Annotated in this window: 92 protein-coding genes, 2 pseudogenes and 1 riboswitch (2 of these 95 running past the window's edge); of the genes and pseudogenes, 51 read left to right on the top strand and 43 right to left on the bottom strand. The window is 63.6% G+C overall.

Annotation, left to right across the window (positions count from 1 at the left end):
• The 4 genes from CAF70_RS02870 to putP all read right to left on the bottom strand — a co-directional run.
• Nucleotides 1-902 carry the 5' portion of a glycosyltransferase gene (locus tag CAF70_RS02870; protein WP_085621795.1) on the bottom strand. 229 nt of this gene lie to the left of the window's left edge, so only the first 902 of its 1131 coding nucleotides appear in the window; its start codon is at nucleotides 900-902; its stop codon lies off the left edge, out of view.
• Nucleotides 886-2643, bottom strand: a complete 1758-nt coding sequence (locus CAF70_RS02865; RefSeq protein ID WP_085621794.1) for a carbamoyltransferase — start codon at nucleotides 2641-2643, stop codon at nucleotides 886-888. The genes CAF70_RS02870 and CAF70_RS02865 overlap by 17 nt, the downstream gene beginning before the upstream one ends.
• Before the next feature lie 220 nt (nucleotides 2644-2863).
• Entirely contained in the window at nucleotides 2864-3700 is an 837-nt protein-coding gene (locus tag CAF70_RS02860) for a 23S rRNA (adenine(2030)-N(6))-methyltransferase RlmJ (protein ID WP_085621793.1), read from the bottom strand.
• Nucleotides 3701-3885: 185 nt separating this feature from the next.
• Nucleotides 3886-5364, bottom strand: a complete 1479-nt coding sequence (putP, locus tag CAF70_RS02855) for a sodium/proline symporter PutP (protein WP_085621792.1) — start codon at nucleotides 5362-5364, stop codon at nucleotides 3886-3888.
• A gap of 358 nt (nucleotides 5365-5722) precedes the next feature.
• Between putP and putA the strand changes: the two genes are divergently transcribed.
• On the top strand, nucleotides 5723-9676 hold the full coding sequence (putA, locus tag CAF70_RS02850) for a trifunctional transcriptional regulator/proline dehydrogenase/L-glutamate gamma-semialdehyde dehydrogenase (protein WP_085621791.1): 3954 nt from the start codon (nucleotides 5723-5725) through the stop codon (nucleotides 9674-9676).
• 176 nt (nucleotides 9677-9852) lie between these two features.
• Here the strand turns inward: putA and CAF70_RS02845 are convergent, their stop codons facing one another.
• Complete coding sequence (locus CAF70_RS02845; protein WP_085621790.1) at nucleotides 9853-10116, bottom strand: DUF3077 domain-containing protein; 264 nt, start codon at nucleotides 10114-10116, stop codon at nucleotides 9853-9855.
• A 903-nt stretch (nucleotides 10117-11019) separates the two neighbouring features.
• Nucleotides 11020-11334 carry a hypothetical protein gene (locus CAF70_RS26175; RefSeq protein ID WP_143491508.1) on the bottom strand — a complete coding sequence of 105 codons (315 nt, stop codon included), beginning with the start codon at nucleotides 11332-11334 and terminating at the stop codon, nucleotides 11020-11022.
• Nucleotides 11335-11520: 186 nt separating this feature from the next.
• Here CAF70_RS26175 and CAF70_RS02830 point away from each other — a divergent pair, with 186 nt between their 5' ends.
• Entirely contained in the window at nucleotides 11521-13323 is a 1803-nt protein-coding gene (locus CAF70_RS02830) for an acyl-CoA dehydrogenase (protein WP_085621787.1), read from the top strand.
• An 18-nt stretch (nucleotides 13324-13341) separates the two neighbouring features.
• On the opposite strand, the gene CAF70_RS02825 is transcribed toward CAF70_RS02830, so the two are convergent.
• Genes CAF70_RS02825 through CAF70_RS02815 form a run of 3 tightly spaced genes read right to left on the bottom strand, consistent with a single transcriptional unit; the run spans nucleotide 13342 to nucleotide 16230 of the window.
• The gene (locus tag CAF70_RS02825) at nucleotides 13342-14262 is read right to left on the bottom strand and encodes a DMT family transporter (protein WP_085621786.1); all 921 of its coding nucleotides are present in this window, start codon (nucleotides 14260-14262) and stop codon (nucleotides 13342-13344) included.
• A 2-nt stretch (nucleotides 14263-14264) separates the two neighbouring features.
• Complete coding sequence (locus tag CAF70_RS02820) at nucleotides 14265-15224, bottom strand: 2OG-Fe(II) oxygenase (protein WP_085621785.1); 960 nt, start codon at nucleotides 15222-15224, stop codon at nucleotides 14265-14267.
• A gap of 25 nt (nucleotides 15225-15249) precedes the next feature.
• Nucleotides 15250-16230, bottom strand: coding sequence for a hypothetical protein (locus CAF70_RS02815; protein ID WP_085621784.1), 981 nt, complete (start codon nucleotides 16228-16230; stop codon nucleotides 15250-15252).
• A 124-nt stretch (nucleotides 16231-16354) separates the two neighbouring features.
• Between CAF70_RS02815 and CAF70_RS02810 the strand changes: the two genes are divergently transcribed.
• From CAF70_RS02810 to yccS, 8 genes and pseudogenes are all read left to right on the top strand, one after another.
• Complete coding sequence (locus tag CAF70_RS02810; protein WP_085621783.1) at nucleotides 16355-17230, top strand: LysR family transcriptional regulator; 876 nt, start codon at nucleotides 16355-16357, stop codon at nucleotides 17228-17230.
• Nucleotides 17231-17232: 2 nt separating this feature from the next.
• Nucleotides 17233-17337: pseudogene (locus CAF70_RS28055) on the top strand (hypothetical protein); the annotation flags it as partial.
• 32 nt (nucleotides 17338-17369) lie between these two features.
• The gene (locus CAF70_RS02805) at nucleotides 17370-18812 is read left to right on the top strand and encodes a TldD/PmbA family protein (protein WP_085621782.1); all 1443 of its coding nucleotides are present in this window, start codon (nucleotides 17370-17372) and stop codon (nucleotides 18810-18812) included.
• Nucleotides 18812-20131: a TldD/PmbA family protein gene (locus tag CAF70_RS02800; RefSeq protein ID WP_085621781.1), complete on the top strand. Its 1320-nt coding sequence runs from the start codon at nucleotides 18812-18814 to the stop codon at nucleotides 20129-20131. Before CAF70_RS02805 ends, CAF70_RS02800 begins: the two co-directional genes overlap by 1 nt.
• Before the next feature lie 109 nt (nucleotides 20132-20240).
• Nucleotides 20241-21668 carry a multidrug transporter subunit MdtD gene (gene mdtD / locus CAF70_RS02795; protein WP_085621780.1) on the top strand — a complete coding sequence of 476 codons (1428 nt, stop codon included), beginning with the start codon at nucleotides 20241-20243 and terminating at the stop codon, nucleotides 21666-21668.
• A 112-nt stretch (nucleotides 21669-21780) separates the two neighbouring features.
• Nucleotides 21781-23118, top strand: coding sequence for an ATP-dependent RNA helicase DbpA (dbpA, locus tag CAF70_RS02790; protein ID WP_256573241.1), 1338 nt, complete (start codon nucleotides 21781-21783; stop codon nucleotides 23116-23118).
• Nucleotides 23119-23265: 147 nt separating this feature from the next.
• Nucleotides 23266-24447 (top strand): NAD(P)/FAD-dependent oxidoreductase, encoded by a 1182-nt coding sequence (locus CAF70_RS02785; RefSeq protein ID WP_085621778.1) that lies wholly within the window; start codon nucleotides 23266-23268, stop codon nucleotides 24445-24447.
• An 84-nt stretch (nucleotides 24448-24531) separates the two neighbouring features.
• Nucleotides 24532-26715 (top strand): YccS family putative transporter, encoded by a 2184-nt coding sequence (gene yccS / locus CAF70_RS02780; RefSeq protein ID WP_085621777.1) that lies wholly within the window; start codon nucleotides 24532-24534, stop codon nucleotides 26713-26715.
• Between the two features lie 102 nt (nucleotides 26716-26817).
• Here yccS and CAF70_RS02775 read toward each other — a convergent pair whose 3' ends face one another.
• The 10 genes from CAF70_RS02775 to tkt all read right to left on the bottom strand — a co-directional run bounded on the left by CAF70_RS02775 (nucleotide 26818) and on the right by tkt (nucleotide 37216).
• Complete coding sequence (locus CAF70_RS02775; protein WP_085621776.1) at nucleotides 26818-27555, bottom strand: ABC transporter substrate-binding protein; 738 nt, start codon at nucleotides 27553-27555, stop codon at nucleotides 26818-26820.
• Nucleotides 27556-27673: 118 nt separating this feature from the next.
• Nucleotides 27674-27970 (bottom strand): helix-turn-helix domain-containing protein, encoded by a 297-nt coding sequence (locus CAF70_RS02770; RefSeq protein ID WP_085621775.1) that lies wholly within the window; start codon nucleotides 27968-27970, stop codon nucleotides 27674-27676.
• A gap of 12 nt (nucleotides 27971-27982) precedes the next feature.
• A complete protein-coding gene (locus CAF70_RS02765; protein WP_085621774.1) occupies nucleotides 27983-28483 on the bottom strand; it encodes a M48 family metallopeptidase in 501 nt (166 codons plus the stop codon).
• 39 nt (nucleotides 28484-28522) lie between these two features.
• On the bottom strand, nucleotides 28523-30649 hold the full coding sequence (locus tag CAF70_RS02760) for a bifunctional diguanylate cyclase/phosphodiesterase (RefSeq protein WP_085621773.1): 2127 nt from the start codon (nucleotides 30647-30649) through the stop codon (nucleotides 28523-28525).
• A 275-nt stretch (nucleotides 30650-30924) separates the two neighbouring features.
• Nucleotides 30925-31989, bottom strand: a complete 1065-nt coding sequence (fba, locus tag CAF70_RS02755; protein WP_085621772.1) for a class II fructose-bisphosphate aldolase — start codon at nucleotides 31987-31989, stop codon at nucleotides 30925-30927.
• A 100-nt stretch (nucleotides 31990-32089) separates the two neighbouring features.
• Nucleotides 32090-32419 (bottom strand): MliC family protein, encoded by a 330-nt coding sequence (locus CAF70_RS02750; RefSeq protein ID WP_013974499.1) that lies wholly within the window; start codon nucleotides 32417-32419, stop codon nucleotides 32090-32092.
• 160 nt (nucleotides 32420-32579) lie between these two features.
• Nucleotides 32580-32831, bottom strand: coding sequence for a hypothetical protein (locus CAF70_RS02745; RefSeq protein WP_025340881.1), 252 nt, complete (start codon nucleotides 32829-32831; stop codon nucleotides 32580-32582).
• Nucleotides 32831-33994 carry a phosphoglycerate kinase gene (locus CAF70_RS02740; RefSeq protein WP_085621771.1) on the bottom strand — a complete coding sequence of 388 codons (1164 nt, stop codon included), beginning with the start codon at nucleotides 33992-33994 and terminating at the stop codon, nucleotides 32831-32833. The genes CAF70_RS02745 and CAF70_RS02740 overlap by 1 nt, the downstream gene beginning before the upstream one ends.
• 12 nt (nucleotides 33995-34006) lie before the next feature.
• Nucleotides 34007-35068 carry an erythrose-4-phosphate dehydrogenase gene (gene epd / locus CAF70_RS02735; RefSeq protein ID WP_013974502.1) on the bottom strand — a complete coding sequence of 354 codons (1062 nt, stop codon included), beginning with the start codon at nucleotides 35066-35068 and terminating at the stop codon, nucleotides 34007-34009.
• 150 nt (nucleotides 35069-35218) lie between these two features.
• Entirely contained in the window at nucleotides 35219-37216 is a 1998-nt protein-coding gene (gene tkt, locus CAF70_RS02730; RefSeq protein WP_085621770.1) for a transketolase, read from the bottom strand.
• Between the two features lie 229 nt (nucleotides 37217-37445).
• Here tkt and CAF70_RS02725 point away from each other — a divergent pair, with 229 nt between their 5' ends.
• The 4 genes from CAF70_RS02725 to CAF70_RS02710 all read left to right on the top strand — a co-directional run bounded on the left by CAF70_RS02725 (nucleotide 37446) and on the right by CAF70_RS02710 (nucleotide 42019).
• A complete protein-coding gene (locus tag CAF70_RS02725) occupies nucleotides 37446-38438 on the top strand; it encodes a metalloregulator ArsR/SmtB family transcription factor (protein ID WP_085621769.1) in 993 nt (330 codons plus the stop codon).
• Between the two features lie 18 nt (nucleotides 38439-38456).
• Complete coding sequence (gene metK / locus CAF70_RS02720) at nucleotides 38457-39647, top strand: methionine adenosyltransferase (RefSeq protein WP_085621768.1); 1191 nt, start codon at nucleotides 38457-38459, stop codon at nucleotides 39645-39647.
• 146 nt (nucleotides 39648-39793) lie between these two features.
• A complete protein-coding gene (ligB, locus tag CAF70_RS02715) occupies nucleotides 39794-41494 on the top strand; it encodes an NAD-dependent DNA ligase LigB (RefSeq protein ID WP_085621767.1) in 1701 nt (566 codons plus the stop codon).
• A 132-nt stretch (nucleotides 41495-41626) separates the two neighbouring features.
• Nucleotides 41627-42019, top strand: a complete 393-nt coding sequence (locus CAF70_RS02710; protein ID WP_085621766.1) for a DUF1090 domain-containing protein — start codon at nucleotides 41627-41629, stop codon at nucleotides 42017-42019.
• Between the two features lie 135 nt (nucleotides 42020-42154).
• Here the strand turns inward: CAF70_RS02710 and CAF70_RS02705 are convergent, their stop codons facing one another.
• On the bottom strand, nucleotides 42155-42601 hold the full coding sequence (locus CAF70_RS02705; RefSeq protein ID WP_085621765.1) for a cytochrome c: 447 nt from the start codon (nucleotides 42599-42601) through the stop codon (nucleotides 42155-42157).
• 119 nt (nucleotides 42602-42720) lie between these two features.
• On the opposite strand from CAF70_RS02705, the gene CAF70_RS02700 reads away from it, so the two are divergent.
• Complete coding sequence (locus CAF70_RS02700) at nucleotides 42721-43872, top strand: murein transglycosylase A (RefSeq protein WP_085621764.1); 1152 nt, start codon at nucleotides 42721-42723, stop codon at nucleotides 43870-43872.
• 141 nt (nucleotides 43873-44013) lie between these two features.
• Here CAF70_RS02700 and CAF70_RS02695 read toward each other — a convergent pair whose 3' ends face one another.
• Together CAF70_RS02695 and CAF70_RS02690 are read right to left on the bottom strand one after the other, a co-directional pair.
• Nucleotides 44014-44400, bottom strand: a complete 387-nt coding sequence (locus CAF70_RS02695; protein ID WP_085621763.1) for an MAPEG family protein — start codon at nucleotides 44398-44400, stop codon at nucleotides 44014-44016.
• Nucleotides 44401-44428: 28 nt separating this feature from the next.
• On the bottom strand, nucleotides 44429-45262 hold the full coding sequence (locus CAF70_RS02690) for an EamA family transporter (protein ID WP_085621762.1): 834 nt from the start codon (nucleotides 45260-45262) through the stop codon (nucleotides 44429-44431).
• 190 nt (nucleotides 45263-45452) lie between these two features.
• Between CAF70_RS02690 and CAF70_RS02685 the strand changes: the two genes are divergently transcribed.
• A complete protein-coding gene (locus CAF70_RS02685; protein WP_085621761.1) occupies nucleotides 45453-46688 on the top strand; it encodes a sodium:proton antiporter in 1236 nt (411 codons plus the stop codon).
• Between the two features lie 114 nt (nucleotides 46689-46802).
• Here CAF70_RS02685 and CAF70_RS02675 read toward each other — a convergent pair whose 3' ends face one another.
• Nucleotides 46803-47204, bottom strand: coding sequence for an acyl-CoA thioesterase (locus CAF70_RS02675; protein WP_009399312.1), 402 nt, complete (start codon nucleotides 47202-47204; stop codon nucleotides 46803-46805).
• A 178-nt stretch (nucleotides 47205-47382) separates the two neighbouring features.
• Nucleotides 47383-47479: riboswitch (S-adenosyl-L-homocysteine riboswitch) on the top strand.
• A 20-nt stretch (nucleotides 47480-47499) separates the two neighbouring features.
• Between CAF70_RS02675 and ahcY the strand changes: the two genes are divergently transcribed.
• The 5 genes from ahcY to CAF70_RS02650 all read left to right on the top strand — a co-directional run bounded on the left by ahcY (nucleotide 47500) and on the right by CAF70_RS02650 (nucleotide 54147).
• Nucleotides 47500-48909, top strand: a complete 1410-nt coding sequence (gene ahcY / locus CAF70_RS02670) for an adenosylhomocysteinase (RefSeq protein WP_085621760.1) — start codon at nucleotides 47500-47502, stop codon at nucleotides 48907-48909.
• Nucleotides 48910-49075: 166 nt separating this feature from the next.
• Nucleotides 49076-49921: a methylenetetrahydrofolate reductase [NAD(P)H] gene (gene metF, locus CAF70_RS02665; protein ID WP_085621759.1), complete on the top strand. Its 846-nt coding sequence runs from the start codon at nucleotides 49076-49078 to the stop codon at nucleotides 49919-49921.
• 92 nt (nucleotides 49922-50013) lie between these two features.
• The gene (locus CAF70_RS02660) at nucleotides 50014-51084 is read left to right on the top strand and encodes a hypothetical protein (protein ID WP_085621758.1); all 1071 of its coding nucleotides are present in this window, start codon (nucleotides 50014-50016) and stop codon (nucleotides 51082-51084) included.
• A 165-nt stretch (nucleotides 51085-51249) separates the two neighbouring features.
• Nucleotides 51250-52038, top strand: coding sequence for an ABC transporter substrate-binding protein (locus CAF70_RS02655; RefSeq protein WP_085621757.1), 789 nt, complete (start codon nucleotides 51250-51252; stop codon nucleotides 52036-52038).
• Between the two features lie 219 nt (nucleotides 52039-52257).
• The gene (locus tag CAF70_RS02650) at nucleotides 52258-54147 is read left to right on the top strand and encodes a DEAD/DEAH box helicase (protein WP_085621756.1); all 1890 of its coding nucleotides are present in this window, start codon (nucleotides 52258-52260) and stop codon (nucleotides 54145-54147) included.
• A 158-nt stretch (nucleotides 54148-54305) separates the two neighbouring features.
• Here CAF70_RS02650 and CAF70_RS02645 read toward each other — a convergent pair whose 3' ends face one another.
• From CAF70_RS02645 to CAF70_RS02635, 3 genes are all read right to left on the bottom strand, one after another.
• The gene (locus CAF70_RS02645) at nucleotides 54306-54884 is read right to left on the bottom strand and encodes a YceI family protein (RefSeq protein WP_085621755.1); all 579 of its coding nucleotides are present in this window, start codon (nucleotides 54882-54884) and stop codon (nucleotides 54306-54308) included.
• 34 nt (nucleotides 54885-54918) lie between these two features.
• Nucleotides 54919-55470, bottom strand: coding sequence for a cytochrome b (locus tag CAF70_RS02640; RefSeq protein ID WP_085621754.1), 552 nt, complete (start codon nucleotides 55468-55470; stop codon nucleotides 54919-54921).
• A gap of 273 nt (nucleotides 55471-55743) precedes the next feature.
• Nucleotides 55744-57609, bottom strand: a complete 1866-nt coding sequence (locus CAF70_RS02635) for a flavin monoamine oxidase family protein (protein ID WP_085621753.1) — start codon at nucleotides 57607-57609, stop codon at nucleotides 55744-55746.
• 264 nt (nucleotides 57610-57873) lie between these two features.
• On the opposite strand from CAF70_RS02635, the gene CAF70_RS02630 reads away from it, so the two are divergent.
• Both CAF70_RS02630 and CAF70_RS02625 read left to right on the top strand, forming a co-directional pair.
• Nucleotides 57874-59280, top strand: coding sequence for an adenosylmethionine--8-amino-7-oxononanoate transaminase (locus tag CAF70_RS02630; RefSeq protein ID WP_085621752.1), 1407 nt, complete (start codon nucleotides 57874-57876; stop codon nucleotides 59278-59280).
• Between the two features lie 148 nt (nucleotides 59281-59428).
• Entirely contained in the window at nucleotides 59429-60148 is a 720-nt protein-coding gene (locus CAF70_RS02625; protein WP_085621751.1) for a 16S rRNA (uracil(1498)-N(3))-methyltransferase, read from the top strand.
• Here CAF70_RS02625 and CAF70_RS02620 read toward each other — a convergent pair whose 3' ends face one another.
• From CAF70_RS02620 to CAF70_RS02585, 7 genes are all read right to left on the bottom strand, one after another.
• Nucleotides 60149-60766: a hemolysin III family protein gene (locus CAF70_RS02620; protein WP_013974522.1), complete on the bottom strand. Its 618-nt coding sequence runs from the start codon at nucleotides 60764-60766 to the stop codon at nucleotides 60149-60151. It lies immediately after the preceding gene.
• A gap of 158 nt (nucleotides 60767-60924) precedes the next feature.
• Nucleotides 60925-61398 (bottom strand): chemotaxis protein CheW, encoded by a 474-nt coding sequence (locus tag CAF70_RS02610; RefSeq protein ID WP_046613432.1) that lies wholly within the window; start codon nucleotides 61396-61398, stop codon nucleotides 60925-60927.
• Entirely contained in the window at nucleotides 61391-66343 is a 4953-nt protein-coding gene (locus tag CAF70_RS02605) for an Hpt domain-containing protein (protein WP_085621749.1), read from the bottom strand. Before CAF70_RS02605 ends, CAF70_RS02610 begins: the two co-directional genes overlap by 8 nt.
• A 48-nt stretch (nucleotides 66344-66391) precedes the next feature.
• Entirely contained in the window at nucleotides 66392-68446 is a 2055-nt protein-coding gene (locus CAF70_RS02600; protein WP_085621748.1) for a methyl-accepting chemotaxis protein, read from the bottom strand.
• Between the two features lie 11 nt (nucleotides 68447-68457).
• A complete protein-coding gene (locus CAF70_RS02595; RefSeq protein WP_003257767.1) occupies nucleotides 68458-69012 on the bottom strand; it encodes a chemotaxis protein CheW in 555 nt (184 codons plus the stop codon).
• Nucleotides 69009-69374, bottom strand: coding sequence for a twitching motility response regulator PilH (gene pilH / locus CAF70_RS02590; protein ID WP_012274551.1), 366 nt, complete (start codon nucleotides 69372-69374; stop codon nucleotides 69009-69011). The genes CAF70_RS02595 and pilH overlap by 4 nt, the downstream gene beginning before the upstream one ends.
• 47 nt (nucleotides 69375-69421) lie before the next feature.
• Complete coding sequence (locus CAF70_RS02585; RefSeq protein ID WP_003257770.1) at nucleotides 69422-69823, bottom strand: PleD family two-component system response regulator; 402 nt, start codon at nucleotides 69821-69823, stop codon at nucleotides 69422-69424.
• Between the two features lie 297 nt (nucleotides 69824-70120).
• Here CAF70_RS02585 and gshB point away from each other — a divergent pair, with 297 nt between their 5' ends.
• The 14 genes from gshB (at nucleotide 70121) to CAF70_RS02515 (ending at nucleotide 84099) form a co-directional block, all read left to right on the top strand.
• The gene (gshB, locus tag CAF70_RS02580) at nucleotides 70121-71074 is read left to right on the top strand and encodes a glutathione synthase (protein WP_085621747.1); all 954 of its coding nucleotides are present in this window, start codon (nucleotides 70121-70123) and stop codon (nucleotides 71072-71074) included.
• A 91-nt stretch (nucleotides 71075-71165) separates the two neighbouring features.
• Entirely contained in the window at nucleotides 71166-72071 is a 906-nt protein-coding gene (locus CAF70_RS02575; protein ID WP_085621746.1) for an energy transducer TonB, read from the top strand.
• Nucleotides 72072-72242: 171 nt separating this feature from the next.
• Nucleotides 72243-72812, top strand: coding sequence for a YqgE/AlgH family protein (locus CAF70_RS02570; RefSeq protein ID WP_085621745.1), 570 nt, complete (start codon nucleotides 72243-72245; stop codon nucleotides 72810-72812).
• Entirely contained in the window at nucleotides 72812-73249 is a 438-nt protein-coding gene (ruvX, locus tag CAF70_RS02565) for a Holliday junction resolvase RuvX (protein WP_085621744.1), read from the top strand. The genes CAF70_RS02570 and ruvX overlap by 1 nt, the downstream gene beginning before the upstream one ends.
• 49 nt (nucleotides 73250-73298) lie before the next feature.
• Entirely contained in the window at nucleotides 73299-73817 is a 519-nt protein-coding gene (gene pyrR / locus CAF70_RS02560; RefSeq protein ID WP_085621743.1) for a bifunctional pyr operon transcriptional regulator/uracil phosphoribosyltransferase PyrR, read from the top strand.
• Nucleotides 73818-73829: 12 nt separating this feature from the next.
• Nucleotides 73830-74834 (top strand): aspartate carbamoyltransferase catalytic subunit, encoded by a 1005-nt coding sequence (locus CAF70_RS02555; RefSeq protein WP_046613439.1) that lies wholly within the window; start codon nucleotides 73830-73832, stop codon nucleotides 74832-74834.
• Nucleotides 74831-76102, top strand: coding sequence for a dihydroorotase (locus CAF70_RS02550; protein WP_085621742.1), 1272 nt, complete (start codon nucleotides 74831-74833; stop codon nucleotides 76100-76102). The genes CAF70_RS02555 and CAF70_RS02550 overlap by 4 nt, the downstream gene beginning before the upstream one ends.
• Nucleotides 76103-76314: 212 nt before the next feature.
• Nucleotides 76315-76845: an ATP-dependent protease subunit HslV gene (hslV, locus tag CAF70_RS02545; RefSeq protein ID WP_025340909.1), complete on the top strand. Its 531-nt coding sequence runs from the start codon at nucleotides 76315-76317 to the stop codon at nucleotides 76843-76845.
• 76 nt (nucleotides 76846-76921) lie between these two features.
• The gene (gene hslU, locus CAF70_RS02540; protein ID WP_051099912.1) at nucleotides 76922-78265 is read left to right on the top strand and encodes an ATP-dependent protease ATPase subunit HslU; all 1344 of its coding nucleotides are present in this window, start codon (nucleotides 76922-76924) and stop codon (nucleotides 78263-78265) included.
• Between the two features lie 163 nt (nucleotides 78266-78428).
• Nucleotides 78429-78806 carry a gamma-butyrobetaine hydroxylase-like domain-containing protein gene (locus CAF70_RS02535; RefSeq protein WP_085621741.1) on the top strand — a complete coding sequence of 126 codons (378 nt, stop codon included), beginning with the start codon at nucleotides 78429-78431 and terminating at the stop codon, nucleotides 78804-78806.
• 270 nt (nucleotides 78807-79076) lie between these two features.
• The gene (gene phaC / locus CAF70_RS02530) at nucleotides 79077-80756 is read left to right on the top strand and encodes a class II poly(R)-hydroxyalkanoic acid synthase (protein ID WP_085621740.1); all 1680 of its coding nucleotides are present in this window, start codon (nucleotides 79077-79079) and stop codon (nucleotides 80754-80756) included.
• A gap of 61 nt (nucleotides 80757-80817) precedes the next feature.
• Entirely contained in the window at nucleotides 80818-81669 is an 852-nt protein-coding gene (gene phaZ / locus CAF70_RS02525) for a poly(3-hydroxyalkanoate) depolymerase (RefSeq protein WP_085621739.1), read from the top strand.
• A 119-nt stretch (nucleotides 81670-81788) separates the two neighbouring features.
• Nucleotides 81789-83471: a class II poly(R)-hydroxyalkanoic acid synthase gene (gene phaC / locus CAF70_RS02520; RefSeq protein ID WP_085621738.1), complete on the top strand. Its 1683-nt coding sequence runs from the start codon at nucleotides 81789-81791 to the stop codon at nucleotides 83469-83471.
• A gap of 13 nt (nucleotides 83472-83484) precedes the next feature.
• A complete protein-coding gene (locus CAF70_RS02515; RefSeq protein WP_085621737.1) occupies nucleotides 83485-84099 on the top strand; it encodes a TetR/AcrR family transcriptional regulator in 615 nt (204 codons plus the stop codon).
• Between the two features lie 120 nt (nucleotides 84100-84219).
• On the opposite strand, the gene CAF70_RS02510 is transcribed toward CAF70_RS02515, so the two are convergent.
• Nucleotides 84220-85008 carry a phasin family protein gene (locus CAF70_RS02510; protein WP_085621736.1) on the bottom strand — a complete coding sequence of 263 codons (789 nt, stop codon included), beginning with the start codon at nucleotides 85006-85008 and terminating at the stop codon, nucleotides 84220-84222.
• A 10-nt stretch (nucleotides 85009-85018) separates the two neighbouring features.
• Nucleotides 85019-85438 (bottom strand): phasin family protein, encoded by a 420-nt coding sequence (locus CAF70_RS02505; protein WP_085621735.1) that lies wholly within the window; start codon nucleotides 85436-85438, stop codon nucleotides 85019-85021.
• A gap of 182 nt (nucleotides 85439-85620) precedes the next feature.
• Here CAF70_RS02505 and CAF70_RS02500 point away from each other — a divergent pair, with 182 nt between their 5' ends.
• Entirely contained in the window at nucleotides 85621-90345 is a 4725-nt protein-coding gene (locus tag CAF70_RS02500) for a hypothetical protein (protein ID WP_085621734.1), read from the top strand.
• A gap of 31 nt (nucleotides 90346-90376) precedes the next feature.
• On the opposite strand, the gene CAF70_RS02495 is transcribed toward CAF70_RS02500, so the two are convergent.
• Nucleotides 90377-90652 (bottom strand): polyhydroxyalkanoic acid system family protein, encoded by a 276-nt coding sequence (locus tag CAF70_RS02495; RefSeq protein ID WP_085621733.1) that lies wholly within the window; start codon nucleotides 90650-90652, stop codon nucleotides 90377-90379.
• A 124-nt stretch (nucleotides 90653-90776) separates the two neighbouring features.
• On the opposite strand from CAF70_RS02495, the gene ubiE reads away from it, so the two are divergent.
• From ubiE to CAF70_RS28045, 12 genes and pseudogenes are all read left to right on the top strand, one after another.
• Entirely contained in the window at nucleotides 90777-91547 is a 771-nt protein-coding gene (gene ubiE / locus CAF70_RS02490) for a bifunctional demethylmenaquinone methyltransferase/2-methoxy-6-polyprenyl-1,4-benzoquinol methylase UbiE (protein WP_013974541.1), read from the top strand.
• Complete coding sequence (locus tag CAF70_RS02485) at nucleotides 91547-92170, top strand: SCP2 domain-containing protein (RefSeq protein WP_085621732.1); 624 nt, start codon at nucleotides 91547-91549, stop codon at nucleotides 92168-92170. Before ubiE ends, CAF70_RS02485 begins: the two co-directional genes overlap by 1 nt.
• Nucleotides 92167-93786, top strand: coding sequence for a ubiquinone biosynthesis regulatory protein kinase UbiB (gene ubiB, locus CAF70_RS02480; RefSeq protein WP_085621731.1), 1620 nt, complete (start codon nucleotides 92167-92169; stop codon nucleotides 93784-93786). Before CAF70_RS02485 ends, ubiB begins: the two co-directional genes overlap by 4 nt.
• 72 nt (nucleotides 93787-93858) lie before the next feature.
• Entirely contained in the window at nucleotides 93859-94251 is a 393-nt protein-coding gene (gene hisI / locus CAF70_RS02475; protein WP_013974544.1) for a phosphoribosyl-AMP cyclohydrolase, read from the top strand.
• A 1-nt stretch (nucleotide 94252) separates the two neighbouring features.
• Nucleotides 94253-94588 carry a phosphoribosyl-ATP diphosphatase gene (locus CAF70_RS02470; protein WP_085621730.1) on the top strand — a complete coding sequence of 112 codons (336 nt, stop codon included), beginning with the start codon at nucleotides 94253-94255 and terminating at the stop codon, nucleotides 94586-94588.
• Nucleotides 94589-94756: 168 nt separating this feature from the next.
• Nucleotides 94757-95029 carry a twin-arginine translocase TatA/TatE family subunit gene (locus CAF70_RS02460; protein WP_085621729.1) on the top strand — a complete coding sequence of 91 codons (273 nt, stop codon included), beginning with the start codon at nucleotides 94757-94759 and terminating at the stop codon, nucleotides 95027-95029.
• Nucleotides 95030-95032: 3 nt separating this feature from the next.
• The gene (gene tatB / locus CAF70_RS02455) at nucleotides 95033-95410 is read left to right on the top strand and encodes a Sec-independent protein translocase protein TatB (RefSeq protein WP_085621728.1); all 378 of its coding nucleotides are present in this window, start codon (nucleotides 95033-95035) and stop codon (nucleotides 95408-95410) included.
• Nucleotides 95407-96198: a twin-arginine translocase subunit TatC gene (gene tatC / locus CAF70_RS02450; RefSeq protein ID WP_085621727.1), complete on the top strand. Its 792-nt coding sequence runs from the start codon at nucleotides 95407-95409 to the stop codon at nucleotides 96196-96198. Before tatB ends, tatC begins: the two co-directional genes overlap by 4 nt.
• A complete protein-coding gene (locus tag CAF70_RS02445; protein ID WP_085621726.1) occupies nucleotides 96195-96902 on the top strand; it encodes a 16S rRNA (uracil(1498)-N(3))-methyltransferase in 708 nt (235 codons plus the stop codon). Before tatC ends, CAF70_RS02445 begins: the two co-directional genes overlap by 4 nt.
• Nucleotides 96903-97002: 100 nt before the next feature.
• On the top strand, nucleotides 97003-98919 hold the full coding sequence (locus CAF70_RS02440; RefSeq protein WP_085621725.1) for a methyl-accepting chemotaxis protein: 1917 nt from the start codon (nucleotides 97003-97005) through the stop codon (nucleotides 98917-98919).
• Nucleotides 98920-99182: 263 nt separating this feature from the next.
• A pseudogene (locus tag CAF70_RS28050) lies at nucleotides 99183-100223 on the top strand (methyl-accepting chemotaxis protein); the annotation flags it as partial.
• 9 nt (nucleotides 100224-100232) lie between these two features.
• Complete coding sequence (locus CAF70_RS28045) at nucleotides 100233-101126, top strand: methyl-accepting chemotaxis protein (protein ID WP_371915932.1); 894 nt, start codon at nucleotides 100233-100235, stop codon at nucleotides 101124-101126.
• Nucleotides 101127-101219: 93 nt separating this feature from the next.
• Here CAF70_RS28045 and CAF70_RS02425 read toward each other — a convergent pair whose 3' ends face one another.
• The 7 genes from CAF70_RS02425 to pip form a co-directional block, all read right to left on the bottom strand.
• Nucleotides 101220-101954 (bottom strand): amino acid ABC transporter ATP-binding protein, encoded by a 735-nt coding sequence (locus tag CAF70_RS02425; protein ID WP_013974550.1) that lies wholly within the window; start codon nucleotides 101952-101954, stop codon nucleotides 101220-101222.
• Nucleotides 101947-102909: an amino acid ABC transporter permease gene (locus CAF70_RS02420; RefSeq protein WP_085621723.1), complete on the bottom strand. Its 963-nt coding sequence runs from the start codon at nucleotides 102907-102909 to the stop codon at nucleotides 101947-101949. Before CAF70_RS02420 ends, CAF70_RS02425 begins: the two co-directional genes overlap by 8 nt.
• A gap of 79 nt (nucleotides 102910-102988) precedes the next feature.
• Nucleotides 102989-103786, bottom strand: coding sequence for a transporter substrate-binding domain-containing protein (locus tag CAF70_RS02415; RefSeq protein ID WP_085621821.1), 798 nt, complete (start codon nucleotides 103784-103786; stop codon nucleotides 102989-102991).
• A gap of 234 nt (nucleotides 103787-104020) precedes the next feature.
• Entirely contained in the window at nucleotides 104021-106594 is a 2574-nt protein-coding gene (gene mdoH / locus CAF70_RS02410; protein WP_085621722.1) for a glucans biosynthesis glucosyltransferase MdoH, read from the bottom strand.
• The gene (locus CAF70_RS02405; protein WP_085621721.1) at nucleotides 106587-108248 is read right to left on the bottom strand and encodes a glucan biosynthesis protein G; all 1662 of its coding nucleotides are present in this window, start codon (nucleotides 108246-108248) and stop codon (nucleotides 106587-106589) included. Before CAF70_RS02405 ends, mdoH begins: the two co-directional genes overlap by 8 nt.
• A 323-nt stretch (nucleotides 108249-108571) precedes the next feature.
• Nucleotides 108572-109009 carry a D-aminoacyl-tRNA deacylase gene (gene dtd, locus CAF70_RS02400; protein WP_061304629.1) on the bottom strand — a complete coding sequence of 146 codons (438 nt, stop codon included), beginning with the start codon at nucleotides 109007-109009 and terminating at the stop codon, nucleotides 108572-108574.
• Nucleotides 109006-109977 carry a prolyl aminopeptidase gene (gene pip / locus CAF70_RS02395; protein ID WP_085621720.1) on the bottom strand — a complete coding sequence of 324 codons (972 nt, stop codon included), beginning with the start codon at nucleotides 109975-109977 and terminating at the stop codon, nucleotides 109006-109008. Before pip ends, dtd begins: the two co-directional genes overlap by 4 nt.
• A gap of 167 nt (nucleotides 109978-110144) precedes the next feature.
• Between pip and CAF70_RS02390 the strand changes: the two genes are divergently transcribed.
• Nucleotides 110145-115343: the 5' portion of an NEL domain-containing protein gene (locus CAF70_RS02390; protein WP_256573237.1), read on the top strand. Its footprint extends 339 nt past the window's final position; only the first 5199 of its 5538 coding nucleotides appear in the window; it begins with the start codon at nucleotides 110145-110147; the stop codon falls past the right edge of the window.

The raw sequence follows: 115343 nt of genomic DNA, 5'->3' as shown, positions 1-115343 counted from the left end.
GCCGTGGCCAGTACCGGCACACCAGCGACCATGGCCTCGAGCAGGACCATGCCGAACGGCTCATGGTCGGAGCTCAGGGCGAACACATCAAACGCCTGGAAGTAACGGCGCGCATCCGGCACCTGGCCAAGGAAGTCCACTTGCCCGGCAATGCCCAGCTCGGCGGCCTGGGCCTTGAGCCTGGCTTCCAGGCGGCCCTTGCCGAGGATCGCCAGGCGGGCGCCGGCCGGCAGCCCCGGTAACGCTTCGGCAAAGCCCCGCAGCAGGGTGGCCTGGTCCTTGTCCGGATGCAGGCGCCCGACGTTACCGACAATCCATGCCTGCGCATCCAGGCCCAAGGCCTTACGGGCCTCGGCGCGAGGCACCAGGGCCGCTTGCAGGGCTTCGATGTCGATGCGGTTGTACAGGGTCTGGATACGCTCTGCCGGCCACTGTGGCAGACAGCGGCGCATGTCGTCGCGTACTGCGTCCGACACGCCCAGCAAGCTCAGGCGTTTGCTGAACAGGTTGGCGAAAAGGCGCCGCCCCTTGCGCTGGTAGTCACCGAAAGCATGGTGCACACCGATCACCGGCAAGCCGGTACCCAGCAGCGCCACGTAGATCGGCTTGAAGCGGTGGGCAATACAGAAAGCGAAATCGCGCTCGGCCGCGATCCGCCGCAATGCACGGATGGCGCCGAGCTTCAGGCCGCGCACGGCCTTGGAGCTGAACTCCAGGAACAGCACCTCGTCCGACGCGCAGCCTGCCGCTACCTGCGGGTCGGCGGCGCCGGTGAGAAACACCGTGGTGACCTGGTAGCCACGCCCCTGGAACAGGCTGGCGTACTGACGGGCACAGTCCAGGAACGGCCCGTCATAGCCATGGCAGAACTGCAGGATGCGCGGTTCAGAGCGGCTGGTCATACGGGGCCGCGCCGTCCTTCACAACCAGGATGTCTTCCATGATCAGGTACTGCAGGTCCGAGCCGAAGAACATGTTCAGGGCGTCGGTCGGCGAGCAGATCATCGGTTCACCACGGCGGTTCAGCGAGGTGTTCAGCGACACGCCGTTGCCGGTCAGGTCTTCCAGCGCCTTCATCATGTCGTAATAGCGCGGGTTGTACTCGCGCTTGAGCACCTGGGCACGCGAAGTGCCGTCCTCGTGAACCACTTCCGGCACGCGGGTCTTCCACTCTTCAGCCACTTCGAAGGTGAAGGTCATGAACGGCGCCGGGTGGTCGACCTTGATCATTTGCGGGGCAACGGTGTCGAGCATCGACGGGCAGAAGGGTCTCCAGCGCTCGCGGAACTTGATTTGTTCGTTGATGCGGTCGGCTACGCCCGGCACGCTCGGGCAACCGATGATCGAACGGCCACCCAAGGCGCGCGGGCCGAACTCCATGCGGCCCTGGAACCAGGCCACCGGGTTGCCGTCGACCATGATCCTGGCGATGCGTTGCGGCATGTCGTCGAGCTTGCGCCACTTCGGCGCGTTCGGGTGACGGGCGCAGGCGGCGATCACGTCCTCGTTGGAGTACGACGGGCCGAGGTAGACGTGTTCCATCTTCTCGACCGGCACGCCACGGGCGTGGGAAACGTAGGCGGCAGCCCCAACGGCGGTACCGGCGTCACCGGAAGCCGGCTGGACGAACAGTTCTTTCAGGTCTGGGCGGGCGATGATCTTCTGGTTGAGCTTGACGTTCAGCGCGCAACCGCCGGCAAAGGCCAGTTTGCCGGTCTCACGCAGGGTGTCGCCCAGATAGTGGTCGATCATCTGCAGGGCGATTTTTTCGAACAGCGCCTGCATGCTGGCCGCGTAATGGATGTACGGCTCGTCGGCGATGTCGCCTTCGCGCTTGGGGCCCAGCCATTCGATCAGCTTCGGCGAGAAGTAGAAGCCCTTGCCCTTCTCTTTATAGCGGCGCAGGCCGATGACGTTGGCGTATTCGGTGTTGATCACCAGTTCGCCGTTTTCGAAGCTGGCCAGGCGCGAGAAGTCGTACTTGCTGGCGTCGCCATATGGCGCCATGCCCATGACCTTGAACTCGCCATCGAGCATCTCGAAGCCGAGGAACTCAGTGATTGCGCCATACAGGCCGCCCAGCGAGTCCGGGTCGAAGAATTCCTTGATCTTGTGGATCTTGCCGTTTTCGCCGTAGCCAAAGAAGGTGGTGGCGTATTCGCCTTTACCATCGATGCCGAGGATTGCGGTTTTTTCCTTGAAGCCCGAGCAGTGGTAGGCACTGGAGGCGTGAGCCAGGTGGTGCTCGACCGGCTCGATCTTGACCTTTTTCGGGTCGAAGCCCAGCTGCTCCAGGCACCAGACGATCTTCTTGCGATAGCGCTTGTAGCGACGGTTGCCCATCAGGATGGCATCAAGGGCGCGGTCCGGGGCGTACCAGTAGCGCTTGGCATAGTGCCAGCGCGCCTTGCCGAACAGGCTGATCGGGGCGAACGGGATGGCTACCACGTCGACGTCGGATGGCTTGATGCCTGCCTGTTCCAGGCAGAACTTCGCCGACTCGTAGGGCATGCGGTTCTTCGCATGCTTGTCACGCACGAAGCGCTCTTCTTCGGCGGCGGCAATCAGCTTGCCGTCAATGTACAAGGCCGCGGAAGGGTCATGGCTAAGGGCGCCGGACAGGCCAAGAATCGTCAATGCCAAGGGATTAGCCTCTTCATTCGGTAGAAATGCGCCAGCGGCCTCTTGGGCGGGTGGCGACTAAAGGGCGGGATTATAACGCAAACATGTGCGCAACGCGGCAACCTGTACCGGCCTCATCGCCGGCAAGCCAGCTCCCACAGGTACGGCGCAGGCCTCAAGGGCGATGGTGTACCTGTGGGAGCTGGCTTGCCGGCGATGAGGCCGGTACAGACAACCTATATTATTCAGCGATCAGCCAGTCCATGCGGTAGCTGCCGGCGGTCTGCGCCAGCTCCTTGGCCAGCCATGGCAGCAGCGCCTTGAGCTCTTCTTCCAGCCCCCACGGCGGGTTGGCGATGGCCAGGCCTGAACCGTTGAGCCCTTGGGGGCTGTCCTGGTGGTGCACATACAGCTCGACCCGCAGCAGTTTTGGCGCGCCGGTGCTGGTCAGGTCCTGGTAGAAGCGGGTCAGCGAACGCTGGTCCTTGATCGGATACCAGATGGCCGCGACAGTCTGGCGCATACGACCGATTGCCTCTTTCATGGCGGTGGTGCAGCGCTTGAGTTCGTCAGCCTGCTCGAACGGCGGGTCGATCAGCATGATCGCGCGTTTTTCCTGCACCGGCAGCAAGGCCCGCGGCACATGCCAGCCTTCACCCAGGTGCACAGTCACGCGCGGGTCTTTTTTCATGTTCTCTTTGAGCAGCGGCCCGTCTTCGGGGTGCTTTTCGTTGAGCAGGGCGCGGTCCTGCTGGCGCATCAGGCGGCGGGCCAACTCGGGCGAACCGGGGTAGTAGCGCAGCTCGCCGTCGGCGTTCAGACGCTTGATGATACGCAGATAGTCGTCGGCCATAGCCGGCAGGTCATCGCGATTCCACAGCCGGGCGACACCTTCCAGGTACTCGCCGGTGCGGGTTGCCTGGTCACCTTGCAGGTCGTACAGGCCAAGTCCTGCGTGGGTATCGATGTAGGCGAACGGCTGTTCCTTGCGCGACATCAGGGCGATGAGGCGGGTCAGCACGATGTGTTTGAGGACGTCGGCGTGGTTGCCGGCGTGGAAGGCGTGACGATAGTTCATGGCAACTCCTGCGAAGGCGGCAAGTTTACCTTGCCTTGCAGGCGGAGTCAGGCCTGGCTGCTGATCGGCGGCGGCTTCTTCGCGGGCTCGCCCGCTCCCACAGGGCCCGCACAGATCTCAGACCCTGTGGAGCACCTGTGGGAGCGGGCAAGCCCGCGAAGAAGGCAACACCAAATCAGCCGGTGTTACTTGTCAGCGTGATACGCCGCATCAGCAGTCTCGAAGCGCTGCACCATCGCCTTCGAAGGGCTGCCCAGCTTGCTCACCACGAGGATGGCGATGCTGGCGAACAGGAAGCCCGGGATGATTTCGTACAACCCGAGGGTATCGAAGTTCTTCCACAGGATCACGGTCAGCGCACCGACCACGATACCGGCCAGCGCGCCGTTACGGGTCATGCCCTTCCACAGCACCGAAATCAGCACCACCGGGCCAAATGCGGCACCGAAACCAGCCCAGGCGTAGGCCACCAGGCCCAGTACGCGGTTTTCCGGGTTGGCGGCCATGGCGATGGCGATCAGGGCCACGGCCAGCACCATCAGGCGACCGACCCACACCAGCTCGACCTGCGAAGCGTTCTTGCGCAGGAAGGCCTTGTAGAAGTCCTCGGTCAGGGCGCTGGAGCACACCAGCAGCTGGCAGCTCAGGGTGCTCATCACCGCCGCCAGGATGGCCGACAGCAGCACACCAGCGACCCACGGGTTGAACAGGATCTTGGCCAGCTCGATGAACACACGCTCGTGGTTCTCGGTGACCGGCCCCGCCAGCTCAGGGTGCGCCGAGAAGTAGGCGATGCCGAAGAAGCCCACGGCGCAGGTGCCGACCAGGCACAGGATCATCCAGGTCATGGAGATGCGACGAGCTTTGGCGATCGACTTCACCGAGTCGGCGGCCATGAACCGCGCCAGGATGTGCGGCTGACCGAAGTAGCCCAGACCCCAACCCATCAGCGAAATGATGCCGATGAAGGTCGCGCCCTTGAACATGTCGAAGTGAGCCGGATTCACCACCTCGATAGCGGCGAAGGTCTGATCGAAGCCGCCGGTGGAGATCAGCACGATCACCGGGGTGAGGATCAGCGCGAAGATCATCAGCGATGCCTGCACGGTATCGGTCCAGCTCACCGCCAGGAAGCCACCAATGAAGGTGTAGGCAATGGTCGCCGCCGCGCCGGCCCACAGGGCGGTTTCGTAGGACATGCCAAAGGTGCTTTCGAACAGACGGGCACCGGCGACGATGCCGGAAGCGCAATAGATGGTGAAGAACACCAGAATCACGATGGCCGAAATGATCCGCAGCAGGCCGCTGTGGTCTTCGAAACGGCTGGAGAAGTAGTCCGGCAGGGTCAGTGCATCGCCGTTGTGCTCGGTCTGCACGCGCAGGCGGCCAGCGACGAACAGCCAGTTCAGGTAAGCGCCGACGGTCAGGCCGATGGCAATCCAGGCTTCGGACAAACCGGCGAAGTAGATGGCGCCCGGCAGGCCCATCAGCAGCCAACCGCTCATGTCGGAAGCACCGGCGGAGAGCGCGGTAACCACGCTACCCAGGCTGCGACCGCCGAGGATGTAGTCAGAAAGGTTCTTGGTGGAGCGATAGGCCGCGAAGCCGATCAGCACCATTGCCGCGATGTAGATCACGAACGTGATCGTTAGTGGGTTGCCCATATGTGTGCCCTGGCGTTTGTTTTTATCTCATGCACAACCGCACCCATGGCGGTTGCACCCAGGCGGCGAATGCTATGCAACAACGCGAAGCGGGTGCAACCATTTTTCACCTGCAAGTTGCACCTTCCAGCGCATTTTCCGATAAAGCCCGTTTCTTGCTCCTTTTGGGAGCAATGAGGGCCTTTTTTCAGAATAAAACGCACCGAAAACACGCCTTATTAGCGTGCACAACCGAGCAGCTGACGAGTTGCACCTTTTTCATCGAAAATTAGGGTTGCACCTGGTTGCACCCGAATTGTCCTACAGCTACTCTTGGCGCCAGCTTAGGCCACAACCGTGGCAATAACGAGGATAAGAAATGGCGACGACCACCCTTGGGGTCAAACTCGATGACCCGACCCGTGAGCGACTCAAGGCAGCAGCGCAGTCCATTGACCGCACGCCGCACTGGTTGATCAAGCAAGCGATCTTCAACTACCTGGAGAAGCTCGAGGGTGGTGCCACCCTGACCGAACTCAACGGCCATGCCAGCAACCTGGCCGACGACGCCGGTGAGGTTCAACCCGACCACAGCCACCAGTGCTTCCTCGAATTCGCCGAGAGCATCCTGCCACAGTCGGTATTGCGCTCGGCGATCACCGCCGCCTACCGACGCCCCGAGCAGGAAGTGGTGCCGATGCTGCTGGAGCAGGCGCGCCTGAGCGCCCCGCTGGCCGAAGCGACCAACAAGATGGCCGCCGGTATCGCCGAAAAACTGCGTAACCAGAAGAGCGCTGGCGGTCGTGCCGGCATCGTCCAGGGCCTGCTGCAGGAGTTCTCGCTGTCGTCCCAGGAAGGCGTGGCGCTGATGTGCCTGGCCGAAGCCCTGCTGCGCATCCCCGACAAGGGCACCCGTGATGCGCTGATCCGCGACAAGATCAGCACCGGCAACTGGCAGCCGCACCTGGGCAACAGCCCGTCGCTGTTCGTCAACGCCGCCACCTGGGGCCTGCTGCTGACCGGCAAGCTGGTGTCTACCCACAACGAATCCGGCCTCACCTCCTCGCTCACCCGCATCATCGGCAAGAGTGGCGAGCCGATGATCCGCAAGGGTGTCGACATGGCCATGCGCCTGATGGGCGAGCAATTCGTCACCGGCGAAACCATTGCCGAAGCCCTGGCCAACGCCAGCCGCTTCGAGTCCAAGGGCTTCCGCTATTCCTACGACATGCTCGGCGAAGCCGCACTGACCGAGCACGACGCACAGAAGTACCTGGCGTCCTACGAGCAGGCCATCCACTCGATCGGCAAGGCCTCCCATGGCCGTGGCATCTATGAAGGCCCAGGCATCTCGATCAAGCTGTCGGCATTGCACCCGCGCTACAGCCGCGCCCAATACGAGCGCGTGATGGAAGAGCTGTACCCGCGCCTGCTGTCGCTGACCCTGCTGGCCAAGCAATACGACATCGGCCTGAACATCGACGCTGAAGAAGCCGACCGCCTGGAGCTGTCGCTCGACCTGCTCGAGCGCCTGTGCTTCGAGCCGTCGCTGGCCGGCTGGAACGGCATCGGCTTCGTCATCCAGGCCTACCAGAAGCGCTGCCCGTACGTGATCGACTACGTCATCGACCTGGCCAAGCGCAGCCGCCACCGCCTGATGATCCGCCTGGTGAAAGGCGCCTACTGGGACAGCGAAATCAAGCGCGCCCAGGTCGAAGGCCTGGAAGGCTACCCGGTCTACACCCGCAAGGTGTACACCGACGTGTCCTACGTCGCCTGCGCCCGCAAGCTGCTGGCCGTGCCAGAAGCCATCTACCCGCAGTTCGCCACCCACAACGCCCACACCCTGTCGGCCATCTACCACATTGCCGGTCAGAACTATTACCCGGGCCAGTACGAGTTCCAGTGCCTGCACGGCATGGGCGAGCCGCTGTACGAGCAGGTGGTCGGCAAGATTTCCGAAGGCAAGCTGAACCGCCCGTGCCGCGTCTATGCACCGGTCGGCACCCACGAAACGCTGCTGGCCTACCTGGTGCGTCGCCTGCTGGAAAACGGCGCCAACACCTCGTTCGTCAACCGCATCGCCGACCACTCGATCTCCATCCAGGAACTGGTTGCCGACCCGGTCGCCAGCATCGAGCGCATGGGCACCCAGGAAGGCAGTATCGGCCTGCCGCACCCACGCATCCCGCTGCCGCGTGACCTGTATGGCAGCGAGCGGGCCAACTCGGCCGGCATCGACATGGCCAACGAGCACCGTCTGGCGTCGCTGTCCTGCGCCATGCTGGCCACCGCCCACAACGACTGGAAAGCCGCCCCGTTGCTGGCCTGCGCCGCCAGCGAAGGCGTCGCCGCAGCCGTGCTGAACCCGGCAGATCACCGCGACGTGGTCGGCCATGTGCAGGAAGCCACTGTCGTCGACGTCGAAAATGCCATCCAGTGCGCACTGAATGCCGCACCGATCTGGCAGGCCACCCCGCCGGCCGAACGTGCTGCCATTCTGGAGCGCACCGCCGACCTGATGGAGGCCGAAATCCAGCCGCTGATGGGTCTGCTGATCCGCGAAGCCGGCAAGACCTTTGCCAACGCCATCGCCGAAGTACGTGAAGCCGTGGACTTCCTGCGCTACTACGCGGTACAGGCGCGCAACGACTTCAGCAACGACGCCCACCGCCCACTGGGCCCGGTAGTGTGCATCAGCCCGTGGAACTTCCCGCTGGCGATCTTCACCGGCCAGGTGGCCGCAGCGCTCGCCGCCGGCAACCCGGTACTGGCCAAGCCCGCCGAGCAAACCCCGCTGATCGCGGCCCAGGCCGTTCGCCTGCTGCTGGAAGCCGGTATTCCGGAAGGCGTGCTGCAGTTGCTGCCAGGCCGCGGTGAAACCGTCGGTGCCGGCCTGGTCGGTGACGAGCGCGTCAAAGGCGTAATGTTCACCGGTTCCACCGAAGTGGCCCGCCTGCTGCAGCGCAACGTCGCCGGTCGCCTGGACAACCAGGGCCGCCCGATCCCGCTGATCGCCGAAACCGGCGGCCAGAACGCGATGATCGTCGACTCCTCGGCACTGACCGAGCAGGTGGTGATCGATGTAGTGTCCTCGGCCTTCGACAGCGCCGGCCAGCGTTGCTCGGCCCTGCGCGTGCTGTGCCTGCAGGAAGACTCCGCCGACCGCGTGATCGAAATGCTCAAGGGCGCCATGGCCGAAAGCCGCCTGGGCTGCCCGGACCGCCTGGCCGTGGACATTGGCCCGGTGATCGACGCCGAAGCCAAGGCCGGTATCGAGAAGCACATCCAGGGCATGCGTGAGAAAGGCCGCTCGGTCTATCAGGTGGCGATTGCCGATGCTGCCGAGATCAAGCGTGGCACCTTCGTCATGCCGACCCTGATCGAGCTGGAAAGCTTCGACGAGCTCAAGCGTGAAATCTTCGGCCCGGTGCTGCACGTGGTGCGCTACAACCGCCGCAACCTGGACCAGCTGATCGAGCAGATCAACAATTCCGGCTATGGCCTGACCCTCGGCGTGCACACCCGCATCGACGAGACCATCGCCAAGGTGGTGGAAACCGCCAATGCCGGCAACATGTACGTCAACCGCAACATCGTCGGTGCGGTGGTGGGCGTGCAGCCGTTCGGCGGTGAAGGCCTGTCCGGCACCGGCCCGAAAGCCGGCGGCCCGCTGTACCTGTACCGCCTGCTGTCGACCCGCCCGGCCGACGCGATTGGCCGCCACTTCCAGCAGCAGGACGGCGAAGGCAAGCCTGACCGCGCCCTGCACGAACAGCTGATCAAGCCGCTGCACGGCCTGAAGGCCTGGGCCGAGAGCAACCAGCTGGCCGACCTGGCCGCGCTGTGCAGCCAATTCGCCAGCCAGTCGCAAAGCGGCATCGCCCGCCTGCTGCCGGGCCCGACCGGCGAGCGCAACAGCTACACCATCCTGCCGCGCGAGCACGTGCTGTGCCTGGCCGACAACGAGGCCGATCTGCTGGCGCAGTTCGCCGCAGTGCTGGCGGTTGGCAGCTCGGCGGTATGGGCTGACGGCGAGCCGGGCAAGGCCTTGCGTGCCCGCCTGCCGCGTGAGCTGCAGGCCAAGGTCAAGCTGGTAGCGGACTGGAACAAGGATGAAGTGGCGTTCGACGCCGTGATCCACCACGGCGACTCGGACCAACTGCGCGGCGTGTGCCAGCAGGTGGCCAAGCGTGCCGGGGCGATCGTCGGCGTGCACGGGCTGTCCAGCGGGGATCATCAGATTGCGCTGGAGCGCCTGGTGATCGAGCGGGCAGTGAGTGTGAACACTGCGGCTGCCGGCGGTAATGCCAGCTTGATGACCATTGGCTGAGGCTGAGGGTTGTTGAAGAAAAGGGAGAGCTTCGGCTCTCCTTTTTTATGGGCGCATGTCTTGAGATGTTTTGCGCCTATGAGATCGAGCGCCGCGCGGGCGGCGCTCGATCTCATAGGCGCTGCAAAACTGTCGGCATACACCTGGCAGCCTTCATGCAACCTGAAGCCAACCCCTCACTGCTTCATCCCCAACTCAGCATCATCCATCAGCGCCTTGGCCATCGCACTCAGGTAGTGCGCAGCCCAGATCATCATCGGCTTCTCATCCATCAGCCCGGTTATGGTCAGCTCTCGCACATACCCCATCAACTCCGAAGACTGCTCGCGCGCATCCCTGCACGGGATGCCAGGCTCGATGCGGAACAGCGGGTGGGTGCCGTTTTCACCCTGATAGAACGTGGTCTTGCCGACGGTGAGTTGGGTGTCTTCTGTTGTCATTGTTCAATCCCCTGATAATTCTTGACTGCCTGGGCCGGCCTCTTCGCGGGCGCGCCCGCTCCCACAGGATCACCACAGGCTTCAAGACTTGCACCGTACCTGTGGGAGCGGGCATGCCCGCGAAAGGGCCCGTTCAGACGACATATCAACAAAGCCTTACAGCAGGCATCCGCCCCGGCTTCGGGCTGTCTTCACAGAAAAGGGAATCGTGGGGTGGATCGGGGACATTCTTCAGCATTGGTATTTTTCTCGGTATAGGCCACCACCACCTGCTGTCAAACAAGAGGGTGGCAGCTGTGCCGGGAAATGGACTACATGGAATAGGCAAAAACCTAAAAAACTGCCGGGTTGGTGACTAAAATGCGGTAGGGCTGGCAAGTTTCACCTCGCCCTTTGCAGCGCGCCTGCGTGACCGAGCGCCGCTCGGTCGCACAGATATAGAAGGAACCTAAGCAAGTACCGTTGATGCCCTCGCTCATCCGAGCCTTCGCCAGAACCACCAAAGGCTCAGGATTTTAGCCCCTTCAGAAGCTGCGAAAAGGCTCAACCAAACCCACGTACTGGTATCTGGCAATAATAGAAACAAAGAAATCGACGGAACTATAAACAAGACACGAAATGGAAATTGAACGAAAGCCAGATAGCACCCTGATCTTCTCCCCATACAAAGTAATATGCTACTGGCAACAAGGGATACCTGGACAATCAGCCCCATCCACACCATGAACTCAAGCCCTCCCCCCCACTGCTCCATGTTTGCAAGGGCGGATTTGAAATCACTCACAAAGGGGATCACACCTCTATTCAGGCTACTGACCACAACGAAAGAAATGTAAAAAGCATCCATACCCCCCCAAAACAAACCGACCAAACGCGTTGACCTTATCAAACCGATGCCCCAGTTCATTTATCTTTTAACTCATACTCTTCATTTGCGATTATTGGTCGCCAATGCCATGAGGCTCCCGACACATCCCAGGCATCATCAGCCTCCACATAAATTTGCATTACTTTACGTTCCATTCCATATCTGTGGATTGCGAAAGATGGCGAAAAATCCTGCTCATCTTCATCAAGCGGCACCCATTCCTGCGTAACTGTTCTGGTCGTATTCGCAAAATCTTTCCCTGACGACAAGAAGACTCGCCCCTCATCTCCTCTTGATGTCAGGAAATTCGCAACAAAGGCAGCACTCGAAGCAAGTTTATTAACACGCATGGATGTTAACTTCCACTTGCCCGGACCACTCATCGCAGAAAATCTTTCATGGAAAGTAACACCTGTACGGATGCCAGACCGCAGGTCTCATTACACTTTCACAACCCATATCACCCAAACCTATTAACCTGTCCCCCACCCCGCCGCCCTCCTACACTCCCAGCATCCCGCCTCAGGACCGCGACCATGCCCGAGACCCTGCTCAGCCCCCGCAACCTCGCCTTCGAGCTCTACGAAGTCCTCGACGCCGAAGCTCTCACCCAGCGCCCACGCTTCGCCGAGCACAGCCGCGAAACCTTCGATGCGGCCCTGACCACCGCGCGCACCATCGCCGAAAGGTTCTTCGCCCCGCACAACCGCAAGGCTGACGAAAACGAGCCGCGCTACGTCGACGGTCGCGCCGAGCTGATCCCCGAGGTAAAACCCGCAGTCGATGCCTTCCTCGAAGCCGGCTTCCTCAACGCCAACCGCGACTTCGAAGTCGGTGGCATGCAGCTGCCGAGCCTGGTCTCGCAAGCCTGCTTCGCCCACTTTCAGGCCGCCAACGCCGGCACCACGGCCTACCCGTTCCTGACCATGGGCGCGGCCAACCTGATCGAAAGCTTCGGCACTGAAGAACAGAAGCGCCTGTTCCTGCAGCCGATGATCGAGGGCCGCTACTTCGGCACCATGGCCCTGACCGAACCCCACGCTGGCTCGTCATTGGCCGATATCCGCACCCGAGCCGAACCTGCCGGTGACGGCAGCTACCGGCTCAAGGGCAACAAGATCTTTATCTCCGGCGGCGACCACGAACTGTCGGAAAACATCGTGCACATGGTCCTGGCCAAGCTGCCAGACGCACCGCCCGGGGTTAAAGGCATTTCGCTGTTCATCGTGCCCAAGTACCTGGTCAACGAAAATGGCAGCCGCGGCCCGCGCAACGATGTGCTGCTGGCCGGGCTGTTCCACAAGATGGGCTGGCGCGGCACCACCTCCACCGCGCTGAACTTCGGCGACAACGGCCAGTGCGTCGGCTACCTGGTCGGCCAGCCGCACCAGGGCCTGGCCTGCATGTTCCAGATGATGAACGAGGCACGCATCGGCGTTGGCATGGGTGCAGTGATGCTCGGCTACGCGGGCTACCTGTATTCACTGGAATACGCCCGCCAGCGGCCACAGGGTCGGTTGCCGGACAACAAAGACCCGCACAGCCCGGCGGTGCCGATCATCGAGCACAGCGATGTGAAACGCATGCTGCTGGCGCAGAAAGCCTATGTCGAAGGCGCCTTCGACCTCGGCCTGTATGCCGCACGCCTGTTCGACGACACCCGGACCGCCAGCGATGAAAGCACCCGCAAACAGGCGCAGGAACTGCTCGATCTGCTTACACCGATCGTCAAGTCCTGGCCCTCGGCCTTCTGCCTCAAGGCCAACGAACTTGCGATCCAGATCCTCGGCGGCCACGGCTACACCCGCGAATACCCGGTAGAGCAGTACTACCGCGACAACCGCCTGAACCCGATCCACGAAGGCACCGAGGGCATCCAGTCGCTCGACCTGCTCGGCCGCAAGCTGGCGCAGAACAATGGCGCCGGGCTCAAGCAGCTGATTCGCCTGATCGCCGCCACCGGCGAGCGCGCCAGCCAGCATCCGAACCTCGACCCGCTGCGCCACCCGCTGGAGCAACTGGTCAACCGACTGCAAGGAGTGACCCTGGCCTTGCTGAGTGACCTGGCCCAGGGCAAAGTGGCCGGCGCCCTTGCCAACTCTGCCCTGTACCTCAAGGCTTTCGGCCACTGCGTAATTGGCTGGCGCTGGCTGGAGCAGGCGATTCACGCCGAACTCGGCCTGACCAAGGGCACCCCCGCCGACCGCGACTTCTACCTTGGCAAGCTGCAGGCCGCACGTTATTTCCTGATCTGGGAAGTACCGGGCTGCCATAATGAGCTGGCCTTGCTCGAGGCGCGCGACGACACCTGCCTCGCCATGCAAGACGCGTGGTACTAGACCGCGCCTGCACCTGCATTACTGGGCACACTTGGCGGGCGATGCCGAACTGCGGGGGTTGCGAGCAATAGCTATTCCTGCGGCGACTACCGCAATGCCCAGGTAGGTTGTCCAATGGATCGCGTCGCCGAACATCAACGCAGCCCATAACAAGGTCACGGGTGGTTCCAGATAGACCAGCACCGACACGCGGGTCGCCGTCAGCTTGGTCAGCAACATCCACAGGCTCAAATAGGCGATGAACGTCGAGAACAGTGTCAGCCAGGCGACAGCCACCCAGGCCTGGCCGCTGACAGGCACCTCGATCAAGCCCAACGGCAAGCCTGTAGCAGTGAGCAGCACCAGCGTCGCGGTCGATTGCAGAAACAGCGGCATCAGCAAACCGTCTTTGCTGTGGTCTGTCTCCAGAACCGATTGCCGTCGCTGGTAAAGCGTGGCGATCGACAACGTGATGGCAGCGATCAGCGGCAGAGCGTACAGCCAGAGGCCAAGCTGCGCCGTCGACAGGCTGTACTCTCCCAGAATGACTACGCTGACACCGGCAAACCCAAGCACAAGGCCCAACCACTCCTGACGGCCACTGCGTTCACCGTGGCCTCTGCTGCTCATCGATGCCGTAATCAATGGCTGCAAGGCGCAAATAATGGCAGCAATCCCGGCAGGCAGGCCGCCGCCGATGGCGATGTAGACGCTGACCAGGTAAGCAAACTGGGCCAGAAAACCGATCACGGCGTTGTAACGTATTTGCGCCCATGACAGTAAACGCAGCCGGTGCAAGACAAAGGGCAGCAGGCAGATGCAGACCAGCAAAAAACGCCAGAACAGCAGGTTTATCGCACCCGCGTCCTCCGTGCCTAGCCGGGCGCCAATGAAGCCCGAACTCCAGGAAAGGACAAAGATGGCTTGCAGCAGGATCAGGTAAGGCGCACTGCTTGGCATATTCACGCCCCTGTTTGATGCAATTCCTGGAACGTGATCGGCTCGATGCCTAGACGTGCATAGTGTCGGGCGGCCGAGCGGTGCAGGGCCCAGCGTAACCGCAGCCAGTTGGGGATGGTCGCGGGAATGCCATCATCGGAGGCGAGGTGCCAGAAACTGTTGGAATCGTCATTGAAGTAAGGGCAATGGAAGGACAACACCAGTGACATGCGTCTCCCGCCCAGCACCGGGCGAACACCGTGGAACAATCGACTGCCATAGATGAACAAGGCATCGCCTGGCGCGTCCAGGCGTGCGGTTTCAAAGGTACGATAATCCAGGGCATCAAAGGTATCGACGGTACCGTTGTGGAACAGGAACTCGCCGCCGCTATAGTCGTTGGCGCCCGACAGCACGATGTTCAGCACATAATTGGTGCCGTCCGTATGCCACATGCCCAGTTGTTGCTGTTGCTCGACCGGCTTGGGGTAGTAATAGTTGATCTGCGAGCGGGCGTTGAGCATGGGGTAAGGCACCAGCGGCACCCCGGCAATACGCGAGACGGCCAACAGGAATGAGCGGCTGCACATCATGTCGTGGATGAACGATGACAGCGCCGTCACTCCACGTGTGCGCCGGGAAATTATCCAGTCACTGTCACCTGCGCCCTTCTCCAGGCGGCCACAGATTTCTTGCAAGGCCGCAACTCCCTCGGCAGTGAACAACCGATGGACCACCGCCACACCGGTGATGGTATCCGCTGCAATTTTTGCGTGCGGACTGTGGCTGTAGCCCAGTTCCCCGAGTGTTCGCGTATCGGTGACGGCAGGCCCTTGCTGGCGGAGCAACGTGTCCCGCCAGGCGACCTGTTCACCCAGGCGGATCGACGAAAGTCGCGGAGTGCGCTTCAACGTTGACTTGAGCGCCAGCTTTACGCGGCCGACGCCGCGCTCGAACAACGGTAAGGTATCAGAGCGATTCATGATGGGACTGTCCCTGTTTTGGCCGCTACTGGAGGTACTTCGCGATTTGATAACGCACCGAGCCGTCCCCGCTGGCAAATTCGTCCAGCACACTGCAGTTACAGTGCCGGGCCCTGATGTGACGGAACTGTTCGGGCGTATATTTGAGGCAGATATTGGTCAGCAGATAGCCATGTTGTTGCAGGCGCTGCACAGGCTGCAGGGTCACGGCAACATGGACCGTTTCGTCGAGGATCCGCAAAGGTACGAGGATGGCTTCATGCTTCCCCGACGGAGTGAAGCCTTGCTGAAGCGCAACCACCTGGGAGAACTGGAGCATGTTGGGGTTGGCGTAGAACTCAAGGATTGGCCGTTCCAGCCCTTCCTCGTATACCTGCATTTCCGAAAGAATGTAGGTCCTGTCACCCGCGAGACTGCGGATCAACCTGCCCGTACTGACTGGCAACTCGTTGCCCTCCTGGAAACCAAGCAAGGTGATCAGCGTGAGCTCCTGGTCGTGACGCAAAACGTCATGGGTTACGGTGCGATAGTCGGCAGCGATGTAATTGAAACTGCCATCCCTTTGCACTATGGGACGCACCGCATCGCTCATCGCGGGTTCCGAGGTCTGGTTGATGTCGATAGCGGTGTAGCGGATGGAGTTGGAGGTCTCGGCCATTCGCTTCAACAAGCAGGCGCTCTTGATCGGCTCGGGGCCCAGCTCGACATAGTGCACGCGGCGCCCACTGCCCAGTGCCGCCAATCGCTCGGCGACATTGCCGATGACACTCTTGAGCGCACCTTGACCCTGTCCGTCAGCGCAAAGCCCGTCCTGGCCCACGCCCTGTTCATTCAAGGCGCGCATCAGCAGAAATATCTCGTGGTTGAAGCGGTGATCGCTGTGCGGACCGGCGTCAGGCTGAGCCAGAGTCGAATACTTCTCATGGTTTTCGACAGTCCATAGCCGTGCATTCTGGTACGAGGGGGTGCGCACGAGTGCATCTACAACGAAGTCGTTCAGGCTCATCCGTATCATTCCTTTGCAATTTCGGGGGGAGCTATGCCTTGCCCACACAGTAAGAGGGGGTATAAAGCCTGTACAGTTGATTAAATCGAAGCGCTGGTTCGATCCAGCCAAATCAGGTGGTTCAATGGCGAAAGGCCTCGACATCAACGTACTGAGAACCTTCCAGGCAGTAGCCCGACTGGGGCGCTTCAAGGATGCCGCCGACTATGTCCATCGCAGCCCCTCGGCGGTGACCACGCAGATCCAGAAGCTGGAGGAACAGATCGGGCAACAGCTGTTTGCTCGCAGCAACCAGTCCGTCGAGTTGACCCCGGCAGGTCGGCACCTGCTGGTCGAGGCGACACGTTTTCTGATGGCCCATGACAGGCTGCTGGCTACGCTGTCGCCCCAGCAGATGACCGGCAAGGTCCGCCTTGGGGTACCGGACGGCTATGCGGCCAGCCTCATGAGTGATTTCCTGCCGGTTTTCGTCGCCAGCAATCCGAAACTGGAACTGGAAGCCGTAGCGCGGTCCAGCGCAGAGCTCATCGAGCTGTTTGCGCGACAGCGCCTGGACCTGGCAGTAGCGGTCAGCAACGAAGCATGCAGACAAGGGGAGTGGCTACGCGCGACCAGTCCTCGTTGGGCCGCGGCCCCAGGGTTCCAACACAACCCTGAGCGCCCCTTGCCGCTGGCCCTGCAGTTGAAGGGCTGTCCGTACCGAGAGGCGGCACTGCAGGCATTGAAGGCGCACGGCATTGCGTACCGCATCCTGCTGGAGAGCGCCAACTGGCAAGCGGTACTGGCCTGTATGAGGAGCGGCCTGGCAGTCGGTATTGTCGAGGGGCTGGACAGTGGCGATACCACACTGGCGTACGTTGAAGGCATGGGTTTCCCCGAACTCCCCGAGCACCACGTCTATCTGCTGACGGACACCGCTCACCCTGTTGCGTCGCATCTGAACGATATGTTGAAAGCCGCCATTCAGAAGGATGGGGCGGCAAACCCAGGCCTTGGTTGACCGCACTTTATTTCCTGACCCGGGCAGTACCGGGCTGCCATAATGAGCTGGCATTGCTCGAGGCGCGCGACGACACTTGCCTTACCATGCAGGACGAGTGGTTCTAAGGGGGAGCCACCGTGTACACGGAGGCTTCCACATGTTTGATTCCAGCGCCCTGCTGCGCCAGCGCTTCGCCGCCCTGCGCAGCACGGCCGAGATGTTTTCCCTGCGCCATGTGAAACAGTCGCACCAGGCGCTGTCGGTACGCCGAAATGTCGCCGAACCGCCATTGTTCAGCCAGGACGAAGGCGCCATGCTCACCGTGCGGGTCAATGGCGTGGAAGCCTATGCCGCTACCGCCGACTTGTCCCAGGCCGGCCTGCAGCGCGCGCTGGAGCACGCCGAGGCCCTTGCCCGGCAGACTGCCCGGCACAGCCTGCTGGACCTGCGCGAGCAACCCGTTACCAGCGCACGCCACGACTACATCTCACCGAACTTCGACCAGCCGCTGCCCAACCTCGCCGATTGCCTCGGCCTGCTCGCGGCCGAATCGGCCAGCGTGCCCAAGGACAACCGCCTGGTGGACTGGCAGGCCAGCCTGGGCCTGAGCCTGGTCGAGCAGACCTACCTGAACTCGGCGGGCGCCGAACTGCGCCACGCACAGCGCTTCCTGTTCCCAGGCCTGGGCGTGACCGCCAGCGACGGCCAGGACAGCCAGAGCCGCAGCCTGGGCCGCGACAATTTCGGCCAACAGGGCGGTTTCGAGATCATCGAGCGCTGCGGCCTGGTCGGCGCTGCCCGCCGGGTGGCCGATGAGGCACTACAGCTGCTGCTGGCGCCCAACACCCCCAGCGGCCCGCGCGACCTGCTGTTGATGCCGGACCAGATGATGCTGCAGATCCACGAATCTATCGGCCACCCGCTGGAGATGGACCGTATCCTCGGCGACGAGCGCAACTACGCCGGCACCAGCTTCGTCAAAGCCAGCGACTTCGGCCACCTGCAATATGGCTCCAGCTTGCTGAACGTGACCTTCGACCCGACCATCGGCGAAGAGCTGGCCAGCTATAGCCATGACGACGACGGCTCCACGGCCAGCAAACAGTTCCTGATCCGTGACGGCCTGCTGCTGCGCCCGCTGGGCGGTGCACTGTCGCAGTTCCGCTCCGGCCTGGAAGGCGTGGCCAACAGCCGTGCCTGCGGCTGGAACCGTGCGCCAATCGACCGCATGGCCAACCTCAACATCGAGCCGGGTGACCAATCCCTGGATCAACTGATCGGGGGCATCGAGCACGGTATCCTGATGCGTACCAACCGTTCCTGGTCCATCGACGATGCGCGCAACAAGTTCCAGTTCGGCTGCGAATGGGGCCAGTTGATCGAAAACGGCGAGCTCAAAGGCATCGTCAAGAACCCCAACTACCGCGGCATCTCCGCGCAGTTCTGGCGCAACCTGGTGGCGGTCGGCGACAGCAGTACCTTCCAGGTGCTGGGCACGCCCAACTGCGGCAAGGGCGAACCCAACCAGGTGGTGCGGGTCGGCCACGCCTCGCCGGCCTGCGTATTCCGCCAGATCGACGTATTCGGAGGAGACGCCTGATGAAAAACGCTTTCGAAACCTTGGTCGGGGATGCGCGCAAAGCCCTGCAGACAGGCGAGCAGTTCACTCTCGGCTACAGCGCCGAACATTCGCAATTCGTGCGTTTCAACCACGCCAAGGTGCGCCAGGCTGGCGAAGTTAGCCAGGCCAGTGCGCAGCTGCGGCTGATCCGCGATGGCCGTCAGGCAGAGCAACAGCTGACCTTGAGTGGTGACGCGCAACTGGATAGCCAGCGCCTGATCGCAGCCCTGGAGCAACTGCGCCAGACCTTGCCACTGCTGGCTGTCGACCCGTACCTGCGTCTGGACGAAAGTGCCTGGCACAGCCAAAGCCAGCAGGAGCAGCCGCTGCCCGAACTGAGCGAAGTACTGGCCCTGCTCGACCACGAGGCGGGCGACCTGGACCTGGTCGGCATCTACGCCGCCGGGCCCATCTGCCGGGGCTTCGCCAGCTCGTTCGGGGCCTTCGGCTGGCACCAGGCCAACAGCTTCAACTTCGACTGGAGCCTGTTCCACGAAAACGGCGAGGCGGTGAAGGCCAACTACGCCGGGCAGGTATGGAGCTCCGACGACTTCACCGCACGCCTGCGCCAGGCGCGAGAGCAACTGGGCTTCCTTGGCCGCCCGGCAATCACGCTGAAGCCTGGTAGCTACCGCGCCTATCTGGCCCCGGCGGCCATGGACGAAATAGCCGGCATGCTGTGCTGGGGCGGCTTTTCCGCACAGGCCTTGGCCACCGGCAACAGCGCCCTGCAGCGTCTGTACAATGGCGATGCGCGGCTGAGCCCGCTGGTGAGTTTTACCGAACAGGTCAGCGGCTCGCTGAGCCCGGCGTTTTCCGATGAAGGCTCGCCGCGCCTGGATGTACCGTTGATCCGGCAAGGCGAAGCCCTGCATCGGCTGATCAGTGCGCGCAGTGCAGCCGAGTTCGAGCTGCAGGCCAATGGCGCCGACAGCTACGAGTCACCGTGCGCGCTCAGCCTGGCAGCCGGTAGCCTGCCCGGCGAGCAGATCCTGGAGCGGCTCGGCACCGGGCTGTACATCAGCAACCTGTGGTACCTGAACTATTCCGACCTGCCGGCGGCACGCATGACCGGGCTGACCCGCTTCGCCACCTTCTGGGTGGAGAACGGGCAGATCCAGGGGCCGGTGAGCACCATGCGTTTCGATGACAGCCTGTACAGCCTGCTAGGCAGCCAGCTGGAGGACCTGACCCAGGAGCGCGAGATGATCCTGTCGACCAGCACCTATGGACAGCGCAGTACCGGGTCGAGTCATTTGCCGGGGGCACTGGTCAAAGGGTTGACCTTGACATTGTGATTGGCATTGCCGGCCTCTTCGCGGGCAAGCCCGCTCCCACAGGGAACGCGTAACCCTTGTGGGAGCGGGCGCGCCCGCGAAGAGGCCGGTACAGACAAACGAGGAAGTCATGCCCGAACGCGCTCCGCTGGACCCCGTCACTGCCCGCTGGATCCCCTGGGTAGTGGCCATCGCCTTCTTCATGCAGTCCCTGGACGGCACCATCCTCAACACCGCACTGCCAGCCATGGCCCGCTCGCTGGCCGAAGACCCGTTGCGCATGCAGGGTGTGATCATTGCCTACATGCTCACCGTGGCCCTGCTGATCCCCGCCTCTGGCTGGATCGCCGACCGCTTCGGCACCAAGCGCATCTTCTTCAGCGCCATCCTGCTGTTCAGCTTCGGCTCGCTGCTGTGCGCCGCCGCCAACAGCCTCGGCTTCCTGATCTTCGCCCGCGTCGTGCAGGGCCTGGGCGGTGCGCTGATGCTGCCGGTCGGGCGGCTGGTGGTACTGCGCGCCTACCCGCGCACCGAGTTGGTGCGCATCATGAGCTTCATCACCATCCCCGGCCTGCTTGGGCCACTACTGGGCCCAACGGTTGGCGGCTGGCTGGTGGAAATTCTCAGCTGGCACTGGATCTTCCTGCTCAACCTGCCAGTCGGCCTGATCGGCTGCTACGCCGTGTGGAAGTTCATCCCCGACCTGCGCGGTGCCGAGCGCACCACGTTCGACGGCCCAGGGTTCCTGCTGTTTGGCGCAGCGATGGTATTGATCACCATCGCCATGGAAGGCCTGGGCGAACTGCACCTGCCGCACTTGCGGGTAATGTTGCTGCTGTTTGCCGGCATGGCCTGCCTGGCGGCCTACTGGCTGCGCGCCGGGCGCGACCCGGAGCCGCTGTTCTCGCCCAGCCTGTTCCGCGTACGCACCTTTGCCATCGGTATCCTCGGCAACCTGTTCGCCCGCCTGGGCAGCGGCGCCCTGCCGTTTCTGGTGCCGTTGCTGCTGCAGGTGGCGCTGGGCTACTCGCCGGCCCAGGCCGGCATGAGCATGATCCCGCTGGCGGCGGCGGCAATGCTGGCCAAGTCCATTGCCCGGCCGCTGATCGAACGCTTCGGCTACCGCATCATTCTCACCGGCAATACCTTGCTGCTGGGCGTGCTGCTGGCCAGCCTGGGGCTGGTGGACGAGCAGACGCCCTATTGGCTGCTACTGGTGCAACTCGGTCTTCTGGGCGCGGTGAACTCCATGCAGTTCACCGCAATGAACACCGTCACGCTCATCGACCTCGACGACGCCAGCGCCAGCAGCGGCAACAGCTTGCTGTCGGTGGTCGCGCAGTTGGCCCTGAGCCTGGGGGTGGCCTGTGCCGGCGCATTGCTAGGCGGGTTTACCGCAGCCGGCAGCGCCGAGGGCGTGGAAACCACCTTGGGCGCATTCCAGCTCACCTTCGTCACCATCGGCGTGATGGCCATGCTGGCGGCTGCGATCTTCCTGCAGCTGTCGCCGACGGACGGAAGGCGTGCCCGTCGTCCGGAACAACACATGGAGTCGTAGGGCGAATGGCCACGAGGCTGGTAGACTGTGCGGCATTTTTCGCTTCGCACCGCAGGCCCGCCTCGTGACCACCGAATCCACCGCCTTTGCCACCTTGCCGCTGTCCACTGCCATGCTGGCCAACCTGGACGCCCTCGGCTATGCCTCGATGACGCCGATTCAGGCCCAGAGCCTGCCGGTCATCCTCAAGGGCCAGGACCTGATCGCCCAGGCCAAGACCGGCAGCGGCAAGACCGCCGCCTTCGGCATCGGCCTGCTCAACCCGATCAACCCGCGTTACTTCGGCTGCCAGGCGCTGGTGCTGTGCCCCACCCGCGAGCTCGCCGACCAGGTGGCAAAGGAGCTGCGCCGCCTGGCCCGCGCCGAGGACAACATCAAGATCCTGACCCTGTGCGGCGGCGTTTCGCTGGGCCCGCAGATCGCTTCGCTGGAGCACGGCGCGCATATCATCGTTGGCACCCCGGGGCGCATCCAGCAGCACCTGGACAAGGGCACGCTGGTGCTCGACGGGCTGAACACCCTGGTACTGGACGAAGCCGATCGCATGCTCGACATGGGCTTCTTCGATGCCATCGCCAGCATCATCGGCAAGACCCCGTCGCGCCGCCAGACCCTGCTGTTCTCGGCCACCTACCCGGCCGGCATCAAGCAACTGGCCGCCGACTTCATGCGTAACCCGCAACAGGTCAAGGTCGAGAGCCTGCACGCCGACAACCAGATCGAGCAGCGCTTCATCGAGATCGACCCGCAACAGCGCCTCGAGGCCGTCACCCGCGTGCTCGGCCACTACCGCCCGCAGTCCTGCGTGGCGTTCTGCTTCACCAAGCAGCAGTGCGAGGATGTGGTCGCCCACCTGACCGCCAAGGGCATCGTGGCCCAGGCCCTGCATGGCGACCTGGAGCAGCGCGACCGCGACCAGGTGCTGACCATGTTCGCCAACCGCAGCAGCTCGGTGCTGGTGGCTACCGACGTGGCCGCACGCGGCCTGGACATCGATGGCCTGGACATGGTCATCAACGTCGAACTGGCGCGTGATGCGGAAATCCATGTGCACCGTGTGGGCCGTACCGGCCGTGCCGGCGAGAAAGGTATTGCGATCAGCCTGGTTGCACCGGCCGAGGGCCACCGCGCCCAGGCCATCGAAGAGCTGCAGAAGAGCCCGCTGCGCTGGGACCAGCTGGACAGCCTGAAGCACAAGGGCGGCGAGCCGCTGCTGCCGGTGATGAGCACCCTGTGCATCGCGGCCGGGCGCAAGGACAAGCTGCGCCCGGGCGATATTCTCGGGGCGCTGACCGGTGATGCCGGTATCCCGGGCAAGCAGGTGGGCAAGATTGCCATCTTCGATTTCCAGGCGTTCGTGGCCGTGGAGCGGGCGCTGGCCAAGCAGGCCATGCAGCGCTTGAACAGCGGCAAGATCAAGGGCCGCTCTCTGAAAGTCCGCATCGTCTGACATTTTTTGGGGCTGCTTTGCAGCCCATCGCAGGCAAGCCAGCTCCCACAGGATCTCCACAGGCCTTCAGGCTTGTGCAGTACCTGTGGGAGCTGGCTTGCCTGCGATGGGCCGCTCAGCGGCCCCGGCTAACAATGAGGTAACACCGTGCACTCCACCGACGTGATCATCCTCGGCGCCGGCGCCGCCGGCCTGATGTGCGCCCAGCTCAGCGCCCGCCGTGGCCGCCGGGTACTGGTGCTCGACCATGCCAACAAACCGGGCAAGAAAATCCTCATGTCCGGCGGCGGCCGGTGCAACTTCACCAACATGTATACCGAGCCGGGCAACTTCCTCTCGCAGAACGCACACTTCTGCAAGTCGGCCCTTGCCCGCTACACCCAATGGGACTTCATCGAGCTGGTATGCAAGCACGGCGTGGCTTACCACGAGAAGAAGCTCGGCCAGCTGTTTTGTGACAACAAGGCCAGCGACATCCTCGACATGCTGCTGGCCGAATGCGACGAGGCCGGTGCCGAGATCCGCATGCACACCAGCATTGAACAGATCGAGAAGACCGAAGGCGGCTACCTGCTACAGACCAGCGGCGGCCAGTTCGCCTGCCAGTCGCTGGTGATCGCCACCGGCGGCCTGTCGATCCCGACCCTGGGTGCCACCGGCTTCGGCTATCAGGTGGCCCGCCAGTTCGGCCACACCCTGCTGCCGACCCGCGCCGGGCTGGTGCCCTTCACCATCACCGAGCCCCAGCTCAAGGCACTGTGCACCGAGTTGTCCGGCACCTCGCTGGATTGCACCGCCAGCTGTAACGGCACCAGCTTCCGCGAGAACCTGCTGTTCACCCACCGCGGCCTGAGCGGCCCGGCGATCTTGCAGATTTCGTCGTTCTGGGAAGCCGGTGACACGCTCGAGATCAACCTGCTGCCCGATCGCGATGCACTGACCTGGCTGCAACAGATGCAGGCTGAACGCGCCAACGCCGAGCTGAAGACCGTACTGGGCGAGGTGTTCACCCGCAAGCTGGCCAACCTGCTGGCCGAGCAGTGGTTCGAGTCCAGGCCCATGAAGCAGTACACCCCGGCGGAACTGGCACAGATCGCCGAAAAACTGGCGAACTGGCAGGTGGTGCCGGCCGGCACCGAGGGCTACCGCACTGCCGAAGTGACCCTGGGCGGCGTGGATACCCGTGAAGTGTCCTCCAAGACCATGGAATCGCTGAAGAGCCCCGGCTTGTACTTCATTGGCGAAGTACTGGATGTGACCGGCCACCTGGGTGGTTTCAATTTCCAGTGGGCCTGGGCATCGGCCAACGCCGCAGCGCAGTTCGTGTAGAGTAGAATCCATTCAGCAGCACGGAACGCTTCTTGCTGGCCGTGCTGCAATGCATTTCGTTCGCTCACTGCCTAGCAGGCCATCATGTCATCGAGCTCGTTCCGTCAGTCACTGCGTCGCCTGTGGGGCCAAGACAAGTTCAGCTACAGCATCCGGGTCACCATCGCCCTCACCGGCAGCCTGGCCCTGTGCTGGTACCAGAACGAGATGGCCCTGCTGATTCCGCTGTTCCTCGGCATCATCGCCAGCGCCCTGGCCGAAACCGATGACAGCTGGCAGGGCCGCCTCAGCGCCCTGGCCGTCACCCTGGTGTGTTTTGCCATCGCCGCACTGGCGGTCGAGCTGCTGTTCCCTTACCCGTGGGTATTCGTCATTGCCCTGGCCTTGGCGGCCTTCGGCCTGACCATGCTCGGTGCCTTGGGCGAGCGCTATGGCGCCATCGCTTCGGCGACCTTGATCACCGCGGTATACACCATGATCGGCGTGGACCAGCGCGGTGGCCAGGTCACCGACTTCTGGCACGAACCGCTGCTGCTGGTGGCGGGTGCGGCCTGGTACGGGTTGCTGTCGGTGCTGTGGCAGGCACTGTTTTCCAACCAGCCGGTGCAGCAGAGCCTGGCCAAGCTGTTCTTCGAGCTGGGCAGCTACCTCAAGCTCAAGGCCAGCCTGTTCGAACCGATCCGCACCCTTGACGTCGAAGCCCGGCGTCTGGAGCTGGCACAGCAGAACGGCAAAGTGGTGGCGGCGCTCAACGCGGCCAAGGAAATCATCCTGCACCGGGTGGGCAACAGCCAGCCAAACTCCAAGGTCAGCCGCTATCTCAAGCTGTACTTCCTGGCCCAGGACATCCATGAACGGGTCAGTGCTTCGCACTATCCCTACAACGCCCTGACCGAGGCTTTTTTCCACAGCGACGTGATGTTCCGCTGCCAGCGTCTGCTGCGTAAACAAGGCTCGTCCTGCCAGGAGCTGGCCCGCTCGATTCGCCTGCGCCAGCCGTTCGTGCTGGCCAGCGGTTATCCCGAGGCACTCGAGGACCTCAATGCCTCGCTAGAGCACCTGCGCATCCAGAGCAACCCGGCCTGGCGCGGCCTGCTGCGTTCGCTGCGGGCACTGGCTGCCAACCTGGCGACCCTGGACCGCCTGCTAAGCGCCGCCAGCAACCCGGACAGCCTGGCAGACGCCAGCGACAGTAGCCTGCTCGACCGCTCGCCGCGCTCGCTGAAAGACGTGTGGACGCGCCTGCGTACTCAGCTTACGCCGACCTCGCTGTTGTTCCGGCATGCCCTGCGCCTGCCGCTGGCGCTGTCGATCGGCTATGGCATGGTGCACCTGATCCACCCCACTCAAGGCTACTGGATCATCCTCACCACGTTGTTCGTTTGCCAGCCCAACTATGGTGCAACCCGGCGCAAGCTGGTACAGCGAATCTTCGGCACCGCCGTCGGCCTGACAGTGGGCTGGGCGTTGTTCGACCTGTTCCCCAACCCGGTCATCCAGTCACTGTTCGCCGTGGTCGCCGGGGTGGTGTTCTTCGTCAACCGTACCACCCGCTACACTTTGGCCACGGCGGCGATCACCCTGATGGTGCTGTTCTGCTTCAACCAGATCGGCGATGGCTATGGGCTGTTCCTGCCGCGCCTGTTCGATACCTTGGTCGGCAGCCTCATCGCCATCCTGGCGGTATTCCTGTTCCTGCCTGACTGGCAGGGGCGGCGCTTGAACAAGGCGCTGGCCAATACCCTGGCGTGCGCCAGCGTGTACCTGCGGCAGATCATGCAGCAGTATGCCCACGGCAAGCGCGACGACCTGGCCTACCGCCTGGCCCGGCGCAACGCCCATAACGCCGATGCGGCGCTGTCCACTACCTTGGCCAACATGCTGATGGAGCCTGGGCATTTCCGTAAGGAGGCGGACGTGGGCTTCCGCTTCCTGGTGCTGTCGCATACCTTGCTCAGCTACCTTTCGGGGCTGGGCGCGCACCGCGACACGGCCTTGCCGGCGGAGGTGCAGGAGCAGTTGATCGAAGGCGCCGGGCAAAGCCTGGCCCGCAGCCTGGACGAGATTGCCAACGGCCTGGCCGCGCGGCTGCCGGTGGCGATTCACAGTGATGCCGAAGAAGCGCTGGCCAATGCCCTGGAGCAGATGCCCGACGAGCTGGACGAGCACCAGCGGTTGGTGCAGACGCAGCTGGCGTTGATCTGCCGACAGTTGGGGCCGTTGCGGACCCTTGCCGCGCATTTGATCAAGGAAGGTGCGCCGGCCTGAGTGCTTCTGGCCTCTTCGCGGGCACGCCCGCTCCCACAGGTCCTGTGAGATATCTGTGGGAGCGGGCATGCCCGCGAAGAGGCCGGCAAAGGGGAGTAGAAATCAGAAGCCATGCTGACGCAGCAGCCGCGCATAGCTGCCATCGGCCTTCATCGCCGCAATCGCCTGCTCGAACCGCTCGACAATCTGCGCATGCTCCGGGTGCTTCAGGCTGACCAGAATATGCAGAGTATTCTCTCCCAGCGGCGGCTCCACCAGCATCACCCCATCACGCACATCCTGAGGCTCGCGCTGCAGGTTGTAACGGGCCACGTACTCGTCTTCCACCGCCAGGTTCACCCGCCCGGCCGCCAGCATGCGCACTGCCGATGAAAAGCTGCGCACCGGCACCTTGTGCAAGCGGGTATCGCCGTCGAATTCGGGCGAATAAGCATAGTCACGCACCACGGCAATGCTGAAAGGGTACAAATCCGACTGGTGCTGGTAGCGGAACGCTTCGCCCTTGCGCTGTAACAGGCGAATGCGATTGCTCAGGTAAGCGCTGGAAAACTGCCCGATGCGAGCCCGCGCATCGTTGTACCAGGCATTGACCAGTACGTCGTAGCGCCCTTCACTCACACCCAGCAACGCCCGCGCCCAGGGCGCTTCTTCGAACCCGCTGGTGTAGCCAGCCCGGGCCAGCGCGGTGGTGACGATGCTGGTCGCCAGGCCTCCGCCAGGCATGCTGGCATCGGTAAACGGCGGCCAGTTGTCCGCCACCAGGCGCAACCTGTCCTGAGCCAGAACAGGTGTCGCCAGTATCAATGCCAGAAATCCCAGAACACAAAGCAGTGGCCGCATGCTCACGTCCTTTCGCAATGGAGGGCACACACTGCCGAGGAGATTACACAAAGCCATTGCCGAGGGCAGCGGCCAATAGTGTCATTTTGCCTCTATTTTGGCCGCGCGCGTAGATTGCTCACGGATACCCCAGCACTTCGCGAATCTGCCGCAGGTGCCGGGTGATCCACTGCTTGTCGACCGCGCCCCAGTCATGAATGCGGTAATGCCCGGCGTGGTTGCGCGCACCTTCCTGCTGCTCGAACACGCAGACGATATCCAGGTCGGCAAGCGCCGCAATGGTGTCCTGTGCAGTACGCCGCGGCATGCCGGTGGCCTCCATCAGCGCGGGCACGCTGGTCGCGGTCTGGCTGTCAATCAGCCAGGCTACGTACAGTCGGCGGTAGAAGCTGCTCTTGGTCTTGCTCACTTCCATGCTGCGTGGTCCTTAACAGTTGCCCGGCAGCTCCCGATAGGTCAGGTAGACGCGCAGGTCGAATTCCAGTTGGTGATAGTCCGGTTCCATGTGCTGGCAGAGCTGGTAGAACGCCTTGTTGTGCTCGCGCTCGCGCAGGTGCGCCAGTTCGTGCACCACGATCATGCGCAAGAACTGCGGCGCGGCCTCCTTGAACAGCGAGGCAATACGAATTTCCTTCTTCGCCTTGAGCTTGCCGCCCTGCACCCTTGATACCGCCGTGTTCAGGCCCAGGGCCCGATGAGTCAGGTCAAGACGATTGTCGAACAGCACCTTGTCCAGGTTTGGCGCACTGCGCAGGTATTGCTGGCGCAAATCCTGGGTATAGCCGTACAACGCCTTGTCGCTCTGCACGTCATGGCGGTCAGGATAGCGGCGCTGCAGGTATTCACCCAGGCGGTCGCTGTCGATCATCTGCTGCACCTGCTGCTGCAGGTGCGGGGGGTAGGCTTGCAAGTAACGTAATACGGTCATGGCGCGGCATTCGGCGTAACGAATGCCGATTCTAGCCAATCATGGCCCCGGCCACGAGAAAATCGCCGGAAAGTCGCTGGCGTCCGTCGCGGTCATCGGGTAAGCCACCAGGAAGCCCTGCACGTACTCGCAGCCATTGGCCTTGAGCCAGGCTGCCTGGGCCGAGGTCTCCACGCCCTCGGCGATCACCGTGATTCGGTAGTCGGCGCACAGGCCGATAACGCTGCGCACCAACGCGGCATCCACTGCCGAGTCGGGCAGGCGTGCCACCAGGTGGCGGTCAAGCTTGAGGGTGTCGATCGGCAGGTCGCGCAACATGCGCAGCGAACAGTCGCCGGCGCCAAAGTCATCCAGCGCCACCCGCACGCCCAGCTCGCGCAAGCGGTGTATCTGTTTCACCGCCGCATCGATGTTGTACATCAACGAGGTTTCCGCCACTTCAACTTCCAGCTGCGCTGGGTCCAACTGGTAAAGCTGGATGACCCGATGCAGTTCGTCGACCAGGCTGGGCATGGAAAACTGTGCGCGGCTCAGGCTGATACCCAGCACCAGGTCTGCCGGAAAACGCTGGTACCAGGCTTGGCGCTGGGCCGCGCCCTGGCGGTAGATCCAGCTGGCCAGGCGGTTGATCAGGCGCGCCTCTTCCAGCAACGGAATGAACAGCCCCGGCGGTACGTCGCCGACACTGGGATGCTGCCAGCGCAGCAACGCCTCGAAGCCACGCAGGCGGCCATCGTTGAAGCCAACCTGCGGCTGGTAAACCAAGGTGAAGTCTTGCTGCTCGACGGCTGTGCGTACGCTGTCTTCAAGCATCAGCCGCGAGCGCGCCCGGCCGTTCAGCTCCTGATCGTAGAAGCGATACTGCTGGCGCCCGGCCTGCTTGGCCGCATACATCGCCGCATCGGCTGCGCGCAGCAGGCCTTCCACATTGGCGCCACAATCCGGATAGGTGGCGATGCCGATGCTCACCCCAAGGCACACATCCAGGCCTTCCACCTGGTGGCTGATGGAAATGCGTTCCAGCAAACGTTCGGCATAGCGCCCGGCTTGCTCCGGGTAAGGCAGGCTGTCGAACAGAGCAGTGAACTCGTCGCCACCCATTCGCGCCAGCAGCGCTTCACTGCCCAGGCAATCCTTGAGCTGTTCGGCCACCCAATGCAGTACCCGGTCACCCGCATCGTGGCCTAGCGAGTCGTTGATGCGCTTGAAGCCATCCAGGTCCATGTACATCAGCGCCTGTGCCTTGTCCGAGCGCTCGTTGCGCAGCAGCGCGCCTTCGGCAGCCTGGTAGAAACCGCGGCGGTTGAGCAGGCCGGTGAGTGGGTCGGTAACCGCCTGGTACTCCAGCTGCTGGTGCAGGTTGCGCACCGCCGACATGTCCAGCACGGTCACCACCATGGCTTGCTGCTCGGCAGGCAGCGGCGCACAGGACAACGCCACCGGCACCAGCTCGCCGCCAAGGGTGCGCAACTGGGCGTCGTGCACGCGGAAGATGCTCCGTGCCAGGTAGGCCTGGTAGAAATCCGATTCGTTCCACAGGCTGGCACTGGTCAGTTGCACCAGGTCAAGCATATGGGCGCCCTGCAACTGCTGCACCGGCGCTGACAACAAACGGGAAATGGCCGGGTTGGCAAAGCGGATGATGCCCTGGGCATCCACCACCAGAATGCCCTCGGCGGCGTTTTCCAGGATCGATGCATTGAATGCCCTGGCCGCTTCCAGTTCGCGGGTCAGGCGCTGCAGCATGCGCCGGTTGCGCTGCTGTTCGAGCAGGGCCTGGACCTTGGGCTTGAGGATTTGCGGGTCGAACGGTTTGAACATGTAGTCCACGGCACCGCTGGCATAGCCTTTGAGCACGGCCGCTTCGGACTGTTCGTTGGCGGTGAGGAAAATGATCGGGGTCAGCCGGGTGCGCTGGCTGCCGCGCATCAGCCGGGCGACCTCGAAACCGTCCATCTCCGGCATCTGTACATCCAGCAACACCAGGTCAACATCGTGTTCGAGCAACGCACTCAGGGCTTCCATCCCCGAGTTTGCCGTCAATACTTGCCAATCCTGACGGGCCAGCAATGCCCGCATGCTGATGAGGTTTTCGGGGTAATCATCTACCACCAGAAGAACCGAGTTGCCATCCAGTGGCTGGGGGTGAGGTTGAGCGCCATCCATGCTGCTTCTCTGTTTTGTGACCGACTTCAAGAATACGGTTGGATCCACTAGTACTCTAGACCTGAGCGGATAACACGCAATGCAATCAGAACGCTATCAGTGCCTCAACTGTACGGTAGCCGACTAACGGTCGCTTTGCCGCAATTATGTGCTGGCTGCTTCGCGGGCATGCCCGCTCCCACAGGGAACCCGCAAACCCTCCAGGCTGCGCAGAACCTGTCAACCATTAATGAAAAAACCCGCATCGCTGCGGGCTTTTTCATTAATGCCGAAGATCAGTTGACCTTGGCGGCCAACTCACCTTTCAGGTAGCGCTGGTACATGCCTTCCAGGGAGATCGGCTTGATTTTGGAGGCATTGCCAGCGGTGCCGAAGGCTTCGTAACGGGCGATGCACACGTCACGCATGGCCTTGACGGTTTCACCGAAGAACTTGCGCGGGTCGAATTCGCTTGGGTTCTGCGCCATCAGGCGGCGCATGGCACCGGTGGAGGCCAGACGCAGGTCGGTGTCGATGTTGACCTTGCGCACGCCGTGCTTGATGCCTTCGACGATTTCCTGGACCGGTACACCGTAGGTTTCCTTGATGTCGCCGCCGTACTGGTTGATGATCGCCAGCCACTCTTGCGGTACCGAGGACGAACCGTGCATCACCAGGTGGGTATTGGGGATGCGCTTGTGGATTTCCTTGATGCGGTCGATGGCCAGCACGTCACCGGTTGGTGGCTTGGTGAACTTGTAGGCACCGTGGCTGGTACCGATGGCGATCGCCAGGGCGTCGACCTGGGTCTTCTTGACGAAGTCGGCGGCCTCTTCCGGGTCGGTCAGCATCTGGCTGTGGTCCAGCACGCCTTCTGCGCCGATACCGTCTTCTTCACCGGCCATGCCGGTTTCCAGCGAACCCAGGCAACCCAGCTCGCCTTCCACCGAAACGCCGCAGGCGTGCGCCATGGCAACGGTCTGCTGGGTAACGCGAACGTTGTACTCGTAGTCGGTCGGGGTCTTGCCGTCTTCACCCAGCGAGCCGTCCATCATGACCGAGCTGAAGCCCAGCTGAATCGAGCGCTGGCAAACGTCAGGGCTGGTGCCGTGGTCCTGGTGCATGCACACCGGGATATGCGGGAATTCTTCGATGGCCGCCAGGATCAGGTGACGCAGGAACGGAGCACCGGCGTATTTGCGGGCACCGGCCGAAGCCTGGACGATCACCGGGGAGTCGGTCTTGTCGGCCGCTTCCATGATGGCGCGCATCTGCTCGAGGTTGTTGACGTTGAAAGCTGGTACGCCGTAACCGAACTCGGCGGCGTGGTCCAGCATCTGGCGCATGCTAATGAGTGCCATTGTGTATCTCTCTCCCGACAAGCGTCGTTTGTTTCGTGCAAGCCTGCCGCAGGGGCGGTTGCTGTTCAAGTAGTGTGGGCCACCCTCGCGGCCCGGCCAGTCACGGTGCCTTGCAGCCCCGCCCAATCAGATCGTTGGTTGCCACCCAGTACACCAGGCCTTCTTCGCCCTTGGTGTGGAAGGCCAGCATGCCATCGCTGTACAGCGCACCCGAGGCGCCCGGCTCGGCCTTGAGCCGGTAGACCTGGTCGCCGCCACCAAGGCGCACATCGACCTGGTCGCGTTGCGCATCGGCGAAGCGCCACAGCACTTCCGCCTGGGTGTCACAGACCCAACGGGTCCAGTCGTCTGCCGGGGCGGGTTGCGCCGGCTTCAGCAGCGAGCATCCTGCCAGTGTCGCCAGGGCCGTCACGGCCAAAAGCGCTTTCATTCAGCTTCCTCGATTTGGGGCTGCTGTGCAGCCCTTCGCGGGCTTGCCCGCTCCCACAGGTCAAGCGCTGTACCTGTGGGAGCGGGCAAGCCCGCGAAGGACCGCACAGCGGGCCCTACCTCAAGACCACAAATCAGCCTTCAGGTTGCCTGTTACCCGATCAAGGGCAACCCGGCGCCTTGCGCTGGTGGTCTTCGTCGTACTTTTCCAGGCCTTCCGGGCCCACGCGCTTGCTGATCACCGGCACGGTCTCGGCCTGCCACTCGGACTGGTAGCAACCGCCCTTGGGCGGCTGCGCCGGGTCGGCATCCGAGGCCGGGCTGCCGGCGCATGCGCTCAGCAACCCCGCCAGCATCATCACAGGCAATTGCTTGACCATCAGGCCACTCCCTTTGCCAAGCGCCGACGTCATCAGGCCTTGGCCCGCTCTTCCAGGATTGCCACGGCTGGCAGGACCTTGCCCTCGACGAACTCGAGGAAGGCGCCACCACCGGTAGAAATGTAGGAGATATCGGCGCCAACGCCATATTTGTCGATGGCAGCCAGGGTGTCACCGCCGCCGGCGATGGAGAATGCGGCGCTGTCGGCAATGGCCTTGGCCAGCACCTTGGTGCCGTTGCCGAACTGGTCGAACTCGAACACGCCGACCGGGCCGTTCCACAGGATGGTTTTCGACGACTTCAGCAGCTCGGCGAAGTGGGCAGCGGTTTGCGGGCCGATGTCCAGGATCATGTCATCGGCAGCAACGTCGGCGATGGCCTTGACGGAGGCTTCGGCCGTTTCGGCGAATTGCTTGGCAACTACCACGTCGACCGGCAGCGGTACGCTGACCTTGGCGGCGATGGCCTTGGCGGTTTCGACCAGGTCAGGCTCGTACAACGACTTGCCCACCGGGTGGCCGGCAGCCGCCAGGAAGGTGTTGGCGATGCCGCCACCGACGATCAGCTGGTCGCAGACCGAGCTCAGGCTGTTCAGCACGTCCAGCTTGGTAGAGACCTTGGAACCGGCAACGATGGCCGCCATCGGCTTGGCCGGGGCCTTCAGGGCCTTGCCCAGGGCGTCCAGCTCGGCAGCCAGCAGCGGGCCGGCAGCAGCGACCTTGGCGAACTTGGCTACACCATGTGTCGAACCTTCGGCACGGTGCGCAGTACCGAAAGCGTCCATGACGAACACGTCGCACAGCGCGGCGTATTTCTGCGCCAGTTCGTCGGCGTTCTTCTTCTCGCCCTTGTTGAAGCGCACGTTCTCGAACAGCACCAGGTCACCGGCCTTGACCTCGACACCGTCGAGGTAGTCGGCAACCAGCGGCACGTCGCGGCCCAGGGCCTTGCTCAGGTAGTCGGCGACCGGCTTGAGGCTGTTCTCGGCAGAGAATTCGCCTTCGGTCGGGCGGCCCAGGTGCGAGCAGACCATTACCGCTGCGCCCTTTTCCAGGGCCAGCTTGATGGTCGGCAGCGCTGCCAGGATACGCGCGTCGCTGGCTACCACACCGTCCTTCACAGGCACGTTGAGGTCTTCGCGGATCAGTACGCGCTGACCTTGCAGGTCGAGGTCGGTCATCTTCAACACGGTCATGAATGCAGTCCTTCAGGGCTGTTTGTTGCGGGTTGGGTGAACGACGTGCAGATAGTGTTCGGCCACGTCGAGCATACGGTTGGCAAACCCCCATTCGTTGTCGAACCAGGCCAGCAGGTTCACCAGCCGGGGGCCGGAAACACGCGTCTGGCTGGCATCGACGATCGCCGAATGCGGGTCATGGTTGAAATCACAACTGGCGTGAGGCAACTCGGTGTAGGCCAGCAAGCCTTTCAGCGGGCCTTCCAGCGCCGCCTCGCGCAGCACCCGGTTGACTTCGGCCGCACTGGTATCGCGGGCGGTCTGCAAGGTGATGTCCAGGCACGAGACGTTGACGGTCGGTACGCGTACCGCTTTGGCCTGGATTCGCCCGGCAAGTTCCGGAAGCAGGCGCTCGATGCCACGCGCCAGACCAGTGGACACCGGGATCACCGACTGGAAGGCCGAACGCGTGCGGCGCAGGTCTTCATGGTGGTAGGCGTCGATCACCGGCTGGTCGTTCATGGCCGAGTGGATGGTGGTGATCTGCACGTATTCGATGCCGAATGCCTGGTCCAGCACGCGCAGCAGCGGCACGCCGCAGTTGGTGGTGCACGAGGCGTTGGACACCAGGCGCTCGTTGCCGGTCAGGCAGGCCTGGTTGACACCGTAGACTACCGTGGCATCGACGTCGGCCTCACTGGCCATCGGCTGCGAGAACAGCACCCGCGGCGCACCGGCGTCGAGGAAGCGCTGGCCATCGGCGCGGGTGTGGTAGGCGCCGGAGCACTCCAGCACCAGGTCGATGTCCAGCGCGGCCCAGTCGATGCCTTCGGGGGTGGCACTGCGCATCACCTTCACGCAGTCGCCATTGATATGCAGACAGTCGCCATCGACCTTCACCTCACCGGGGAAACGCCCGTGGGTGGAGTCGAAGCGTGTCAGGTATTCCAGGCTGGCCTGGTCGGCCAGGTCGTTCAGCGCGACGATCTCGAAACCGGCCTTTGCCCCCCGCTCGAACAGCGCGCGCAGGACACAGCGGCCGATACGGCCATAACCGTTGAGTGCAACTTTGTAGGGACGCAGGTGGGGCATAGGTAGCTCTTGAACTCCGGCAGTTGAACGGGGCCGCTGCGCAGCCCATTCGCGGCACAAGGCCGCTCCTACAAGGGACGGCATACGCAGTACCCTGTAGGAGCGGCCTTGTGCCGCGAACGAGGGCCAAAGGCCCTCGCCTTCCTTGTATCAGTCTTCCAGCAGCTCTTCGGCAGTACCGAGGATGTTCTCCACGGTGAAGCCGAACTCTTCGAACAGTGCCGAGGCCGGCGCCGACTCACCGTAGGTGGTCATACCGATGACACGACCTTCCAGGCCGACGTACTTGTACCAGAAGTCAGCGTGAGCGGCTTCGATGGCGATGCGCGCGCTCACTTCCAGCGGCAGCACGGACTGCTTGTAGGCAGCGTCCTGGGCGTCGAACACGCTGGTGCATGGCATGGAAACCACACGCACCTTGCGGCCTTGCTCGGTCAGCTTGCCATGCGCCTGTACAGCCAGGCCCAGTTCGGAACCGGTGGCGATCAGGATCAGCTCAGGCTCGCCGGCGCAGTCCTTGAGCACGTAGCCGCCGCGGCTGATATCGGCGATCTGCTGCGCGTCGCGCTCCTGGTGCTGCAGGTTCTGGCGCGAGAAGATCAGCGCCGAAGGCCCGTCCTTGCGCTCCAGGGCGTTTTTCCAGGACACGGCGGACTCCACCGCGTCGGCTGGGCGCCAGGTGTCCAGGTTCGGGGTGCTGCGCAGGCTGGTCAGTTGCTCGATCGGCTGGTGAGTCGGGCCATCTTCGCCCAGGCCGATGGAGTCGTGGGTGTAGACATGGATCACACGCTGCTTCATCAGCGCCGACATGCGCACCGCGTTGCGGGCGTATTCCATGAACATCAGGAAGGTCGCGCCGTAAGGCACCAGGCCGCCGTGCAGGGCAACGCCGTTCATGATGGCGGTCATGCCGAACTCGCGCACGCCGTAGAACACGTAGTTGCCGCTGGCGTCGCTGGCTTCGACACCCTTGCAGCCCTTCCACAGGGTCAGGTTGGAACCGGCCAGGTCAGCCGAACCACCGAGAAACTCCGGCAGCAGCGGGCCGAAGGCGTTCAGTGTGTTCTGGCTGGCCTTGCGACTGGCGATGGTTTCGCCCTTGGCAGCCACTTCGTTGATGTAGGCCTGGGCCTTCTCGCTGAAGTCGGCCGGCAGCTCGCCGCTGGCACGGCGCTTGAACTCGGCAGCCAGCTCGGGGTAGGCCTTGGCGTAGGCGTCGAAGCGCTGGTTCCAGTCGGCTTCGGCCTTGGCACCGGCAGCCTTGGCGTCCCACTCGGCGTAGATTTCGGCCGGGATTTCGAACGGGCCGTGGTTCCAGTTCAGAGCCTTGCGGGCCAGGGCGATTTCGTCGTTGCCCAGCGGTGCGCCGTGGCAGTCTTCCTTGCCCTGTTTGTTCGGCGAGCCGAAACCGATGATGGTCTTGCAGCAGATCAGGGTCGGACGGTCGCTCTTGCGGGCGGTCTCGATGGCAGTCTTGATCTCGTCGGCGTCATGGCCGTCGACGTTGCGGATCACCTGCCAGTTGTACGCTTCGAAACGTGCCGGAGTGTTGTCGGTGAACCAGCCGTGCACTTCGCCGTCGATGGAAATGCCGTTGTCGTCGTAGAAGGCGATCAGCTTGTTCAGGCCCAGGGTGCCGGCCAGCGAGGCGACTTCGTGGGAGATACCTTCCATCATGCAGCCGTCGCCGAGGAACACGTAGGTGTTGTGGTCGACGATGGTGTGGCCATCACGGTTGAACTGGGCAGCCAGCACTTTTTCGGCCAGGGCGAAGCCCACGGCGTTGGCGATACCCTGGCCGAGCGGGCCGGTGGTGGTCTCTACGCCTGGGGTGTAGCCGTATTCCGGGTGGCCCGGGGTGCGGCTGTGCAGCTGGCGGAAGCCTTTGATGTCGTCGATGGTGACGTCGTAGCCGGTCAGGTGCAGCAGCGAGTAGATCAGCATCGAACCGTGGCCGTTGGACAGCACGAAGCGGTCACGGTCGGCGAAACTCGGGTTGCTCGGGTTGTGCTTCAGATAGTCGCGCCAAAGCACTTCGGCGATATCCGCCATGCCCATGGGGGCACCTGGGTGGCCGCTGTTGGCCTTTTGCACGGCATCCATGCTGAGGGCACGAATGGCGTTGGCACGTTCACGACGGCTGGGCATCGCTGATCTCCTGGGGGCTTGAATAGGTGGTGTCACGAAAAAAGGCGGCCATTTTCGCCCACTGCGGGGGCCGGGGGCAATGACGTATGGTCGCAGTCGGGGGATTTTCCTCTTATTGGCATTGATTTCGGGTAAAAATCCGGGGCTAGCACTCCGCCCATCAGCCAATATCAAAACTTTTTGATATTGACCTTGCGAGGGCAACGATGCATGTCTAGACTGCCGCCCCATGAACCTCCGTGCGCAATCGATCCCCGAGCAACGCGAAGCATTGGCCGCCCTGTGCAAAGCCAGTGGCGACGAGCTGCGCCTGAACGTGTTGCGCGCCTTGGCCAACGACTCGTTCGGCGTGCTGGAGCTGGCGCAGATCTTCGACGTGGGCCAGTCGGGCATGAGCCACCACCTGAAGGTGCTGGCCCAGGCCGAGCTGGTGGCGACCCGCCGCGAAGGCAATGCCATCTTCTACCGCCGTGCCCTGCCCGACAGCCTGCGCCTGGGCGGTCGGCTGCATGCGGCACTGCTCGAAGAGGTCGATGACCTGACCCTGCCGCCCGATGTGCAGGCGCGCATCGCCCAGGTACAGCAACGCCGCGCTGCCACCAGCCAGGACTTCTTCCTGCGCGTGGAAGAGAAGTTCCGCGCCCAGCAAGACCTGATCGCCGGCCTGCCGCAGTACCGCGAAAGCCTGCTGGCGCTGCTCGACAAACTGAATTTCGACCCGGCCGCCAGCGCCCTGGAGGTCGGCCCCGGCGACGGTGGCTTCCTCCCCGACCTGGCCCGGCGCTTCGCCCAGGTCACCGCGCTGGACAACAGCCCGACCATGCTCGAACTGGCGCGCCAGGTGTGCCAGCGCGAGGGGCTCGACAACGTGAACCTGCAGTTGGCCGATGCACTGGGTGCAACGGATGTGGCCGCCGACTGCGTTGTGCTGAACATGGTGCTGCACCATTTCAGCGACCCGGCCCTGGCCTTGCGCCAGCTGGCCAAACGGGTGAAGGCAGGCGGCAGCCTGCTGGTAACCGAACTGTGCAGCCATGACCAGGGGTGGGCGCGCGAAGCCTGCGGCGACCTGTGGCTTGGCTTCGAACAGGACGACCTGGCCCGTTGGGCCAACGCCGCCGGGCTGTCCCCCGGGGACAGCCTGTACGTGGGCTTGCGTAACGGTTTCCAGATCCAGGTCCGCCATTTCCAGCGGACGGCTGGCGACATACACCATCGGTAAATTTCAGGAACCTTCGAGATGAGCGAATACTCCCTTTTCACCTCCGAGTCCGTGTCCGAAGGGCATCCGGACAAGATCGCCGACCAGATTTCGGACGCCGTCCTTGATGCCATCATCGCCCAGGACAAATACGCCCGCGTAGCCTGCGAAACCCTGGTCAAGACTGGCGTCGCCATCATCGCCGGCGAAGTCACCACCTCCGCCTGGGTCGACCTGGAAGAACTGGTGCGCAAGGTCATCATCGACATCGGCTACAACAGCTCCGACGTCGGTTTCGACGGCGCCACCTGCGCCGTGATGAACATCATCGGCAAGCAGTCGGTGGACATCGCCCAGGGCGTCGACCGCTCCCGTCCGGAAGACCAGGGCGCCGGTGACCAGGGCCTGATGTTCGGCTACGCCAGCAACGAGACCGACGTGCTGATGCCAGCACCGATCTGCTTCTCGCACCGCCTGGTCGAGCGCCAGGCCGAAGCGCGCAAATCGAAGCTGCTGCCATGGCTGCGCCCGGACGCCAAGTCGCAGGTCACCTGCCGTTACGAAAATGGCAAGGTGGTCGGCATCGACGCCGTGGTGCTGTCGACCCAGCACAACCCTGAGGTTTCGCAGAAAGACCTGCAGGAAGCCGTGATGGAGCTGATCGTCAAGCACACCCTGCCTGCCGAACTGCTGCACAAGGGCACCCAGTACCACATCAACCCGACCGGCAACTTCATCATCGGTGGCCCGGTGGGTGACTGCGGCCTGACCGGGCGCAAGATCATCGTCGACTCCTATGGCGGCATGGCCCGCCACGGTGGTGGCGCGTTCTCCGGCAAGGACCCGTCCAAGGTCGACCGTTCCGCCGCCTACGCCGGCCGCTACGTGGCCAAGAACATCGTCGCCGCCGGCCTGGCCGAACGTTGCGAGATCCAGGTTTCCTATGCCATCGGCGTGGCCCAGCCGACCTCCATCTCGATCAATACCTTCGGTACCGGCAAGGTCTCCGACGACAAGATCGTCCAACTGGTGCGCGAGTGCTTCGACCTGCGCCCGTACGCCATCACCACCATGCTCGACCTGCTGCACCCGATGTACCAGGAAACCGCTGCCTACGGCCACTTCGGCCGTACCCCGCAGCAGAAGACGGTCGGCGACGACACCTTCACTACCTTCACCTGGGAACGCACCGACCGCGCCCAGGCGCTGCGTGACGCTGCCGGCCTGTAAGTTTTCCTGCAGCGCTGGTCGAAAGCCCCTGCCGAGCAATCGGCTGGGGCTTTTTTGTGACATATGGGCTGACAAACGCTGCATGGCGACCCGCACGCAACCTTCCTAGTCTGATGGCTCCCACCCGCCATGCAAGGATGCTGGCCATGCCGTTCATGCTGCTGCTCGCCCTGCTGTTGACGCTTAATTCCCCCCTGGCACGTGCCGCCACATGCCCCGCCTGGAACCCGCAACAAGTCGAGGCTGAAGTGAGCCGACTGCGCGCCACACTTGCCCGCTGGGACGACCATTACCATCGTCAGGGCATCGCATTGGTGGCCGATGAACTGTACGACCAGAGCCGCCAGCGCCTGGTGCACCTGCAGCAATGCTTTGGCATCGCGACCACCCAGTCCCCGCTGGCCAGTGCTGGCGGGCCAATCCCGCATCCGGTGCCGCATACCGGCGTCGACAAGCTGGCCGACCGCGCGGCTGTAGAACGCTGGCTGGCCGGCAAGGCCGATGTGTGGGTACAGCCCAAGGTCGATGGCGTAGCGGTCTCGCTCATCTACCGACAGGGCCGGCTGGAGCAGCTGATCAGCCGTGGCGACGGCGTGCAGGGGCACGACTGGAGCCGTCACATTCCCCAGCTCCACGCCATCAATCGGCAGCTGCCCCTGGCCATCGACCTGCAACTGCAGGGCGAACTGTACCTGCGCCTGGACGCGCACGTGCAAGCCCAGGCTGGCAGCGCCAACGCCCGAGGCACGGTAGCCGGGCTGCTGGCTCGCAAGCAGCTGGGGCGTGAGCAAGGCGAGCGCATCGGCCTGTTCGTGTGGGACTGGCCGCAGGGCCCCGAGCAGCAGGCCGAACGCCTCGCACAGCTGGCACAACTGGGCTTTGCGCACAGCCAGGATTACAGCGTCGCCATAGAAACCGCAGACGATGCGGCGCACTGGCGCGAGTACTGGTACCGCTCACCCCTGCCCTTCGCCACCGATGGCGTGGTGCTCCGCCAAGGCGTCCGGCCACCGGCAGAGCGCTGGCAGGCCAAGGCCCCCTACTGGATCGCAGCGTGGAAGCACCCGTACACGCAGGCCCTGGCCGAAGTGCGCGATGTACGCTTCCGCGTCGGCCGCACCGGTAGGGTTACACCCGTCTTGCAGGTGCTGCCGGTCACCCTCGATGACCGGCGCATCACCCAGGTGAGCCTGGGCTCGCTGGCACGCTGGCTCAAGCTCGACATCCGCCCCGGTGACCAGGTGGCCGTCAGCCTTGCCGGGCTGACCATCCCGCGCCTGGAGCAAGTGGTGCACCGCGCCACCGAGCGCCAACCGGTCGCCGTACCAGCGCCCGGTCAACATCATGCCCACAGTTGCTGGCAGATCAGCGCAGGCTGCGAGGACCAATTCATTGCCCGACTGACCTGGCTCAGCGGCAAGCAGGGGCTGGCCCTGCCCCGCACCGGCACTGGCACCTGGCGCCGGCTGGTGTCTGCCGGGCTGGTGACATCGATGACCGACTGGCTGCATCTGGATGCCGAGCGCCTGGGCCAGGTAACCGGCATCAGCGACGCGACGGCTGGGCAGTTACTCGGCAGTTTCGACCAAGCACGCTCACGGCCGTTTGCCCAATGGTTGCGCGGACTGGGTGCGCCAACCCCCGCTGGCATGCAGGTGACAGGCGACTGGCTGGAGCTTGCTGCCCGCACAAACCTCGAATGGCAAGCCATGCCCGGTATCGGCGAAAAGCGTGGGCAACAGCTTGCAGGTTTTTTTGCGAGTACCGAGGTTCAAGCCATTGCAGCGCAACTGGCGAAGGCCGGGATCGACGGATTCCGGATCGACAGGCAGAGCATCGAGCAATGAATTCTTACCAATTCGCCTGTAGAGAAATCCCGAGATTCAACCGGAAAACCCCAACAAGGGTTTCTAAATGGGCAAAACCAAGGCAGGATTTCCCCCAACTTTTGCTGCCCCGCCCCGTCAAGGAGGCTTTTCATGAAACGTATTTCAACCCTTTTCCTGCTCGCGACACTAGGCCTGGCCGCTGGTGCCGTACAGGCGGCCCAGCCGGATGCCGGCCTGACCGGTTGCGCCGCCAAGCGCAGCGCCATCGAGAACCAGTTGAAGATTGCCCGAGACCACGGCAACAACGACCAGGCCGCAGGGCTCGAAGCGGCACTGCGAGGGGTCGAAAACTGCACCGATGCCGGGCTGCGCAAGGAACGTGAGCAGAAGGTGCTCGAAGCCCGTCACGAAGTGGCGCAGCGGGAAAAGGACTTGAAAAAAGCCGAGAAGAAAGGCGATTCGGAAAAGATCAACAAGCGCAAGGACAAGCTGGCCGAGTCACGCAAGGAACTGCAGGAAGCGGTGGACGATCTGGATCGCTGACAGAGACTCGAATAAGGCGTTGCCTTTACTGGCCTCATCGCCGGCAAGCCGGCTCCCACAGGTACTGCATTGCACTCAAGGGCAGCGTGATACCTGTGGGAGCTGGCTTGCCGGCGATGAGGCCGCAACAGGCCATCAATGATTACGAAACTCGGTATGACAGGCCTTGCAAGCCGCTTCGACCTTGTCCATGGGCGCCTTCAACTGCGCAGCGTCCAGCGGCTGGCCGCGGGTGACATCGACCATTTCGCCAGTGACGCCTTCCAGCTGCCGGGCCAGGTCATGAAAGCGCGCCTGACGCTCCCATACCTCGGCCCGTGCGCTACTGTCACCACCATCACGCGCCTGTGGAAAGTGCTGCCAGGGTTGGCGCGAAAGGTTGTCCAGCTTCAGCGCACCGTCGGCAAACTTCACCCCGTCGAACGGCAACCGCCCACGCAACATGCCGCCCAGGTCTTCGCTGGTCTTGAGCATGTCCTTGAAGATCACCTTGCGCTTGCCCAGCGGGGAGTTCGGATCAACCCGGTCACAACCACCCAGGGCCAGTGCTGCCAGCAGTACAACGGTCAATCGCTTCAACATCACGGTCACTTCGGCCTAGGCAAATGGGCGGCCAGTATCGCCGCCCAAGGGCCAAAGACCAATAGCCACATAAATAACAGGGGTGAATATTCATGTTCACCCATGACAGGAACGTACTCATGAAATCTGCCCTGCGCCATCTGGCCTGGACACTCCCGGCGCTGGCCCTGCTGGCCGGCTGCAACGGTGGCGAAAGCGCCAAACCCGAGCCCCACGCCATCGCCACCTACGCCAATGCCACCTGGCAGGACCTGCCTACCGTCAGCGACAGCGACCTGGTGGCCGGCTTCCAGGCCTGGCGCAACGGCTGTGAAAAGCTCAAGCGCGATACCGTCTGGGCCAGCACCTGCGAAGCAGCCGCCAGCGTGCCCGACAATGCCTTGCAGGTGCGCGCCTTCCTGCAACAGAACTTGCAGGTATACGGCCTGCGTTCGGCCGAAAACAATGCCAACGGCCTGATCACCGGTTACTACGAACCGGTCTACCCCGGCAGCCTGAGCCAGTCGGCAACCAACCATGTGGCAGTTTACGGCGTACCCGAAGACATGATCGTGGTCGACCTGGCCAGCGTGTACCCCGAACTTAAGGGCAAGCGCCTGCGCGGTCGCCTTGACGGCCGGGTGCTCAAGCCTTACGACACCGCCGAGGTGATCAACCGTGACGGCGTAAAGGCACCGGTGCTGGCCTGGCTGACCGACCCGATGGACCTGCAGTTCCTGCAGATCCAGGGTTCCGGCCGGGTACAACTGGAAGATGGTCGCCAGCTGCGCCTGGGGTACGCCGACCAGAACGGTCACCCCTACCGGCCGATCGGGCGCTGGCTGGTGGATCAGGGCCAGTTGAAGAAGGAAGAAGTGAGCATGGGTGCTATCCATGCCTGGGCCCAGGCCAACCCGCAGCGGGTACCTGAACTGCTCGCCAGCAACCCCAGCTATGTGTTCTTCAGCACCCGCCCGGACAGCAACGAAGGGCCGCGAGGTTCGCTGAACGTGCCGCTGACCGCTGGCTACAGCGTGGCCATCGACCGCAAGGTGATTCCGCTGGGCAGCCTGCTGTGGCTCTCCACCACACGCCCGGACGGTACGCCGGTAGTACGGCCAGTGGGGGCTCAGGATACCGGTGGGGCGATTACTGGCGAGGTGCGGGCCGACCTGTTCTGGGGCACCGGCCCGGAGGCCGGGGAACTGGCCGGGAACATGAAGCAGCAGGGGCAGATCTGGATGCTGTGGCCCAAGGGCAAGCCGCTGCCTGAGGTGCCGAAAGTGCCTTGATCGGTGGTAGATTCTTCGCGGGCTTGTCGGACCGCCGCACCGCCGCTCCCACAGGTACACCACAGCCATTGAATCCTGTGATGTACCTGTGGGAGCGGCGGTGCGGCGGTCCGACAAGCCCGCGAAGAAGGCAACGCGGTCTCAGATGGAAACCACGAAGAACGCCACGATCATCGCCATCCCGGCAAACCACACCAGCGATCGCAAGGCAGCCCAGTCAGCCAGGTAGCAGATGATGTAAAGCAGCCGACTGGTGATGTACATCACCCCCAGCACATCCTGGGTCACCTGCTCGGCATTGCCGACGATATCCGCCACCAGCACCGCCGCAGCAAATGCCGGAAAGGCTTCGAAACTGTTCTGCTGGGCGGCATGCGCGCGCCGCGGCAGCCCGGACAGGGTATCCAGGAACGCACGCGGGTCATGGTTGTCGCGCATCCGGAAGCGGCCACTACCGACTTTGGCGATCAAACCACACAGTGGCGGCAAGACCAGCGCAATCAGGATGCACCACAGGGCAACAGTCATGGACAGGACTCCTTGTTCAGTCTTCAGGTCAAAGCTTCATTACCAGCATGCCGGCCAACACCAGCCCGCAAGCTAGGAGTCTCGGACCGCCAAAAGGTTCTTTCAGGTAGCGCATGCCCAGCAGCACCACCAGAATCACGCTTAATTCGCGCAGTGCCGCTGCCTCGGCCACCGACCCCAGATGCATGGCCCACAGCACCAGCGCGTAACTGAGCAATACGCACAACCCCACTGCCAGCCCCAGGCGCCACTGCAGGCGCCAGAACAGCACGAATGGCGCCCGCCGGGCCACACTCGCCAGCAGCGGGAAGGGCCAGGCACTGAGCAAGGTCAGCCACACCAGGTAATCCCAGGGCTTACCCCACAGGCGCACGGCCTGGCCGTCGAACCAGGTGTAGCAACCTATGCACAGGCCAATCAGGGCGACCACCGGCAGCATCGACCAGGGCAGCCGGTCACCGCCGCCACCCTGCCACAGCAGGCAAGCCATGCCACAAGGGATCAGCAGGATGCCGATGATCTGCTGCTGGCTCAGCGACTCGCCGGCAAAGGCCAGGGTCAGCCCCAGCACCACCAGCGGCGACAGCCCGCGCATCAGAGGATAGACCAGCCCCAGGTCGCCCACGCGGTAGGCCTGGATCAACAGGAAGCGGTACAACTGCTCGGCCAGCGCCGAAGCCAGCAGCCAAGGCCAGATGGTGGCCGGCGGTACCTCGACGAAGGGCACCGCCAGCACCGCGAAGGCCAACGCCACCGTATCCATGCTGGCGATTACCAGCAGGCGCTCGCCGCTGAATTTGATCAGGGTATTCCAGGTCGCATGCAGCAGGGCAGCGACCAGCACCAGGGATGTTGCCAACACGCCTTGTTGTCCTCGTGGCTTTTTATGGCTGGGACTATATAGCGTTCGAGGGCCGCTGTGCGGCCCCTTACATGGGAACGATTCAAACGACTCTGGTCAAACCTTGTGTCCCGAACCCCGTGCCAGGTCATCAAAGAACTGCCCGAGCCGTTCGGGTTATGACTTGGAAGCCACTGTTACAGGATTCGGGATGCTTGAACTAGTTGCCGCGTTTATCTGCCTCACCACCCTCCTCACCTATGTGAATTACCGCTTCATCGGCCTGCCCCCCGCCATCGGCGTGATGGTCACGGCGCTGCTGTTTTCCCTGATGCTGCAGGGCCTGAGCCTGATCGGCTTCCCCGGCCTGGAAGCGCGCGTCGAAGGGCTGATGAACCAGATCGACTTCAACGACCTGCTGATGCACTGGATGCTGGCGTTCCTGCTGTTCGCCGGCGCCTTGCACGTCAACCTCTCCGACCTGCGCAACTACCGCTGGCCCATCGGCCTGCTGGCCACCGTCGGCGTGCTGATTGCCACCGTGGTCATCGGCTACCTGTCACACTGGGTGTTCGCCCTGTTCGGCTGGCAGGTACCGCTGATCTATTGCCTTTTGTTCGGTGCACTGATCTCGCCCACCGACCCGATTGCCGTGCTGGGCGCGCTGCGTACCGCCAATGCCTCCAAACCGCTGAAAACCACCATCGTCGGCGAGTCGCTGTTCAACGACGGCACCGCTGTGGTGGTGTTCACCGTGCTGCTGGGCATCATCCAGTTGGGCGAAACGCCGAGCATGGCCGACACGGCGATCCTGTTCGTCCGCGAGGCCATTGGCGGCGTGCTGTTCGGCGCCCTGATCGGCTACGCCACCTACCGCATGATCAAGAGCGTCGAGCAGTACCAGGTGGAAGTGATGCTGACCCTGGCGCTGGTCATCGGTGGCTCGGCGATGTGCTACGAGCTGCACGTTTCGGCGCCAATCGCCATGGTGGTGGCCGGGCTGATCATCGGCAACCTGGGGCGCAACCTGGCGATGAACGACATGACCCGTCGCTACATGGACGGTTTCTGGGAACTGATAGACGACATGCTCAACGCCCTGCTGTTCGCGTTGATCGGCCTGGAGCTGTTGCTGCTGCCATTCAACTGGATGCACCTGGCGGCCGGTAGCGTACTGGCGCTGGCGGTGTTGCTGTCGCGCCTGCTGACCGTGGCCCCGGCGATCGTGCTGCTGCGGCGCTGGCGCCCGGTGCCCAAAGGCACGGTGCGAGTGCTGACCTGGGGTGGCCTGCGCGGTGGTGTGTCGGTGGCCCTGGCACTGTCGCTGCCGCTGGGCGATGAGCGTGACCTGCTGCTGTCGATCACCTACATCGTGGTGCTGTCGTCGATCCTGGTGCAGGGGTTGAGCATCGGGCGGGTGGTGCGCAAGGTCAGCGCCCAGCCTTGAGATAGTTTCCGGCCTTTTCGCGGGCTCGCCCGCTCCCACAGGTACACCACAAGTTTCAGAAACGGTGGCGTACCTGTGGGAGCGGGCAAGCCCGCGAAGCGCCGAACACTGATCTTATTCCACCGCCGAATCAGGGAACTGGTCCTGAATGTACTTGATCTCGGTCCGCCCATGCGGCGCCGGCAACCCATCCTCGCCAAGGTTGACGAAGACCATCTTGTCGACCGTGAGGATGGCCTTGCGGGTAATCTTGTTGCGCACTTCGCACTTGAGGGTGATCGAGGTACGGCCGAACTCGGTGGCGGTGATGCCCAGCTCGATGATGTCGCCCTGGCGCGAGGCACTGACGAAGTTGATTTCCGATATGTACTTGGTCACCACGCGCTGGTTACCCAGCTGGACGATGGCGTAGATCGCTGCCTCTTCGTCGATCCAGCGTAGCAGGCTGCCACCGAACAAAGTGCCGTTTGGGTTGAGGTCTTCGGGTTTAACCCACTTGCGGGTATGAAAGTTCATTTGTACTCCTGACCTGCCTGGCTAACGTGTAGCAATGATGGCAGAGCGGCCGCTGTCGCTCCATTGAACATCGACTATCGTCGCGATTAATCGACAGAAAGCCTTGGGCAAGCCGACGGGCGCGGCTATAATCTTCGCCGCTTCACATGGCCGCCCACAGCGGCGCCATGCCCGCCACCCGTCCGAGGGGCGCTGCAGCAGGCTAGGCCTGTCAGGCTCGGATGGGGCGTTGCTCGCTCTCGCGGGCGCTTAACGCACAACGGCGCCCATTCGCACACTACGAATGGAGGCTCTCATGAGCGCTGCAAACATGCCTGCCGGTTTTACCGATTACAAAGTCGCCGACATCTCCCTGGCCGCCTGGGGCCGTCGCGAAACCATCATCGCCGAATCGGAAATGCCTGCACTGATGGGCCTGCGTCGCAAGTACCTGGCCGAGCAACCGCTCAAGGGTGCGAAGATCCTGGGCTGCATCCACATGACCATCCAGACTGCCGTGCTGATCGAAACCCTGGTTGCCCTGGGTGCCGAAGTGCGCTGGTCGTCCTGCAACATCTTCTCCACCCAGGACCAGGCCGCCGCGTCCATCGCCGCCGCCGGTATCCCGGTGTTCGCCTGGAAAGGTGAAACCGAGGAAGAATACGAGTGGTGCCTGGAGCAGACCATCCTCAAGGATGGCCAGCCATGGGACGCCAACATGGTCCTCGACGACGGTGGCGACCTGACCGAACTGCTGCACAAGAAGTACCCGCAAGTGCTGGAGCGCGTGCACGGTGTGACCGAAGAAACCACCACCGGCGTGCACCGCCTGCTGGACATGCTGGCCAAGGGCGAACTGAAGGTCCCGGCGATCAACGTCAACGACTCGGTCACCAAGAGCAAGAACGACAACAAGTACGGCTGCCGTCACAGCCTGAACGACGCCATCAAGCGCGGTACCGACCACCTGCTGTCGGGCAAGCAGGCCCTGGTGATCGGTTACGGTGACGTGGGCAAGGGTTCGGCCCAGTCCCTGCGTCAGGAAGGCATGATCGTCAAGGTCACCGAAGTCGACCCGATCTGCGCCATGCAGGCTTGCATGGACGGTTTCGAAGTGGTTTCGCCGTTCATCGACGGTATCAACAATGGCACCGAAGCCAGCATCGACAAGGCCCTGCTGGGCAAGATCGACCTGATCGTGACCACCACCGGTAACGTCAACGTCTGCGACGCCAACATGCTCAAGGCGCTGAAGAAGCGTGCCGTAGTGTGCAACATCGGCCACTTCGACAACGAGATCGACACCGCCTTCATGCGCAAGAACTGGGCCTGGGAAGAGGTCAAGCCGCAGGTGCACAAGATCCACCGTACCGGCGCTGGCAGCTTCGACCCGCAGAACGACGACTACCTGATCCTGCTGGCCGAAGGCCGCCTGGTCAACCTGGGTAACGCCACTGGCCACCCAAGCCGCATCATGGATGGTTCGTTCGCCAACCAGGTACTGGCGCAGATCTTCCTGTTCGAGCAGAAATTCGCCGATTTGTCGCCTGAGAAGAAAGCCGAGCGCCTGACCGTTGAAGTTCTGCCGAAGAAGCTCGACGAAGAAGTGGCCCTGGAGATGGTCCGCGGCTTCGGCGGCGTGGTCACCCAGCTGACCAAGCAGCAGGCCGACTACATCGGCGTCACCGTCGAAGGCCCGTTCAAGCCACACGCCTACCGCTACTAAGCGGCCAGCTTGAAGCTTCAAGCGGCAATCAAAGGCAGACCGTGCCATTGCCGCTTGCAGCTCAAGCATCAAGGATCTTGAACGATGCCCAAGCCAGACCGGCCATAACCGATCTGGCTTTTACTTGCAGCCCGCTGCATGAAGCTTGCTGCTAGAGGAACGCCTGATGTCCCAGGAACGCCGTTACAGTTTCGAGTTCTTCCCGACCAAGACCGATGCCGGCCACGAAAAGCTGATGGGCGTCGCCCGCCAGTTGGCCGCTTACAACCCGGACTTCTTCTCTTGCACCTACGGTGCCGGTGGCTCGACCCGCGACCGCACGCTGAACACCGTGCTGCAGCTGGAAAGCGAAGTGAAGGTACCTGCCGCGCCGCACCTGTCGTGCGTAGGTGACACCAAGGCCGAACTGCGCACTCTGCTGGCCGAATACAAGGCCGCTGGCATCAAGCGCATCGTCGCCCTGCGTGGCGACCTGCCATCGGGCATGGGCATGGCCAGTGGCGAACTGCGCTACGCCAGCGACCTGGTCGAATTCATTCGCCAGGAAACCGCCGATCACTTCCACCTGGAAGTGGCCGCCTACCCGGAGATGCATCCCCAGGCCCGCAACTTCGAGGCTGACCTGGCCAACTTCGTGCACAAGGTCAAGGCCGGTGCCGACAGCGCCATCACCCAGTATTTCTTCAACGCCGACAGCTACTTCTACTTCGTCGAGCGCGCACAGAAACTGGGCGTGGATATCCCGGTGGTACCCGGCATCATGCCGATCACCAACTACAGCAAGCTGGCGCGCTTCTCCGATGCCTGTGGCGCCGAGATCCCGCGCTGGATCCGCAAGCAGCTGGAAGCCTATGCCGACGACACCGCCAGCATCCAGGCTTTCGGCGAAGAAGTGATCACTCGCATGTGCGAACAGCTGCTGCAAGGCGGCGCACCGGGCCTGCACTTCTACACCTTGAACCAGGCCGAGCCGAGCCTGGCGATCTGGAACAACCTGAAGCTGCCACGCTGAAATTTTTTGCAAAATCTGTTTAAGATTTGATTAAGGCTTTGGTCATAGACTAAAGCCTTATTCATTTTTTGGTTACACAGGTCTTGCCTGCCATGCAGCCCCCCCAGCCATCGCGTCCACAGCTCGTCTACCTGGCTTTTGGCCCGGCAACCTACCATCAGGAAGCCTGCTTCAGCATCGTCAGTGCGCTCGCCCACCTGGGCCCAGGCGAAGCCATGGACATCCAGGTGTACACCGACAACCCGCAGCCCTATGCCGGCCTTCCGGTCAGCGTACACCTGCTGGACGAAGCCACGCGCAAGGCATGGAACGCCCCCCACGGCTATCACTTTCGCAGCAAGCATGTGCTGTTGCGCCAGGTGCTGCAGCATCACCCGCTGGCAGTGCTGATCGACACCGACACCTTCTTCCGCAAGTCGCCGCTGGAGCTGTTCGCCCGGGTAGCCCCAGGCCGCCTGCTGTGCAATGCCATCGGCGCGCGCTACGGCAGCAACCAGAAGTGCCTGCTGTACAAGAACCTGCTGGCCATCCTCGAATCCCGGGGCCTGGCCGATTGCCAGATGCCCCTGGTCAACTCAGGGGTGATCGGCCTCACCGCCGAAGACGCCGGCACCCTGGACCGCTCTATCGCCTTGATGGACGAGTTCCACCCCCTGGCTCGCGAAGCCTATACCCTCGAGGAGTTCTGCCTGGCGGTGGCGGCCTACCGCACGCTGGAGTTGGCTGAATGCACCGATGTCATCCACCACTACTGGAGCCGCAAGGCGCAGTTCCGCGCCAAGATCCAGGCCTGGCTGCGCAAGCACGGCCACGACCTGCTGAGCCAGGCGGCGCAGGCCGACGTGCCGCTGGTCAATGACCAGCTACCACGGCCACCAGCCCTGCAACGCCTGGGTTACAAGGCGCTGAGCATGACCCTGCCCAGCCACGAACGCCAGTTCGCCCGCGAGCTGCTGTATGGCTGCTACCCCTATGCCAACGAGTTCGACCGCGCCTGCGCGCCGGCCTGGTGGGACAAGGCCCTGGAGAACCTCAATGCCCGCCATGGCCACATGGAGCCCGAGCAACTGCGCCAATGTCTGCGCCACCCGGGGTTGCGCCTGTCATTGGGTGAGCGGCGCAAGGATATCGAGGCGCATCTGCTGAGGTCTTCGCACAATTGATTGACCTGTGCCGGCCTCTTCGCGGGTAAACCCGCTCCCACAGGTACAGCGCAAGCCTGCCAGCCAGCAGAGAGCCTGTAGGAGCGGGTTTACCCGCGAAGAGGCCGGCACAGGCGAACATCCTCCCCACTGGCCTTGAAATGTCCGAGCGCGTAATCTCCGGCCATGCCACTCGTCGCCCGTCTGTTCTGGATCCTGTCGCTCGCCTGCCTGAGCCCGCTGGCCCTGGGCGAGCGCCTGCGCCTGGTAACCGACGACTGGGCACCCTATGTGTACCAGCGCGACGGCCAGCCGGCCGGCATCGACTATGAAGTCACCAGCCGGGTGTTCGAACGCCTTGGGTTCGAGGTGGAAGTGCAATTCCTGCCGTGGAAGCGCTGTCTGCTCATGATCGAACAAGGCCAGGCCGACGGCATCCTCGACATCTTCCAGGCCGACTCACGCCAGCCCTACCTGGTATATGCCGACGAACCCCTGTCGGAGGTCGAGTTCGTCCTGTTCCAGGCCCGCACACGTCGCCATGGCGTCAAGGGTCTGGATGACCTTGCCGGCCTCTCCGTCGGCACCTCGCCCGGCTACGCCTATGGTGCAGCGTTCAACGAGGCCGCACATTTCAGGCGTGAAGCCGCGCCCACCCATGAAGCCAACTTCGGCAAGCTGATGCTGGGCCGCATCGACCTGGCAATCACCGACCGCAGGGTCGGCCATTACCTGCTGCGGCATCTGGGCCTGCAACAGCAAATCGAGGAACTGCCGCTGGTGATCAGCCGCCAGGCGCAATACCTTGGGCTGGCACGCAAGCCCGGGCGAGAGGCGCTGGCCCAGGCCTTTGCCCTGGAACTGGGGCGCTTCAAGCAGGAACCCGCCTATAGAGCGATCAGCAACCGCTACACAGGCGACATCGGAAACATTCTCAACGCCGTTGAGCAGCAGGAAAGCAGCACAGCGCGTTAGCTCTGTTATACTCGGGCCTTCCCGCCCGGCTCACGCCCGGACGCTCGGCCTCGCAACAGGCATCCCGATCGGCATCGACGCGCCTTCGCGTCCACCCTCCGTTACCCGGATGCGCAGTGAAAGCCCAGCTGGACCGGACGCGATCGCATCCCACCGATGCCCGTCGCGCCAGGCAGAACATCCCAAACGGGCCCAGCCCACACGAGAACAGGATTGCCCATGTCCTTTGCTTCCCTCGGTCTCTCCGAGGCTCTTGTCCGCGCTATCGAGGCTGCGGGCTATACCCAGCCGACCCCCGTGCAACAGCGGGCGATTCCCGCCGTGTTGCAAGGCCGCGACCTGATGGTCGCCGCACAGACAGGTACTGGTAAAACCGGCGGTTTCGCCCTGCCGATCCTTGAGCGTCTGTTCCCGGCCGGCCACCCCGACAAGTCGCAGCGCCATGGCCCACGCCAACCCCGCGTACTGGTCCTGACCCCGACTCGCGAACTGGCAGCCCAGGTGCATGACAGCTTCAAGGTCTATGCCCGTGACCTGCCACTGGTCAGCGCCTGCATTTTCGGCGGGGTCGGCATGAACCCGCAGATCCAGGCCATTGCCAAAGGCGTGGACGTGCTGGTTGCCTGCCCTGGGCGCCTGCTCGATCTGGCCGGCCAAGGCAAGGTTGACCTGGCCCACGTGGAAATCCTGGTACTGGACGAAGCCGACCGCATGCTCGACATGGGCTTCATCCACGACGTCAAGAAGGTCCTTGCCCGCCTGCCGGCCAAGCGCCAGAACTTGTTGTTCTCGGCCACCTTCTCCAAGGACATCACCGACCTCGCCGACAAGCTCCTGCACAACCCGGAGCGTATCGAGGTCACCCCGCCGAACACTACCGTCGAGCGTATCGAGCAGCGTGTCTACCGCCTGCCGGCCAGCCACAAGCGCGCACTGCTGGCGCACCTCATCACCCAGGGCGCCTGGGAACAGGTGCTGGTGTTCACCCGCACCAAGCACGGCGCCAACCGCCTGGCCGAGTACCTGGAAAAGCACGGCCTGACCGCCGCCGCGATCCATGGCAACAAGAGCCAGAACGCCCGCACCAAGGCATTGGCCGACTTCAAGGCCAACAGCGTGCGCGTACTGGTCGCCACGGATATCGCCGCCCGTGGCCTGGACATCGACCAACTGCCACACGTGGTCAACTTCGAGCTGCCGAACGTCGAGGAAGACTACGTCCACCGTATCGGCCGTACCGGCCGCGCCGGGCGTTCGGGCGAGGCCATTTCCATGGTCGCGCCGGATGAAGAGAAGCTGCTCAAGAGCATCGAACGGGTGACCAGGCAGAAGATCCCGGACGGCGACCTGATGGGCTTCGACGCCAGCCAGGTAGAAGCCGAAAAGCCTGAAGTGCGTGAACGCCAGCAGAACAGTGGCCGTGGTGGCCGCAACCAGCAAGCTCGTGGCGAAGGCGGCAAAGACGCCAACGGCGGCCGCAAGGACAAGGGCAAGGATAAAGGCAAGACCAAGCAACAGGCTGCGGACAAGCCAGCCGACAAGGAAAAGAGCGGCGACAAGCAACAGCAGCAACGCAAGCCGCGTGACAAGAAACCGCGCCAGCAGCAACAGCAGGGCAGCAACAGCAGCGTGCCGAAAGTGCCTGCCGACCGTGACCCGGAAGAGTTCCTGGACGACGATATCGACAACTTTGGCAACCGTGCCGACTATGTCAGCCCGTACCAGGGCAAGAACCAGGGCCGCAACCGCCGCCCGGGTGGCAGTGCCGGCCAAGGTCAGGCTCAAGGTAGCGGCCAACGCAGCAACGCGGGTGGCCAGGGTCGCAATGCTGGCCAGCAGCGCAATGGCGGTGGCGGCAGCGAGAAACGCCCGGCCCGCGCCAACAACGGCGGCGGTGCCCGCCGTGATGGTGGTGGCCGTGGCCGCCCGGCCCGTGACGATGCTGCCCGGCAAGAGCCGGCAGTGCGCAACCCGCGCCAGCCGGAAAAACAGCCAGTGATCATCCGCAAGGAGTCCAAGCTCGACCGTTACCCGACGCCCGAGCAACTGGATGATCTGCCAAGCCGCCCACGCGGTGAGCGCCCGGCGCTGCTGACCCGCAAGGGCTGACAAAAAGCATGAGGGGGCCGCTTTGCGGCCCTTTCGCGACACAAGGCCGCTCCTACAGGTATTGCGCTGCAAGTGAAAACTGCGCAAAACCTGTAGGAGCGGCCTTGTGTCGCGAAAGGGCTGCGAAGCAGCCCCCTCGGTCTTTCAGCTAAGCCGAATTACTTCTGCTTCACACCTTCAACACTGATATCCAGGTCCAGGGTCTGCGAAGTAGCGCCCGGGCCTTTGATACCGAAGTCGTTCAGGTTCAGCGTGGTGGTGGCATTGAAGCCAGCGCGCTCGCCGCCCCATGGGTCTTTGCCTTCACCGTTGAAGGTCGCCTTGAAGGTGACCGGCTTGGTCACGCCGTGCAGGGTCAGGTCGCCCGTCACGTCAGCAGTCTTCTCGCCAGTCGACTTGACGCTGGTGGAGACAAACTTGGCTTCCGGGTACTTCTTCACGTCAAGGAAGTCGGCGCTGGCAATGTGCTTGTCACGCTCGGCGTGGTTCGACCACAGGCTGGCGGTTTTCAGGTCGACGCTGATCTTGCTGGCTTCAGGCTTGGCGCTGTCCCAAGTGAAATTGCCGTCGAAGTCCTTGAAGGTACCGTGAATGAAGCTGTAGCCCAGGTGGCTGATCTTCCAGTCAACGAACGCGTGCTGGCCTTCCTTGTCGATCTTGTACTCGGCAGCCATGGCCTGGCCGGCGGAGAGCAGAGCGGTACCGAGCGCCAGAGCGGCAAAAGTCTTTTTCAACATCCTTACTTCCTTCCTATGCAATTGAGGTTGAGAGTCAAGCTTTGCGGCCCAGCATGCGGGTCAGGGTCGCGTCACGGTCGATGAAATGGTGCTTGAGCGCTGCCAGGGCATGCAACACGGCAAAAATCACCAGGCCCCAGGCTAGCCAGAGATGAATCACGCCAGCCACGTCTGCCTGGTCGGGCAAGTCGCTGACCAGCGCCGGTACTTCGAACAGGCCGAACACCGGAATGCCGACGCCATCGGCGGTGGAAATCAGGTAACCGGCGATCATTACCGCGAACAGCCCCACGTACAGGGCCAGGTGGCCCAACTTGGCTGCCAGACGGGTAAGCGCGCCGTGATTGGCCGGTGCCGGGGGTGGCGGGCTGATGAAGCGCCAGACTACCCGCAGCAACATCACCGCCAGCAGCACCAGGCCGATGCTCTTGTGCAGGTCCGGGCCGGCCTTGCGCCAAGGGCTGTAGTAATCGAGGCCGACCATCCACAGGCCCAGGCCGAACAGGCCGAAGACTGCCAGCGCGACGCCCCAGTGCAGGACGATGCTGACCACGCCGTAGCGAGAAGGTGAATTGCGCAGTTGCATGTTGACGTGTTTCCCCGTGAAAGCTGTGCACAGACTAACGCGTAACGTATCGAAGAAAAGCGGAAAAAATTGCTTTGGATTATCGAGAAATCCGATATGTATTCTGTAAGCTTCCCATTAAGGAAACATTAACGATAGTCGGGCAATCAGTGGTTGCCAGTACCGGCCCTATCGCCGGCAAGCCAGCTCCCACAGGTCTTGCACAGGCCTTCGAACCTGTGATGATCCTGTGGGAGCTGGCTTGCCGGCGATAGGGCCAGCATAGTCAACAAATCAACCCGCTTTGGCCTGGGTGTTGGCCGCGGCTTTCCTGGCCGGCTCGGACTTGGCGGTAGCCTTCTTGGTCTGGGCAGGCTTTTGAGCTGGCTTGTGCGCAGGCGCATGCTTGGCCGGGGCTGCCTTGCTCGCCGCTGGCTTGGCAGCAGCTTCCTTGGCCACAGGCGCAACCGGGGCCGGTGCGGCTTGTGGAGCAGGCGCTGGCGCAGGTGCCGGCGCCACTTCCTCGGCCTTGGCAATCGGCTCGGCCTTCACTTCAGGCTTGTCCGCCCCGCCAAACAGGCGCTTGAAGAAGCCCGGCTTGTCCTGCTTGGCCTCATCGACCGCCTTCGGCTCAGCTTTGGCCGGGGCCTTGTCTGCCTTGTCGCTCTTGTCGGAGGAGCCACCGAACAGGTTGGAGAAGAACCCGCCCTTGCTCTCCTTGGCCGCCACTGCGCCTGCCGCTGCTGCCGCGGCAACCGGCGCGGCTTTGGCCGGGTCGAACGACTTGCCGGCCAGCAGGTCCTGCACTTGGCTGGCGGCGCGCTGGCCGCTGCGCAGAGCGCCTTCCAGGGTGCCCGGGTAGAGGGGGTCGGTATGCTCACCAGCAAAGGTGATGCGCTGCACCGGGCGTTCCCACAGGCGCCAGTATTTGCTGATCTGCCCCGGGCCATAGGCCAGGTAGGCCCCGCCGGTACCGGCGTCGGTGCTGTAGCGCTTGACCTCGTAGCCGGTGAACGAGCCACGGGCCTGTGGGTAGAATGCATGCAGACGGATCAGCACCTGATCGACCATCTGCTTGTCGCCGAATGCCTGCAGCAGACGGGCGTTGTCGCCGGACAGGTTGATCACCACGTTGGCGCCACCTTTGAGTGCTGGCTCGATCCACAGCATGCCCAAACCGGCGTTACTGAAGATTTCGCCAGACATGCGCGCGCGGCTTTCCCAAACAGGCTTCTTGAACTTGAGCATCAGCTGGTCGCGCCAGCCATAGTTGGTGCCCTTCAACGCCGCCAGGTGCTGGCTGTCCAGGCCCGGGGTCATCTGAATCTTGGCCAGGGCGCGCAAGGGCACGGCCATGACCAGGTAATCCGCCTGGTAGCCGACGCTGCCGACCTTGACCGTGACACCGTCCTTGTCCTGGACGATGGCGGTCACCGGCGAACTGGTCTTTATGGTCTTCAGTTGCTTGACGAAGGCCTGGGCCAGTACCGGGCTGCCGCCGGGAAGGCGCGCGGCACGCAGGTCACGGTCGCTGACGCCACGATACACGCGGTTCTGCTGGGCAAAGTACAACAGCGACAGGCGCGATGGCTCATCGTAGCGGGTACGGATCTGCTGGTTGACCAGCTGGCGGGCGGTGGACGGCAGTTGCAGTTTGTCCAGCCAGGTGGAGACGTTGATCTGGTCGAGGGCAAACAGCGTGCTGTTGGCTTGCGGGTTCAGCGGGTCGTCGATCGAACGGGCCAGGTCGTCGAGGGTTTTCTCGTAACGCTTGAGTGCCTCGGCGGTGGCCGGCTGCTTGGTGGCCAGGTCGGTGGCGCTGAAATACTCGCCGTCGATCAGGTAACCGGGGGTACGCACGAACTCCGGTGCCGGCAGTGTTTCAAGTTTGAAACGGTCGAGGTACTGGTTGAGCACCGGCTGCGCCTTGGCGTTGCCGATCCACTCGCTGGTGGCCAGGCCCGAGCGCCCGCCCATGCCCGGTTTGGCTTCAAGCAGCGTCACCTGCCAGCCTTTGTTCTGCAGCTCGTAGGCGGCCGTCAGGCCCGCCAGGCCACCACCCACGACGATTGCCGAAGGCGTCTTGTCCTTTGCCAGCGCAGCGCCGCTGGACACACCAATCAATACCAACGCGCACAGGCGCACCCAAGCAGCAGCCATGTCGGCGAACTCCGAGTCAGGGGTTACAGAAACGGGGAGAGGCAGGAATGCCCCGGGAGAGATGCGTTAAGAATACGTCAGCTCCGCCGGCCCTGCCAGCGCAGTGACATCAAGTCCTTTTGGCCACTGACATTTTTGCCTGCGGCCCTGCCACAAGTTGGCAAGCGCAGCTGGCAAGCCGATCGACAGCAGCGGTTGTTCTGCCCTGCGGCATTGCTTAGGCTTACGCGGTCGAACCACGCCGCAAAGCCAGGAGAAGTGCCCATGGGCCTCAATGATCAGTGGATGCAACGCGACCTCAAGGTCCTGTGGCACCCCTGCACCCAGATGAAAGACCACGAGCAGCTGCCGCTGATCCCGATCAGGCGCGGCGAAGGCGTGTGGCTGGAAGACTTCGAAGGAAAACGTTACCTGGATGCGGTGAGCAGCTGGTGGGTCAACGTGTTTGGCCACGCCAACCCGCGTATCAACCAGCGCATCAAGGACCAGGTCGACCAGCTGGAGCACGTTATCCTGGCCGGTTTCAGCCACCAGCCGGTGATCGAGCTGTCCGAGCGCCTTGTAGCCATGACCCCGGCCGGCCTCGACCGGGTGTTCTATGCCGACAACGGTTCGTCGTGCATCGAAGTGGCGCTGAAGATGAGCTTCCACTACTGGCAGAACGTCGGCAAACCGGGCAAGAAGCGCTTCGTCACCCTGACCAACAGCTACCACGGCGAAACCATCGCCGCCATGTCTGTCGGCGATGTGCCGCTGTTCACCGAAACCTACAAGGCGCTGCTGCTCGACACCCTGAAGGTGCCCAGCCCCGACTGCTACCTGCGCCCGGAAGGCATGAGCTGGGAAGAGCACTCGCGCACGATGTTCCAGGCCATGGAACAGACTTTGGCCGAGCACCACGCCTCGATCAGTGCGGTGATCGTCGAGCCGCTGATCCAGGGTGCCGGCGGCATGCGCATGTACCACCCGGTGTACCTCAAGCTGCTGCGCGAGGCCTGCGACCGCTACGACGTGCACCTGATCCACGACGAAATCGCCGTGGGCTTCGGCCGCACCGGCACGATGTTCGCTTGTGAACAGGCCGGCATCCGCCCGGACTTCCTGTGCCTGTCCAAGGCCCTGACCGGCGGTTACCTGCCGCTGGCCGCCTGCCTGACCACCGACAAGGTGTACCAGGCGTTCTACGACGACTACCCGACCCTGCGCGCATTCCTCCACTCGCACAGCTACACCGGCAACCCGCTGGCCTGCGCCGCGGCGCTGGCAACACTGGACATCTTCGAGCAGGACAAGGTGATCGAAGCCAACAAGGCCCTGGCCACACGCATGGCCAGTGCCACCGCGCACCTGGCCGACCACGCACATGTCGCCGAGATTCGCCAGACCGGCATGGCCCTGGCCATCGAGATGGTCCAGGACAAGGCCGGCAAGGTCGCCTACCCATGGCAGGAGCGCCGTGGCCTGAAAGTGTTCGAGCACGCCCTGACCCGTGGCGCCCTGCTGCGCCCGCTGGGAAGCGTGGTGTATTTCCTGCCACCGTATGTGATTACGCCAGAGCAGATCGACTTCCTCGCCGAGGTTGCCAGCGAAGGCATCGACATTGCCACCCGCGATAGCGTGAGCGTGGCCGTACCGGCCAACTTCCACCCCGACTTCCGTGACCCGGGCTAAGCCCGGACAGATAGCCATACCACTTTCCCTGTGGGAGCGGGCGTGCCCGCGAAGCAGGCACCGCGGTGCCTGGCAAGGGCTCCGCCCTTGTTCGCGGGCATGCCCGCTCCCACAGGGGATCTGCGTCTCTCTTCTACCGAGCAAACCCATGAGACTGTCCCGCTTTTTCATCGACGCCCCCCTGAGCCTTGGCGAGCACGACCTGCCCGAAGCCCAGGCCCACTACATCGGCCGCGTGCTGCGCATGGCTCCCGGCGACGCCGTGCAGCTGTTCGACGGCAGTGGCCAGGAATACCGCGGCCAGTTGCTCGAAGTGGGCAAGAAAACCGTCCGCGTCAGCCTCGACCAGGCTCTTGCCGGCCAGGCCGACTCCCCCCTGCATGTCCACCTCGGCCAAGGTCTGTCCCGTGGTGAACGCATGGACTGGGCGATCCAGAAGGCCACCGAGTTGGGCGCAAACGAAATTACCCCGATCGTCAGCGAACGCTGCGAGGTGCGGCTGAAGGACGAACGCGCCGACAAGCGCCTGGCGCACTGGCGGCAGGTGGCGATTAGTGCCTGCGAACAATGCGGCCGCTCGACCTTGCCGGTCATCCACCCACCCGTCACCCTGGCCGAATGGATGAACAGCGCCAAGGCCGACCTGAAACTGGTCCTGCACCCGGTGGCCGAACCGCTCAGCAGCCATGCCAAGCCTGCCACCCTGGCCTTTCTGATCGGCCCCGAAGGCGGCCTGAGCGAGGCGGAGGTCGACCAGGCCAAGGCTGCCGGTTTCCACGCAGCACGCCTGGGCCCACGCGTGCTGCGCACCGAAACCGCACCGGTGGTGGCACTGTCGGTGGCACAGCAACTGTGGGGCGACTTTTGACTAGCGCACGTAGAACGACACCGCCACGAAGTGCATGAGGCTGCCGGCGATCACGAACAGGTGCCAGATGCCATGCCAGTGGCGGAAGCGGCTGTCGAAAGCGAAGAAGATGATGCCGACGGTGTAGAACACCCCGCCGGCGGCCAGCCAGGCAAAGCCGGCGCTGCCAAGGGAGTGCAGCAATGGCTTGACCGCCACCAGCACGATCCAGCCCATCACCGCATAGATGATGATCGACAAAATGCGCGCCTCGGAGCGTGGCTTGATCTCCTGCAGCATGCCGATCACTGCCAGCCCCCAGACCACCCCGAACAGGCTCCAGCCCCAGGGGCCGCGCAGGCTGACCAGGCAGAACGGCGTGTAGCTGCCGGCGATCAGCAGGTAGATCGACAGGTGATCGAGCTTGCGCATGATCACCTTCGCCCGCCCGCGAGTGCTGTGGTACAGGGTAGAAATGCTGTACAGCAACAGCAAGGTGCTGCCGTAGATGGAGAAACTGACGATCTTCCACGGGTCGCCCTGCAGGCCCGCGACCACGATCAGCCAGATGGCACCGATACAGGCCAGGACGGCACCGACCAGGTGGGTCCAGGCATTGAAGCGTTCACCGTAGTACATGCAAACACAGACCTCCTGAGGTGGGCTGGGTTCCTGCGTCCTTCTGCTACGGCCTCTTCGCGGGTAAACCCGCTCCCACAGGTACGACACCGCCCTCAGGCTTTTTGGGATCCCTGTGGGAGCGGGTTCACCCGCGAAGAGGCCCTGTGCCTTACATCCTAACCAAAGTCAGGTTGCAGTTCCGCGTCACGCACCAGCCGTTCCAGCCCGACCAGGTCCGGCACCCGCGCCACCTGTTCGCCCACCTGCACCGCCGCCAGCTCCAGCCGCCCCAACGCCACATCCACGTAGTTCAGCTGGCTGTCGAGCTTGCACGAGCGCGGAATGTCTTGCAGCAACAGCGCCAGGTAACGCAGCCCGGTATCGCCCAAGGCATTGAGCACCACCACGCGCGCCCGCTCACCACAGGGCGTCTCGCCTCCGCACGCAGCCTCGAAGCCGATCAGCGGCAGGCGCTGCTGGCGCCAGTCGATCCAGCCCAGGTGCCAGGCCGGCTCGCCGCGCTGGCACACCAGGTTGCGCTGGCCACTCAGTTCGGCCACCGCCACGTTTGGCAACACCAGGGTACGGTCGCCCAACGGCAGCAAAAGCCCGGTCAGGCTGCTGCGCTGGCCGGCGATCAGTTCAAGCATGGGTCTGGCTCCAGTGGGCAATGCTCTGCAACAGGACCGATTCCTGGTACGGCTTGCCCAGGTATTCGTTGACACCGATGGCCATTGCACGGTCGCGATGCTTCTGCCCGGTGCGCGAGGTGATCATGATGATCGGCAAGTCTTTCAGCCGCTCGTCACGGCGAATGCGTGTGGCCACCTCGAAACCGTCCATGCGTGGCATCTCGATGTCCAGCAACAACACATCGGGCCGGTGTTCTTCCAGCAGGGCCATGGCGTCGACCCCGTCCTTGGCCGTCAGCACGCTCATGCCATGACGCTCCAGCAGGCGGCTGGTGACCTTGCGCACGGTCACCGAGTCGTCCACCACCATTACCAGCAGCGCCCGCCGTGGCGCCGGGCCGAACACCTGGCGCTGGGCACCGCTGCCACCCGGCAGGCGCGCCAGGCGCCGCTGCTGGCCACGCAACTGGCCCAGCAGGTCGAGAATCAACACCACCCGACCATCGCCCAGCAGCGTCGCCCCCGACAACCCGGCAACCGCGGCAAACTGCGGCCCCAGGCTCTTCACCACGATCTCGCGGCTGGGCGACAGGCTGTCGGCCTGGATAGCGAATGACTGCTCCTGGGAATGTACCAGCAGCACCGGTAGCGGCACGCTCTGCCCGAGCAATGCCGGGCGTGGCATGCCCTGCAGCAGCTCACCCAGGTAGCGCAGCTCGTACTCGTGGCCGGCGTACACATAACGCGGGGCGTCCAGCTGGTAACACGCGGCCAGTTCGGCCGGCGGCACACGGACGATGCCCTCGATGGTGTTCAGCGGAATGGCGTACTGTTCTTCGCCCAGGTGCACCATCAGGGCACGGTTGACCGACACGGTGAATGGCAGGCGGATCAGGAAGCGCGCGCCCTTGCCCTGGGCCGACTCGATACTCATCGAGCCGCCTAGTTGCTTGACCTCTTCGTGGACCACGTCCATGCCCAGGCCCCGCCCGGAAATCTGGGTGATCTTCTCGGCAGTGGAAAAGCCCGGGCGCAGGATGAACTGGAGGATCTCGTGATCGCTCAATTGCGCCTGCGGGTCCAGCAGGCCGCGCTTGATGGCCTTGCGGCGTACCGCTTCCAGTGGTACGCCGGCACCGTCGTCGGTCATTTCGATAACGATGTCCGCGCCTTCATGCAGCAAGTTCAGGTGAATGGTGCCCTGCTCCGGCTTGCCGGCGGCCAGGCGCGCTTCGCGGCTTTCAAGGCCATGGTCGACGGCGTTGCGCAGCATGTGTTCCAGCGGCGCCACCATGCGTTCGAGCACGCTGCGGTCCAGCTCGCCCTCGGCGTTGCCGACCACCAGTTCCACTTGCTTGCCCAGCTCGCTGGCCACCTGCCGCACCACACGCTGCAAGCGCGGTACCAGGCGCTCGAAAGGCACCATCAAAGTGGCGGTCAGGCCTTCCTGCAACTGGCTGTTAACCCGCGCCTGCTGTTGCAGCAGGCTATAGGCCTCCTGGGCGCGCTGGGCCAGGGTCTCCTTGAGGTCGAGCAAGTCCGAGGCGGACTCGAACAGGGCCCGCGACAGCTGCTGCAGCTGCGAATGGCGGTCCATTTCCAGCGGGTCGAAGTCGTCATAGGCATCGCCTTCGAATTGCTGCCGGCTGGAGATCCGCCCTTGGGTTTCAATGTCCAGGCGCAGCAACTGGTCGCGCATGCGCTCAAGGGTGGTTTCCATCTCGTTGAGGGTGAACTGCGCATCGTTGACCTGCTGCTCGATACGTCCGCGGATGACCGAGTGCTCGCCGGCCAGGTTGCCCAGGTCGTCGAGCAACTCGGCATCGACCTTGACCATGTCGCCTGGCGCCCGCTCCGGTGCTGCCGCCGGCACCTCGCTGGTGGCGGCGCCAACCGGCCCCTGGCCCGCGGCGCTGTCGGTCAGCGCCGCACTGCTGAAGTTGCGAATGTAATCGATCAGCGCCGTGGCAGCATGCAGCGGCTGGCCCAGGCGCACGGCATCGAGCATGTGCGCCAGGCGGTCGTGGCAGTTCTGCAGCAGGGCGAACAATGGCGCGCTCGGCGGCAGGCGGCCAGCGGCCAGCAGCTCGTAGAGAAACTCCAGTTCGTGGGCCAGGTCGCCGATCGGCGCAATTTCGACCATGCGCGCCACACCCTTGAGGGTGTGCAGGTCGCGCATCAGGTTGTCCACTTCGACGCTGCTGCGTGGGTCGGCCTGCCAACGCGCCAGGGCTGCGGCAGCGCTCTCGACGATGTCCGAACTTTCTTCGAGAAACACTTCCAGCAGCTCTTCGCCAGGGCTTTCCGGCTCTTCGACCAGCGGCTCGGCCACAGCCGGCAGCAAGGGGGTGTGCGCCGGCCCCAGGCCAAGGGTATCGGCCAGGTCCATGTCCGGGTGCAGCGGCGTGACCGCGTCGATGCCCACCAGGCCAGTGGCCTCCGGAGCCAAGGCCTGGCTTAGTAGCTCACGCAGGCTGTCGACCAGCTCCGGCCTTGGCGGGATATCCTGCCCGGCCGCCACTTCGTCCAGCATGTCCAGCAGGGCCTCATGGGCCCGCTGCGCCTGGGCGAAGAAGCGCGCATCGGCGGGCAGGCTGCCCTCCTCCACGGCGCCATACAGGTCGAGCAAGGCTTCGCACACCTCATCCATCTGCCACAAGTCGGCCAGGTGCGCGGCGTGGCCCAGGGTGGTCAGTTCGTCGAGCAGAGTGTCCAGCGCATCGCGCTGGCCAGGCTGTTCCTGCCAGCGCGACAGCAACGACTCGGCATTCAGCAGGATATCCATGGCCTGGGCCAGAAAACTGGCAATCAATTGCGGGTCGCGCTTGCCGCGCCGCGCATGCTGCGGGTCGTCATGCAAGCTGGCCAGGTGCCCGTCCACCGCCTGGCCGACCTGTTCGATCAGCTCCGCCGCGCCGGGGATGGCCGCCAGCGGCGTGCTGTCGAGTTGCGCCAGGCCCAGGTGGAACAGCGAGCGCGCCGCTTCCAGCCATTCGATCTCGGCCATTTGCAGGGGCAATTGGTGGCCCTTGTATTCACGTGCCAGGCGGTCGAAGGCGGTAGCCAGTTCGGCGACAGGCATCACCCCGGCCATGGCGGCACTGCCCTTGAGCGTGTGCAGGGCACGCTGCAGGCCATCGCTGACTGACGTGTCGTGGCCGTCGGCGCTCTGCAGGAAAGCATCCAGGCTGGCCAGGTGGCCCTGCGCCTCACTGCGGAAAATGGCGAGCAGCTGTGGGTCGAGGCCATCGATGTCGGTCGCCACCGGGGCATCGTTTTCGGCCAGGGCGTGCAGGTGCCCGGCCAGTCGCTCGATGTCCGTCAGTTGCGGCAACTGGCCGGCGGCAAAGTCGGCCAGCAGGTCGGGCAGGTGGACAAACACCTGCTGCAACGCCACTACCCCTTCCGGGCTGAGCACGCTGCGGCCTTCGAGTACCCGGTTCAGCAGGTGCTCGGCGCCCCAGGCCAGCTCGGCCACCGCCTCGGCATGCACCATGCGGCCGCTGCCCTTGAGCGTATGCAAGGCGCGGCGCACTTCACCCAGTGCCTCGCGCAGCTGGTTGTCGGCCCGCCAGCGCAGCCAGTGGCGCTCGATTTCCGGCAGCAGTTCACCGGCCTCGTCGAGAAATACTTCGCGCAACTCGTCATCGATGCCATCTGTGCTGCCACCGTGGCCGGCAGCGGCCTCGACCTGCGCGCAGTGCACGCCCAGCGTCGCCAGGCTGGCGCGCGCCATGTCGATGAACGGCTGGCCGTCCGCCAACGGGTCCGCCACCCGCCATTGCAGGTAGCATTCGGCGGCGCTCAGGGCCTCGGCCAGGTGCTTCAGTTCGTCGGCTGGCGGTTCTACCTCCAGGTGCTGCAGCCAGCGCTGCACATAGCTGGCGCAACCGGCAAACAGCTCGGCCACGCCCGGCAGCATCAACATCGCCAGCGCTCCGCGAATCTGCTGCAACAACCCTGGCAAGGGTTGCAGGCGTTGCCGCGGCCAGCCGGACTCCAGGCAATCGCCGATCAGGTCCTTGGCCTGCTGCAGCACGTTCAGCGACTCGTTCAACACCAGTTGGCGGATCTCGACCAGGTCCGAGCCAGGCAGGCCGCCCTGGCCGTTTTCCTCCAGCGGGCCGACCATGCCATTGAGCGTGGCCTCCACGTACAGCAGGGCCCCCGCGACATCCATCAACACCGCGTCGTCCACCACCCGCTCGCCCTGGGCCAGAGCCTGCAGCGCCAGCACCTGGTCGATGATCACCCGGCGTGGCTGCTGGAAGCCCAGCACTGCCAGGGTATCGGCCACGTGGCGCAGGGGTGCCAGCAAGGCATCGAGCTGCTCGCTGTGCTGGCGGTCACCGCGCACGAACTGGTCCAGGCGCTCCTTGATGCGCATCAGGTCATCGCAAAGCGCGGTCACCACCGAACGCAAGGCATCGCGGCCCGGGCCGGCCTGCAACTGCTCGCGCCAGTTGCCCAGCGACAGGTCGAGATTGGCCAGGTCATCGGCACCGGCAAAGCGTTGCGTGGCGCCGCTGATCAGGCTGGCCTGGGCCAATGGCTCCTCCCCCCGGCAGGCACGCAGCTGGTTGAGCAGTGGCAGCATCACCAGTGGCAGGTCGTGGCGGGCGCCGCGCAAGCGCTCCAGGTACGACGGCAGTTGCTCCAGGCCGCGGAACAACGCGCCCAGGCAATCACCGCGGGGGCTGACCTGGCCATCGGCCAGGGCTTTGGCGAACAGCTCCAGCTCTTCGGCCAGGCGCGTGGCGCCGCGCAGTTCGAGCATGCGCAGGCAGCCGTGCACCTGATGCAGGTTGTCGACCACGAATGCCAGCATCGACAAGTCGCCAGGCTCGCCGGCAAAGCGCTCCAGCGCCTGGCGCGCCTGGCCCAGGCAGTCGAGGATGGCGGCCTTGGTCCAGGCCAGCGCCACCGTGTCGTGGCGCTCGGGGCTTACTGCGGCTACAGCCATGGGCACTCCTCGGCGCGGCTCTTCAGTCGAGCTCATCGGTTGAGCTCTTCACTTGGGCTCTGCGGGTGGCGGCAGGGTGAACCCGGACACCGAACGGCGCATCTCGCTGGCCATGCGCGCCAAATGGCGGATGCTGTCGGCGGTGGCGCCGGAGCCGGCAGAGGTCTGCGCGGTAATCTGCTGGATGACCGCCATGGTGTGGGAAATCTGCCCGGCCGACGATGTCTGCAACTGGGCGGCATCGGAGATGCTGTGGATAAGGTCGGCGAGGTTCTGCGACACGCCTTCGATCTCGGCCAGCGCCACCCCGGCATCCTGGGCCAGGCGGGCACCGCGCACCACTTCGGCAGTGGTCTGCTCCATGGAGATCACCGCCTCGTTGGTATCGGCCTGGATGGTGCGCACCAGCGCCTCGATCTGCCGGGTGGCCGAGGATGAGCGTTCGGCCAGGCGCTGTACTTCGTCGGCAACCACGGCAAACCCACGGCCGGCCTCACCGGCCAGCGAGGCCTGGATCGCCGCGTTCAGGGCCAGGATGTTGGTCTGGTCGGCAATGTCGTCGATCAGGCTGACGATATCGCCGATTTCCTGGGAGGACTCACCAAGGCGCTTGATCCGTTTGGCGGTGTCCTGGATCTGCTCGCGAATGTTGTCCATGCCGTTGATGGTGTTGTGCACCACCTCATTGCCCTTGTTGGCGATCGCCACCGAACGCTCGGCCACCTTGGCGGATTCATAGGCGTGCGCGGAAACCCGGTCGATCGACTCGACCATGTCACCGACCGCCTCGGAAGCCTCGCTGATCTGCTCGGCCTGGTGCTCGGAGGCCTTGGCCAGCTGGCGGGCGGTGTTCTGTGTGTCCTGCACGGCCGCAGCAACCTGCATGGCGCTGTGGTTGATGGTAGCGACCAGATCGCGTAACTGGTCCACGGAATAGTTGATCGAGTCGGCAATGGCACCGGTGAAGTCTTCGGTCACTGATACGGTCACGGTCAGGTCGCCGTCGGCCAGCTCTTCGATCTCGTCGAGCAGGCGCATGATCGCCTGCTGGTTGCGTTCGTTCTTTTCCGCCGTCTCGCGCAGCTGGCGGTTGGTAGTGCGCACCATGACCAGGCCGATGAGGATGATCGAGGCCAGCGCCAGCAAGCCCAGGGCGTAGCCGCCAACGGTGTCGAGGGTACGCCCGCCGGCCAGGTTCTCGAAACCGTTGGCCAGGTGGGAGGCCTCGTCGAGCAGGGTTTGCGACAGGCTGAAGAGGTTGCCCGCGGCCTCGCGCACACGGAACAGTTCCGGCGAGGTTTCGAGGATTTCGTCCACCGAGCCGGCAACGAACTGGAACAGTTCGGCAATTTCGGCCAGTCGCGCGCGGGCGTCGGCGTCTTCGACACGGGTCACCTGGATCGCCGCGTTGCCATTGAGCATGCCCTCGAGCACCTGGCCAAAGCGCCCCGCATCGCGGCCAAAAGTATCGGCCGCCTGGGCCGCAGTATCGTCACCGGCCAGCACGGTGTTGACAGAACCCAGAATGCGTTCGGCCAGCAACAGCTGGCGCTGGGCTACCGCCACCTGGCTGGCCGGTGCACCGCTCTGCAGCAGGATCTCGACCACTTTCTCGTATTCCACCTGCAACTGCGGCACGGTCTCGGCCAGTGTCGCCGCCACCTGGTGCAGCGACAGCACGGTCTGCTCGCTGGACAGGATGGTGTCGGTGTTCTTGCGCAGGTTTTCCCAATCGCGGCGTACCGCTTCCATCTCGTCACGCACCGTGGGCGGCGCAGGCGGCAGGCCGGTGGACTTGTCACCCTCGCGCAGGTAACCCCAGCGCCGTTCAAAATCGTTGCGCGCGTCCGACAACAGCTTGAAGGCCAGGGCCTTGCCGGCGGCGGCTTCGGTGGCGTTCTTGGCGATGCGCTGCGACAGCACCCGCAGTTCGCCGGCGTGGCCGATGTACTGCTTGTCGTAGTTGGACTGGGTGTTCAGGTAGGCGAAATTGGCGAACAGCAGGATGATCGACAGGATCAGGATCAGGAACAGCACGGTGATCTGCGCGATGCTGCGGGTACGTGGGGTCACGGTGGTGACGGGGGTGGCAGGCTTGTTCACGTTCGCAGGTCCTATAACGCCACATCGAGAAAGCCCGGCGCCTGGGCCAGGGCGAAGGGGCTGAAGATCGCCCAGTTACGTTCACGCGGGAAATGCCCCTGCACGAAAGGTGCAGCGGCGCGGATCAGGGGTTGCGGCGGCGACAGTTGCAGGCTGTCCAGGGCAAAGTGCTGCAGGCCCAGCACCTCGTCCACCAGCAAGCCGACGAACAGGTCCTCATGGTCCAGCACCAGCACTCGTCGCTGCTTGCCAGGGGCGGCGTGGCCCAGGCCGAAGAAGCTGCTCAGGTCCATCACCGGCAGCAGCCGGCCGCGCAGGTTGGCCACCCCGCACACCCATGGCTGCACGCCCGGGACGCGGCTGCTGCGCGGTTCGCGCAACACCTCGGCGACCTCGCCCATGGGCGCGACGAACCATTGCCCGGCAATGCGAAAGCCGATGCCGCTCCACTGTTGCAGGCGGTTGTCCTGCGGCGGCTGGTCGGCGACCAGCAGGCGGCAGCGCCGGTCGATGTCCAGCAACAATTCGAAGGCGGTCAGCGACGCGCCCTGCGGGCGGGTGGTCAAGCCCCCAGCACTTCTTTGAGCTTGGCGATCAGCGCGTCCTCTTCCACCGGTTTGGTCAGGAAGTCACGGGCGCCCTGGCGCGTGGCCCAGATGCGGTCGGTTTCCTGGTCCTTGGTGGTGACCACGATCACCGGGATGGCGCTGGTTTCCGGGTCCTTGCTGAGCTGGCGGGTAGCCTGGAAGCCATTCATGCCGGGCATGACGATGTCCATCAGCACCGCATCAGGCTTGTCCTGCCGGGCCAGGGCCACGCCATCGGCACCGTTGCTGGCCTTGAGCACCTGGTAGCCGTGCTTTTCCAGCCACTCGGTCAATCGGTACATCTCTGTCGGCGAGTCGTCGACAATCAGAACTCGGGCCATGCTGGTTCCCCATCAGGAAAGAAAGACCGTGCCATGGCGGGGCACGGTCAGGGTGCGTGTTGTTGGGCTGCGGCAAAACCGGGTACGTGGGCGCGGATCGCGTCGAGCAGTTCTTCCTTGCTGAACGGTTTGGTCAGAAACTGGTCGGAGCCGACCACCCGACCGCGGGCCTTGTCGAACAGGCCGTCACGGGACGACAGCAGAATGACCGGGGTGTCCTTGAAGGCACTGTTGTGCTTGATCACCGCGCAGGTCTGGTAGCCGTCCAGGCGCGGCATCAACACATCGACGAAGATGATGCTGGGCTGGTGGTCGACGATCTTGGCCAGGGCATCGAAGCCATCGCTGGCGGTGATCACCTCGCAGCCCGCTTCGCCGAGCAACATCTGCGCGGTGCGGCGGATCGTGCGCGAATCGTCGATCACCATCACCTTCAGGGGTTGTTCCATCTGTTGGGCTACCATCGCTGTTCATGCCGAAATCGTGGGGCCGCTGCGCGCCCCTATCGCGACACAAGGCCGCTCCTACATGGGACCGCGATCTCCTGTAGGAGCGGCCTTGTGTCGCGATAGGGCTGCGCAGCAGCCCCAAAGGCCTGTTGTATAGCACTATGACTGGCATTTTTAGCACACTCCGGGTGGCCGTTCCATCTGCGGCGCCCCTTGACCGGCGGCGTTCACGGCGCCACCCTGAGCCACTTTTCTTTCGATCCATCGCGGCCACGCGCCGCCAAGAGGAACCACCCCATGAGCGTTCGCCTCGGCATTGTCATGGACCCCATCGCGTCCATTTCCTACAAGAAGGACAGCTCGCTGGCCATGCTGCTGGCCGCCCAGGCACGCGGCTGGAGCCTTTTCTACATGGAGCAGCGCGACTTGTACCTGGGCGCCGGCCAGGCCCGTGCGCAGATGCGCCCGCTGAAAGTGTTCGCCGACCCGGCCCGCTGGTTCGAGCTGGGCGAAGAGCAGGACAGCGCGCTGGCCGAGCTGGACGTGGTCCTGATGCGCAAGGACCCGCCCTTCGACATGGAGTTCGTCTACAGCACCTACCTGCTGGAGCAGGCCGAGCGCGAAGGCGTGCTGGTGGTCAACCGCCCGCAGAGCCTGCGCGATTGCAACGAAAAACTGTTCGCTACCCAGTTTCCGCAGTGCATGGCACCGACCCTGGTCAGCCGCCGTGTCGACATCCTGCGCGAGTTCGCCAACAGCCGCGGTGACGTGATCCTCAAGCCGCTGGACGGCATGGGCGGCGCCTCGGTGTTCCGCCACCGCAAGGACGACCCGAACCTGTCGGTTATCCTGGAAACCCTGACCCAGCATGGCAACCAGCAGATCATGGCGCAGGAATACCTGCCGCAGATCGTCGACGGCGACAAGCGTATTCTGATGATCGACGGCGAGCCGGTGGACTACTGCCTGGCGCGCATCCCGGCCAGCGGCGAGACCCGTGGCAACCTGGCCGCCGGCGGCCGTGGCGAGGCGCGCCCGCTGACCAACCGCGACCGCTGGATCGCCGCCCAGGTCGGCCCGACCCTGCGCGAGAAGGGCCTGCTGTTCGTGGGCCTGGACGTGATCGGCGACTACCTCACCGAAATCAACGTCACCAGCCCCACCTGCATCCGCGAGATCGATGCCGCCTACAACACCGATATCGGCGGCAAGCTGATGGATGCCATTGATCGCCAGTTGAAGGCGCGCTGACCGCCGACGCACGGCAACAACCCAGAGTGGGGTATGATGCGGGTCCTTTTAGCCTGGCCTGCTACCCCGCCCTGCGGTTGCTGGAAACCTGATGACGCTGCCCGCTGACATCCCCGCCGACATGCTGCCCCCCCGTGTTCGCCCGGTGGACCGGCTTGGCTTCACCCTGTTCCTGGCTGCCCTGGTGCACCTGGCGCTGATCCTTGGCGTCGGTTTCAGCGTGGTCAAGCCTGCCGAAATCCGCCACACCATGGACATCACCCTGGCCACCTTCAAAAGCGAGAAAGCGCCGGAGAAGGCCGATTTCCAGGCCCAGGACAACCAGCAGGGCAGCGGTACCCTGGACAAGAAAGCGGTGCCCAAGACCACCGAACTGGCACCGTTCCAGGACAGCAAGATCAACAAGATCACCCCGCCACCTGCGGCCAGGCCCGAAGTGGTACCGCCCCCTACGCCGCAGAAGTCGGCAGTGGCGACCACGGTGTCCAAACCGCAGAAGGTCGAGCCCAAACCCAAGGAAAGCAAGGTGCAGCCCAAGCCGGCCGCGCCGGCACCGGACTTCGACAGCTCACAGTTGTCCAGCCAGATCGCCAGCCTGGAGGCGGAGCTCTCCAACGAACAGCAAATGTACGCCAAGCGCCCGCGCATCCACCGCCTGAACGCCGCCTCGACCATGCGCGACAAGGGCGCCTGGTACAAGGAAGAGTGGCGCAAGAAGGTTGAGCGGGTGGGCAACCTGAATTACCCCGACGAAGCGCGTCGGCAGCAGATCTACGGCAACTTGCGCATGATGGTGTCGATCAACCGCGATGGTTCGCTGTACGAGGTGCTGGTGCTGGAGTCGTCCGGGCAGCCAGTGCTGGACCAGGCGGCGCAGCGCATCGTGCGGCTGGCGGCGCCGTTTGCACCGTTTACCGGCGACCTGGCCGAATTCGACCGGCTGGAGATCATCCGCACCTGGCGCTTTGCCCGTGGGGACCGTTTGTCCAGTAACTGACCTGCTGGCTGTACCGGCCCTTTCGCGGGCACGCCCGCTCCCACAGGATCTTCACTGAACCTGAAGCCTGTGGGGGTACCTGTGGGAGCGGGCGTGCCCGCGAAGAGGCCGGCACAAACGACACAAATCCGCACCTTGTCAGCCTCGCCACCTGGCGCCACACTATCCCCCATGAAAACCCTCACGCCGAGCTACCTCAAGCATCAGTTCCTGATCGCCATGCCGCACATGGCCGATCCGAACTTCGCCCAGACCCTCACGTACATCGTCGAGCACAACGCCCATGGCGCCATGGGCCTGGTGGTCAACCGGCCGCAGGAGCTGAACCTGGCCGATATCCTCGAGCAGCTGCGCCCGGACGAAATGCCACCGGCCAGCACCTTGCAGGTGCCGATCTACCAAGGTGGCCCGGTACAGACCGACCGTGGCTTCGTGCTGCACAGCAGCGAGTGCAGTTTCCAGGCCACCGTGGCGCTGGAAGGGCTGTCGCTGACCACCTCGCAGGACATTCTGTTGGCCATCGCCGCCGGTGTCGGCCCAAAACAGAGCCTGATCACCCTGGGCTATGCCGGCTGGGAAGCGGGCCAACTGGAGGAGGAACTGGCCGACAACGCCTGGCTCAACTGCCCGTTCGACCCGGAAATCATCTTCGGCAAGGCCAGCGACCTGCGCCTGGACGCCGCCGCCGCCAGCCTGGGGATCAACCTGAACCTGCTGACCAGCCAGGCGGGCCACGCCTGATGGCTGAACTGCACCCTGAACCACGTCTGCTGCTGGGCTTCGATTACGGCAGCAAACAGATCGGCGTGGCCGTCGGCCAGGTGGTCACCGGCCAGGCCCGCGAGTTGTGCACCCTGAAGGCGCAGAACGGCGTGCCCGACTGGGCCCAGGTTGAAAAGCTGATTGCCGAATGGAAGCCCGATGCCATCGTCGTCGGCCTGCCGCTGAACATGGACGGCACCCCCAGCGAAATGAGCGCCCGTGCGGAAAAGTTCGCCCGCCGCCTGAACGGCCGCTTCAACCTGCCCGTGCACACCCACGACGAACGCCTGACCACCTTCGAGGCCAAGGGTGAGCGCATGGCCCGTGGCGGCCAGCGCGGCAGCTACCGCGTCAACCCGGTCGATGCCATCGCCGCCGCCCTGCTGCTGCAAGGCTGGCTGGAGGCCAATACCTGATCATTTTTGCCGCCGGGCGCGCCCGGCGCCCCCTCCCGAGGAGCCCGCAATGAGCCTACCCGATCCCGCCGAGCTGATTCGGCAGATGGCTGTCGACCTTCGCGCCCACCTGGCCCGCCGGGCAATCAGCGAGCCGCGTTACATCGGTATCCGCACTGGCGGCGTCTGGGTTGCCCAGGCCCTGCAGGAAGCCATGGGCGACACCAGCCCCATGGGCACCCTGGACGTTTCGTTCTACCGCGACGACTTCAGCCAGAACGGCCTGCACCCGCAAGTGCGCCCGTCCGAGCTGCCGTTCGAGGTCGAGGGCCAGCACCTGGTGCTGGTGGATGACGTACTGATGAGCGGCCGCACGGTGCGCGCTGCGCTCAACGAACTGTTCGATTACGGCCGCCCGGCCAGCGTCACCCTGGTCTGCCTGCTGGACCTGGATGCCGGCGAACTGCCGATCCGCCCGAATGTGCTCGGCGCCACCCTGTCGCTGGCCGCCCATGAACGGGTAAAATTGACCGGACCCGCACCGCTCGCCCTCGAGCGCCAGGACCTCGCCTCCGCTTCCGCCCTTTAAGAGTCCCCCGCGATGACGCCAATCGACGCCAAGCGCCCGCTGCAGCTCAATGATCAGGGCCAGCTGCGCCACTTCCTCTCGCTCGACGGTTTGCCCCGCGAACTGCTCACCGAGATCCTCGACACCGCCGATTCCTTCCTGGAAGTCGGTGCCCGGGCCGTGAAGAAAGTCCCGTTGCTGCGCGGCAAGACCGTATGCAACGTGTTCTTCGAGAACTCCACTCGTACCCGTACCACCTTCGAACTGGCGGCCCAGCGCCTGTCGGCCGACGTGATCAGCCTGAACGTGTCGACCTCCTCGACGAGCAAGGGCGAGACCCTGTTCGACACCCTGCGCAACCTCGAAGCCATGGCCGCCGACATGTTCGTGGTGCGCCACTCCGACTCCGGGGCCGCGCACTTCATCGCCGAACACGTGTGCCCGGAAGTCGCCGTGATCAACGGCGGGGACGGCCGCCACGCGCACCCGACCCAGGGCATGCTCGACATGCTCACCATCCGCCGCCACAAGGGCAGCTTCGAGAACCTGTCGGTGGCCATCGTCGGCGACATCCTGCATTCGCGTGTGGCCCGCTCCGACATGCTGGCGCTCAAAGCGCTGGGCTGCCCGGACATCCGCGTGGTCGGCCCGAAAACCCTGATCCCGATCGGTATCGAGCAATACGGTGTGAAGGTGTATACCGACCTCGCCGAAGGCCTGAAGGACGTCGATGTGGTGATCATGCTGCGCCTGCAGCGTGAGCGCATGGCCGGCGGCCTGCTGCCCAGCGAAGGCGAGTTCTACCGCCTGTTCGGCCTGACCACCGCGCGCCTGGCCGGGGCCAAGCCCGACGCCATCGTCATGCACCCGGGCCCGATCAACCGTGGCGTGGAAATCGAGTCGGCGGTGGCCGACGGCAAGCACTCGGTGATCCTCAACCAGGTCACCTACGGCATCGCCGTGCGCATGGCCGTGCTGTCCATGGCCATGAGCGGGCAAAACGCGCAACGTCAATTCGACCAGGAGAACGCCCAGTGACCCTCAGTATTCTCGGCGCCCGGGTCATCGACCCCAACAGCGGCCTGGACCAGGTCACCGACCTGCACCTGGACGGCGGCCGCATTGCCGCCATCGGCGCCGCCCCGGCCGGGTTCAGCGCCAGCCGCACGATCCAGGCTGATGGCCTGGTCGCCGCGCCCGGCCTGGTCGACCTCGGCGTGTCCCTGCGTGAGCCGGGCTATAGCCGCAAAGGCAATATCGCCAGTGAAACCCGCGCTGCCGTCGCCGGCGGCGTCACCAGCCTGTGCTGTCCGCCGCAGACCAAGCCGGTGCTGGACACCTCGGCGGTGGCCGAACTGATCCTCGACCGCGCCCGCGAGGCCGCCAACAGCAAGGTCTACCCGATCGGCGCCCTGACCAAAGGCCTGGAAGGCGAGCAGCTGGCCGAGCTGGTGGCCCTGCGCGATACCGGCTGCGTGGCCTTCGGCAATGGCCTGAAGGAAATCCCCAACAACCGTACCCTGGCCCGCGCCCTGGAATACGCCGCCACTTTCGACCTGACCGTGGTGTTCCACTCGCAGGACCGCGACCTGGCCCACGGCGGCCTGGCCCACGAAGGTGCAATGGCCAGCTTCCTCGGCCTGCCGGGCATTCCGGAAACCGCCGAAACCGTGGCCCTGGCGCGCAACCTGCTGCTGGTGGAACAGACCGGCGTGCGTGCGCACTTCACCCAGATCACCAGCGCCCGTGGCGCGCGGCTGATCGAGCAGGCCCAGCAGCTTGGCCTGCCGGTGACCGCCGATGTGGCGCTGTACCAGCTGATTCTTACCGACGAATCGCTGCGTGAGTTCTCCAGCCTGTACCATGTGCAACCACCGCTGCGCACCGCCGCAGACCGCGACGGCCTGCGTGCGGCAGTGAAGTCGGGGGTGATCCAGGCGATTTCCAGCCACCACCAGCCGCACGAGCGCGACGCCAAGCTGGCCCCGTTCGGCGCCACCGAGCCGGGCATCAGCAGCGTCGAATTGCTGTTGCCGCTGGCCATGACCCTGGTGCAGGACGGCCTGCTCGACCTGCCAACCCTGCTGGCCCGCCTGAGCAGCGGCCCGGCGGCGGCCCTGCGCCTGCCGGCCGGTGAGCTGAAAGTGGGTGGTGCGGCCGACCTGGTGCTGTTCGACCCACAAGCCTCGACCGTGGCCGGCGAGCAGTGGTTCTCGCGTGGCGAGAACTGCCCGTTCATTGGTCACTGCCTGCCGGGTGCGGTGCGTTATACCTTGGTCGATGGGCATGTCTGCCACGAGGCCTGAGTAACCCTGTTCGCGGGCACGCCCGCTCCCACAGGATCACCACAATTCCGAGGCATGTGGTAACCCTGTGGGAGCGGGCATGCCCGCGAATGCCCTCGCACGGTTCCCCCTGCCAAGCGCGACCATTCATCCCCCACGGTTGAAATCCTTCCCCCCACCCCCATATGAGTCTGCATCAGGCACTTTCGCCCCGCTGCGTGGAGACTCTCCCCTTGACCACCATCGTTTCTGTCCGCCGTAACGGCAAAGTCGTCATGGGCGGCGACGGCCAGGTATCCCTCGGCAACACCGTGATGAAAGGCAACGCCAAGAAAGTGCGCCGCCTGTACCACGGCCAGGTCATCGCGGGCTTCGCCGGCGCTACCGCCGATGCGTTCACCCTGTTCGAGCGCTTTGAGGGCCAACTCGAGAAACATCAGGGCCACCTGGTCCGTGCCGCCGTCGAACTGGCCAAGGAATGGCGTACCGACCGTTCCCTGAGCCGCCTGGAGGCCATGCTGGCCGTGGCCAACAAGGACGCATCGCTGATCATCACCGGCAACGGCGACGTGGTCGAACCCGAAGACGGCCTGATCGCCATGGGTTCCGGTGGCGCCTACGCCCAGGCCGCAGCCCGCGCCCTGCTGAACAAGACCGACCTCTCGGCCCGCGAAATCGCCGAAACCGCCTTGAACATTGCCGGCGACATCTGCGTGTTCACCAACCACAACCTGACCATCGAGGAGCAGGACCTGGCCGAGTGATTCAGCTGTTCTGGCGCCCCCGCCCGGTGCGGGGGCTTTTCCACGCTGACTCATCTGCCCAAGGACCCAATTGATCATGTCCATGACCCCCCGCGAGATCGTCCACGAACTCAACCGCCACATCATCGGCCAGGACGACGCCAAGCGCGCCGTGGCCATCGCCCTGCGCAACCGCTGGCGGCGCATGCAGCTCCCCGCCGAGCTGCGCGCCGAAGTGACCCCGAAGAACATCCTGATGATCGGCCCCACCGGCGTCGGCAAGACCGAAATCGCCCGCCGCCTGGCCAAGCTGGCCAACGCGCCGTTCCTCAAGGTCGAAGCCACCAAGTTCACCGAAGTGGGCTACGTGGGCCGCGACGTCGAGTCGATCATCCGCGACCTGGCCGATGCCGCGCTGAAGATGCTGCGTGAGCAGGAGATCATTCGCGTGCGCCACCGCGCCGAAGACGCCGCCGAAGACCGCATCCTCGATGCCCTGCTGCCACAGGCCCGCGTGACCAGCTTCAGCGAAGAAGCCGCGCAGACCAGCACCGATTCCAACACCCGCCAGCTGTTCCGCAAGCGCCTGCGCGAAGGCCAGCTGGACGACAAGGAAATCGAGATCGAAGTGGCCGATGCCGTAGGCGTCGAAATTGCCGCGCCGCCCGGCATGGAAGAAATGACCAACCAGTTGCAGAGCCTGTTCGCCAACATGGGCAAAGGCAAGCGCAAGGCGCGCAAGCTGAAGGTTAAAGAAGCCCTGAAGATGGTTCGTGATGAAGAAGCGAGCCGCCTGGTCAACGAGGAAGAGCTCAAGGCCAAGGCCCTGGAAGCGGTCGAGCAGCACGGTATCGTGTTCATCGACGAAATCGACAAAGTTGCCAAGCGCGGCAATGTTGGCGGTGCCGACGTGTCCCGCGAAGGTGTGCAGCGCGACCTGCTGCCGCTGATCGAAGGCTGCACCGTCAACACCAAGCTGGGCATGGTCAAGACCGACCACATCCTGTTCATTGCCTCGGGTGCGTTCCACCTGAGCAAGCCGAGCGACCTGGTGCCCGAGCTGCAAGGCCGCCTGCCGATTCGCGTGGAGCTCAAGGCCCTGACCCCGGAAGACTTCGAGCGTATCCTGCAGGAGCCGCACGCGTCGCTGACCGAACAGTACCAGGCCCTGCTGAAGACCGAAGGGCTGAACATCGAGTTCCTGGCGGACGGCATCAAGCGCCTGGCCGAAATCGCCTACCAGGTCAACGAGAAGACCGAGAACATCGGTGCCCGCCGCTTGCACACCTTGCTCGAGCGCCTGCTCGAAGAGGTGTCGTTCAGTGCCGGCGACCTGGCCAGCACCCATGACGAAGCGCCGATCCAGATCGACGCGGCCTATGTGAACAGCCACCTGGGTGAGCTGGCGCAGAACGAAGACCTGTCGCGCTACATCCTGTAAAAACGGCGTCGACTGTTTCGCGGGCACGCCCGCTCCCACAGGATCACCACAGACCCAAAGCATGTGATGATCCTGTGGGAGCGGGCGTGCCCGCGAAGAGGCCCTTGAATCCCTCCATCATAAGCTGGAAGCTTGCTTCATCAGCTCCCGAGAGATTCTGCCCATGGCCCGCCTGCCCACCGCCATCAACCTGCACAAAGCCTCGAAAACCCTCAGCCTCACCTATGCCCCCGGCGAGGTCTACCACCTGCCCGCCGAATTCCTGCGCGTGCACTCCCCCTCCGCCGAGGTCCAGGGCCACGGCAACCCCATCCTGCAGTTCGGCAAGATCAACGTCGGCCTCAGCGGCCTGGAGCCTGCCGGCCAATATGCACTGAAACTGGTCTTCGACGACGGCCATGACAGCGGCCTGTTCACCTGGGAATACCTCGAACAGCTGTGCCTGCGCCAGGAACAACTGTGGGCCGAGTACCTCGACGAGCTGCACAAGGCCGGCAAATCCCGCGACCCCGCCGAGTCGGTGGTCAAACTGATGCTCTAGCGCAAGGGCCCTGGGGTTTAGAGCGCATTTTCTAGAATCATCTGTTTGAATGCCCTACAGACAGCCCAATGAAGGGCTGTCTTGCGCAATACATGAAAGTCGGGTAACCAATGGGGAGTGGCAAGTTCCCTGCATCACCTTGCAGGTAATCAGCACCCTCGCAGCACCGCTGTTCCTTATCACTGGTCACCCGAGTAGCAGTACCGGGCTCAGCACTGTGCACCCGTCACAGCAAACCGGTACTCGTCTCAGGACAACGGAGCGTCGTAGATGAGTAACAAGAACAACGATGAGCTGCAGCGGCAAGCCTCGGAAAACACCCTGGGGCTGAACCCGGTCATCGGTATTCGTCGCAAGGACCTGTTGAGTTCGGCACGCACCGTGCTGCGCCAGGCCGTGCGCCAACCGCTGCACAGCGCCAAGCATGTGGCCCACTTCGGCCTGGAGCTGAAGAATGTGCTGCTGGGCAAATCCAGCCTGGCCCCGGAAAGCGATGATCGTCGCTTCAACGACCCGGCCTGGAGCCACAATCCGCTCTACCGCCGCTACCTGCAGACCTACCTGGCCTGGCGCAAGGAGCTGCAGGACTGGATCGGTAGCAGCGACCTGTCGCCCCAGGACATCAGCCGCGGCCAGTTCGTCATCAACCTGATGACCGAGGCCATGGCGCCGACCAATACCCTGTCCAACCCCGCGGCGGTCAAGCGCTTCTTCGAAACCGGCGGCAAGAGCCTGCTGGACGGCCTGTCCAACCTGGCCAAGGACGTGGTCAACAACGGTGGCATGCCCAGCCAGGTGAACATGGATGCCTTCGAAGTGGGCAAGAACCTGGGCACCAGCGAAGGTGCCGTGGTGTACCGCAACGATGTGCTGGAGCTGATCCAGTACAGCCCGATCACCGAGCAGGTACACGCCCGCCCGCTGTTGGTGGTGCCGCCGCAGATCAACAAGTTCTACGTATTCGACCTCAGCCCGGAAAAGAGCCTGGCGCGCTACTGCCTGCGCTCACAGCAGCAAACCTTCATCATCAGCTGGCGCAACCCGACCAAAGCCCAGCGCGAGTGGGGCCTGTCTACCTATATCGATGCGCTCAAGGAAGCGGTCGACGCGGTGCTGGCAATTACCGGCAGCAAGGACCTGAACATGCTCGGTGCCTGCTCCGGCGGCATCACCTGCACCGCGTTGGTCGGCCACTATGCCGCCCTTGGCGAGAACAAGGTCAATGCCCTGACCCTGCTGGTCAGCGTGCTGGACACCACCATGGACAACCAGGTCGCGCTGTTCGTCGACGAGCAAACCCTGGAGGCCGCCAAGCGCCACTCCTACCAGGCTGGCGTGCTGGAAGGCAGCGAGATGGCCAAGGTGTTCGCCTGGATGCGCCCCAACGACCTGATCTGGAACTACTGGGTCAACAACTACCTGCTCGGCAACGAGCCGCCGGTATTCGACATCCTGTTCTGGAACAACGACACCACGCGCCTGCCGGCCGCCTTCCATGGCGACCTGATCGAAATGTTCAAGAGCAACCCGCTGACCCGCCCCAATGCCCTGGAAGTGTGTGGCACACCGATCGACCTGAAGCAGGTGCAATGCGACATCTTCAGCGTGGCCGGCACCGCTGACCACATCACCCCGTGGCAGTCATGCTACCGCTCGGCGCACCTGTTCGGCGGCAAGATCGAATTCGTGTTGTCCAACAGCGGGCATATCCAGAGCATCCTCAACCCGCCGGGCAACCCCAAGGCGCGCTTCATGACCGGTGCCGACCGCCCGGGTGACCCGCTGGCCTGGCAGGAAAATGCCACCAAGCATGCCGATTCCTGGTGGCTGCACTGGCAGAGCTGGCTGGGCGAACGTGCCGGTGAGCTGAAAAAAGCGCCGACCCGCCTGGGCAACCGAGCCTATGCCGCTGGCGAAGCCGCACCGGGCACCTACGTTCACGAGCGTTGAGCTGCAGCGCCGTGGCCCCTGCGGGGTGCCACGGTGTTCATTTCACCCGAGAGTCATGCGCATGCCGCAACCCTATATCTTCAGGACTGTAGAGCTGGATAACCAGTCCATCCGTACCGCCGTCCGCCCGGGCAAGCCGCACCTGACGCCGTTGCTGATCTTCAACGGTATCGGCGCCAACCTGGAGCTGGTGTTCCCGTTCATCGAAGCACTGGATCCGGACCTGGAAGTCATCGCCTTCGATGTACCCGGGGTCGGCGGTTCGTCAACACCTCGCCACCCGTACCGGTTCCCCGGGCTGGCCAAGCTCACGGCACGGATGCTGGATTATCTCGATTACGGCCAGGTCAACGTCATCGGCGTGTCCTGGGGCGGTGCCCTGGCCCAGCAGTTCGCCCACGACTACCCCGAGCGCTGCAAGAAGCTGGTGCTCGCCGCCACCGCCGCCGGTGCCGTGATGGTGCCAGGCAAGCCCAAGGTGCTGTGGATGATGGCCAGCCCACGGCGCTACGTGCAGCCGTCGCACGTTATCCGCATTGCGCCGCTGATCTATGGCGGTGGCTTCCGGCGCGATCCGGACCTGGCCATGCAGCATGCCGCCAAGGTGCGCTCCGGAGGCAAGATGGGCTACTACTGGCAGCTGTTCGCCGGGCTTGGCTGGACCAGCATCCACTGGCTGCACAAGATCCAGCAGCCAACCCTGGTGCTGGCCGGCGACGACGACCCGCTGATCCCGCTGATCAACATGCGCCTGCTGGCCTGGCGGATTCCCAATGCCCAGCTACACATTATCGACGACGGCCATCTGTTCCTGATCACCCGGGCCGAGGCCGTCGCTCCGATCATCATGAAGTTCCTTCAGCAAGAACGACAGCGCGCCGTCATGCACCCTCGCCCGGCTTCGGGCGGGTAGATCGATGCGGCCTTCTTCGCGGGCGCGCCCGCTCCCACAGGGACGGCGCTGAACCTGTGGGAGCGGGCATGCCCGCGAAGGTCTCGACAGCGAAACGGCTTAGACGAGGGAGTGTTGCCATGAAAGACAAACCGGCCAAAGGAACGAGAACGCTTCCCGCCACCAGCATGAACGTGCAGAACGCCATCCTCGGTCTGCGTGGCCGTGACCTGATTTCCACGCTGCGCAATGTCAGCCGCCAAAGCTTGCGCCACCCGCTGCACACCGCCCACCACCTGTTGGCTCTGGGCGGCCAGCTGGGCCGGGTGATGCTGGGTGACACACCGTTTCAGCCGAACCCGCGCGATCCGCGCTTCAACGACCCGACCTGGAGCCAGAACCCGTTCTACCGGCGCGGCCTGCAGGCCTACCTGGCCTGGCAGAAGCAGACCCGCCAGTGGATCGAGGAAAGCCACCTGGACGACGATGACCGGGCCCGTGCGCACTTCCTGTTCAACCAGATCAACGACGCCCTGGCACCAAGCAACTCGCTACTCAACCCGCTGGCAGTCAAGGAGATGTTCAACAGCGGCGGCCTGAGCCTGGTACGTGGCGTGGCCCACCTGCTCGATGATCTGCGCCACAACGACGGCCTGCCACGCCAGGTCGACGAGCGCGCCTTCGAAGTGGGCGGCAACCTGGCCGCAACCGCCGGCGCGGTGGTGTTTCGCAACGAACTGCTGGAGCTGATCCAGTACAAGCCGATGAGCGAAAAGCAACACGCCCGGCCACTGCTGGTGGTGCCACCGCAGATCAACAAGTTCTATATCTTCGATCTCAGCTCGACCAACAGCTTCGTCCAGTACATGCTCAAGAATGGCCTGCAGGTGTTCATGGTCAGCTGGCGCAACCCCGACCCGCGCCACCGCGAATGGGGCCTGTCCAGCTACGTGCAGGCTCTGGAAGAAGCGCTCAACGCTTGCCGTAGCATCAGCGGCAACCGCGACCCCAACCTGATGGGCGCCTGCGCGGGCGGCCTGACCATGGCCGCGCTGCAGGGCCACCTGCAGGCCAGGCACCAGCTGCGCCGGGTGCGCAGCGCCACCTACCTGGTCAGCCTGCTGGACAGCAAGTTCGAAAGCCCCGCCAGTCTGTTCGCCGACGAGCAGACCATCGAGGCCGCCAAGCGCCGCTCCTACCAGCGCGGCGTGCTGGATGGCGCCGAGGTGGCGCGGATCTTCGCCTGGATGCGGCCCAACGACCTGATCTGGAACTACTGGGTCAACAACTACCTGCTCGGCAAGACACCACCGGCCTTCGACATCCTTTACTGGAACGCCGACAGCACGCGCCTGCCCGCCGCGCTGCACGGCGACCTGCTGGACTTCTTCAAGCACAACCCGCTGACCCGCCCCGCCGGCCTGGAGGTGTGCGGCACGCCCATCGACCTGCAGAAGGTCGAGCTGGACAGCTTCACCGTGGCCGGCAGCAACGACCACATCACCCCGTGGGACGCGGTGTATCGCTCGGCCTTGCTGCTGGGTGGCGACCGGCGCTTCGTGCTGGCCAACAGCGGGCACATCCAGAGCATCATCAACCCGCCCGGCAACCCCAAGGCCTATTACCTGGCCAACCCCAGGCTGCCCAGCGACCCGCGTGCCTGGTTCCACGACGCCAAGCGCAGCGAAGGCAGCTGGTGGCCGTTGTGGCTGGAGTGGATCACCCCGCGCTCCGGCCCGCTCAAGGCACCGCGCAGCGAGCTGGGCAATGCCACCTACCCGCCTCTGGGCCCCGCGCCGGGCACCTATGTGCTGACCCGATGAGCATGCCGACCGGATGAAGACTCGCGACCGTATCCTCGAATGTGCCCTGCAACTGTTCAACCAGCAGGGCGAACCGAACGTATCCACCCTGGAAATTTCCAACGAGCTGGGCATCAGCCCCGGTAACCTTTACTACCACTTCCATGGCAAGGAGCCGTTGGTGCTGGGGCTGTTCGAGCGTTTTGAAGAAGCGCTGATGCCCTTGCTCGACCCACCTCTGGAGGTACGCCTGGATGCCGAGGATTACTGGCTGTTCCTGCACCTGATCGTCGAACGCATGGCGCAGTACCGCTTCCTGTTCCAGGACCTGTCGAACCTGACCGGGCGCCTGCCCAAACTGGCCCGCGGCATGCGCAGCCTGATCAATGCACTCAAGCGCACGCTGGCGGCGTTGCTGGCCAGCCTCAAGGGCCAGGGGCTGGTGGAGAGCGAGACCCAGGCGCTGGGGCAACTGGTGGAGCAGATCACATTGACGCTGATGTTCTCGCTGGATTATCAGCGGGTGCTGGGGCGCGAAGGGGATGTGGGAATTGTGGTGTATCAGGTAATGATGCTGGTGGCGCCGCATCTGCAGGCCCAGGCGCGGGGGGCAGCGGAGCAGTTGGCGGTGCGGTATCTGGAAGGGTAAGCCTGTCGTTTCGGTGTCGCGGCTTTCGCGGGCATGCCCGCTCCCACAGGTGAAATGCAGTGCTTGAGTGCACACAGGACCTGTGGGAGCGGGCAAGCCCGCGAAGAAGGCGACGCGGTATCAGATCAGAGTGCCGGTGCCCGTCGGTGCCGACGGCGTGCTGCTGGCCGGGGCGACGGCAGGTGCCGGTGCTGCGGTAGGTGCCGGAGCGGCGCTGGCCGCTGGAGCCGCCGGTTTGGCGGCGGCCGCCTTGGCCGGGGCTTTCTTCACTGCTGGCTTCTTCGCCACAGCCGGCTTGGCCGCTGCCGGTTTCGCCGCAGGCTTGGCCGCCGCAGTCTTGGCAGCAGGTTTAGCCGCTGCGGTCTTGGCTGCGGCAGTTTTAGCCGCCGGCTTGGCCGCCGCGGTTTTCGCCGCAGGCTTGGCCGCTGCCGTCTTGGCCAGGGGCTTGGCCGCCGCCTTGCTCGCAGCCGGCTTGGCCGCAGCGCGCGACGAAACCGGCGTAACCGAAGCACCGGTAAGTTTCTCGATCTGCTTGGTCAGGCTGTCCACCTGCTGGTGCAGGGCCTTGATCTCGTTGCGGCTCGGCACGCCAAGGCGCGAAATGGCGCTGTTCAGGCGCTTGTCGAAAGCCTCCTCGAGTTCGCTCCACTTGCCCAGCGCACGGTCCTTGACGCCAGACACGCGCGAGGTGGTCGACGACTTGGCGGTTTCCGCCACGTCTTCAGCGGTCTTCTTCGCCTGCTTCTCGGCCTTCTCGCCATCCTTCACCAGCGAGTCGAACAGCTTCGGGCCGTCCTGGTCGATCTTCGAATAGATACCCAGCCCCGCCAGCCAGATCTTGCGGGAGTACTTCTCGATCCCGCCGACCCAGGAGCTGCCTTCTTTCTCGGTGTTCTTCTTGCCAGCCATCCTGCTCTCCTTATGGTTTGTGCGCGACGCGCTCAAGCAGCTCATGCAGCTGTTCAAGCTTGATGGACAACGCCTCAACGTCATGTTTAGACGGAATGCCCAGGCGATTCAAGGCGCGCCCTACCCGTGCGTCGAAAGCTTTTTCGATTTTGTCGAGTTGAATTTCGACTCGCCCAGGGACGCGGCTAACGGCCTGGGTCGCTTCATCGATCTGGTTGTTGGCCGCGTCCAGTTGTTTGTCGATACGCTTCTTGCCGCGTTTCTCGACACCTTCACCGGCCTTGACCAGCTCGTTGAAGTAGTCGGAGCCTTCCTGGCCCACGCGTGCATAGGCGCCGATACCCGCCAGCCAGATCTTGCGCGCGTAGCCGCGCACCTCGCCCAGCGTACCCGGGGCGTCGTCCTTTTTCTTCACAGTCACTTTGGCCATGCTCTGTACCTCATGCTCATGAGTGGAGGAGTAACCGCCCATGGAGGTTGGGCTTGAGCACAAGGTAGGGATAAAAATTAGAAACCTCACCCTAAGCTGCACGGCGTACCCATACATATACCGCAGCAGCGAAGGCCGTATCGCCTAGCCTGCCGGGCCTCACTTGACTGGAGCCCGATGCCATGACCGATTCCACTCCCATAGCCACTTTCCGACAACGGGTAGCAAGCTGCTTCGGCAAACGCCCGGGCCTGCGCGAGGTATTGTCCCTGCAAGGCTTCAATGCCCTTGTCGACCGCTACCCGTTTATCCGCAGCAATCACCCGCAACTGGCATCGCTTGATGATTTCCACATCCTCCAGGCCCCAGCCGGCCAAGGCGAACCCGCCCGGCAACCCTTGCTGCTGGATGCACTACTGGAACACTTGCGTACCGGCAAACACCTGCAACTGAAGGGTTCGGACGCGTTGAGCATCAGTCCGCCGCAGGTGTTCCTCGCCCAGGAACAAGGTGCCAACAGCATTGCCCAGCCTGGGATAACCTTGGACATGTACAAGGTTTCCAGCGATCTCGATGGTCTTCTGGATACCCTGACAGAGGCGTTTCAGCAGGCTCAGATCAGTTACTGGAGCGGCTCGGACCCACTTTCGGGGGTATCCCGCCTACATTGGCTTGAGCTGCTGATCAAGGCTGCAATGCTAAGCAATGTGCAGCGCCAAGGCCTTGATGCAGATGCGACAGCCACGCTGTACGCCATGCTCGATGGCACTCGAACCGGCATTACCATCAGCGCCATGCGGCTTGAGTTCGGCGTCGGCTGGCAGACCTTCGAGCGACCAGTGCCAGACCTGCTGCTGAGCACGACACGCGGTGCTTCCCAGCTGCTGTGGTGCAAACCCTGCGGCACCATTCGGAGCTACCCGGACCAGGCAGCGTTCTCGGCCGCATTACAGGACGAAATGGCTGAGCGTTATCACTTCGACCGCTTGACCTGGTCGCGTACCGCGCTGGAAGGCGACCCGTTTGCCTACCAAGCCAGGCAAATGCTCAATGTGATCCTCGACGATATCCACCGCCTGAGCCTTGCACACGTGCAGACAGTCAGCGAAATGGAAGACGCCTATGCACATGTCAGCGATCCATCGCTGCACTTTTTGCAGCAGCCATACCTGGTCGAAGGCGTGCCAACCCTCCAGCTGCCAGGCTGGCTCGCAGGGGCTACGGCCGAAGACCGCTTCGAATACCACGCCGCACTGCTTGATCTCGCCGCCCGCCAAGGCCACAGCGGGGGCGCGACCTCGCTTGGGGATATCGAAACCATCGAGCAATATGCCAACCGCCGGCTACGTGAGCAGACCCAGGCCACCTATCCCGACAACGCCGCCTACGATCCTGACACGGTGCTGATTGCCGTTTCCGAACTGATCCCGAACAGTTCAGCCGAAAACCCGCAATACCTGTTCCTGCGCCACGAAAGCCTGACCAGCCTGGCCGTCGCCCGCTTGCCAGTGAACGAAGTCATGACCCGGGTCAGCGCCCCGGCTGGCAGCTGGTTGAGCATCGATCAGGTACACAAGTTGATTCACCAGGTGGATATCGGTGGCTCATACCCGGGCTTTCTGCGAGAGCAGGTCGAGGTACAGCCGCGCAGGGCGCAACGGATCAGGCAGTACGCCTGGGAATGGCGTTCCGGGCTGCGCTTCAGCGTGCTCAAGGCCAGTATCAGCGAGCAGCTCAGCGAACACACACGGCGGGCACTATTGAACTTCTGCACAGGTATTGGCGATAGCCTCGAACAGCCGCGTATCGCCCCATTGGCCTTTCGCTGCGCGCCCGGCGCCTCGGCAAGCGATCGGGCGCATGGCATGTTCGTCATCGAACTGCCGGGCCTGCACAGCTGGATCTTGTACCGACCGTTCTATGCCGACCAGACGCTACAGGAATTCACCAGCCTGGCGTCGCTGATGGTTGCTATCCGCAAACAGGGCGAGCTGCAGCGCAGCGTCTTGCACTGGCTGAAGGACGAGGCACGCAAAGTCTATGAAAACGATGGTTTCAACTTCCCTCACCTGCACCCCAAGTTGTCCAGCCTGGCGCACCTGCTAGGCGTCGATGCGGCGCTGACAGCCACCCTGCTGGACAATCTCAGGCGGCCGGTGGATGCCTCGTTCGAGGCCTGGACAGAAAACCTCGACAGCCACCTGTTTGACGCCAGGGTCGAAGCCATCCTGCACGTCGCATCCACCCGCAGCGTGTCCAACGCGCAGGAGCGATGGGCCCTGGCGAAAGAGGCTGCATGGGCGGTGTTCAACAGCGCAACGGTATTCTGGTCCGGGCTGTTGGCCAACGTGGCGTGGCTGTTTGCAGCGCTGTCGGCGGCCAAGGACGACCTGGCCATACTGGCAAACGGCGGTCGCGAAGAGCGGATCGCGGCAGCCACCGACCTGCTGAGCAACTTGGCGATGTTGCTGGCACACCGCGTGGCGCATGCCACATCCGCAACTGAAACACCTGTGGCAGTGCGCTTCAGCGAACCTGCCGAGCGCAACACATCAGCGGCGCAATTGGCCGAACCGATAAAGGAGCGACCGTGGGCCGAGCCCGTGGCAGAGGCAAAACCAAAGCCCATCAGGATAGACAGCTGGAGTGCCAATCAGCGCCTGGCCAACCTGACACCGGACGGGCTCCAGGCGCTGCGCAAGCTGCAGGCCACGCAGTCACTGCAGGGCCATACGCCACTGGCCACGGGGCAGCTGCGCGGCCTGTACCAGGTGGACCAGCGGTACTACGTGAAACTTGCCGACATCGCCTTCGAAGTGCAACAGACCTGGGGCGGGGTACAAATCATCGGCCCGGACGAAAGCCGCAGCGAATGGGTTGCGCAATGGGGGGGTACCGATGATGGCTATCACATCGTCGGGCGCGAGCGCAGCCGTGGCCCGTGGTTGACCCGCTGGAATGACGAATGGGTATTGAACGTCTCAGGGGCCGGCGGCATGCCCAATACCGAACAGGTCCGCTCGCACAACCGCCAGGCCTACGAACAGTTGCTCGCCACCACCAAGGCGAACCAAACGGCGTTATCCCGGCTGGAACCCCTCATGGAGAAAAGCCGCCAGAAACTGCAGCCCTATGACGACCTGGCAGCAGCGTTCAACAAGGCTTACCAGGCCCTTCCCGAAACCCAGCGCAGCCCACTGCCAAAGGCCCTCCAGACGCAACGTCAGCAACTGTTGGCATTGCGCGAACATCATTTGCTCGACCTGAAGGGGGTGAGCCTGTTTCTGGAAAAACAGGCCACGGTGCTGAAAGAGAACCTCGACGCATTCAGGCAGATGCTGGAACCTCGCTTTGCCAGATACGACCGTGCTGGACGCATCGAACACAGCTTCAGCCAGTGGACCGAGACCGCCATCGACAACGACATGCTGCTGCTCCGTCGCCTGTTCGAGCTGCCAGACCATGAGCAGCTTCGGGAGCTTGCCCGTGGCTTGCAGAAATTCCCGGTGGGGCAGGAGCAACTGTCGCGCTATGCCAAGCTGCGCAAGGCCACGCGCGATGCTCTCGATGTCGCCAGCCGCATTCTGGTGGTCAGCGAAAGGCTCGACCAGACATTGCCCCTGGCACTCGATGATAACCGGGTCCGTTATGCCCAGAAGAAAACCAAAATCGAGCAGGCCATCGAACTGCGCCCCTATTCGACGCTGATCGTACGCGCGCAAACCCTCAGCGACATGGCCTACCTCACACTGGACAAGAGCCTGCTCACCCCTGAAACCGCCGCCGAACTGCTGCCATTGCAGGATGCCCTCTGCGACCAGCATTTTTCTTCGATGCTGTGGAGCCACGACGGCCTGGCCGCAGCCAACCTGCCCTACTCGCAACAGGCGGAGATTCTCGGCGATGCACTGCGTGAGTATCGAGCCGTACTGGGCAAGGCCAGCTACCTGCAAACCTATGAAGAACCAGCCATCGACGCGGCCATGCTTGCGGATTACGTCGCGCAACTGAAAGCCCTTGTGAAGCTGACCGAAGTCGAACTGAACACGGCCCTGACCGGTATCGAGACCAGCGCACCGCCGGCAGTACCGCGTGTCACCCACCGCGTCAGGGCCGGCAGGCGAACAGTGATACACACCTCTCGAGGCCGTTCGCTCCTGGTCGAGCCCGGGCGCGAAGGCAACCAGGCCATCCAGCGCAACCCGCTCACGCAACAACCCGCTGGCGAGTACGAACAACGTGACGGCGTATGGTTCGAGGTGCCCGGCCAACAGCAGCCCGCGGCGCCGGACCGGGCGCAACTGCGGCACCGTGCAGCCCGCCTGCTGGCGCAGAAGGACAAGCGCATGGCAATCGCCGCGCTCTATACCGAGGAGCCGAACAGCCTGGCCGACCTGATGGACTGGCAGATAGAAGATATGCGTGAGGCTTCGCGGCAATTGGCCGGCAGCAGCAAACCGAAAGACCTCGAACTGGCAAGTGAACTGAACCAGGCCGTCGAAACGGTCACGCTTGAAAAAAGCCGCCTGCTCACGAATGTCTACCTGAACACCCGTCATCCGGACAGCAAGGCGTTACGCTACCTCAGCGAGCAGCAACGCCTGCAAATTGCCCGGACTACCGCACGCAAGGCGCTGAGCAAGCCCGACGACTATCTCGACGTGTACCAGATCAGGGACGTCCAGGCTCCCCAAGCGGTGCTCTGGGAAGCGCATTTCCACTACCGCAGCGCAGATGCCCCGGCCCGGGCCTTTGTCAAAGGCCACCTGAAATTCTGGGAGCCGCGGGGCAAGGCCCGCGACGCGCAAATGGAAGAGGCCAGCAGCGCAGCGGAGCGCTTGCAGATCTATCGTAGCGACTTGCGCCTGGCCCAGGTCGAGGGTGTGATCCCCTTCCCGTCCCGGTGACAGCCACACCTTGCTGCCGACCGCCCTGGCCTCAGGCCAGGGCCTTGTCCAGTGCCCGCTCGATTTCGCCCTTGATGGTGCCGCTCATCATCGACAACATCATGCCCAGCTTCAATTCGACCCGGATGCGGTCATCGAAGATATGCACGCTGCCGTTGGCACCGCTGCGCGCCACGTCGACCCGGTCGCCGTTCCAGGTGGCCTTGAGGTCGTATTCGCGGGTCAGCCTGTCGACCAGCGCTTCGGCCTTGGCACGGGCGGCATCGCGCCCGAGGGAATGTTTGCGTTCGACGCTGATCTGAGTCATGCGGGTGTTCCTGAAGATGAAGACATAATGGGCATTATGCCCGCCCCTGCCCACTGGCACACCCCGCCAAGACAAATCCGCCCGTTCGCCCTAGAATGGCGGTAATTTTTTCCGGTGAAGCGATATGAACGACCAGCGCAAAGGCGACCACGCCGAACCCACCACCCATTTCGGTTACCAGGACGTCCCTGAAAGCCAGAAGGCGAAAAAAGTCGCCGAGGTGTTCCACTCGGTAGCGGCCAAGTACGACCTGATGAACGACGTGCTTTCCGGCGGCATGCACCGCCTGTGGAAGCGCTTCACCATCGAGCTGTCGGGCGTACGCGCCGGCAATCGTGTACTGGACATCGCCGGCGGTACCGGCGACCTGGCCGCCAAGTTCTCGCGGCTGGTCGGCCCGACCGGCCAGGTAGTGCTGGCCGACATCAACGAATCGATGCTCAAGGTCGGCCGTGACCGCCTGCTCGACCGTGGCGTGGCCGGCAACATCGAGTTCGTCCAGGCCGACGCCGAGAAGCTGCCATTCCCGGACAACCACTTCGACTGCGTGACCATCGCTTTCGGCCTGCGCAACGTCACCCACAAGGACGAAGCCATCCGCTCGATGCTGCGCGTGCTCAAGCCGGGCGGTCGCCTGCTGGTGCTGGAATTCTCCAAACCGACCAACAAGCTCATGTCCAAGGCCTACGACGCCTACTCGTTCGCCTTCATGCCGCTGGCCGGCAAGCTGATCACCAACGACTCGGAGAGCTACCGTTACCTCGCTGAGTCGATCCGCATGCACCCCGACCAGGAAACGCTGAAGGCCATGATGGTCGAGGCCGGTTTCGACCGCGTCACTTATCACAACATGACCAGCGGCATCGTCGCCGTGCACCGGGGAATCAAGCCCTGATGTTGCTGGCCGGGTTGTTCGCCAGCGTCGAACATGGCCTGAACCGCGTCCTGCGCATGGACAGCACGGCCCTGCCGCGGCTGGCTGCGCTGGAAGGCAAGGTCATCGAGATCGACTGCCGCCAACCGGCCCTGCAGGTGTTCATCCTGCCCGATGAAGAGGGCCTGATGCTGGCTGCCCACTGGGAGGGCGAGGTCGACTGCAGCCTGCGCGCCCCGGCCGGCAGCCTGGCGCAACTGGCCCTGGCCAGGGACAAGACTGCCGTGCTGCACAGCCCCCAGGTCGAGCTGCATGGCGACAGTGCCGTGCTGCTCGACCTGTTCGGTGTGCTGCAGGACCTGGAACTTGACTGGGAGCATGAGCTACAACGCTGGCTCGGCCCGGTCGCCACGGCGCTGGTGGCCGGCCACATCCGCCTGCGCGCACGCTGGACCCGCCAGGGCCTGGCGCGCTTCAGCCAGAATCTTTCCGAGTACCTGGCCGAAGAGTCCCGCACCCTGGTGGGCAAGCGTGAAGCCGAAGCCGCCTTCAGCGAACTCGACGCCCTGAAACTCGATACAGAACGCCTCGAGGCGCGCCTCAAGCGCCTCTCCCGATCCCTTGATACCAGCGATAACGCATGAAGCTGCTCGCCGTCCGCCGTCTTTTTCGCATCCAGCGTGTAGTCATCCGTTACCGGCTGGATGACCTGCTGTTCGACTACCCGCTACCCTGGTGGCTGATGAGCCTGCGCCTGCTGATGCCGTGGCGTTGGCTACCCCGTAGCCCGTCCGCGCTCAGCCGCGGCGCACGCCTGCGACTGGCGCTACAAGACCTGGGTCCCATTTTCATCAAGTTCGGTCAGTTGTTGTCGACCCGCCGCGACCTGCTGCCCACCGACATCGCTGACGAGCTGATGTTGCTGCAAGACCGCGTACCACCGTTCGATCCGCAGCAGGCCGTGGCGCTGATCGAAGAACAGCTCGGCGCCACGGTGGGCGAAGTCTTCAGCCGCTTCGACGTCGAGCCTCTGGCCTCCGCATCGGTAGCCCAGGTTCACGCTGCCCGCCTGAAAAGTGGCGAAGAGGTGGTGGTCAAGGTTGTCCGGCCAGGCCTGAAACCGGTGATCGCCGCTGATATTGCCTGGCTGTTCCTGATAGCCAAAGGTGCCGAACGTGTCTCCGCCGACGCTCGCCGCCTGCACCCGGTGGAAATCGTCGGCGATTACGAAAAAACCATCTACGACGAACTTGACCTGCTGCGCGAAGCGGCGAATGCCAGCCAGCTACGCCGTAATTTCGAAGGCTCCGAGCTGATGTATGTGCCACAGGTGTACTGGGACTGGTGCCGGCCGAAAGTACTGGTGATGGAGCGCATCTATGGCGTCCCGGTGACCGACATGGCCACGCTCGCCGATCAGCGCACCGACATGAAGATGCTGGCCGAACGCGGCGTGGAAGTATTCTTCACCCAGGTGTTCCGCGACAGCTTCTTCCACGCCGACATGCACCCCGGCAACATCTTCGTCAGCACGGTACGCCCCTGGAGCCCGCAGTACATCGCCATCGACTGCGGCATCGTCGGCAGCCTGACGGACGAGGACCAGGATTACCTGGCGCGTAACCTGATCGCCTTCTTCAAACGAGACTACCGCCGCGTTGCGCAACTGCACATCGACTCGGGCTGGGTACCGGCGCACACCAAGGTCAATGAATTCGAAGCAGCGATCCGCACCGTCTGTGAGCCGATCTTCGAAAAACCGTTAAAGGATATTTCCTTCGGCCAGGTGCTGATGCGTCTGTTCCAGACGGCACGGCGTTTCAACATGGAAGTGCAGCCGCAGCTGGTCCTGCTGCAGAAAACCCTGCTCAACATCGAGGGCCTGGGCCGCCAGTTGTACCCCGACCTGGACTTGTGGAGCACCGCCAAGCCATTCCTCGAACGCTGGATGCGTGACCGCATGAGCCCCAAAGCCGTGTTTGGCAACATCCACAGCCAGGTCGAGCAGTTGCCGCACCTGGCCGACATGGCCCGTGACGTCCTCGAACGCCTGTCACAACCGCACCTGCACGACCCGCAACTGCCCGAACGCCGTCGCCAGGGCGACCGCTGGCCACTGCGCCTGCTGGGTGCCGGCCTGCTGGGCGGCGGTGCGGTACTGGCCGCTGGTGCCGCCGAGGCCGCCAGCCTGGCCGCCCCTACCGCGTGGCCGGCCTGGCTGATGCTGGCCGCCGGCCTTTACCTGATCGTGCGCCAATAGCCAGCCGCGCCCATGGCTGGCACACTAGCGCAAAGGGCCCGGCACAGGAGCGGACCCGCTTTGGAGTCGACGATGAAAGACTGGCTGGACGAGATCAAGTGGAACAGCGAAGGCCTGGTACCGGCGATCGCCCAGGACCACAAGACCGGACGCGTGCTGATGATGGCCTGGATGAACCGCGAATCGCTGGCTCTGACCGCCGCCGAACAGCGTGCCATCTACTGGTCGCGTTCGCGTGGCAAGCTGTGGCGCAAGGGCGAGGAATCCGGCCATGTGCAGAAGCTGCATGAAATGCGCCTGGACTGCGACGCCGACGTGATCATCCTGATGGTCGAGCAATTGGGCCATATCGCCTGCCATACCGGCCGTGAAAGCTGCTTCTACCGCGTCTTCGAAGACGGCCAGTGGAAAACCGTCGACCCGGTCCTGAAAGACCCGGATGCCATCTACAGCGCAGGACACTGACATGAGCGACACCCTCAACCGCCTGGCCGAAGTGCTTGAACAACGCAAGCAAGCGGCGCCCGACAGCTCCTACGTGGCCAGCCTGTACCACAAGGGCCTGAACAAGATTCTCGAAAAGCTCGGCGAAGAGTCGATCGAGACGATCATTGCCGCCAAGGATGCCGCGATCAGCAAGGATTACAGCGATGTCATCTACGAAACCGCCGACCTGTGGTTTCATAGCCTGGTAATGCTCAGCGCGCTGGGCCAGCATCCGCAAGCCTTGCTGGATGAGCTGGACCGCCGTTTCGGGCTTTCCGGGCATGATGAGAAGGCCGCGCGGCAACCATCTGCCTGATGTATTTTGAGGCGGGTGCTGCTCGCCTCCTGTGGGAGCGGGCATGCCCGCGAAGCATGCGACGCAATGCATGGCACCGGCTGCGCCGGTGCTCGCGGGCTTGCCCGCTCCCACAGGGACCGTGTTGCCGGATCGATTTGCTGTACACACATTTTTCAGGAGTACGAAATGGGTATCTTTGACTGGAAACACTGGATCGTCCTGCTGGTGGTCGTGGTGCTGGTGTTCGGCACCAAGAAGCTGAAGAACTTCGGCAGTGACCTGGGCGAGTCGATCAAGGGCTTCCGCAAGGCCATGAGCGACGAAGAGAACAAGCCGGCCGAGCAGGCTCCGCCGCCTGCCCAACCCGTTCCACCGGTGCAGAACACTGCCCAGCAGAACCAGGGCCACACCATCGAAGGCCAGGCCCAGCCGGCCCAAGAGCCGCAGCGGAAAGACTGACCCATGTTCGGCATCAGTTTCAGCGAGCTGCTGCTCGTCGGCCTGGTCGCCCTGCTGGTGCTCGGCCCCGAGCGCCTGCCCGGTGCCGCGCGCACGGCAGGCCTGTGGATCGGCCGGCTCAAGCGCAGCTTCAACAGCATCAAGATGGAAGTGGAGCGCGAAATCGGCGCCGACGAAATCCGCCGCCAGCTGCACAACGAGCACATCCTGCAGATGGAAGAGGAAGCCAAGCGTATCCTCAACCCGATGACGCCACCGGCGCAGCCGCCTGTCACCACCGCCACCGTGCAGCCGCCCGCCGGGCTCGAAGCCAGGCCGGTCGAAACCACTGCCACCCCGGCCACGCCTTCTGAACCGCCTCAACCGCCGCGAGCCCCATGAGCGAGAATCCGGAACACGACCAGCCAATGCCGCTGGTTTCGCACCTGACCGAACTGCGCACCCGCCTGTTGCGCTGCGTTGCCGTCATTTTCCTGATCTTTGCCGGGCTGTTCTCCTTCGCCCAGCAGATCTACACCCTGGTCTCAGCGCCACTGCGCGAGCACTTGCCGGCCAATGCGACGATGATCGCCACCGACGTGGCCTCGCCGTTCCTCACGCCGTTCAAGCTGACCATGATCGTCTCGCTGTTCCTGGCGATCCCGTTCATCCTCCAGCAGATCTGGGGCTTCATCGCGCCCGGGCTGTACCGCCATGAAAAGCGCATCGCCATTCCGCTACTGGTGTCGAGCATCTTCCTGTTCTATGCCGGCATGGCCTTCGCCTATTTCCTGGTGTTCCCGCTGATCTTCGGCTTCTTCGCCAGCGCCACGCCGGAAGGTGTGTCGATGATGACCGACATCGCCAGCTACCTCGACTTCGTGATGACGCTGTTCTTCGCCTTTGGCGTGGCCTTCGAAATCCCGGTGGCGGTGGTGCTGCTGGTATGGATCGGCGTGGTCGACGTGAAGTATCTGAAGAAGATTCGCCCCTACGTGATCATCGGCTGCTTCGTGGTCGGCATGGTCCTTACCCCACCGGACATCTTCTCCCAGACCCTGCTGGCCGTACCTATGTGGCTGCTGTTCGAGATCGGCGTGCTGTGCGGCAGCCTGATCCGCAAACGCAGTGAAGCCGACGATAGCGCCGCCAACGACCACAACGACCAGCCACCAGCGACCCAACCGTGAACTTGTTGCTCCTTGAAGAGGCCGACTTCGTCTCGGCCGACCGCGTCGTTCTCGCTGACCGGCGTTTCACCCACATGCAGGACATCCACCGTGTGGCGGTGGGCGACAACCTGCGCGTGGGCCGTATCAACGGCCTGATGGGCAAAGCCACGGTGCTGCGCCTGGAACAACACGAAGCCGAACTGGAAGTCGCCTTTGACCAGCAGCCACCGGCCAAACTGCCGCTGACCCTGGTGCTCGCCGTACCCCGGCCGAAGATGCTGCGCCGGCTGTTCCAGACCGTGGCCACCCTTGGTGTGCCGCGGCTGATCCTGGTGAACAGCTACAAGGTCGAGAAAAGCTTTTGGCAAACCCCCTTCCTGCACCCTGACAGCATACGCGAGAACCTCATCCTCGGCCTGGAACAGGCGCGCGACACCGTGCTGCCCGAGGTGATCATCGAGAAGCGCTTCAAGCCCTTCGTCGAAGACCGCTTGCCGGCCGTCGCCGCAGGCACCCTGGGCCTGGTCGGCCACCCCGGCCCCTACCCTGCCTGCCCGCGCGCCGTGGAGCAGCCCGTGACCCTGGCCATCGGCCCAGAGGGTGGCTGGATCCCTTATGAAGTGGACCTGCTGGGCAAGGCAGGCTTGGCACCGGTACAACTGGGCGAGCGTATCCTGCGGGTCGAGACGGCAGTAACGGCGCTGCTTTCACGGATTTTCTGACACATAAGTCAATTTTTACCCATAAAGTTTCCCTTCCCCAGGCCGATTGCCTTGGCAACACAACAATTAATGGTGCTGCCAAGCCGCCGGGGAGTCGTACATGTATCAATGGTTCGCCCAATCATTGGGTAATGTGAGCGTCAATCGCAAACTGGGGCTGGGCTTCGGTCTGGTGCTGCTGTTGACGCTAGCCATCACCCTGGCCGGCTGGCACGGCATGGACAGCATCATTGACCGTGGCGACAAGCTGGGAAACATCTCGGTCATCCAGCAGTACACCCAGGAACTGCGTATCGCCCGCCAGCATTACCAGCGCCAGCGTGACGAAGCCTCGGTGGCTGAGCTGGAAAAGGCCCTGGGCAACCTCGACCGCCAGGTGCAGCTGATGCTCGGACAGATCGAACAACCCACCGACCGCCAGCGCCTGGAGCAACAACGCGAGGCCGTGCGTGCGTACCAGCAGGCGTTCAACGACCTGAAGCAGGCCGGCCAACGCCGCGAAGCCAGCCGTGACGTGCTGGGCGACAGCGCCGACAAGGCTGCCGAACTGATCGGCCGGGTACAGCGAGGGCTGCTGCAAGGTGGCGATATCAACCAGTACCAGCACGCGGTGGACGTGAGCGCCTTGCTGCAACAGGCGCGCTTCCAGGTGCGTGGCTACACCTACAGCGGCAATGCCGATTTCCAGCAAACGGCACTGAAGGCCATAGACCAGGCCCTGGCCGAATTGCGCGCGCTGCCGGCCAAAGTACCGGCGGAGCATGCCGCCAGCCTGGACGATGCCGCCACTGCCATGGCCGGCTACCGCGACGCAGTCACCCAGTTCGGCAATGCCCAGGCCGCCAGTGAGCAAGCCCTTCAGCACATGGCCGAGCAAGGTACGGTACTGCTGCAAACCAGCCAGGCGATGACCGCCTCGCAGACCGAGGTGCGTGACGCCGGCGCGGCCCAGGCCAAGACCCTGCTCGCAGTGGCCACCGCTCTGGCCCTGGCCCTCGGCCTGCTGGCGGCCTGGGCCATCACCCGGCAGATCATCATCCCGCTGCGCCAGACCTTGCGCGCCGCCGAACGCGTGGCCAGTGGCGACCTGACCCAGGACCTGCAGGTACAACGCCGCGACGAACTGGGCCAGTTGCAAGCCAGCATGCAGCGCATGACCCAGGGCCTGCGTGAATTGATCGGCGGCATCGGTGATGGCGTCACGCAGATCGCCAGCGCTGCCGAGGAGCTGTCGGCGGTGACCGAGCAGACCAGCGCCGGTGTCAACAACCAGAAGGTCGAGACCGATCAGGTAGCGACCGCCATGAACCAGATGACCGCCACCGTGCATGAAGTGGCACGCAATGCCGAGCAGGCCTCCGAAGCCGCGTTGATGGCCGACCAGCAAGCCCGCGAAGGCGACCGTGTGGTGGGCGAGGCGGTGGCGCAGATCGAGCGCCTGGCCGGCGAAGTGGTCAACTCCAGCGAAGCGATGAACCAGCTCAAGGCCGAGAGCGACAAGATCGGCAGCGTACTCGACGTGATCAAGTCGGTGGCCCAACAGACCAACCTGCTGGCCCTCAACGCGGCGATCGAAGCGGCCCGTGCCGGCGAGGCCGGGCGTGGCTTTGCGGTGGTAGCCGATGAGGTACGCAGCCTGGCGCAGCGCACCCAGCAATCGACCGAAGAGATCGAAGAGCTGATTGCCGGCCTGCAGAGCGGCACCCAGCGCGTGGCCAGCGTGATGGACAGCAGCCGCCAGCTTACCGATAGCAGCGTTGAACTGACCCGCCGCGCCGGCAGCTCACTGGAAACCATCACTCGCACCGTGTCGTCGATCCAGGCGATGAACCAGCAGATTGCCACTGCGGCGGAAGAACAGACGGCCGTGGCAGAAGAGATCAACCGCAGCGTGATGAATGTGCGGGATATTTCTGACCAGACTTCAGCGGCCAGTGAAGAGACGGCCAGCTCCAGCATGGAGCTGGCGCGGCTGGGTACCCATTTGCAGGGGTTGGTGGGGCGGTTCAGGCTCTGATCTGAAGAATGGGCCGCCTTTCCCGGCCTCTTCGCGGGCTTGCCCGCTCCCACAGGGACCGCACAGCTCTCAAAGTCTGTGCAGTACCTGTGGGAGCGGGCAAGCCCGCGAAGAGGCCGGCACAGGCGGAGCATTCCTACGTGTTGAAGTGAAATTTCCTACCTGATTATCAGGTCAAGTCCTACAGCTCCGCTGCCGATTGGCAGAGGTGTGATGCCGGCAATCCGCCCGCATCCCCTCTCTCAATCGCCCGGAGGCTCATCATGCTCGGCTACCTCAACCGCAAGCTTGGCAACATCAGTGTCGCTGCCAAGCTCGCCCTCGGCTTCGCCGTGGTTCTGCTGCTCACCCTGGCCACCACCATCAGTGGCTGGCGCGCGCTGGATGACGCCATCGTGCGCTCACAGCAACTCAGTGAAATAGGCCTGATCAACGACCTGACCAAAGACCTGCGCGCGGAAAGCATTACCTACCGCGTGCTCAACGACGATGCCAGCAAATCGCGGATAGCCAGCATCCTCGAACAACTGCACAACATGCTGACCACCCTGCAACAACGCAGCAGCGTCGATGAATCGCGGCAATTGCTGACCGAAAAGCTGACGCTGCTGCAACGCTTGCGCGATGACTTCAGCGAACTGCAACGCAGCGTCGCCAACCGTGTCGCCCTGCGCGAGGCCATGCAGCTACAGGAGCAGACGCTCAACGAGGCGATCGACAAACTGCAGACCCAGGCCTTGCTGGAGATGCCTGCCGACAGTCAGCAAGGCGCTGTGCTGGGCCTGATGGATACCCTCAGCCGGCATGTCGACGGTGCCAACCAGCAGAGCTTGGTACCGGCCTACACTTTCACCCCTGTCGAGGACTTCGCCAAGGTTGGCGACAACGCCCTGAACGCTGCCGATGCCAGCTTGGGGCAACTGCTCAAGAGCCTTGCACCGCTGCGTCTGCCACGTGCCGTTACCGAGCAACCCGGTGTCGAGCTGGGCAAATACCGCGCCAGCCTGGACCAGTACCGACGCGCCGCGGTGCACGTCGAGCAATTGCAGAACAGCCTGGAAAAGATGGGCAATGAGTTGCGCGCGGTAAGCCTGGAGCTTGGCAAGCGCAAGATCGAGCAACGTGACAGCGAAGCCCTGGCTGCCCGCTCGTTGCTGACCAGCGTGGCGCTGCTGGCGCTGGTGGTGGGCGTATTGGCCGCCTGGCTGATCACCCTGCAGATCACCCAACCCTTGCGTCAGACCCTGGCCGTGGCCGCACGCATTGCCAAGGGCGACCTGAGCCAGGTCGAAACAGTGCAACGCCGCGACGAGATGGGGCAATTGCAGGCCAGCATGCGTGAAATGACCTTGAGCCTGCGCGAGCTTATCGGGGGTATCGACCAGGGCGTCAGCCAACTGTCACAAGCTGCCTCGGAGCTGGCAGGCAGCAGCGAGGATACCAAGCTGCGCATCAACCAGCAGCGCGAGGAAACCGACCAGGTGGCGACTGCCATGAATCAGATGAGCGCCACCGTGCAGGAAGTGGCGCAGAACGCCGAACAGGCCTCGCTGGCCGCGACCAATGCCGACCAGCAGGCGCAGATGGGCGACCAGGTGGTGGCCGAGGCTATCGGCCGTATCGAGCAACTGGCCGGGCAGATGGACCATTGCCTGGCCGCCATGCAGCACCTGGCGGGCGAAAGCCAGCGCATTGGCAGCATCCTCGATGTGATCAAGTCGGTGTCCGAGCAGACCAACCTGCTGGCCCTGAACGCGGCGATCGAAGCGGCACGGGCGGGTGAAGCCGGGCGTGGCTTTGCCGTGGTGGCCGATGAAGTGCGCGGCCTGGCCCAGCGGACTTCGACCGCCACCGAGGAGATTAGCCAACTGATCGACAGCCTGCACAACGGTACCGACGAGGTGACCCGATTGCTCGACAGCAGCAAGAACCTGACCGAGCAGAGCGTCGAGCTGAGCCGCAAGGCCGGGCATGCGTTGAGCCAGATCACCGACACGGTGTCGAGCATCCAGGGCATGAACCAGCAGATCGCCACCGCCAGCGAAGAACAGAGCGTGGTGGCCGAACAGATCAATCGCAGTGTGCTGAATGTGCGCGATGTGTCGGATCAGACCAGTGCAGCCAGTGAACAGACGGCGGCTTCGAGTGGGGAACTGGAGCAGTTGGGGCGGCAGTTGCGGGGGATGGTGGGGCGGTTCAACATCTGAAACCGCGTCGCCCTCTTCGCGGGCACGCCCGCTCCCACAGGTATATCGCTACCCTTGTGGGAGCGGGCATGCCCGCGAAGAGTCCAGTGCGGGTTACAGCACCTGGCGCAGAAACGCCTGCGCACGCGGGTCTTTCGGCGAGGCGAAGAACGCGGCCGGCGCCGAATCTTCCAGCAACTTGCCATGGTCGAAGAACAACACGCGGTCCGCCACTTCGCGGGCAAAGCCCATTTCGTGGGTGACGCAGACCATGGTCATGCCTTCCTGAGCCAGGGTCTTCATCACGTCCAGCACCTCGCCGACCATTTCCGGGTCGAGCGCCGAGGTCGGCTCGTCGAACAGCATCACTTTCGGGTCCATGGCCAAAGCACGGGCGATCGCCACCCGCTGCTGCTGGCCGCCGGACAGGCGTGACGGGTATTCATTGGCCTTCTGCGCAATGCCCACCTTCTCCAGCAGAGCCCTGGCCTTGGCTTCGCGGTCGGCCTTGTTGCGCTTGCGCACCACCTTCTGCGCCAGGCACAGGTTCTCCAGCACGGTCATGTGCGGGAACAGGTTGAAGTGCTGGAACACCATGCCGACTTCGCGGCGGTAGGCGTTGATGTCGGTCTTCGGGTCAGCCAGTTGCAGGCCGTCGATGGCTACATGGCCTTCGTCGAAATGCTCCAGGCCGTTAAGGCAGCGCAGGAAGGTCGACTTGCCCGAACCCGACGGGCCGAGCACCACCACCACTTCGCCCTTGGCGACCTGGGTGGTGACATTATCCACAGCCCGTACCACGTGGCCACGGGTGTCGAAGACTTTCAGCAGGTCACGGACTTCAATCACTTTGCGCAAGCCTCCGCTCGAGCCGGCTGGCCAGGTGCGACAGCGGCAGGTTGATCAGCAGGTACAGGCCTGCCACGCAGAACCAGATCTCGAAGGTCGAGAACGAGGTGGTAATGGCCTCGCGGCCGCTCTTGGTCAGTTCGGTGATGGCGATCACCGAGACCAGCGAGGTGTCCTTGACCAGGCTGATGAACTGGCCGGCCAAAGGCGGCAGCACACGCTTGAAGGCCTGCGGCAGGATCACGTGGCGCATCGACTGGCCCGCGTTCAGGCCCAGCGAGCGGGCCGCCTCGTTCTGGCCCTTGGCGATGGACTGCACGCCGGCACGCACGATTTCGGCCACGTAGGCGCCGGTGAACAGCGCCAGTGCCGCCACCCCGGCAAACTCGCGGGACAGGTTGAGCACGGTACCGATGAAGAAGTAGAAGATGAAGATCTGCACCAGCAGCGGGGTACCACGCACCAGTTCGACATATACCGTCGTCAGGTCACGCAGGGTGGGGTTGCTGGACAGTCGGCAGAGGCCGGCGAACAGGCCGATCAGCAGGCCCAGGGCACCGGACACCACCGAAATCCACAGGGTGGTCCATAGCCCCCAAAGCAGCGGGCCGGCCGCCCAGTGGCGGGTGACGCCAATCTGGTCGCCTTCGGAAACATCATCGCCACGAGACAGCTGCAGGCTGTCCTTGGCCACGTCGAGTACCTGCTCGTCACCATTCTCGTCTTTCAGCGTGACACGGGCATTGTCACCCGAGATGACGATCTCCTGCACGGTGCCGTAACCGGCGGCGCGCTGTGCTTCCTCGGCCTTGTAGGCGAAGTACTGCGGTACGCGGTTCCAGCGCCACTCGTAGGAAATCATCGAGGTGGCCATGTACAGGCTGAACGCCAGGCCCACCAGGACCAGGGCAGTCAAACCGTGCCAGGGCCACTGGGCTTTCTTGTGTTTGATCACGTGGGGTACTTCCGTAAATGCGAACGCGCAGGGTTTGCCTGCGCGTCGGGGTCATAAAGCCGGGCTTGTGGCCTGGGCCTTATTCCATGTCCTTCAGCCAGTCCTTGTTCTTGAACCACTTGTCGTGAATACGATCGTAGGTCCCGTCATGCTTGATCTGGTGCAGGAAGTTGTTGATGAAGTTGATGCTGTCGTAGTCGCCTTTCTTCAGGCCGAAGGCCAGCGGCTCGTAGGTGAAGGGTTCTTCGAGGAACAGCAGCTTGCCCGCACCGGCCTTCTCCACGGCCACCACGTTGTAAGGCGCGTCATAGACAAAGGCATCAGCCTTGCCGTTGACCACATCCATCACCGCTTCCTGCTCGTTGTCGTAGCCGTGGTACTTGGCTTTGCCGATCAGCTTCTTGGAAACCATTTCACCAGTGGTACCGAGCTTGGAAGTCAGGCGGTACTTCTCGTTGTTCAGGTCCTTGTACGACTTGATCTCGCCCGCCAGCTCCTTGCGGATCAGCAGGGTCTGGCCAACCACGATGAAAGGTTCGCTGAAGTTCAGGCGCAGGTTGCGCTCCTGGGTCAGGGTCATGCCGCTGCCGATCATGTCGAACTTGTCGGTCAGCAGGGCCGGGATGATGCCGTCATAGGCGGTGGAGACCGGCTCGAACTTGACGCCCATGGACTTGGCCATGGCTTTGAGGATATCGACCTCGAAGCCGATGATTTCGCCACGCTTGTTGGTCATCTGGAACGGCATGTAGGTCGGGTCCATGCCCACCCGCAGGGTGCCGCGCTTGACCGCGTCATCGATGGCGCCGGCCTGGGCCGCTGTCACGGCGACCAGGGCGGTGACACCGACCAGCAGTCGCGAAAGGTATTTCTTGATCATCACCAAGTCCCCTAGCAAGAAAAGTAGCGAATCTTATTGTTGGCATGGCCCTGGCGGCCGATGCGTCATATCGAGGGGGATGCTAACGCATGGCGGCCCGGGGACCTAGAGCCGGGGGGGACTTTGTTGGCCAAAATAGAGGGAAGGCCATAAAAGCTTCGCGGGCACGCCCGCTCCCACAGGGATAGTGAAGTGCCCTGTGGGAGCGAGCGTGCCCGCGAAGAGGCCCGATCAGGCGCCGACGAGTGCCGGTTGGCCTTCATTCTCCGGGTGCAGCGGCAACAGCGGCGAATGCGGGTCGTTCTTGATCGACGCACGCCACACATCGATCCACGCCGCGTTGTGCTCGGCCCACACTTGCTCGTGCAGGCGGGTCAGCGCCACCGGGTCGCTGAGCAGGGCCAGGCGGGTATTGAGGTCCAGCCCTTTCGGCCCGACTTCGATCGCCTTGGCCACGCGCTCGGCACGCAGTGCCTCGATCGGTGCCGCCTGACCATGACGGGCAGTGGCCATGGCGCAAGCCAGGGCGTTCTGTCGCGGGTCGACCACAGCCCGCACGAAACCGTCATGCAGGGCATGCCAGCGGTTTTCGTGGGTGTACTGGTCGGTGGCCAGCAGCTCTTGCGGGGTGGCGTATTCCTCGGGGATGAGGAACAGCTTCTCGTCCTTGGCCGCCAGGCCCAGGCGGGTGCGGCTGGAGATCACCGAAACCGGGATCGACAGTACCAGCGAACCGACGATTGGCGCCAGCCACCACAGGAAGCTCGGGTTCAGCCAGGCCACCAGCGCCGCCCAGGCAATGCCCAGCAGGGTCTGCGGACCATGGCGGCGCACCGCTTCGCTCCACGGCGTGGAGTCGTCGTCACGCTGCGGCGAGTTCCAGGTCGCGGCCCAGCCGAGGAACGCGGCAAGTACGAAGCGGGTGTGGAAGATCATGCGCACCGGTGCCAGCAGCATGGAGAACAGCATCTCCATCAGCATCGACAGGGTGACCTTGATGCGCCCGCCAAACTCGGTCGCGCCCTTGGCCCAGATCAGGATGACACTGAGCAGCTTGGGCAGGAACAGCAGCACGATGGTGGTGGAGAACAGCGCCACGGCTTTTTCCGGGTGCCACTGCGGCCACAGCGGGTAGAGCTGGTACGGCTCGATGAAGTACTGCGGCTCCATCAGCGTGTTGGTCGCCAGCAGCGCGGTCGACAGCACCAGGAACAGGAACCACAGCGGCGCCGACAGGTACGACATCACCCCGGTGAGGAACACCGCACGGTGCACCGGGTGCATGCCCTTGACCAGGAACAGGCGGAAGTTCATCAGGTTGCCGTGGCACCAGCGGCGGTCGCGCTTGAGTTCGTCGAGCAGGTTCGGCGGCAGTTCTTCGTAGCTGCCAGGCAGGTCGTAGGCAATCCACACGCCCCAGCCGGCGCGGCGCATCAGCGCAGCTTCGACGAAGTCGTGGGAGAGGATTGCACCGGCGAACGCCCCCTTGCCCGGCAACGGCGCCAGGGCGCAGTGCTCGATGAACGGCTTCATGCGGATGATCGCGTTGTGGCCCCAGTAGTGCGACTCGCCCAGCTGCCAGAAGTGCAGGCCGGCGGTGAACAGCGGGCCGTACACGCGGGTGGCGAACTGCTGCAGGCGCGCATACAGGGTGTCCATACCCGAAGCCTTCGGCCCGGTCTGGATGATGCCGGCATCCGGGTTGGCTTCCATCAGGCGCACCAGGCTGCTCAGGCACTCGCCGCTCATTACGCTGTCGGCGTCGAGCACGACCATGTACTTGTATTCGCCGCCCCAACGACGGCAGAAGTCGTCGAGGTTGCCACTCTTGCGCTTCACCCGGCGTCGGCGGCGGCGGTAGAAGATGCGGCCAAAACCTTTGGTTTCGCGGCACACGTCCAGCCAGGCCTGCTGTTCGGCCACGGCGATGTCGGTGTCGTTGGTGTCGCTGAGCACGAAGAAGTCGAAGCGGTCGAGGTTGCCGCTGGCGGCCACCGACTCGAACGTTGCGCGCAGGCCGGCGAACACACGCGGCACGTCTTCGTTGCAGATCGGCATCACCAGCGCGGTACGCGCCTCGGGCGCGATCGGCTCGTTGCCTGCACTGCTACCCGAAATCTTGTATTTGTCACGCCCGGTCAGCAACTCGAGGAAGCCCATCAGCGCGGTCCAGAAGCCCGCCGATACCCAACAGAACAGGATACCGAACAGAACCAGGATGGACGTCTGCAAGGCATACGGCCAAACCTGCACCACGGTGTCCCACAGCGGCTGGTTGACGACTTCGTCAAAGTCCACGAACGACCAGCCCTGGTACGGCAGGATGCCTTTCATGTACCAGCCGGCAACAATGGTCTGGCCGATCATCAGCGCCAGCAGGATGTAACGGCGGATCGAGCCGACCGTGCGCCAGCGGGCCGGCGGCAGCTCGCGCTTGGGCGGCTGCGGGGCGTTGGTGCGGCCGGTCATGCGCCGCCACATGCGGATCAGCACGTTGGTGCGCCACGGCTCGGGCACGACTTTGGTGCGCTTGATCGGCGGGGCGATCTTCAGGCACAGCCGGCCGCTGCCGTCGACGCCAAGCATTTCGGCGTCTTCCAGCTCGGCGGCGCTGCCTACGGTCAGGCGCGGGCCCACCGAGGCCTGCACGGCCTCGGCAGAGCTGGCGGCCGGGTTGGCCGCCAGGCGTTGGTGCAGCTCACTGAATGACGTGCAGCTGGCGAGCTCCGCCCGTTGCTCGTCGCTCAGTGGTAGGTGGGCCAGGTACTCGCGAAGCGATTCCGGCCTTGCGCTTGAGTTACTCATCGGCAGGCAACTGATAGCTCCAGGTCTCGGTCAGCACCTTCTCGGTGGTGGCCGGGGTCCCGTTGGTGGGCGCCGCATCGGCGGCAGGTTGTTCGGCCTTGGCGGCTTTCTCGGCCTTGGCTTGCTTGGCTGCAGCCTTGTCCTGCTTGGTGTCCTTGGCAGGCTTGGCGGCTTCGACCGGCACGTCACGCACCAGCGCGGCACGCATTTCGGTCGACTTGTTGGCTTCCTTGACCTTCAAACGCAGGGTCAGGCGCCAGCCCTTGGTCTCAGGGTTATAGCGCAGGTTGTTCTCGACCACCTCGGCGTTGTCGCCCACGCTGATCTGGCTGCGCACGGCGGTGTCTTCCGGCAGGGCGGCCAGCGCCGGGCCGGCGAAGTCGACCAGGAAGGCCACGCTGCCGTCTGGCTGGCGGATCAGGTTGGACTGTTTGACGTCGCCGGTGGAGCGCAGGGTCTGCTTGACCCAGCCCAGCTCGGAGGCCTGGAACTTCGGCTCATCGATGGTCCAGTGCAGGCGATAGGCATACTCGAATGGCTTGCCTGGCTCAGGCAGCTTTTCCGGGCTCCAGAAGGCCACGATGTTGTCGTTGGTCTCGTCGGCAGTCGGGATTTCGACCAGGTCGACGGTGCCCTTGCCCCAGTCACCCTTAGGCTCGATCCAGGCGCTCGGACGCTTCTGGTAGTTGTCGTCGAGGTCTTCATAATCGCTGAAGGCGCGCTGGCGCTGCATCAGGCCGAAACCACGCGGGTTCTCGACGCTGAAGTTGCTCACGGCCAGGTGTTTCGGGTTGTTCAATGGGCGCCACAGCCACTCGCCGTTGCCGGCATGGATCGACAGGCCCTCGGAGTCGTGCAGGGCCGGGCGGTAGTTGAGGACCTTGGACGGCTGGTTGGGGCCGAACAGGTACATGCTGGTCAGCGGGGCAATGCCCAGGCGGCTGACATGGTCACGCAGGAACACGCGGGACTGCACATCGACCACGGTGTCGTTGCCAGGGCGCAGGGTCAGCTTGTAGGCACCGGTGGAGCGCGGCGAGTCCAGCAGAGCGTAGATCACCAGATGCTTGTCGGCGGGCTTGGGCTTCTCGACCCAGAATTCGGTGAAGCGCGGGAACTCTTCGCCCGACGGCAGCGCAGTGTCGATGGCCAGGCCACGGGCCGACAGGCCGTACACGTGGCCCTTACCGACCACGCGGAAGTAACTGGCGCCAAGCAGGGTCATGATCTCGTCCTGCTTGTCGGCCTTGTTGATCGGATACAGCACGCGGAAACCGGCGTAACCCAGGTTCTTGGTGGTTTCCGGATCGTGCGGCACGTCACCGAACTCGAAACGGCTCGGGTCGTACTTGATTTCCTCGACCTTGGTGGCGGTGACCTGGTTGATCTTCACCGGGGTGTCGAAGTGCATGCCCTGGTGATAGAACGACAGTTTGAACGGGGTCTTGTCATTGGCCCACTCGGCCTTTTCCTGCAGGAAGTGAATCTTCTGGTAGTCCGCGAACTTCATGTCGCGGAATACGGCCGGCAGGTTGCTTTTCGGTGCGTCGTACTTCTGGCCGGCCAGATCCTTTGCCTTGGCTGCAACATCGTCAAGATTGAATGCCCACAGCTGGCCCGCGCTCATCAGGCCGACCAGTGCCACACTGGCCATCAGGGCCTTGCGCAGCCCGGTTCCGGGGATTCTTGATGCTTTTTGGGGACTAACAATCACGAGCAACCCTCGCCGAAAACAGATCATGAAACCAACGGCCAGCGACAAATGCCGGGTTGGCGAGCACTGTTCGGACCCCGTGAGGGCGTAATGATTCCCCAAACGGATCCAGACAATACTCGAGTCAGAGTGAAACGAACCTGCGAACGCAGGTCCATGCAGCGCGCGATTATCCAGCAGGTCGCGTGACAACGCATCAGGCTGGAACAACTATTTATCGTACAAAACCCCTTGTTTTCCTATAAACAAGGGGTTTTTCGACCTCATATTTGTAACATAAAAGTCACGGGGCCATCATTGACCAGGTGCACCTGCATGTCTGCACCAAATTGGCCGCTGGCCACGTCGGTATGCCGGGCCTTCGCCTGCTGCAAAAGATAGTCGAACAACTCGGCGCCAAGGGCCGGTGGCGCAGCCGTCGAAAAGCTCGGGCGCATGCCGTTGCGGGTGTCTGCCGCCAGGGTGAACTGCGACACCAGCAACAAACCTCCCCCGACATCCTTGAGCGACAGGTTCATCTTGCCCTGTTCGTCGCTGAACACCCGGTAGTTCAACAGCTTGTGCAACAGTTTGTCGGCCTGCTCACGGGAATCTTCAGGTTCGACGGCCACCAGCACCAGCAACCCCTGGTCAATGGCACCCACCACCTCCCCCGCTACTTCCACCCGTGCGCCGCGCACACGTTGCAGCAGGCCCCTCATGCTTCTTCCAGGGGCAGGTCGAGCAGGCGCCGGGCCATCTGGTCGGCGGCGCGCACCAGGGCATCGGTGATGCCTGGCTCGGAAGCCGCGTGGCCAGCGTCACGGATCACCTTCAGTTCGCTGTTCGGCCAGGCCTGATGCAGCGCCCAGGCGTTGTCCAGCGGGCAGATCACATCATAGCGGCCATGCACGATCACCGCCGGCAGATGCGCGATTTTCGGCAGGTCGCGAATCAGCTGATCCGGCTCGAGGAAAGCATTGTTCATGAAGTAGTGGCATTCGATGCGGGCGATCGACAACGCGCGCTGCGGCTCGGAGAAGCGATCGACCACCAGCGGGTTGGGGCGCAGGGTGGCGGTACGGCCCTCCCAGGTGGACCAGGCCTTGGCCGCGTGCATCTGGGCGATCTGGTCGGTGCCGGTCAGGCGCTTGTGGAAGGCCGACACCAGGTCACCACGCTCTTCCGGCGGGATCGGCGCGATGTAATCCTGCCAGTAGTCGGGGAACAGGCGGCTGGCGCCTTCCTGGTAGAACCACTGGATTTCCTGTGGCCTGCACAGAAAGATGCCGCGCAGGATCAGGCCATGCACCCGCTCGGGGTGCGTCTGGGCGTAGGCCAGGGCCAGGGTGGAGCCCCATGAGCCACCAAACAGCACCCACTTGTCGATGCCAAGGTGCTCGCGAATACGCTCCAGGTCCTCGACCAGGTGCCAGGTGGTGTTGTTCTCCAGGCTCGCGTGCGGCGTGGAGCGGCCGCAGCCGCGCTGGTCGAAGGTGATGATGCGGTACAGCGTGGGGTCGAAGTAGCAGCGGCTCTGGGCATCGCAGCCTGCCCCTGGGCCACCGTGGATGAATACCACCGGCAGACCTTCTGGCGAGCCGCTTTCGTCGACATACAGCACATGCGGCGCTTCCACGGCCAGATCGTGCCGGGCGTAGGGTTTGATCTGCGGGTACAGGGTCTGCATTGCGCACTCCGTGTGAGGATTATTCGGCCGTGGGCCATCATAAACCTGAATTGCGCTTTCAGCACCGTCCTCTCTGACACGTCCGCTGCGCAGCGGCAGACATATCTACCTCCCACAGGCCAGACAACCCGCTGATAGTCCCTTGCCCTATCATGCGAGGCCGCAATATGCCAAACCCAGCGATTTCCCAACCTGGCGTTCATTACGCCACCATCGAACGCAAGATCCCCGCCTGGCTCAAGCTTGCAACGTCCGAAACCCATCGCGCGATGCGCAACTGGCAGCAGGCCCCCGCCTGGTTGCCGGCAGCCATCCAGCAGCAACCGGACGTCGCCAAGGCTTGGCAGGAAGAACATGCACGCCACCGCGAGCACCAGGCGCAGGTGCACAAACTGTTCGAACGGCTACCAGACCTGGAAACCTACGCCAGCGAAACGCTGACCAAGGCGATCAAGCAGCGCTTCGGGCTTGACCTGGACGTACGCAACACCTACCTGGTCGATGCCCGCCTGATCGACAGCCGTAACGCGATAGACAGCCGTCAGGCGATCGATCGGGCCACCCGTTCGCTGCTCCACTGCGCGCTGCACAACTTCGACCAGGCCGCCGCTGGGGAGCATGGCATGGATGCGCCTGACGCCTTGCTGAAAAAGTCGGTCATGCTCGATCACCGCCGCTTCATGGGCACGGTGCCGATCAGCAACACGCTAGACATCACCGCCGAAGCGTTTGCCGACTTGTGTCGCACCCTGGATATCGGCGGCAAGTACCATGAGCAGGTGCATGCCATCTACTACCCAGCGGGCATGCCGCGAGCAGACGCCGACCAAGCCGCACTGGCCGTCTATGAAACCTTGGGGCGCGCCGAGGTTTCGGCGTTCAGGCAATCGCTGCATTTCGCCCGGCTCAAGGGAGACATCAGCGAAACGCTGTACTCCGCCGCCCTTGCCGCGCCCCTTGACCAGCCGCCATCGGCCAACTCGCAAGTAACGTTCAGCTTGCTCGATTTGTGGGAGGCGGAACTGACCGGAGTCGTGCTCATCACCCTGCAGGCAGCCGATCATCAGGCGGTAGCCCTGTATATCCCGGAAGACGGTACGCTGCCGCTCAAAGAGTTCACCAGCCAGGAAGCCTTGCTAGCCGAGCTCGGCGAAAGGCTGCAGGCCGATATCCACTACCTGGACAAACACATCGGCGACCGCGATAAACCATCAGTCATCGCCCGTCTCAAAGATCGGCTCACGCCTCTGGGCTGGAGTACCCGAGGGATCCACGAGCCTGTTGCGGACCTGCATGCCGCCCTGTATCCGGTGGCAAAACCATTCAGCCATGCGTTCCAGGGCGTCATGGCCTTCCAGAAAACCCAGCGCCATGAACAGGATGTGCTGTTTCATGCCATACCAACCGAGATCGTTGACCGGCGCACCGCTCAGGCGCACCGGGAATTGATAGCGGGGCGCGTGCTGACCGCCCTGAACATCGCCGGGTTCTTTGTGCCTGGGCTGGGTGAGGCCATGCTGGCCGTGTGCGTGACTCAATTGGCCTTCGAGGTTTATGACGGCATAGAGGCCTGGGAAAACGACGAGCGCGACATTGCCTATGGCTACCTGGTCGATGTGGTCGAGAACGTGGCGCTGATGGCGGCGCTCAGCGCGACGGCCAAAGCCTTGAGGGGCCCAAAGGGCGGTGAAGCCGGCGCTGCCGTGGAGGGGCAGGAAACTGGCGCCAGCGATGATGAGGAAGCAGAAATAGAGCGTATTCCGGTGGAAACGCCATCATTCATCGAGGAACTGGAAGATGTGGAAACAGCCGATGGCCAGGTTCGCCTGTGGAAACCCGACCTGGCGCCCTATCAGAGCAGCGAGAGACTGCCCGAAGGCCTGGAAGCAGACGCGTTCGGCCTACGCCAGCACAACGGAAGGCACTGGCTGGTTGTGCAGGGCGAGCAGTACATCGTCGAGCAGGCCGCAGCCACCGGCGAGTATCGCCTGCAGCACCCGCAAAATCCTCGGCGCTATCAACCACCCGTACGGCACAATGGCGCCGGGGCCTGGTTGCTCGGAACGGATCGACCGCTGAGTTGGTCAGGCATGCAGTTGTTGCGTCGTATCGGCCACTTGAACGCGCATTTCGACGAGACGACCCTGCAACGCATCGTGGCCCTCAGCGGCAGCGATGAAGACCAACTGCGCCGGACCCTGGCGACGAACCAGCGGCTGCCAGCCTTGCTCGAGGATACCCTGCAACGCTTCAGGCTGGACGAACGCCTCCGCCTGCTACCCGATACCAGCACTCGCTCAGCCGAATTCCACAGGGCTTACAGCACCTTGCCGATTACCCTCGCAGCGGGCGCCGAAGCCCTCCAGCGGGTTTACCCCCAACTGCCGGCGGTGGTCGCCAACGAACTGGCACGCGCCGCCGGTACCAGCGAACTGCAGTTGCTCGACAGCGGCAAGGTGCCGCTGCGCCTCAGCGAAGAACTTCGTGTCTACCGGCAACAAATCCGTCTTGCCCGCGCCTACGAAGGGCTGTACCTGCCCTGCGTACCGAACTGGGACAGCGACCGACTGATCGTGCATACCCTGGCGCAGCTACCGGGCTGGCCCGCCGAAACCCGGGTGAGGTTGCTGCAGCGCCTGTCGTGGCCGGCTCAGGACTATGAGCTGGGCCCGCTGGACGGGTATCCGTACAAGACCATTACCCATGCCGAGGCAGGGTATATCGTTCACGACGATAGCCAGCCAGGTGCAGCCATCAGCCTATACCCAAGCCTCTACGCGGCCTTGTACAAGGCGCTGCCGGCAGCCATGACCGAAATGCAAATCGCCGACCAGCAGGCGCTCGAGCGCCTGGTCCAGGAAAGCCCGTTGCTACCCCGACCGGAACTGCGGGCACTTCTGGGCATGCAACCGGTGCGCCCCGGCTACCGCTCGCCCATGCGCCTGGCCGATGGTCGCCTGGGCTACCCGCTCAGTGGCGGCGGCGCGGCCGCACAAAGCGTTACCCGTCAACGCCTGCTCGAAGCCGTCGAAGCCACAGGGCTGGTCACGCATACCGGCCGCTCGGCAGACCAGATTCTGCTGGCACTCACCGGCACCGGCCGTACACCGCAGCAGATCCTCGAACACCTGCAAGCGTTGCTTGAACAACGCAACGAACTGCTAAGCCGGCTGGATGACTGGAGCGAAGCCATTTCCCCGGCAACCAATCAGGCAGCACGCGACTACGACAACCTGCGCAAAGCGATCCTGCAACATTGGTACGACGTCGCGCTGGATGAAAGCGCCGGGCATACCGCCGAGCTACGCATTACTCGCGTTCCTCTGGCCGACGTTCCTCTGACATTGCCCGACTTCTTCAATACCCGCGTGCGCAGCCTCAGCCTGGTCGACCTGCCTTCGGGCGCCCTGGCAGGCTGGGCGCAGAACGAGCGCCTGTTACAACGCCTGCTCAGGCAGATGCCACAGATCGAGTCCCTGGAAATCAGCCGGGCCTATGACCCCAGAGCCACACCATCGTCCTTCCTGTTCAGTATTCCTACCATTACCGAGGCCCTGCCCGGCTTGCAGCGGCTGACGTTTACCAACCAGAACATCGCGCTGTCCGAAAGCGATCTGGGCCTGCTGTCGGGGCTCGGCCAATTGCGCTACCTGGACTTGAGCGGCAATCGCGTGGCACAGAACAACAGCCCGACTTTCCACGAACTGTCCCTGGATTACCTGGGCCTTAACCAGATGCAGTTGTCCCAATGGCCCATCGGCATTGGCAGCGATGCCCTCGGGCGCATCGCCCACTTGTCCCTGCGCGACAACAACCTCAGGTCGTTGCCTTCGTTCCTGCTCAATGAAGCAGGCAGCATGGCCACCCCGCCGGTAATTTCGCTGCAGGGCAACAGCATCAATGAAAACGACCTGCAGCGCTTGCTGCTCAATGAGCGTATCGACATCTCCGGTATCAGCACCGACCAGTCTGCCGCACTCACCGAGCAGCTGACCCGTATCCGCAATGAGCGACAGCAGATGCGTGATGCTATCGATGGCTGGGCCCACGCCTCCAGCTCGAGCAACCCGCTGACCCAGGAAGCACTGGCGGACAGGCAGCGCATCGGAACTGCGATCAGTGATTTCTGGCAGCAGCAGGAGCGGGGGCAGCTGTACCTGCGGCTGCAACTCGAGGACGTGGCCATCGAGCATTTCCCCCGACGGCTTCCAGCGTTCTTCGGCGAGCGCGTACGGGCGCTGAGCCTGATCCGTCTGCGTGGCAGCGCTGCGCAACTCGATGAACTGTTACGGCGCTTTCCCAATGTCACCCGCTTGACCATCGATGGCCATCAGGCAGCGACCCCCGCACTGGCCTCTGCCCTTGCGCGCCTGCCGCAGCTCACTTTCCTGGAGTTTCGCAACATGGGCCTGGAAATCGACCAGTCCATGCTGGAAGTCTTCGCGGGGCTGGAACAGCTCACCTCGATAGACCTGTCCGGCAACCGTGTGGGGACCATCAACCAGGTGCCCGCACAGTTATCCCACAACCTGCAATCGCTGGCGCTGACCAACATGAACCTCCAGGCTTGGCCAAGCTGGTGTGACAGCCTGCTGCCCCTCGAGCTGCTGGACTTGAGCTCGAACAATATCAGCCAGTTGCCCGAGCACATCCTGTCGAACCTGAACAACCCGATGCCGATTTCGTCGATCGCGCTGTTCGACAATCCCTTACCACTCGATACCATCCTGCGCGTGCGGGCATTCTCGGACAGCCAGCACAGCTACTCCTTCGCCCTGGATATCCCAGGCAACCTGCAGTTGGTCGATTCCTCGAGCGAAGGCTCCCTGGATCACCCTCACTTCCCCCTGCTAGGCGACGATACGCCCAGGCTGGAGGACTGGATGCTCGGCAACGAGGCACAGAACGAGGCTTTGCAGGACTGCTGGGCACGCCTGGAGGGCAGCGACCTGTTGCGCTTGGTGGGCCGTTTGCACAATGCCGCTCCCTACGTCGATCCCAAAACCCGAACCACCTTCTGCGAGCGGGTGCGCCTGATTCTGGTAGCAGCAGTCAGCAACGAGATAGAACGCGCCACGATGGAGCAGATCGCCGTGGAAGCCTTGCCTGACCCTGTGACCCAAGTGGTGCCCACCTGCCATGATGGTGCACTGCAGATATTCAACAATATCGAACTGTACCTGATGAACCAGCGCCTGCTGATCGACGCTGGCGATACGCTGAAAGCGCTGCATCGACGCCTGTTGCAACTGTTCCGGATCAATCAGCTCGAGGAACTGGCCAAACACAGGACTGGCTCGGGTGACAAAGTCTCGGTGAGCCTGGCCTACCGTCGCGAACTGGCCAGGGAGCTGGACCTGCCGATT

Origin of the sequence: Pseudomonas sp. B19(2017), from assembly GCF_002113165.1 — a bacterium.
Classification (GTDB): domain Bacteria; phylum Pseudomonadota; class Gammaproteobacteria; order Pseudomonadales; family Pseudomonadaceae; genus Aquipseudomonas.
Note: the sequence above shows the minus strand (reverse complement) of the source record. Positions and strands in the feature narration are given on the sequence as shown.

Coding starts and splice junctions, on each gene's coding strand:
- putA (WP_085621791.1), top strand. CDS start 5,723: ATGGCGACGACCACCCTTGGGGTCAAACTCGATGACCCGACCCGTGAG.
- mdtD (WP_085621780.1), top strand. CDS start 20,241: ATGCCCGAACGCGCTCCGCTGGACCCCGTCACTGCCCGCTGGATCCCC.
- CAF70_RS02860 (WP_085621793.1), bottom strand. CDS start 3,700: ATGAACTATCGTCACGCCTTCCACGCCGGCAACCACGCCGACGTCCTC.
- CAF70_RS02500 (WP_085621734.1), top strand. CDS start 85,621: ATGACCGATTCCACTCCCATAGCCACTTTCCGACAACGGGTAGCAAGC.
- CAF70_RS02440 (WP_085621725.1), top strand. CDS start 97,003: ATGTATCAATGGTTCGCCCAATCATTGGGTAATGTGAGCGTCAATCGC.
- CAF70_RS02515 (WP_085621737.1), top strand. CDS start 83,485: ATGAAGACTCGCGACCGTATCCTCGAATGTGCCCTGCAACTGTTCAAC.
- CAF70_RS02645 (WP_085621755.1), bottom strand. CDS start 54,884: ATGTTGAAAAAGACTTTTGCCGCTCTGGCGCTCGGTACCGCTCTGCTC.
- yccS (WP_085621777.1), top strand. CDS start 24,532: ATGTCATCGAGCTCGTTCCGTCAGTCACTGCGTCGCCTGTGGGGCCAA.
- CAF70_RS02815 (WP_085621784.1), bottom strand. CDS start 16,230: ATGAGCCTGAACGACTTCGTTGTAGATGCACTCGTGCGCACCCCCTCG.
- CAF70_RS02625 (WP_085621751.1), top strand. CDS start 59,429: ATGAGACTGTCCCGCTTTTTCATCGACGCCCCCCTGAGCCTTGGCGAG.
- hisI (WP_013974544.1), top strand. CDS start 93,859: ATGAAAGACTGGCTGGACGAGATCAAGTGGAACAGCGAAGGCCTGGTA.
- CAF70_RS02745 (WP_025340881.1), bottom strand. CDS start 32,831: ATGACGTCGGCGCTTGGCAAAGGGAGTGGCCTGATGGTCAAGCAATTG.
- epd (WP_013974502.1), bottom strand. CDS start 35,068: ATGCCCCACCTGCGTCCCTACAAAGTTGCACTCAACGGTTATGGCCGT.
- CAF70_RS02630 (WP_085621752.1), top strand. CDS start 57,874: ATGGGCCTCAATGATCAGTGGATGCAACGCGACCTCAAGGTCCTGTGG.
- phaC (WP_085621738.1), top strand. CDS start 81,789: ATGAAAGACAAACCGGCCAAAGGAACGAGAACGCTTCCCGCCACCAGC.
- CAF70_RS02570 (WP_085621745.1), top strand. CDS start 72,243: ATGAAAACCCTCACGCCGAGCTACCTCAAGCATCAGTTCCTGATCGCC.
- ubiB (WP_085621731.1), top strand. CDS start 92,167: ATGAAGCTGCTCGCCGTCCGCCGTCTTTTTCGCATCCAGCGTGTAGTC.
- CAF70_RS02675 (WP_009399312.1), bottom strand. CDS start 47,204: ATGAACTTTCATACCCGCAAGTGGGTTAAACCCGAAGACCTCAACCCA.
- CAF70_RS02845 (WP_085621790.1), bottom strand. CDS start 10,116: ATGACAACAGAAGACACCCAACTCACCGTCGGCAAGACCACGTTCTAT.
- CAF70_RS02825 (WP_085621786.1), bottom strand. CDS start 14,262: ATGCCAAGCAGTGCGCCTTACCTGATCCTGCTGCAAGCCATCTTTGTC.
- CAF70_RS02830 (WP_085621787.1), top strand. CDS start 11,521: ATGCCCGAGACCCTGCTCAGCCCCCGCAACCTCGCCTTCGAGCTCTAC.
- CAF70_RS02750 (WP_013974499.1), bottom strand. CDS start 32,419: ATGAAAGCGCTTTTGGCCGTGACGGCCCTGGCGACACTGGCAGGATGC.
- CAF70_RS02505 (WP_085621735.1), bottom strand. CDS start 85,438: ATGGCCAAAGTGACTGTGAAGAAAAAGGACGACGCCCCGGGTACGCTG.
- tatB (WP_085621728.1), top strand. CDS start 95,033: ATGTTCGGCATCAGTTTCAGCGAGCTGCTGCTCGTCGGCCTGGTCGCC.
- CAF70_RS02605 (WP_085621749.1), bottom strand. CDS start 66,343: ATGGCTGTAGCCGCAGTAAGCCCCGAGCGCCACGACACGGTGGCGCTG.
- CAF70_RS02460 (WP_085621729.1), top strand. CDS start 94,757: ATGGGTATCTTTGACTGGAAACACTGGATCGTCCTGCTGGTGGTCGTG.
- ubiE (WP_013974541.1), top strand. CDS start 90,777: ATGAACGACCAGCGCAAAGGCGACCACGCCGAACCCACCACCCATTTC.
- CAF70_RS02740 (WP_085621771.1), bottom strand. CDS start 33,994: ATGACCGTGTTGAAGATGACCGACCTCGACCTGCAAGGTCAGCGCGTA.
- CAF70_RS02760 (WP_085621773.1), bottom strand. CDS start 30,649: ATGGATGGCGCTCAACCTCACCCCCAGCCACTGGATGGCAACTCGGTT.
- CAF70_RS02820 (WP_085621785.1), bottom strand. CDS start 15,224: ATGAATCGCTCTGATACCTTACCGTTGTTCGAGCGCGGCGTCGGCCGC.
- tatC (WP_085621727.1), top strand. CDS start 95,407: ATGAGCGAGAATCCGGAACACGACCAGCCAATGCCGCTGGTTTCGCAC.
- CAF70_RS02640 (WP_085621754.1), bottom strand. CDS start 55,470: ATGCAACTGCGCAATTCACCTTCTCGCTACGGCGTGGTCAGCATCGTC.
- CAF70_RS02585 (WP_003257770.1), bottom strand. CDS start 69,823: ATGGAACAACCCCTGAAGGTGATGGTGATCGACGATTCGCGCACGATC.
- CAF70_RS02700 (WP_085621764.1), top strand. CDS start 42,721: ATGAAATCTGCCCTGCGCCATCTGGCCTGGACACTCCCGGCGCTGGCC.
- CAF70_RS02685 (WP_085621761.1), top strand. CDS start 45,453: ATGCTTGAACTAGTTGCCGCGTTTATCTGCCTCACCACCCTCCTCACC.
- CAF70_RS02635 (WP_085621753.1), bottom strand. CDS start 57,609: ATGGCTGCTGCTTGGGTGCGCCTGTGCGCGTTGGTATTGATTGGTGTG.
- ligB (WP_085621767.1), top strand. CDS start 39,794: ATGCCGTTCATGCTGCTGCTCGCCCTGCTGTTGACGCTTAATTCCCCC.
- hslU (WP_051099912.1), top strand. CDS start 76,922: ATGTCCATGACCCCCCGCGAGATCGTCCACGAACTCAACCGCCACATC.
- metK (WP_085621768.1), top strand. CDS start 38,457: ATGAGCGAATACTCCCTTTTCACCTCCGAGTCCGTGTCCGAAGGGCAT.
- CAF70_RS02775 (WP_085621776.1), bottom strand. CDS start 27,555: ATGCGGCCACTGCTTTGTGTTCTGGGATTTCTGGCATTGATACTGGCG.
- CAF70_RS02725 (WP_085621769.1), top strand. CDS start 37,446: ATGAACCTCCGTGCGCAATCGATCCCCGAGCAACGCGAAGCATTGGCC.
- CAF70_RS02575 (WP_085621746.1), top strand. CDS start 71,166: ATGACGCTGCCCGCTGACATCCCCGCCGACATGCTGCCCCCCCGTGTT.
- dtd (WP_061304629.1), bottom strand. CDS start 109,009: ATGAGGGGCCTGCTGCAACGTGTGCGCGGCGCACGGGTGGAAGTAGCG.
- CAF70_RS02655 (WP_085621757.1), top strand. CDS start 51,250: ATGCCACTCGTCGCCCGTCTGTTCTGGATCCTGTCGCTCGCCTGCCTG.
- CAF70_RS02660 (WP_085621758.1), top strand. CDS start 50,014: ATGCAGCCCCCCCAGCCATCGCGTCCACAGCTCGTCTACCTGGCTTTT.
- metF (WP_085621759.1), top strand. CDS start 49,076: ATGTCCCAGGAACGCCGTTACAGTTTCGAGTTCTTCCCGACCAAGACC.
- CAF70_RS02485 (WP_085621732.1), top strand. CDS start 91,547: ATGTTGCTGGCCGGGTTGTTCGCCAGCGTCGAACATGGCCTGAACCGC.
- pyrR (WP_085621743.1), top strand. CDS start 73,299: ATGAGCCTACCCGATCCCGCCGAGCTGATTCGGCAGATGGCTGTCGAC.
- ahcY (WP_085621760.1), top strand. CDS start 47,500: ATGAGCGCTGCAAACATGCCTGCCGGTTTTACCGATTACAAAGTCGCC.
- CAF70_RS02810 (WP_085621783.1), top strand. CDS start 16,355: ATGGCGAAAGGCCTCGACATCAACGTACTGAGAACCTTCCAGGCAGTA.
- mdoH (WP_085621722.1), bottom strand. CDS start 106,594: ATGAGTAACTCAAGCGCAAGGCCGGAATCGCTTCGCGAGTACCTGGCC.
- CAF70_RS02610 (WP_046613432.1), bottom strand. CDS start 61,398: ATGCTTGAACTGATCGCCGGCCAGCGCAGCAGCCTGACCGGGCTTTTG.
- CAF70_RS02535 (WP_085621741.1), top strand. CDS start 78,429: ATGGCCCGCCTGCCCACCGCCATCAACCTGCACAAAGCCTCGAAAACC.
- fba (WP_085621772.1), bottom strand. CDS start 31,989: ATGGCACTCATTAGCATGCGCCAGATGCTGGACCACGCCGCCGAGTTC.
- pip (WP_085621720.1), bottom strand. CDS start 109,977: ATGCAGACCCTGTACCCGCAGATCAAACCCTACGCCCGGCACGATCTG.
- CAF70_RS02770 (WP_085621775.1), bottom strand. CDS start 27,970: ATGGAAGTGAGCAAGACCAAGAGCAGCTTCTACCGCCGACTGTACGTA.
- CAF70_RS02650 (WP_085621756.1), top strand. CDS start 52,258: ATGTCCTTTGCTTCCCTCGGTCTCTCCGAGGCTCTTGTCCGCGCTATC.
- ruvX (WP_085621744.1), top strand. CDS start 72,812: ATGGCTGAACTGCACCCTGAACCACGTCTGCTGCTGGGCTTCGATTAC.
- putP (WP_085621792.1), bottom strand. CDS start 5,364: ATGGGCAACCCACTAACGATCACGTTCGTGATCTACATCGCGGCAATG.
- CAF70_RS02765 (WP_085621774.1), bottom strand. CDS start 28,483: ATGACCGTATTACGTTACTTGCAAGCCTACCCCCCGCACCTGCAGCAG.
- CAF70_RS26175 (WP_143491508.1), bottom strand. CDS start 11,334: ATGCGTGTTAATAAACTTGCTTCGAGTGCTGCCTTTGTTGCGAATTTC.
- CAF70_RS02620 (WP_013974522.1), bottom strand. CDS start 60,766: ATGTACTACGGTGAACGCTTCAATGCCTGGACCCACCTGGTCGGTGCC.
- dbpA (WP_256573241.1), top strand. CDS start 21,781: ATGCTGGCCAACCTGGACGCCCTCGGCTATGCCTCGATGACGCCGATT.
- phaC (WP_085621740.1), top strand. CDS start 79,077: ATGAGTAACAAGAACAACGATGAGCTGCAGCGGCAAGCCTCGGAAAAC.
- CAF70_RS02705 (WP_085621765.1), bottom strand. CDS start 42,601: ATGTTGAAGCGATTGACCGTTGTACTGCTGGCAGCACTGGCCCTGGGT.
- CAF70_RS02710 (WP_085621766.1), top strand. CDS start 41,627: ATGAAACGTATTTCAACCCTTTTCCTGCTCGCGACACTAGGCCTGGCC.
- CAF70_RS02470 (WP_085621730.1), top strand. CDS start 94,253: ATGAGCGACACCCTCAACCGCCTGGCCGAAGTGCTTGAACAACGCAAG.
- CAF70_RS02405 (WP_085621721.1), bottom strand. CDS start 108,248: ATGGCCAGTGTGGCACTGGTCGGCCTGATGAGCGCGGGCCAGCTGTGG.
- tkt (WP_085621770.1), bottom strand. CDS start 37,216: ATGCCCAGCCGTCGTGAACGTGCCAACGCCATTCGTGCCCTCAGCATG.
- CAF70_RS28045 (WP_371915932.1), top strand. CDS start 100,233: ATGGGGCAATTGCAGGCCAGCATGCGTGAAATGACCTTGAGCCTGCGC.
- CAF70_RS02800 (WP_085621781.1), top strand. CDS start 18,812: ATGAAAAACGCTTTCGAAACCTTGGTCGGGGATGCGCGCAAAGCCCTG.
- CAF70_RS02805 (WP_085621782.1), top strand. CDS start 17,370: ATGTTTGATTCCAGCGCCCTGCTGCGCCAGCGCTTCGCCGCCCTGCGC.
- CAF70_RS02555 (WP_046613439.1), top strand. CDS start 73,830: ATGACGCCAATCGACGCCAAGCGCCCGCTGCAGCTCAATGATCAGGGC.
- pilH (WP_012274551.1), bottom strand. CDS start 69,374: ATGGCCCGAGTTCTGATTGTCGACGACTCGCCGACAGAGATGTACCGA.
- phaZ (WP_085621739.1), top strand. CDS start 80,818: ATGCCGCAACCCTATATCTTCAGGACTGTAGAGCTGGATAACCAGTCC.
- CAF70_RS02495 (WP_085621733.1), bottom strand. CDS start 90,652: ATGACTCAGATCAGCGTCGAACGCAAACATTCCCTCGGGCGCGATGCC.
- gshB (WP_085621747.1), top strand. CDS start 70,121: ATGAGCGTTCGCCTCGGCATTGTCATGGACCCCATCGCGTCCATTTCC.
- CAF70_RS02695 (WP_085621763.1), bottom strand. CDS start 44,400: ATGACTGTTGCCCTGTGGTGCATCCTGATTGCGCTGGTCTTGCCGCCA.
- CAF70_RS02510 (WP_085621736.1), bottom strand. CDS start 85,008: ATGGCTGGCAAGAAGAACACCGAGAAAGAAGGCAGCTCCTGGGTCGGC.